81 protein-coding genes, 2 tRNA genes, 1 other RNA gene and 2 pseudogenes (1 of these 86 only partly in view) are annotated in these 88,035 nt (G+C 62.1%); 42 read left to right on the forward strand and 44 right to left on the reverse strand.

What is annotated here, in order from left to right; all coding sequences use genetic code 11:
• Positions 1-530, reverse strand: partial view of a universal stress protein gene (locus ETC27_RS09960; RefSeq protein WP_136254838.1) — the 5' portion only. The gene continues 316 nt to the left of window position 1, outside the view; only the first 530 of its 846 coding nucleotides appear in the window; its start codon is at positions 528-530; the stop codon falls past the left edge of the window.
• Positions 531-792: 262 nt separating this feature from the next.
• On the reverse strand, positions 793-1,623 hold the full coding sequence (thiD, locus tag ETC27_RS09965) for a bifunctional hydroxymethylpyrimidine kinase/phosphomethylpyrimidine kinase (RefSeq protein ID WP_136254839.1): 831 nt from the start codon (positions 1,621-1,623) through the stop codon (positions 793-795).
• Positions 1,624-1,686: 63 nt separating this feature from the next.
• Here thiD and ETC27_RS09970 point away from each other — a divergent pair, with 63 nt between their 5' ends.
• On the forward strand, positions 1,687-2,115 hold the full coding sequence (locus ETC27_RS09970) for a YqaA family protein (protein ID WP_136254840.1): 429 nt from the start codon (positions 1,687-1,689) through the stop codon (positions 2,113-2,115).
• A 193-nt stretch (positions 2,116-2,308) separates the two neighbouring features.
• Here the strand turns inward: ETC27_RS09970 and ETC27_RS09975 are convergent, their stop codons facing one another.
• From ETC27_RS09975 to ETC27_RS10000, 6 genes are all read right to left on the reverse strand, one after another.
• Positions 2,309-3,415 carry a TRAP transporter substrate-binding protein gene (locus ETC27_RS09975; RefSeq protein WP_136254841.1) on the reverse strand — a complete coding sequence of 369 codons (1,107 nt, stop codon included), beginning with the start codon at positions 3,413-3,415 and terminating at the stop codon, positions 2,309-2,311.
• Positions 3,416-3,568: 153 nt separating this feature from the next.
• Complete coding sequence (locus tag ETC27_RS09980; protein ID WP_136254842.1) at positions 3,569-4,972, reverse strand: TRAP transporter large permease; 1,404 nt, start codon at positions 4,970-4,972, stop codon at positions 3,569-3,571.
• Positions 4,972-5,526 (reverse strand): TRAP transporter small permease subunit, encoded by a 555-nt coding sequence (locus ETC27_RS09985; protein WP_136254843.1) that lies wholly within the window; start codon positions 5,524-5,526, stop codon positions 4,972-4,974. Before ETC27_RS09985 ends, ETC27_RS09980 begins: the two co-directional genes overlap by 1 nt.
• 158 nt (positions 5,527-5,684) lie before the next feature.
• Positions 5,685-6,488: an endonuclease/exonuclease/phosphatase family protein gene (locus ETC27_RS09990; protein WP_136254931.1), complete on the reverse strand. Its 804-nt coding sequence runs from the start codon at positions 6,486-6,488 to the stop codon at positions 5,685-5,687.
• 61 nt (positions 6,489-6,549) lie between these two features.
• Entirely contained in the window at positions 6,550-7,188 is a 639-nt protein-coding gene (locus ETC27_RS09995; RefSeq protein ID WP_136254844.1) for a thiol:disulfide interchange protein DsbA/DsbL, read from the reverse strand.
• 248 nt (positions 7,189-7,436) lie between these two features.
• Entirely contained in the window at positions 7,437-8,051 is a 615-nt protein-coding gene (locus ETC27_RS10000; RefSeq protein ID WP_136254845.1) for a c-type cytochrome, read from the reverse strand.
• Between the two features lie 230 nt (positions 8,052-8,281).
• Between ETC27_RS10000 and yihA the strand changes: the two genes are divergently transcribed.
• On the forward strand, positions 8,282-8,899 hold the full coding sequence (yihA, locus tag ETC27_RS10005; protein WP_136254846.1) for a ribosome biogenesis GTP-binding protein YihA/YsxC: 618 nt from the start codon (positions 8,282-8,284) through the stop codon (positions 8,897-8,899).
• Positions 8,900-9,025: 126 nt separating this feature from the next.
• Here yihA and ETC27_RS10010 read toward each other — a convergent pair whose 3' ends face one another.
• From ETC27_RS10010 to argH, 8 genes and pseudogenes are all read right to left on the reverse strand, one after another.
• Entirely contained in the window at positions 9,026-9,397 is a 372-nt protein-coding gene (locus ETC27_RS10010; protein ID WP_136254847.1) for a hypothetical protein, read from the reverse strand.
• A 158-nt stretch (positions 9,398-9,555) separates the two neighbouring features.
• Positions 9,556-10,311, reverse strand: coding sequence for an HAD family hydrolase (locus tag ETC27_RS10015; protein WP_136254848.1), 756 nt, complete (start codon positions 10,309-10,311; stop codon positions 9,556-9,558).
• Entirely contained in the window at positions 10,308-11,231 is a 924-nt protein-coding gene (locus tag ETC27_RS10020; RefSeq protein ID WP_136254849.1) for a tyrosine recombinase XerC, read from the reverse strand. Before ETC27_RS10020 ends, ETC27_RS10015 begins: the two co-directional genes overlap by 4 nt.
• A complete protein-coding gene (locus ETC27_RS10025; RefSeq protein WP_136254850.1) occupies positions 11,224-11,961 on the reverse strand; it encodes a DUF484 family protein in 738 nt (245 codons plus the stop codon). The genes ETC27_RS10020 and ETC27_RS10025 overlap by 8 nt, the downstream gene beginning before the upstream one ends.
• A gap of 55 nt (positions 11,962-12,016) precedes the next feature.
• On the reverse strand, positions 12,017-12,850 hold the full coding sequence (dapF, locus tag ETC27_RS10030) for a diaminopimelate epimerase (protein WP_136254932.1): 834 nt from the start codon (positions 12,848-12,850) through the stop codon (positions 12,017-12,019).
• Entirely contained in the window at positions 12,850-14,124 is a 1,275-nt protein-coding gene (gene lysA, locus ETC27_RS10035; protein ID WP_136254851.1) for a diaminopimelate decarboxylase, read from the reverse strand. Before lysA ends, dapF begins: the two co-directional genes overlap by 1 nt.
• A 101-nt stretch (positions 14,125-14,225) precedes the next feature.
• Positions 14,226-14,321, reverse strand: a pseudogene (gene lptM, locus ETC27_RS18435) (LPS translocon maturation chaperone LptM); the annotation flags it as partial.
• Position 14,322: 1 nt separating this feature from the next.
• A complete protein-coding gene (argH, locus tag ETC27_RS10045) occupies positions 14,323-15,726 on the reverse strand; it encodes an argininosuccinate lyase (RefSeq protein ID WP_136254853.1) in 1,404 nt (467 codons plus the stop codon).
• A gap of 225 nt (positions 15,727-15,951) precedes the next feature.
• Between argH and hemC the strand changes: the two genes are divergently transcribed.
• The 4 genes from hemC to ETC27_RS10065 are packed head-to-tail and all read left to right on the forward strand — an operon-like array spanning position 15,952 to position 20,623.
• Positions 15,952-16,893, forward strand: a complete 942-nt coding sequence (gene hemC / locus ETC27_RS10050) for a hydroxymethylbilane synthase (protein WP_136254854.1) — start codon at positions 15,952-15,954, stop codon at positions 16,891-16,893.
• On the forward strand, positions 16,893-17,753 hold the full coding sequence (locus ETC27_RS10055) for a uroporphyrinogen-III synthase (RefSeq protein WP_205742719.1): 861 nt from the start codon (positions 16,893-16,895) through the stop codon (positions 17,751-17,753). Before hemC ends, ETC27_RS10055 begins: the two co-directional genes overlap by 1 nt.
• Before the next feature lie 6 nt (positions 17,754-17,759).
• A complete protein-coding gene (locus ETC27_RS10060; protein WP_136254855.1) occupies positions 17,760-19,403 on the forward strand; it encodes a uroporphyrinogen-III C-methyltransferase in 1,644 nt (547 codons plus the stop codon).
• Positions 19,400-20,623 (forward strand): heme biosynthesis HemY N-terminal domain-containing protein, encoded by a 1,224-nt coding sequence (locus ETC27_RS10065; protein WP_136254856.1) that lies wholly within the window; start codon positions 19,400-19,402, stop codon positions 20,621-20,623. The genes ETC27_RS10060 and ETC27_RS10065 overlap by 4 nt, the downstream gene beginning before the upstream one ends.
• A gap of 409 nt (positions 20,624-21,032) precedes the next feature.
• Here the strand turns inward: ETC27_RS10065 and ybiO are convergent, their stop codons facing one another.
• A complete protein-coding gene (ybiO, locus tag ETC27_RS10070; RefSeq protein WP_240724872.1) occupies positions 21,033-23,378 on the reverse strand; it encodes a mechanosensitive channel protein in 2,346 nt (781 codons plus the stop codon).
• A gap of 285 nt (positions 23,379-23,663) precedes the next feature.
• On the opposite strand from ybiO, the gene ETC27_RS10075 reads away from it, so the two are divergent.
• On the forward strand, positions 23,664-23,864 hold the full coding sequence (locus ETC27_RS10075; protein ID WP_136254858.1) for a hypothetical protein: 201 nt from the start codon (positions 23,664-23,666) through the stop codon (positions 23,862-23,864).
• A 175-nt stretch (positions 23,865-24,039) separates the two neighbouring features.
• Here ETC27_RS10075 and rloA3 read toward each other — a convergent pair whose 3' ends face one another.
• Complete coding sequence (gene rloA3 / locus ETC27_RS10080; RefSeq protein ID WP_240724873.1) at positions 24,040-24,591, reverse strand: retropepsin-like aspartic peptidase RloA3; 552 nt, start codon at positions 24,589-24,591, stop codon at positions 24,040-24,042.
• A gap of 948 nt (positions 24,592-25,539) precedes the next feature.
• Between rloA3 and ETC27_RS10085 the strand changes: the two genes are divergently transcribed.
• Positions 25,540-26,037: a YbjQ family protein gene (locus ETC27_RS10085; protein WP_136254859.1), complete on the forward strand. Its 498-nt coding sequence runs from the start codon at positions 25,540-25,542 to the stop codon at positions 26,035-26,037.
• A gap of 763 nt (positions 26,038-26,800) precedes the next feature.
• On the opposite strand, the gene ETC27_RS10090 is transcribed toward ETC27_RS10085, so the two are convergent.
• Positions 26,801-27,364, reverse strand: a complete 564-nt coding sequence (locus ETC27_RS10090) for a hypothetical protein (protein WP_136254860.1) — start codon at positions 27,362-27,364, stop codon at positions 26,801-26,803.
• 135 nt (positions 27,365-27,499) lie between these two features.
• Between ETC27_RS10090 and ETC27_RS10095 the strand changes: the two are divergent.
• Positions 27,500-28,432, forward strand: a pseudogene (locus tag ETC27_RS10095) (IS30 family transposase); the annotation flags it as partial.
• Between the two features lie 140 nt (positions 28,433-28,572).
• On the opposite strand, the gene ssrA reads toward ETC27_RS10095, so the two are convergent.
• Together ssrA and smpB are read right to left on the reverse strand one after the other, a co-directional pair.
• Positions 28,573-28,953, reverse strand: a transfer-messenger RNA (tmRNA) gene (gene ssrA, locus ETC27_RS10100).
• A 77-nt stretch (positions 28,954-29,030) separates the two neighbouring features.
• On the reverse strand, positions 29,031-29,516 hold the full coding sequence (smpB, locus tag ETC27_RS10105) for an SsrA-binding protein SmpB (RefSeq protein WP_136254862.1): 486 nt from the start codon (positions 29,514-29,516) through the stop codon (positions 29,031-29,033).
• 140 nt (positions 29,517-29,656) lie between these two features.
• On the opposite strand from smpB, the gene ETC27_RS10110 reads away from it, so the two are divergent.
• Positions 29,657-30,103: a type II toxin-antitoxin system RatA family toxin gene (locus ETC27_RS10110; RefSeq protein WP_136254863.1), complete on the forward strand. Its 447-nt coding sequence runs from the start codon at positions 29,657-29,659 to the stop codon at positions 30,101-30,103.
• Complete coding sequence (locus ETC27_RS10115; RefSeq protein ID WP_136254864.1) at positions 30,090-30,413, forward strand: RnfH family protein; 324 nt, start codon at positions 30,090-30,092, stop codon at positions 30,411-30,413. Before ETC27_RS10110 ends, ETC27_RS10115 begins: the two co-directional genes overlap by 14 nt.
• Positions 30,414-30,559: 146 nt before the next feature.
• Here ETC27_RS10115 and ETC27_RS10120 read toward each other — a convergent pair whose 3' ends face one another.
• Entirely contained in the window at positions 30,560-30,997 is a 438-nt protein-coding gene (locus ETC27_RS10120) for an outer membrane protein assembly factor BamE (RefSeq protein WP_136254865.1), read from the reverse strand.
• A 72-nt stretch (positions 30,998-31,069) separates the two neighbouring features.
• On the opposite strand from ETC27_RS10120, the gene fur reads away from it, so the two are divergent.
• On the forward strand, positions 31,070-31,516 hold the full coding sequence (fur, locus tag ETC27_RS10125) for a ferric iron uptake transcriptional regulator (protein WP_136254866.1): 447 nt from the start codon (positions 31,070-31,072) through the stop codon (positions 31,514-31,516).
• A 144-nt stretch (positions 31,517-31,660) separates the two neighbouring features.
• Here the strand turns inward: fur and recN are convergent, their stop codons facing one another.
• Positions 31,661-33,334, reverse strand: a complete 1,674-nt coding sequence (gene recN, locus ETC27_RS10130; RefSeq protein ID WP_136254867.1) for a DNA repair protein RecN — start codon at positions 33,332-33,334, stop codon at positions 31,661-31,663.
• Between the two features lie 221 nt (positions 33,335-33,555).
• On the opposite strand from recN, the gene grpE reads away from it, so the two are divergent.
• From grpE to ETC27_RS10150, 4 genes are all read left to right on the forward strand, one after another.
• Positions 33,556-34,146: a nucleotide exchange factor GrpE gene (gene grpE, locus ETC27_RS10135; RefSeq protein WP_136254868.1), complete on the forward strand. Its 591-nt coding sequence runs from the start codon at positions 33,556-33,558 to the stop codon at positions 34,144-34,146.
• Between the two features lie 183 nt (positions 34,147-34,329).
• A complete protein-coding gene (gene dnaK, locus ETC27_RS10140) occupies positions 34,330-36,255 on the forward strand; it encodes a molecular chaperone DnaK (RefSeq protein ID WP_136254869.1) in 1,926 nt (641 codons plus the stop codon).
• 92 nt (positions 36,256-36,347) lie between these two features.
• Positions 36,348-37,487 (forward strand): molecular chaperone DnaJ, encoded by a 1,140-nt coding sequence (dnaJ, locus tag ETC27_RS10145; RefSeq protein WP_136254870.1) that lies wholly within the window; start codon positions 36,348-36,350, stop codon positions 37,485-37,487.
• 285 nt (positions 37,488-37,772) lie between these two features.
• The gene (locus ETC27_RS10150; RefSeq protein ID WP_136254871.1) at positions 37,773-38,669 is read left to right on the forward strand and encodes a DMT family transporter; all 897 of its coding nucleotides are present in this window, start codon (positions 37,773-37,775) and stop codon (positions 38,667-38,669) included.
• On the opposite strand, the gene ETC27_RS10155 is transcribed toward ETC27_RS10150, so the two are convergent.
• The 3 genes from ETC27_RS10155 to ETC27_RS10165 are packed head-to-tail and all read right to left on the reverse strand — an operon-like array spanning position 38,647 to position 41,577.
• Entirely contained in the window at positions 38,647-39,396 is a 750-nt protein-coding gene (locus ETC27_RS10155) for an ABC transporter ATP-binding protein (protein ID WP_136254872.1), read from the reverse strand. The two genes, ETC27_RS10150 and ETC27_RS10155, sit on opposite strands and share 23 nt — an antisense overlap.
• Entirely contained in the window at positions 39,390-40,460 is a 1,071-nt protein-coding gene (locus tag ETC27_RS10160) for a FecCD family ABC transporter permease (RefSeq protein WP_136254873.1), read from the reverse strand. The genes ETC27_RS10155 and ETC27_RS10160 overlap by 7 nt, the downstream gene beginning before the upstream one ends.
• Positions 40,450-41,577 carry an ABC transporter substrate-binding protein gene (locus ETC27_RS10165; RefSeq protein WP_136254874.1) on the reverse strand — a complete coding sequence of 376 codons (1,128 nt, stop codon included), beginning with the start codon at positions 41,575-41,577 and terminating at the stop codon, positions 40,450-40,452. Before ETC27_RS10165 ends, ETC27_RS10160 begins: the two co-directional genes overlap by 11 nt.
• 226 nt (positions 41,578-41,803) lie before the next feature.
• On the opposite strand from ETC27_RS10165, the gene ETC27_RS10170 reads away from it, so the two are divergent.
• From ETC27_RS10170 to greA, 6 genes are all read left to right on the forward strand, one after another.
• Positions 41,804-42,085 (forward strand): DUF2218 domain-containing protein, encoded by a 282-nt coding sequence (locus tag ETC27_RS10170; RefSeq protein WP_136254875.1) that lies wholly within the window; start codon positions 41,804-41,806, stop codon positions 42,083-42,085.
• Between the two features lie 10 nt (positions 42,086-42,095).
• A complete protein-coding gene (locus ETC27_RS10175; RefSeq protein WP_240724874.1) occupies positions 42,096-43,031 on the forward strand; it encodes an EamA family transporter in 936 nt (311 codons plus the stop codon).
• A gap of 114 nt (positions 43,032-43,145) precedes the next feature.
• The gene (gene dapB, locus ETC27_RS10180) at positions 43,146-43,964 is read left to right on the forward strand and encodes a 4-hydroxy-tetrahydrodipicolinate reductase (protein ID WP_136254876.1); all 819 of its coding nucleotides are present in this window, start codon (positions 43,146-43,148) and stop codon (positions 43,962-43,964) included.
• 307 nt (positions 43,965-44,271) lie between these two features.
• On the forward strand, positions 44,272-45,417 hold the full coding sequence (gene carA, locus ETC27_RS10185) for a glutamine-hydrolyzing carbamoyl-phosphate synthase small subunit (protein ID WP_136254877.1): 1,146 nt from the start codon (positions 44,272-44,274) through the stop codon (positions 45,415-45,417).
• 55 nt (positions 45,418-45,472) lie between these two features.
• Positions 45,473-48,703, forward strand: a complete 3,231-nt coding sequence (carB, locus tag ETC27_RS10190) for a carbamoyl-phosphate synthase large subunit (protein ID WP_136254878.1) — start codon at positions 45,473-45,475, stop codon at positions 48,701-48,703.
• Positions 48,700-49,176 (forward strand): transcription elongation factor GreA, encoded by a 477-nt coding sequence (gene greA / locus ETC27_RS10195; RefSeq protein ID WP_136254879.1) that lies wholly within the window; start codon positions 48,700-48,702, stop codon positions 49,174-49,176. Before carB ends, greA begins: the two co-directional genes overlap by 4 nt.
• Positions 49,177-49,333: 157 nt before the next feature.
• Here the strand turns inward: greA and yhbY are convergent, their stop codons facing one another.
• Positions 49,334-49,660 carry a ribosome assembly RNA-binding protein YhbY gene (gene yhbY / locus ETC27_RS10200; protein ID WP_136254880.1) on the reverse strand — a complete coding sequence of 109 codons (327 nt, stop codon included), beginning with the start codon at positions 49,658-49,660 and terminating at the stop codon, positions 49,334-49,336.
• 133 nt (positions 49,661-49,793) lie between these two features.
• Here yhbY and rlmE point away from each other — a divergent pair, with 133 nt between their 5' ends.
• The 15 genes from rlmE (at position 49,794) to pnp (ending at position 65,508) form a co-directional block, all read left to right on the forward strand.
• A complete protein-coding gene (gene rlmE, locus ETC27_RS10205) occupies positions 49,794-50,456 on the forward strand; it encodes a 23S rRNA (uridine(2552)-2'-O)-methyltransferase RlmE (RefSeq protein ID WP_136254881.1) in 663 nt (220 codons plus the stop codon).
• Positions 50,457-50,748: 292 nt separating this feature from the next.
• On the forward strand, positions 50,749-52,740 hold the full coding sequence (gene ftsH, locus ETC27_RS10210; RefSeq protein ID WP_136254882.1) for an ATP-dependent zinc metalloprotease FtsH: 1,992 nt from the start codon (positions 50,749-50,751) through the stop codon (positions 52,738-52,740).
• 123 nt (positions 52,741-52,863) lie between these two features.
• On the forward strand, positions 52,864-53,727 hold the full coding sequence (folP, locus tag ETC27_RS10215) for a dihydropteroate synthase (RefSeq protein ID WP_168709048.1): 864 nt from the start codon (positions 52,864-52,866) through the stop codon (positions 53,725-53,727).
• Complete coding sequence (gene glmM / locus ETC27_RS10220) at positions 53,724-55,070, forward strand: phosphoglucosamine mutase (protein WP_136254883.1); 1,347 nt, start codon at positions 53,724-53,726, stop codon at positions 55,068-55,070. The genes folP and glmM overlap by 4 nt, the downstream gene beginning before the upstream one ends.
• A 100-nt stretch (positions 55,071-55,170) precedes the next feature.
• Positions 55,171-55,920: a triose-phosphate isomerase gene (tpiA, locus tag ETC27_RS10225; RefSeq protein WP_136254884.1), complete on the forward strand. Its 750-nt coding sequence runs from the start codon at positions 55,171-55,173 to the stop codon at positions 55,918-55,920.
• A gap of 4 nt (positions 55,921-55,924) precedes the next feature.
• Positions 55,925-56,284 (forward strand): preprotein translocase subunit SecG, encoded by a 360-nt coding sequence (gene secG, locus ETC27_RS10230; RefSeq protein WP_136254885.1) that lies wholly within the window; start codon positions 55,925-55,927, stop codon positions 56,282-56,284.
• A 27-nt stretch (positions 56,285-56,311) separates the two neighbouring features.
• Positions 56,312-56,398: transfer RNA gene (locus ETC27_RS10235), tRNA-Leu, on the forward strand.
• Positions 56,399-56,523: 125 nt separating this feature from the next.
• A tRNA-Met gene (locus ETC27_RS10240) sits at positions 56,524-56,600 on the forward strand.
• 203 nt (positions 56,601-56,803) lie between these two features.
• Complete coding sequence (rimP, locus tag ETC27_RS10245; RefSeq protein ID WP_136254886.1) at positions 56,804-57,265, forward strand: ribosome maturation factor RimP; 462 nt, start codon at positions 56,804-56,806, stop codon at positions 57,263-57,265.
• A 40-nt stretch (positions 57,266-57,305) separates the two neighbouring features.
• Positions 57,306-58,799, forward strand: a complete 1,494-nt coding sequence (nusA, locus tag ETC27_RS10250; protein WP_136254887.1) for a transcription termination factor NusA — start codon at positions 57,306-57,308, stop codon at positions 58,797-58,799.
• Positions 58,800-58,827: 28 nt separating this feature from the next.
• Positions 58,828-61,386, forward strand: a complete 2,559-nt coding sequence (infB, locus tag ETC27_RS10255) for a translation initiation factor IF-2 (protein ID WP_136254888.1) — start codon at positions 58,828-58,830, stop codon at positions 61,384-61,386.
• Positions 61,387-61,406: 20 nt separating this feature from the next.
• Positions 61,407-61,865: a 30S ribosome-binding factor RbfA gene (gene rbfA, locus ETC27_RS10260; RefSeq protein ID WP_136254889.1), complete on the forward strand. Its 459-nt coding sequence runs from the start codon at positions 61,407-61,409 to the stop codon at positions 61,863-61,865.
• Positions 61,865-62,800: a tRNA pseudouridine(55) synthase TruB gene (gene truB, locus ETC27_RS10265; protein ID WP_136254890.1), complete on the forward strand. Its 936-nt coding sequence runs from the start codon at positions 61,865-61,867 to the stop codon at positions 62,798-62,800. Before rbfA ends, truB begins: the two co-directional genes overlap by 1 nt.
• Positions 62,801-62,907: 107 nt before the next feature.
• Positions 62,908-63,177 (forward strand): 30S ribosomal protein S15, encoded by a 270-nt coding sequence (gene rpsO, locus ETC27_RS10270; RefSeq protein ID WP_136254891.1) that lies wholly within the window; start codon positions 62,908-62,910, stop codon positions 63,175-63,177.
• Between the two features lie 201 nt (positions 63,178-63,378).
• Positions 63,379-65,508: a polyribonucleotide nucleotidyltransferase gene (gene pnp / locus ETC27_RS10275; protein ID WP_205742724.1), complete on the forward strand. Its 2,130-nt coding sequence runs from the start codon at positions 63,379-63,381 to the stop codon at positions 65,506-65,508.
• 187 nt (positions 65,509-65,695) lie between these two features.
• Here pnp and ETC27_RS10280 read toward each other — a convergent pair whose 3' ends face one another.
• From ETC27_RS10280 to dksA, 9 genes are all read right to left on the reverse strand, one after another.
• The gene (locus tag ETC27_RS10280; protein WP_136254893.1) at positions 65,696-66,874 is read right to left on the reverse strand and encodes an acetyl-CoA C-acetyltransferase; all 1,179 of its coding nucleotides are present in this window, start codon (positions 66,872-66,874) and stop codon (positions 65,696-65,698) included.
• Positions 66,875-67,151: 277 nt separating this feature from the next.
• Positions 67,152-67,532, reverse strand: a complete 381-nt coding sequence (panD, locus tag ETC27_RS10285; protein ID WP_136254894.1) for an aspartate 1-decarboxylase — start codon at positions 67,530-67,532, stop codon at positions 67,152-67,154.
• 13 nt (positions 67,533-67,545) lie between these two features.
• Entirely contained in the window at positions 67,546-68,406 is an 861-nt protein-coding gene (gene panC / locus ETC27_RS10290; RefSeq protein ID WP_136254895.1) for a pantoate--beta-alanine ligase, read from the reverse strand.
• Complete coding sequence (gene panB, locus ETC27_RS10295) at positions 68,406-69,197, reverse strand: 3-methyl-2-oxobutanoate hydroxymethyltransferase (RefSeq protein ID WP_136254896.1); 792 nt, start codon at positions 69,195-69,197, stop codon at positions 68,406-68,408. The genes panC and panB overlap by 1 nt, the downstream gene beginning before the upstream one ends.
• A 143-nt stretch (positions 69,198-69,340) precedes the next feature.
• Positions 69,341-69,826: a 2-amino-4-hydroxy-6-hydroxymethyldihydropteridine diphosphokinase gene (gene folK, locus ETC27_RS10300; protein ID WP_136254897.1), complete on the reverse strand. Its 486-nt coding sequence runs from the start codon at positions 69,824-69,826 to the stop codon at positions 69,341-69,343.
• Positions 69,827-69,830: 4 nt separating this feature from the next.
• Positions 69,831-71,246 carry a polynucleotide adenylyltransferase PcnB gene (pcnB, locus tag ETC27_RS10305; RefSeq protein WP_136254898.1) on the reverse strand — a complete coding sequence of 472 codons (1,416 nt, stop codon included), beginning with the start codon at positions 71,244-71,246 and terminating at the stop codon, positions 69,831-69,833.
• A gap of 911 nt (positions 71,247-72,157) precedes the next feature.
• Positions 72,158-73,540: a sigma-54-dependent transcriptional regulator gene (locus ETC27_RS10310; RefSeq protein WP_136254899.1), complete on the reverse strand. Its 1,383-nt coding sequence runs from the start codon at positions 73,538-73,540 to the stop codon at positions 72,158-72,160.
• Positions 73,541-74,014: 474 nt separating this feature from the next.
• The gene (gene gluQRS / locus ETC27_RS10315; protein ID WP_136254900.1) at positions 74,015-74,908 is read right to left on the reverse strand and encodes a tRNA glutamyl-Q(34) synthetase GluQRS; all 894 of its coding nucleotides are present in this window, start codon (positions 74,906-74,908) and stop codon (positions 74,015-74,017) included.
• Between the two features lie 147 nt (positions 74,909-75,055).
• On the reverse strand, positions 75,056-75,493 hold the full coding sequence (dksA, locus tag ETC27_RS10320; protein ID WP_136254901.1) for an RNA polymerase-binding protein DksA: 438 nt from the start codon (positions 75,491-75,493) through the stop codon (positions 75,056-75,058).
• 242 nt (positions 75,494-75,735) lie between these two features.
• Between dksA and ETC27_RS10325 the strand changes: the two genes are divergently transcribed.
• Both ETC27_RS10325 and sfsA read left to right on the forward strand, forming a co-directional pair.
• On the forward strand, positions 75,736-76,896 hold the full coding sequence (locus ETC27_RS10325) for an aminotransferase class I/II-fold pyridoxal phosphate-dependent enzyme (RefSeq protein ID WP_136254902.1): 1,161 nt from the start codon (positions 75,736-75,738) through the stop codon (positions 76,894-76,896).
• A gap of 12 nt (positions 76,897-76,908) precedes the next feature.
• Positions 76,909-77,679 carry a DNA/RNA nuclease SfsA gene (sfsA, locus tag ETC27_RS10330; protein WP_136254903.1) on the forward strand — a complete coding sequence of 257 codons (771 nt, stop codon included), beginning with the start codon at positions 76,909-76,911 and terminating at the stop codon, positions 77,677-77,679.
• Here sfsA and ETC27_RS10335 read toward each other — a convergent pair.
• From ETC27_RS10335 to ETC27_RS10365, 7 genes are all read right to left on the reverse strand, one after another.
• Positions 77,629-77,997: a Rieske (2Fe-2S) protein gene (locus ETC27_RS10335; RefSeq protein WP_205742720.1), complete on the reverse strand. Its 369-nt coding sequence runs from the start codon at positions 77,995-77,997 to the stop codon at positions 77,629-77,631. The two genes, sfsA and ETC27_RS10335, sit on opposite strands and share 51 nt — an antisense overlap.
• Before the next feature lie 42 nt (positions 77,998-78,039).
• Positions 78,040-78,498, reverse strand: a complete 459-nt coding sequence (locus ETC27_RS10340; protein WP_136254904.1) for a DUF4426 domain-containing protein — start codon at positions 78,496-78,498, stop codon at positions 78,040-78,042.
• A gap of 86 nt (positions 78,499-78,584) precedes the next feature.
• The gene (gene metW, locus ETC27_RS10345; protein ID WP_136254905.1) at positions 78,585-79,187 is read right to left on the reverse strand and encodes a methionine biosynthesis protein MetW; all 603 of its coding nucleotides are present in this window, start codon (positions 79,185-79,187) and stop codon (positions 78,585-78,587) included.
• Positions 79,187-80,338, reverse strand: a complete 1,152-nt coding sequence (gene metX, locus ETC27_RS10350) for a homoserine O-succinyltransferase MetX (RefSeq protein ID WP_136254906.1) — start codon at positions 80,336-80,338, stop codon at positions 79,187-79,189. Before metX ends, metW begins: the two co-directional genes overlap by 1 nt.
• Before the next feature lie 87 nt (positions 80,339-80,425).
• Positions 80,426-81,016 carry a YggT family protein gene (locus ETC27_RS10355; protein ID WP_136254907.1) on the reverse strand — a complete coding sequence of 197 codons (591 nt, stop codon included), beginning with the start codon at positions 81,014-81,016 and terminating at the stop codon, positions 80,426-80,428.
• A gap of 122 nt (positions 81,017-81,138) precedes the next feature.
• Positions 81,139-81,963: a pyrroline-5-carboxylate reductase gene (gene proC / locus ETC27_RS10360; protein ID WP_136254908.1), complete on the reverse strand. Its 825-nt coding sequence runs from the start codon at positions 81,961-81,963 to the stop codon at positions 81,139-81,141.
• 159 nt (positions 81,964-82,122) lie between these two features.
• Positions 82,123-82,845 (reverse strand): YggS family pyridoxal phosphate-dependent enzyme, encoded by a 723-nt coding sequence (locus tag ETC27_RS10365; RefSeq protein WP_136254909.1) that lies wholly within the window; start codon positions 82,843-82,845, stop codon positions 82,123-82,125.
• A gap of 35 nt (positions 82,846-82,880) precedes the next feature.
• Between ETC27_RS10365 and ETC27_RS10370 the strand changes: the two genes are divergently transcribed.
• Positions 82,881-83,915, forward strand: coding sequence for a type IV pilus twitching motility protein PilT (locus ETC27_RS10370; RefSeq protein ID WP_136254910.1), 1,035 nt, complete (start codon positions 82,881-82,883; stop codon positions 83,913-83,915).
• Between the two features lie 45 nt (positions 83,916-83,960).
• Positions 83,961-85,100, forward strand: coding sequence for a PilT/PilU family type 4a pilus ATPase (locus ETC27_RS10375; protein WP_136254911.1), 1,140 nt, complete (start codon positions 83,961-83,963; stop codon positions 85,098-85,100).
• A gap of 65 nt (positions 85,101-85,165) precedes the next feature.
• Here ETC27_RS10375 and ETC27_RS10380 read toward each other — a convergent pair whose 3' ends face one another.
• The gene (locus ETC27_RS10380; RefSeq protein ID WP_136254912.1) at positions 85,166-86,323 is read right to left on the reverse strand and encodes an anhydro-N-acetylmuramic acid kinase; all 1,158 of its coding nucleotides are present in this window, start codon (positions 86,321-86,323) and stop codon (positions 85,166-85,168) included.
• Positions 86,324-86,459: 136 nt separating this feature from the next.
• Here ETC27_RS10380 and tyrS point away from each other — a divergent pair, with 136 nt between their 5' ends.
• Positions 86,460-87,659 (forward strand): tyrosine--tRNA ligase, encoded by a 1,200-nt coding sequence (gene tyrS / locus ETC27_RS10385; protein WP_136254913.1) that lies wholly within the window; start codon positions 86,460-86,462, stop codon positions 87,657-87,659.
• Positions 87,660-88,035 lie beyond the last annotated feature (376 nt).

Consider the following 88,035-nt stretch of genomic DNA (forward strand, 5'->3'; position numbering starts at 1 on the left):
GCATGTAGCAGTGTCAGGTGGGCGGCGGGAAAGCGCTTGAGCGTCTCGCGCAGGGCGTTGCGACACGTCAGCGAGAAGTCTAAGGGGACCAGGATCTCGCGCCAGGTCTGGGTCGGAGGATGGCTTGCCGAGATCACCGGACAGGGCGCACCACGAAGCACTCGGGCAAGGGTGCTACCGGCAACCAGGTCAGGGTGGCCACGCTTGCGGTGAACGCCCATCACGATCATCTCGACGTCGCGTTCATGAGCCTCGCGAATGATCTCGGCATAGGGGGCACCCGTCACCGTCTGGATCAGGCACTCCGGGGCCGGTAGCGCGTAATCCTCGCGGATGTCAGTGAGCATGTGTTCCATCTCGGCGACGACTGCCTGCTCAAGGTCGTGCAGGACCGCATGCGGCAGATAGGGGTCGAGGACGTGAAGAACATCGAGGCGGGCTCCGGTTTCCCGGGCCAGGCGGATAGCGCGGCCGAAGGCGGCACGATTCTCGGCGGATAAATCACAGGCGAACAACAGGGTGCGAGTCATGGTCTCCCTCCCTTCGTTTCGCGCATCAGGAGCGCGGGCAGGCAGGATTTAGCATGGTGGCAGTTACTTCTGCCTGCAAGGTAGATCATGCTTTCTGATGCCAGTCAGAACGAGGTTTGCGCTCCCATGACCTTTCTCTACAGCGGGTATGTCAGCGCTTACTCAGCCGCTTGCTCAAGCGCTACCCATGTCTCTTGTCGAGCCAGGCCTTTCACCTTTTACGCTTTTCAACGCCTCCCTTTTCTCAGTATCTGCTCATTGGTTACCACCAGGCATGGAAGTGATGGACCGGGCCGCGCCCCTTGCCGATCTGCAGACGCTGGCTGGCTTCTAGTGCGGCATGCAGCCAGCGCTTGGCCTCGCCGATGGCCTCGACGATGGCGGCGTGGGAGGCGCCTTCCGGCAGACGCGACAGCTGGGCGGCGATCGCCGAGGATAGCGCACAGCCGGTGCCGTGCAGGTTGTCGGTCGCCAGTCGTGGCGCCGGTAGCCAGGTGCTATCGGTGGGCGTCGCCAACAAATCCGGGCAGGCGCTACCCACGAGGTGCCCGCCCTTGAGTAGCACATAGGGCGCCTTCAGTGCCTGCAGGCCGGGTAGCATGGCCTCCATGGCATCGGAGTCATTTGGCACTTCGTCGCCGAGCAAAACCGCAGCCTCGGGCAGGTTGGGGGTGATCACATCGGCGAGTGGCACCAGCACCTCTCGCACCGCTCGTATACCCTCGGCATCGACCAGAATATCGCCACTCTTGGCGACCATCACCGGATCGAGCACGATCCAGCGCGGGCGGCGCCGCATCAGGGCATCGCGGATCGTTTCGGCGACATCGCGACTGGCTACCATGCCGATCTTGACGGCATCGATGTGGACGTCGTCGAGCAGGTTATCGAGCTGCACGCGGATGACCTCGGCGGGTACCGGGTGAACGCTTGCTACCCCACGGGTATTCTGGGCGATCACCGCGGTGATGACATTGGTCGCATAGGTGCCGAGGGCCGAGAGTGTCTTGATATCACCCTGCAGGCCGGCGCCTCCCGAGGGGTCGGAGCCGGCGATGGTCAGGGTATGAGGAATGCGGGAGGAGATAGACATCGTGACATCGTCTTGTAGTCAGAAAACGCCGCTAAGCATACGCCAGTCGCGGCGCTTCCGGCCATGCTAAGCCTTTTTCTGGTGGCACTGGCTAGCGCCACCCTGCTGCCGGGAGGCTCCGAGCTGTGGCTGGCGCGGCTGTGGTGCCAGGGCGAGCCGGTAGTGCTGCTGTGGGTCCTGGCCACCGCCGGCAACACGCTGGGGAGTCTAATTAACGTCGCTCTGGGGCGCTACGCTCGCCGCTATCAGCATCGGCGCTGGTTTCCGGCCTCGCCGCGGAGGCTGGCGCGAGCCGAGCGGGGGTATCGACGCTTCGGTGAGGCGAGCTTGTTGTTATCCTGGGTGCCGGTGATCGGTGACCCGCTGACGGTGCTGGCCGGTATCTTCCGCCTGCCCTGGTGGCGGGCCACGCTATGGATACTGATCGCCAAGGGCGGTCGCTACGCGCTGCTCTTGTGGTTGGCTGATGCCTGGCTGGCCCCCGTGTGCTGATCGTCGCGTTGATCACCTATCCGGCGCCGATGATCGGTTGGATCCAGGCCTTGCATGATGGCGATCGGGTAGGGGTAATGGAGAGGGGTAGTGGAGAGAGGGAATGGATAGCAAATCGCGCTCCTGGCCATTAATACACACAAAAAACCGGGCTCGCGTGGCGAGCCCGGTCGTTTGATGCGTCAGTGAAACGTTACTCGGTGGTGTCGCCTTCAGGGTTGCGAGCGTTGTAGTAGGCCTGCTCGGAGATGGCGTGATAGTTCACGACTTTTTCCTGGAAGCTGGTGTAGGAGTCGTAGATCTTCTTGGCCATGTCGCTGGACTCACTCAGCTCCTCGACCACATCGGAAGACAGCTCCTTGGCCCTTGCCAGCACGTCGTCGGGTAGGCGACGCAGCTGGACATCATGCTCGTTGACCAGCGTCTCGAGCGCATCGTTGTTGCGCGCGGTGTACTCGTCGAGCATGTCGGCGTTGACGTCGCGGATCGCGGTCCTGAGGATCGCTTGCAGGTCATCCGGCAGCGAGGCCATGGCTTCCTCGTTGACGATCGCCTCGAACATCACAGTTGGCTCGTGCCAGCCCGGGTAGTAGTAGTACTCGGCGGCCTGGTGGAGCCCGAAGGCCAGGTCATTGTAAGGCCCGATCCACTCGGTGGCATCGATGGCGCCGGACTGCAGCGACGTGAAGATCTCGCCGCCCGGCATGTTGACGATGGCCACGCCCATGCGGTCCATGACCTCGCCGCCAAGGCCTGGCATGCGCATCTTCAGGCCGTCCAGATCGTCGACCGAGTTGATTTCCTTGTTGTACCAGCCGCCCATCTGCACGCCGGAGGCGCCAGCGACCATCACGTCGACGCCGAAGTCATCGTAGAGTTCGTTCCACAGCTCAAGCCCACCGCCGTAATGCAACCAGGCGTTCATTTCCTGGGCGTTCATGCCGAAAGGCACCGCGGCGAAGAATTGTGCCGCCGGCGCCTTGCCTTTCCAGTAGTAGGAGGCAGAGTGGCCAAGCTCGGCAGTGCCTTCCGAGACGGCGTCGAAGACCTCGAAGCCGGGGACCAACTGACCGGCGCCAAAGACGTTGATGGTCAGGCGGCCATTGGACATTTCATCGACCAGCTTCGATAGCCGCTCGGGTCCCTGACCGACGCCGGGGAAATTCTTCGGCCAGGAGGTCACCATCTTCCATTCGAAGGTTTCCTGAGCCTTGGCCGTGTTGTCCACGCCCGAGACCAGAAATAGACCGGAGGCGGCGGTGCTTAGCGCCACGGCGGCGACGAGTGATTTGAGTTTCATGCGACTTCCTCTCTTTATTATGCAGATTGTGGTGCGAGAGGCCCGCCGAGGCGGGCCGGCATGCGAACCGGGCTCTGGCCCGGGCTGGCACCTTGAGGGTGCCGGAAGAACGTTATGCTCTTCTTTATACTCTTCTTATATAGGCAGCATCGTTCAAAATTGCTCGGGTAGCCAGGTGGCAAGCTCAGGGAAGAAGGCCAGGGCCACCAGCATGGCGAGCTGCAGGGCAATGAACGGCATGACCCCGCGGTAGATCGCTGACGTAGGTACCGATTCCGGCGCTACGCCGCGCAGGTAGAAAAGCGCAAAGCCAAAGGGTGGCGTCAGGAACGACGTTTGCAGGTTGATGGCGATCATGATGCCCAGCCAGATCGGGTCGAGGCCCATGGCCAGCAGGATGGGGCCGACGATCGGCACCACCACGAAGGTGATTTCGATGAAGTCGAGGATGAAGCCGAGCAGGAAGATCACCACCATCACCACAAGCGTCGCTCCCACCACGCCGCCGGGCATGCTCTCAAAGACCTCCTGGATCAACTCCTCGCCACCAAAGGCGCGGAACACCAGCGAGAACAGGGCGGCGCCGATCAGGATCAGGAACACCATGGTAGTGACGTGAGCGGTAGAGTGCAGCGCTTCCTTGAGCGTCTTGAAGTCCAGTTGGCGATAGGCGATGGCAAGTACCAGGGCGCCGAAGGCGCCGACCGCCGAGGCCTCGGTGGGCGTGGCGAAGCCGCCGAGAATCGAGCCCAAGACCACGATGATCAGCATGATCGGCGGCACCAGGCCTTTGAGCAGCAGCGTGAACAGACTGCCCTGATGGCCGAGTTCTTCCATCAACTCTTCGCGATCGGCGGGCGGTGCCGCCTCGGGCTTGAGCCAGGCGATGAAGGCAACATAGGCGATGTAGAGCGCCACCAGGATCAGGCCGGGCACCAGCGCCCCCATGAACAGGTCGCCCACCGAGACGGTCTTGGGGCTGAAGATGCCCATGGATAGCTGAGCCTGCTGGTAGGCCGAAGAGAGAACATCCCCCAGCAGTACCAGGGCAATCGAGGGCGGGATGATCTGGCCCAGGGTGCCGGTGGCACAGATGGTACCGGTGGCCAGCGGCATGCTGTAGCCGCGCTTGAGCATGGTCGGCAGCGACAGCAGCCCCATGGTGACCACGGTAGCACCGACGATGCCGGTCGACGCCGCGAGCATCATGCCGACCAGCGTCACCGAAATGCCGAGCCCCCCGCGCAGCGAACCGAACAGCAGCGCCATGGCGTCGAGCAGGGTCTCGGCCACCTTCGACTTCTCGAGCAGCACGCCCATTAGCACGAACAGCGGTACTGCCAAGAGCGTCTGGTTGGTCATGATGCCGTAAAGACGGTTGGGGAAGGCCGACAGGAAACTGGCATCGAAGTGGGCATTGATACCGAGCGCTTCGAGGCCCATGCCGAGGCCGGCGAAGGCAAGTGCGGTGCCGGCCAGCGACAGGGCGACCGGGAAGCCGAACATCAGCACTACGCAGATGACGGCGAACAGGATCAGGGGCATGAATTCCAGCATTACAGCAGTTCCTCAGCGTCGTCATCGTGAGTCGGCGCCATGCGCCCCGTGAAGATCATGGCGTTGCGTACCGCCTCAACCAGCCCCTGCAGGATCATCAGAGCGGCGAACGCCGGGATCAGCGTCTTGAGCAGGAAGACGCCGGGAATCCCCCCGGATTCCGGCGAGCCCTCGAATATCGCCCAGGATTTACCGACATAGCCAAGGCTGGTCAGGATCACGAAAATCATGACCGGCATCAGCAGGAAGAGGGTGCCGAGTAGGTCAACGAGTGCCTTCTTGCGAGCGGTCATGGCGCGATAGAAGATATCGACCCGCACATGGCCGTCATGCTTGAGGGTATACCCCGCTAACAGCATGAAAACGCTGGCATGCATATACATGACCGATTCCTGCATGGGGATGCTGTTGAAGTTGAAGGCGTAGCGCAGCACCACGACCAGAAACTGGATCAGCATCATGATCAGGATGAGCCAGGACAGACTCTTGCCCAGCCATTCTGAGGCCTGGTCGAGCCTTGAGAAGATTCCCGGCAGAGTGGAAGAGGAAGGCATGGGAGTCTCGCTTTGGATGTCCGACAGAGGTCAACGCCATGGGGTGTCCGCGATGGCGCGGTGGGTGGGTGATTGGTTCCACCATCGTCGATAAGTCTACGTGATTTGATCAAGTGCCGTTATGGCAGGGACTTATCCATTGGTCGAAAAGATTGGTCTTACCTATTGGCCAGGGCCGCGTGACAGGCCTCCGGCAGCGTGATGTCGACGGCGATCGGCAGATGGTCGGAGAAAAGTTGATCGAGCACCCGCACCTCATTGGCTTCGAGAGAGGTGGAAAGCAGAATGTGATCGAGTGCACGGCGAGGTTGCCAGGAAGGATAGCTCAATGGCGGCAGTGCTGGCTTTAGGGGCAAGGACGCGCAGAAGCGCGAGTGCGCATACAGCTGTTCAGGGGTGCAGTTCAGATCGCCCATGACCACCACATGGCGCAGTGGGGCGATGATCTCGCTCAGATAGTCCAGCTGGCGAGATCGGGTGCGAAAGCCAAGTGCCAGGTGGGCGACGAACATGTGCAGGGCATCCGGGCCGGTGCCAAAACGCGCATGAATGGCGCCGCGGCCGGGCAGTGTGCCGGGCAGTCGATATTCTTCGAGACGCGTGGGCGTGAGCCGCGACAGCAGGCCATTGCTGTGCTGAGCGACCCGCCCCAGGTTGCGATTGAGCTGCTGATAGTGGTGAGGAAAACCGGCCTGTTTAGCCAGATACTCGAGCTGATTGACCTGGCTTGAGCGGAAACTGCCGCCATCGACCTCCTGCAGGCCCACCAGGTCAAAATTTCTCAATACCTCGCTCATCACCGTCAGACGATCAAGGCGCCGGGGATGAGGCAGCAGGTGCTGCCAGCTACGGGTCAGATAATGATGATACGACGACGTCTGAATGCCGACCTGTAGATTGAAGGTCAGCAGGCGCAGGTGATGGCGGCCGCTATGCGTCTGCAGACCTTCGGTACGGTCCATGGTGTGGCCAGTGGCGCGGCTCATGGTGAGAGGCCTCCGTGCTGTTGCACATTCATGGCACTCATGAGGCGTCGTCGCGTTCCTCGCGGACTTGCTCGATCAATGCCCCGGCGATCTGTGGCATGTTCTCGAGGCTACCGGCACTGGACGGGGTGATCACGTAGCGACCGTCGACGATCAGCGCGGGTACGCCCATCAGTTTCATGGCGCGCATGCGAGCATGGGCCTGGTTGACCTGGCTCTTGACGCCGAAGGAGGTCAGCGCCGCCTCGGCTTCTTGCTCGCTGACGCCGTAGTCGCTGAAGAAGGCCGCGATATCGCCATCATCGGTCAGTTGCTGACCTTCCTGATGGATGGCATCGAAGAAGTCCTCGTGAATATCCTGCTGGATGCCCAGTTGCTCGGCGGCGAAGAAGGCCACGGCGTGGCGGTTCCAGGTGCCGCCCATGGTGGCAGGCATACGCTGGAAGGAGACATCGTCGGGAAGCTCGGCGACCCAGGCGTTGAGCGGGTCCTCGAGGTTGTAGCAGTGCGGGCAGCCGTACCAGAACGCCTCGGTAACCTCGATCTTGCCATCCTCGACGTGGGTCGGAACCGGTTCGTCGAGAACCTTGTAATGTTCACCGGCAACTGGCGGGGCCGCCATGGCCAGGGTGGACATGCCGATGCCAATGAGGGCAACGCTTAGTGTCTTGAACATGCTAAAGACTCTCCTTGATAGGGCTTGTACGGATCGCGGATCCGCCAGAACAGCAATAAAGGTAACAGGAAATGCCGGCAGGGTGAGCCCCAGCCACGTGCTTGGAGTCTTGCCAGGCGCAAGGGTTCCATTAGCGATGCCTCCTGACATGGCGAATCAGCGCCCCATGCCATGGAAATGCCAAGGGCGGCTCTTGGCCGCCCTTGTTCATCTCTACTCTACAAATGCTGCGTCTGGCACTCAGGCGATTAATGCAGGCCCAGTACGTATTGAGAGACCGCCTGCATATCGCGATCGCTCATCTTGGAGGCGATGCTGCGCATGATGGCATTGGGGTCATTGGCACGCTCGCCGGCCGCGAAGGCCTGAAGGGTAGAGACCGTGTAGTCGGTCTTCTGGCCGGACAGGGCGGGATAGACCGCGGTGCCGATGCCTTGGCCGGTGGGGGTGTGGCAGGCGGCGCACGCCGGGATGCCCTTGGCCATGTCGCCGGCGCGGTAGAGTTCCTTGCCGCGAGCGATCACCTCAGGGTCGGCATCGACCTGGCCGAGGTTCGGCGTCATGTTGGCGTAGTAGGCGGCGACGTCGGCGGCATCCTGATCGGAGAAGTTATCGACCTGACCGGCCATCTGGGCCACCATGCGCTCGCCATCGCGGATGTCCATGATCTGCTTGGCCAGATAAGACGCCTGCTGGCCGGCGAGATTGGGGAACATGCCCACCGCACTGATCCCCTCGGCGCCATGACATGCCGCGCAGCTCTGCGCCATTTCTCGCCCTGCGGCAGCGTCACCCTTGAACTCTGCATGGGCGGCGCCGACGACGCTTAGTGTCATTGCCAAACTTGCCAAAAACTTTCTCATCGCGAATCCACTCCGCCTGTACGTTAAGCCTGTCCGTTGTTGACCGATACGTGCCCGGAGGGAACGCTGTAAGAGCGGCCTTTTAATGGGGCGCTGTTCGCGGTCGGTAAGAGCGCGATGGTACACTGCCAACCCTTAGGACGCAGAAATTAGACCTGCATTATAGCCAGTTCAACTAGCAACGTGAATTGCCCTATCGTCGCCGTCAAGCCTCAGGATTCCCACCGACCATGCCGCGTGTCAACTACCAGACTGCCAGCTTTCTCACCAGTGCGCCTACGCTTGCCAAGTGCCCCCCGGATACCGGTGTAGAAGTCGCCTTTGCCGGACGCTCCAATGCGGGAAAATCCAGCGCCATCAATGCCCTGACGCAGCAGAAGGCATTGGCCCGTACCTCGAAGACGCCAGGCCGCACTCAGCTGATCAATTTCTTCGGCCTCGAAAATGGGGAAGATTGTCGCCTAGTGGACCTGCCAGGCTATGGTTATGCCAAGGTGCCCGAACAAGTCAAGCTTGAGTGGCAGCGTCATCTGGCCGAGTACCTGCAGGAGCGTGGCTCACTGCGTGGGCTGGTGCTATTGATGGACGTGCGCCACCCACTGACCGAGTTCGACGAGATGATGCTTGGCTGGGCCGATGACAAGGAGATGCCGGTACGTATCCTCTTGACCAAAGCCGACAAGCTCAAGTCAGGGGCGGCCAAGAATGCCCTGCATAACGTGCGAAGCCGACTGCGGGAGTGGGAAGACCTGGTGTCCGTCCAGCTGTTCTCGGCCCTCAAGCGTCAGGGCATCAACGAGGTGCACCAGCAACTGGATGACTGGCTCGTGGGCAATGAGGTGAACTGATACCTCTGGCGCCTGCTTTTTTGAAAGGGCCTGCCTTAATTCACTGTCTGGGTGCGTTCATGTTTAAAGCGGGCCTCAGCGTGCTCGGCTGATTGCACTGCTAACGCCGTTGCTTCACGAGAGAGGTTAAAAGACCCAGACAGGCGATTCTTGGCGATGGTGGTCGAGGAGGCGCTGGCGAAGGCTTTCGAGGCATTCACGGGTGCAGCCGGCACGTTCCATGACGATGGATTCTGACCCTTTTGGGGTGGGGGGCGCTAGGTAGTAATCAGTCCCCTCCCTGCCTAATGCCGGTGCCCATGGGGCGTACCCTGGGTCTTGACCGGAAGCACTGGCCACGATCACGCCTTGCACGTTGTGGGCTGATACGCTGGGTGACGTCACGGCGCCCGCATCGCGCAAGACGTTGTCGACCGTCGCGACCGCAAGCCCCCCGCCGAGCATTAGCGTCACTAGCAGTGCGGTTTTGGTCCATGTGCCGCTGTCGCGAGCGTTCATGAGGGTGCCTCCTGTACATAACCTGTACAGGAGTATGGTTCGGCAAGGCAGTTTGTACAAGGCTGGCGCGTCTTTTCGCCACACCAGCGTGCTCATTGTCATCCCGCTGGCGTTAACCACGCTCCTTGGTTATCACGCCGATATCACACCGGGACATCTCAGCCATCGTCGTTATCAAGGCTTGCCAGTAGCGTAGGCAAGTCGCGAACGTGGGCTAGCCTGTACACACCTTCTAGTCGCATCGGAAGCCCCTCATCCCGCTTGTCGATCCATGCCACCCTCATGCCCAGACGCTGGGCCGGCAGCACGTCTTCTGCCCAGGAATCTCCCACATGCATGGCTTGAGACGGCGTCGCGTTCAAGCGTGACAGCGCCGCCAGGAAGGGCCGGGCATCGGGCTTGGGGGCGTGCATCTCGCCGGCGGCGATTCTGATGGGGAAATGATGTGCCAGCGGCAGTCGGGTCAGGTCGACATTGCCGTTGGTGACGGAGGCCAGGCGGAAGTTGGCGCGAAGGCTCGTCAGCAGCATGTCGACTTCGGGGTAGGGCGTCAGCCGATGGCGCAGCGTCATGAACTGGTCCATGGCGGCGGTTGCCCAGCGCCGCGCCTCTGCCGTTGCTAGCCCATATTCTTCAAGCAGCTCACATAGGCTCTGTTCGCGAATCCAGGTGAAATCCCCCCGGCGAAGCGGATGGCGCGTGGCAAGCTCGCCGCGACGCTGCTGATAGGTATCCAGCGGGAAGCGCTCGCCGAAGCGACCCAGGGTCTCGAGCCGGTCGGCATGCCAGGTGGTAAGGGCCTCGTCGAGCCAGGCGTAGTGGCCGGTCTCGGTATGCGCCATGACGTGGCCATTGTCCCAGAGGGTATCGTCGAGATCGAAGGTGAGGGCCGTCAGTGGCCGGGTATAGGTCATGGGTTTCCCTCGTCGGGCGGCGTTCGATGGCGACGGCGTGCCCGTGGATGAGCGGCGTCGTAGCTGGTGGCCAGGTGCTGCCAGTCGAGCCGGGTATAGACCTGGGTCGTGGACAGGTGGGCGTGGCCGAGCAGTTCTTGGACCGCACGCAGGTCCTGACTCGACTCCAGCAGGTGACTGGCGAATGAATGGCGAAGCCGGTGCGGGTGCAGGTGCTCGGCGAGGCCGCGTTCGCGGGCGAGATTTGCCAGGCGTAGCTGAATGGCGCGATGACCGAGCCGCGCCCCGCGCTGGCCAACAAACAGCGCCGGCTCGCCGGCAGTGGCCAGCTGGCCGCGTGCGGTGAGCCAGGCGGTGAGCGCCGTGGCGGCGCGGCCTCCGACCGGGACCTGGCGAGGTTTTCCGCCCTTGCCGATCACGCGCACCCGTGATGACTCGAGATCGTCAAGGTCCAGCGCCGCCAACTCGGCCAAGCGAAGACCGCTCGAGTAGAACAGCTCCAGCATGGCCTGATCGCGGCGGGCCAGGGGGCTGTCATCATGCGGCGCATCCAGGAAGTGCGCCAGCTGGTCGACGTCCACCGGGCGCGGCAGGTGCTGGGGCTGGCGTGGCGAAGGTGTCAGTGAGACCGGATTATGGGTCAGTAACCCCTCACTCACTAGCTGCTCGGCAAAGCGCGACAGGGCCGCGCGGCGCCGCGCCAGGCTGCGTGGTGCCAAGCCCCGGCTGCGCTCCTGGCCCAGGAAACGGCGCACCAGAGCCGCGTCCAGCTGCGCCCAGGACTCAAGTCCCGCGTCCTCGGCATAGGCACGGAAGCGGGACAGGTCGCGGCGATAGGCATCGACGGTGGCCGGACTTGCATGACGCGCCAAGGCCTCGAGGAAGGTCGTCAGCGGCGCCTCGAGGAGCGAATCAGGCATGGCGGGGGGTGTCATGGGGTGGCGGTGCATGACGCATCAGCAGACGAGCCACCACCTCGCCCAGGTACTCGGTGAACAGGGTATCGAGACTCGCCCGGAAGTGATCCGGGTCGGGGCTCGCCAGTACCAGATAGCCCAGCGGTTCGCCGAGGGCCAGACGGGTCAGCGCGCAGGAGCCGGTCTTGTCGGGGACCTTCGCATGAGGCAGGAGGCGTTTCCAGTCGGTGGCCGAGAGTCGAGCGCAACGGCTGGCACGGCCGTCCAGCAGCGCCGACAGACGCGTTTCTGCGGCGGCGTCGAGCACCTGACGAGGCGCCTGTGGTGGAGCGGCTTCGCCGTCGCTCAGGCTGGCCGGGCACCACAGCGCCACGCTCGGTGTCTGGAAGCGTTCGCTAAGCTCTCGGGCCAGCGCCTGCCCCAGGTCGTCGTTGCTCTCGGTTTCGAGCAGGGCCAGCACCAGTTCTCGGGTGCGCCGATACTGGGCCTCGTTGTGACGCGCCGAGTCGAGCAGTGTCTCGAGGCGCCATTCGGCGGTTTCGGCACGGCCCCGCAGGTCATGGACCAGGCGCTCGAGGAGCGAGGTGGCACCGCCGGACTCCGGGTGGGGCACCTTGAGCTGCTGCAGCAGGCCTTCGCGTCCTTCGAAGAAGTCGGGATGGCGCGCCAGCCAGTGAGCGACCATTTCCGGATCCAGGGTCTGGCGCGGCTCGGGGATTTTGGCACCGGCCATGGGGCACTCCTTCTGTCGTCTCGTTTCGCCATGCCATCGTGATGATGAGGCGGTATCAGCTTATCGCGACCCGCCCATCGAAGACATGCATTGCCGGACCGGTCATGACCAATGGCGCCTCGACGCCCGGCCAGGTGATGGTCAGGTCGCCACCGGGCAAGTGCACGGTGACCGGGCTCTCGAGCTGGCCCTGGCGAATGCCGCAGGCGACGGCCGCGCAGGCGCCCGTGCCACAGGCCAGGGTCTCGCCGCTGCCACGCTCGAAGACACGCAGGCGAATTTCATGGGGCGAAACCACCTGCATGAAGCCGGCGTTGACCCGCCGGGGGAAGCGGGGATGCGCTTCGATCAAGGGGCCAAGACGGGCGACCGGTGCCGTGTCGACGTTCTCGACGTTGATCACCGCGTGAGGATTGCCCAGTGAGGTGACGCCGATCTCGAGTGCTTCACCGGCGACGTCCAGGTGATGGCGCAGTCGATCCTCGTCGGCCTCGAAGGGCAGACTCTTCGGGGCGAAGCGCGGCACGCCCATATCGACGCTGACGCGGCCATCGTCCTCGACCTTGAGCGTGAGCGGGCCGCCGCGGGTCTCGACGCGGATTTCGTGCTTGTGGGTCAGTCGCTGATCGCGCACGAACCGCGCGAAACAGCGCGCGCCGTTTCCGCAGTTTTCCACTTCGCTGCCATCGGCATTGTAGATCCGGTAGCGGAAGTCCATGTCCGGGTCCATGGGCGGTTCGACGGTCAGTAGCTGGTCGAAGCCGATGCCGAAGTTTCGGTCGGCCAACGTGCGAATCTGCTCGTCACGCAGCAGGGCTCGTTGGGTGATCAGATCGACCACCATGAAGTCATTGCCAAGCCCATGCATCTTGGTGAAGTGCACCAGCATCAGCGTGTCTCCGGGCCATCGGGGAGGCATGTCTCACCGGTCCATAGCTCTTCGATATGCTCACGACGCCGCACCAGGTGCATCGTCTCGCCGTCGGCCATGACCTCGGCCGGGCGCGGCCGGCTATTGTAGCTCGAGGCCATCACGAAGCCGTAAGCACCCGCTGAGCGCACCGCCAATAGATCGCCTGCGGCGATGGCAAGATCACGGTCCTTGCCGAGGAAATCGCCGGTTTCGCAGACCGGGCCGACCACGTCATAGGTGGCGCTTTCGCGAGTCTCTCGGGTGTCGACCGGCAGGATCGCCTGCCAGGCTTGGTAAAGCGCCGGGCGAATCAGGTCGTTCATGGCGGCATCGACGATGGCGAAGTTCTTGGTCTCGCCGGGCTTGAGGAATTCGACGCGTGTCAGCATCACGCCGGCATTGGCGGCGATCGAGCGTCCCGGCTCGAAGAGCAGGGTCAGCGCGCGGCCGCCGTGGCTGGCCAGGCGCTCGAGCAGCGCAGAGGCATAATCGAAAGGCGCCGGGGGACGCTCGCCCTGATAGGGCACGCCGAGGCCGCCGCCGAGATCCATGTGCTCGACCTGGATGCCGCGCTCTTCCAAGCGCTCGAGCAGCACCAGCAGGCGGTCGAGGGCATCGAGGAAGGGGGCGATCTCGGTGAGCTGGGAGCCGATGTGGCAGTCGATCCCGACGATCTTCAGATGGGGCAGCGCCGCGGCGCGCTCGTAGGCAGCCAGGGCATCATCCACCGGGATGCCGAACTTGTTGTCCTTGAGCCCCGTCGAGATATAGGGATGGGTGCCGGCGTCGACATCGGGATTGACCCGTAGCGACACCGGGGCCACCTTGCCGAGCCGCTCGGCGACGCTGTTGAGGCGCTCCAGCTCGGGCAGTGACTCGACGTTGAAGCACTTGATGCCAAGCTCCAGGGCCCTCGCCATCTCGTCTTCCTGCTTGGCGACGCCTGAAAACACCACCTTGGCTGGGTCGCCGCCGGCGGTTATCACCCGTTCCAGCTCGCCCCGGGAGACGATATCGAAACCGGCACCCAGGCGGGCCAGTACGTTGAGTACCGCCAGGTTGGAGTTGGCCTTCACCGCGTAGCAGATCAGGTGCGGGTGGCTGCCCAATGCGTCGTCATAGGCGCGGAAATGCCGCTCCAGGGTGGCCCGCGAGTAGACATAGCAGGGCGTTCCGAAGCGCTCGGCGACCGAGGCCAGGGGCACGTCTTCTGCGTACATCACGCCGTCGCGGTAGTCGAAATGATCCATGCTCAGCTCTCGTCTTCGGCGTTGGCCGGTGCGGTGTCACCGGCGCGGTTGTTGGCGTCGTCGCCCATGTCATTGCTCTGCTGGTCACTCACGGCGGCGTTGTCGCCTTCGCTGTCAGCGGGCAGGTAGAGCGGACCTTTCTGACCGCAACCGGCGAGCATCAGGGCCGCCAGTGCGATGATCGTCAGGGTTCGCATCTCAGCACTCGCTCTTGAGGGTAGCCAGGGCGTCACGGGCGCGCTGGGCAGCGGCGCGAACCTGGTCCGGGGCGGTGCCACCGATATGGTTACGGGCCGCGACCGAGCCTTCGAGCGTCAGCACCTCGAAGACGTCCTTGCCGATGATGTCGGAGAACTGCTTGAGTTCGTCGAGGGTCATCTCGGAGAGATCCTTGCCTTCCTTCAGGCCGTAGGCGACCGATTGACCGACAATTTCGTGGGCATCGCGGAAGGCCACGCCCTTGCGCACCAGGTAGTCGGCGAGGTCGGTGGCGGTCGAGAAGCCCTTGCGCGCCGCTTCGTACATGCTCGCGGGCTTGGCTTCGATGGCCGGGACCATGTCGGCGAAGGCCTTGAGGCAGCCCTTGACGGTGTCGAGGGTGTCGAACAGCGGTTCCTTGTCTTCCTGATTGTCCTTGTTGTAGGCCAGCGGCTGCGACTTCATCAGCGTCAACAGGCTCATCAAATGGCCATAGACGCGCCCGCTCTTGCCACGCACCAGTTCCGGCACGTCCGGGTTCTTCTTCTGCGGCATGATCGAGGAGCCGGTGCAGAAGCGGTCGGGCAGGTCGATGAAGTCGAACTGAGCACTGGTCCATAGCACCAGTTCCTCGCTCATGCGGGACATGTGCATCAGCAACAGGCTGGCGAAGGACGTGAACTCAATGGCGAAATCGCGATCACTCACGGAGTCGAGGCTGTTCTCTGAAGGACGCTCGAAGCCCAGCAGCTCGGCGGTGACGTGCCGATCGATGGGAAAGGTGGTGCCGGCCAGCGCCGCGGCGCCCAGTGGCATCACGTTGACCCGACGGCGACAGTCGAGCAGACGCTCATGGTCGCGGGCCAGCATTTCCTGCCAGGCCAGCAGGTGATGGCCGAAGGTCACCGGTTGTGCGGTCTGAAGATGGGTAAAGCCGGGCATGATGGTGTCGGCCTCGCCGGCGGCAAGCTCGATCATGCCTTCCCGCAGGCGGCCGAGTTCGGCACTCACCGCGTCGATCTCGTCGCGCAGATAAAGGCGGATATCGGTGGCGATCTGATCGTTACGCGAGCGTCCCGTGTGCAGTTTCTTGCCGGTGATGCCGATCTTCTCAGTCAGCCGTGCCTCGATGTTCATATGCACGTCTTCAAGTTTTACCGACCAGGCGAAGCGGCCCTCAGCGATTTCCTGCTCGATCTCACCCAGGCCCTCGAGGATGGCATCACGCTCCTCAGTGGTCAGCACACCGACGCGTTCGAGCATGGTGGCGTGCGCGATGGAGCCACGGATATCGTGGTGATAGAGGCGCTGGTCGAAATCCACCGAGGCAGTGAAACGCTCGACGAAGGCATCGGTGGGCTCGCTGAAGCGACCGCCCCAGGATTGGTTGGTAGACGTCGTCATCGGAGTGGCAATCCCGCTGTGAAGTAGCTTGAGAGTATGACCCCGGAGTGTACCAGAGTCGGCGATGCTGGCCACGCCGCCCGCGGGGCGAGTCGGGCGTCGCAAGGAGAATTTTTCCTGCACCGGTCGGTGCTTTATGATGAAGCTATTGCCGGTGTGGGCCTTTAGCCCCGCCACCGTCTTGGGGTTTCCCAAGATGTGCCCCGCCCCGATTTGGAGAACGCTGTGCCCGCCACGACATCCTTACGCATCGCCACTCGCAAGAGCCTACTCGCCCTCTGGCAAGCCGAGCATGTCCGTGATCGCCTGATGGAGCTGCATCCGGGGCTTGAAGTCGAGCTGGTCGCCATGTCCACCCGCGGTGACAAGATCCTCGACACGCCGCTGGCCAAAGTTGGCGGCAAGGGGCTGTTCGTCAAGGAACTCGAGGACGCCATGCTCGACGGCCGCGCCGATATTGCCGTGCACTCGATGAAGGATGTGCCGATGCACTTTCCTGAGGGGCTGGGGCTTTCGGTAATCCTCGAGGGCGCCGAGCCCACCGATGCCTTCGTCTCGAATCACTATGCTTCTTTTACCGAGCTGCCCGAGGGGGCGCGTGTCGGGACGTCCAGTCTGCGGCGTGGCCTGCAGGTGAGCGAGTCGCGCCCGGATATCGAGGTGCTGAGCCTGCGCGGTAACGTGCAGACGCGCCTGCGCAAGCTCGATGAAGGCGAGTTTGATGCCATCATTCTTGCCACCTCTGGCCTCAAACGGCTGGGACTTGAAGAGCGCATCGCTCAGGAGATGCCGCCCGAACTCAGCCTGCCGGCCTGCGGTCAAGGGGCGCTGGGTATTGAGTGTCGCACTGATGATGCCGACCTGATCCGCCTGTTGGCGGCGCTGGACGATCCCGATACCGCCGCCCGGGTCCGCGCCGAACGGGCCATGAACACCCGACTCGACGGTGGTTGTCAGGTGCCGATCGGCGGCCATGCGGTCTTCGAGAATGATGGCCGAACCCTGTGGTTGCGGGCGCTGGTTGGTAATCCTGACGGGACTGAGGTGCTGCGCGCTGAGGGGCGTGGTTCGGCAGACGAGCCGGAAGCGCTGGGTATGCGCGTCGCCGAGGATCTGCTCGATCAGGGTGCCGGCGACATTCTCGCCCGAGTTTACGGCAACGTTTGATGACAGTGGCGCCGCATGTGCTGATCACCCGTCCCGGTGAGCGGGCAAAGCGCTTGGCCGATGCCATCGAGGCCATCGGGGCCGTACCGGAGGCACTGGACGTGATGCGTCTGGAAGCGCTGCCAGAAACGCCCGAACAACGCAGCATCTGGCTGGACATTGATCAGTTCCGTCGGGTCGTGGTGATCAGCCCCTTTGCGGCAGAATGCCTGGTTGAGGCGCTCGATCGCTACTGGCCTCAGCTGCCGGTAGGCGTGGATTTTTATGCGGTAGGCGCCGCTACGGCCGCTATCCTGCATGAACGGCTTGGTGTTCGTGTCCGTGTGCCAGCCTCTGGCATAGGTAGCTTCGGGGACAGCGCTCAAGCAGGAGTACGAGTGGCAGCAGGGCAAGGAACAAGCGCGCAAGGGGATACCAGTGAGGGGTTACTGGCATTGCCTTCGCTGCAGGTGCTTAATGAGCAGAAGGTGCTGATGGTAGCCGGCGAGGGAGGCCGTCCCCTATTGGCGGATACCCTGGCGGCGCGTGGCGCTCGCCTGACCCGCCTGTCGGTTTACCGGCGCGTGCTACTAACGCCTGAGGCACCCATGCGGCAACGGTTGGCCGTTGGCGACTACGCTGCACTCGTAGTGAGTAGCGGCGAAATACTCGAACATCTGGCAGGATGGTGCCAGCCGGCAGCGTTGAACCAACCGCTAATCGTGTCCAGTCAGCGCTTGGTTACACTGGCAGGCAGCCTAGGCTTCGCGAATTGCCGCGTCGCCGCGGGCGCCACGCCAGATGCTCTGGCGGCGGAAGTCGCCGGGGCCTGCCACTTGGACGGTGCCGATGTCGATCACGACGATCTTGAAAAGGGCTAGCGACAGATGAGCAATCAATCACACGATCAGGACGAACCGCAGCAGGCGCCGGGCACTTCCGCCTCGGCCGCCGCTGCTCAGAATGACACCTCATCGTCGGGGGCCGAGTCGTCGACCGGCGACGCCTCGGGCGCCAGCACCTCGAGTGCTTCAAGCGCTGGCGAGACGAACAAGGCCAGCACCCGCGGCCGTCCTCGGGGACGCCGTGGTGGCAAGGGGCGGACATCGAACAACAACCAAGACAATGCCTCGCGCGATGATGCCTCGTCGCAGGGAAGTGCCGAGCAGCCGGTTGCCGCTAAAAACACCGAGACCACGGCTTCGGGCGGCAATCGTCAGAATGCTGATAGCAAGGCCTCTAGTGGCAAGAGCGCCAACACCCAAAGCGCTGGTGCCCAGGGTGGAGCGGCTCAAGGCTCTTCAAACCAGGGTTCTGCAAATCAGGGCTCTTCAAATCAGAGCTCTTCAAATCAGAGCGCTGGTGGCAAGAGCGCGGCCGAGTCATCGTCGGGCGCTTCGAGCGCCAAGGCAACCTCTTCCAAGCCGTCACCCTCTCAGCCATCTTCCCCCTCTGGTGGCTCGGCTGGCAGAGGCGGTGGCGCCCACAAGGCCTCGGGCGGAAACGGTGGCGGTCGCCAGACCGTTGGCATCGTCGCGCTGATCCTGGTGATTCTGCTGGCCATCGGCATGGTGGTCGCTGGCTGGTTCGGTTGGCAGCGCGTCGAGCAACAGCAGCAGCGCCTGGCGCAGGTCGAGTCCAATCGTGAAGCCGTGAGCGCCCTGGAGACCCGCCTACAGGAGACCGAGCAGTCTCGCGCCGCGGCGCTGGATGAGGCCGTGGCAAGCGTCGAGGGTGAATTTGCCGACTACCGTAGCGAAGTCGATGACACGCTGGACCGCGTGCTGGACGAGCTCAACAGCCAACAGCAGACGGACGAGCGCGAATGGCTGCATGCTGAGGCCGCGTATCTACTGCGCTTGGCCAACCAGCGCCTACAGCTCGAGCGCGACGTGGGTGGGGCCATGGCGCTGCTCGAGACGGCCGACAAGCGCCTGAAGGAGACCGGCAATCCGGCGCTGTTGCCAGTGCGCCGAGCCATCGCCGATGAGCTTGCCAAGCTGGATGCTGTGCCGGACATCGACCGTACGGGTCTCTACCTGTCGCTGAACGCTCAGCAGGAGCAGCTGGCTAGCCTGCCGCTCAAGCAGGATGTGGCCGAGGCCCCTGTCGAAGGCACTATCGAGACCCCGCCCAGCGGTGATTGGCAGCAGCAGTTGACCCGTTTTGGCAGTGAGCTCAAGGATCTGGTGACCGTGCGCCGCCACGATCAGGCCCTGGAAGCCTTGATGACGCCAGAGCAGGAGTCCTACCTGCGCCAGAACGTCAGGCTGGTGCTTGAGCAAGCCCAGTTGGCGTTGCTCAAGGAAGAGCCCGAGCTTTACCGGGCCAGCCTCGACAAGGCCATTTCCATGATCGAAGGCTACTACGACACCGAGCGTGAGAGCGTCGAGTCTTCCATCTCGCGGCTCACGGATATGCGTGGCAAGACCATCCGCCCTGAACTTCCGGACATCAGTGGTTCCCAGCAGGCCATGGCGCATTTCATCCAGACGCGTTTCGAGGCCCGCGCCCAGGGAGGTGATGCATGAGAAAGCTGATCCTGCTGATCGTCCTGGGGCTCGCCGTTGGCGCCCTGTTCGGCCAGCTGATGCAGTCGCTGCCCGGCTACTGGCTGATACGGGTTGGCGACACCTCGGTACAGACCTCCTTCTGGTTCGGTATCGTGCTGTTGCTGGGTGCCTTCCTGGTGCTGCACTTCGCGCTGCGATTGCTGATGCGCATGCATCGCCCGGTGAGCCGCCTCAAGCTGTGGAGTACCCGCAACCGTAACCGTAATGCCATGCGCCGCACGGTGCGTGGCTTGGTGGCCCTGGCCGAGGGGCGCTGGAAGCGCGCCGAGAAGTCATTGGTCAAGGCGGCCGATGACTCCAGCACGCCGCTGGTCAACTACCTGTCAGCGGCCTTGGCGGCTCACTACCAGGGGCGCTATGAACAGGCCGACACCCTGCTCAAGCGTGCTCACATGTCCACTGAGGGAGCGGATACCGCGGTAGGCATGGTGCAGGCCCAGCTGATGCTCGATCGCCAGCACTTCGAAGAAGCACTGGCGACACTGACTCGCCTCGACAAGCAGCTGCCTGATCACCCGCAGATCCTCAAGCTGCTCAAGCAGGCCTATCTGAGTGTCAGCGACTGGGATGGCCTGCGCCGGCTGATGCCACGCCTCGCCAGACACCAGCTGATCGCCGATGACGAGCGCAAGGAATTGGAACAGCGCGCTTATCGCGAACTCATCCTGCAGGCCTCGCACAACCCCGACGATATCGAGCGGGTGCGCAATCTGTGGGCTGACATGCCTGATCATCTGCGCAGCAATATCGAGCTTGTGGTGCTGTATACCGAGGCGCTGGTGCGCGGCGGCGAAGAGGCACTGGCCGAGCGCCTGTTGCGTCACTCGCTGAAGGATAACTGGGACTCGCGCCTGGTGACCCGCTATGGGCTTTTGAATGTCGATTCCTCGCGTCAGCTGGTCTATGCCGAGAAGTGGCTCCAGGAGCGTCCCAACGATCCCGATCTGTTGCTGACCCTGGGCCGTCTGTCGCTGCGCAATGCCTACTGGGGCAAGGCGCAGGAATACTTCGAGTCCAGCCAGCGTCAGCGTCCAAGCGGCGTGGTTTGTGCAGAACTCGCCCGGCTCTTCGCCAACCTTGGCGAGCACAACAAGAGCCAGCTCTACTATCGCCAGAGTGTCGAGCTGCTTGATCGCTCATTGCCCGCTCTGCCTCAGCCAAGCGAAGTCAATCGCTGAACCCCGCTCTTTTTTTGCTCTTCCGGGCGCCCTTGTGGCGCCCTTTTTTATGGAGCGCTGTTCAAGGCGGTGATGAAGGGTGGCCTGTGCCCCATATGGGCAATGGGCGCTGCGAGCGAGGCGCTAATGGTGCGTGCCAGCGGCCAGGGCAGAGTCCATCGAGGAGGATCCATCGAAGCAGTCCAACATAGCGTAGCGCTCAGTCGAGTCCTGAATTCGTTCTGGGGTGGCGGCGAGGATGTAGGTGGGCAGCTATGCCGGAGGGGCCGGGGAATGAATGGAGCTTTCTGAAACAGGCAGATAAAGATCAGGGGCTTGGCGCCTTCGTCTGTGCTGTAAAACTTGTGCTGGACAAAAAAGGGCCGCCCGAAGGCGGCCCTGCATTGATCCTTTAGGGTGTGAACCTGGATCAGTTCTCGTCGCCTGTACCATCGTAGTCGGCGGGAGGAATCGAGCGCTCGTCGCTTTTAAGCGGTTCCTCCTGAGCGTCGGCGTCGTCGTCGGTGTTCGTGCTGGCTCTTTGCTTGGCACGCCCCTCGAGGACGCGAACGTTGCCGGCCGGCGCCGAGCCGTCCTTGTCTTCGCCGAAGTAGAGCGTGGTGTGCGGGAAGGGAATCTCGATGCCCGCGGCGTCGAAGTGCATCTTGACCAGGCGGTTGTAGGCACGGCCAGTGGCCCACTGGGTGCCCGGCGTGGTCTTCAGGCGTACGCGGATGTTCACCGAGCTGTCAGCCAGGGCGATGACACCGGCGACCTCCAGCGGTGCGAGCAGGTTCTGCTTATGCTCGTCGCTGGATGAGAGTTCCTCGAAGGCCTCCTGCAGGCACTCGATTGCTTCATCGATGCTCTCGCGGTAGGCGATGCCGTACTCACCAACGTGGTAGGCGAACTCGCGCATGTAGTTCGACACGGTATCGACACTTGAGAAGGGCACGATGTGGTAGGTACCGGACAGGTCACGGATGCCTACCGAGCGGATGCTCAGGCGCTCTGCCACGCCAGTGACGCCGCCGACGGTAACCACATCGCCGGTGTTCATGGCGTTCTCGACCTGGATGAATACCCCGGTAATGATGTCCTGCACCAGCTTCTGGGCACCGAAACCGATGGCCAGACCCAGCACCCCGGCACCCGCGATCAGCGGACCGATGTTAATGCCAATCTCGGACAGCACGATCATCAGCGTCATGGCGATGATGGTGATGGCCAATGCGTTACGGAACAGGCTCAGCAGCGTCTGGGCGCGGGCAGTGGGCTCGCCGCCGCCGGTCTCCGGGTTGAGGCGGTGCTCGATCAGACTGGCTAGACCTACCCAGAGGGCCATGGACACGGTCACAATGACCAGCACACTGATGACCTTGGCGACGAGGCCACGCCCCATGTCGGTGGCATACCAGCTGGCGAGATCAAAGATGCCCCAGGCACCGGCGGTGATCATCACTACGGTGATCAGGATCAGTGCACGGATGACCCGCAGCAGATTGGGGACATAGGCATTCAGGCGTGTCTCGAGCAACGGCAGCTTGCGCTTGAGGTCATCCGGCAGGCGAATCCGCTTGCCGATGGTCTGCGTCAGCAGGCTTGAGAGCAACATGCCGGCACCGACCACGGCGAGCGTCTGCAGCGTGGCCATCAACACGAAGGGCAGCGCATCTTCGGGGCGGGTGAAGGTCAACACCAGCACCATCAGGAAGTAGGCGATCGCCAGCAGGTGCCAGACGCGTGCGAACAGCTTCAGGGAGACGCGTGTGGCGCTCATCGTGGCCTTGGCGGCCTTGGCATTGATGCCATCACGCAGGCGCTGGCGGTTCTTGAGTACCACGGCTACCGCATAGACAAAGGCACCCAACATGATCAGCGTACCCATGCCCTGGCCGAGTGCCGGTGATAGGTAGTAATTAAGCAGTGGTACGGCGACCATCAGGCCATAGCCAATCAGACCGATCAAACGGGCCATCCAGCGGTTCCAGTAGCTGGCTTCTTCGGCCGAGATAGGCAGCAGGCGCAAGCCTTTATAGCGGGAGGCAAACAGCATGCGCACGGCGGCCTTGAGCAGCTCAATCACCAAAAAGGCGTTGAGGAACAGTGAGGCCCGTGTCGAGAGCGCGCCGCTCTCGCCGATGGCGAAGGTGGCGATAAGGTTGCCGCCCACGTACGAAAGCGAGATCACCAGCACATCAACGACGGCGGCGATTGCCACGGCCACTAACAGGCGAATCACCGGCGTCATGCCGCTGCCCTGTTGCGACCAGCGGCTGGTGGCCGTGAAGGCCGGCCGCGCCAGGTGCCGGAAGGCGACGAACAGCACGAAGGTGGCGATGATCACCAGCCCCAGATTTAATGCCGCCGAGGTGAAGGCCTCCCTGTCGAACGCCTGGCCAGTGCCCACCCCCTGGACGATGCCGCTGACAGCCGTGGCGAGCCCTTCAAGCTGACTGCCGATTTCACTGGCAATGGTGCTGGTCAGTTCGGCCAGTTGGCGCGGCAAAGAGGCAGCGTTGGCCTCTTGACCGCTGGGGGCCTGGTCTGCAGCGGCCTCTGTACTAGAGGAGGCGGCTGCCTTGGCATCATCGGTCATGCCGCGCAGCTGTTCGATCAGCTGGGTGCGAGTTGCATCGTTCTCGAGCAGGTCGGCCAGGGTGGAATAGGCCGGCGCGTCGGCGGGTGGGCTCTCCTGAGCCTGGGCCTGAACGCTGAACAGCATCAATGCTGTCAGCAGCCAGGCCATCAAGGGTAGCGATCGCAATGTCAGCACACATGCCTCCATGTAATGGTGTGGATGATGGGGAGTAGGGCGCGCATCGGCGCGTTGTCAGGCATCACAGCATGCGACGATTGACGCCACAAGTTCTTGTCTGTCATGCCAGGGTCATGTTGTTTCGCTATAACAGCCGCTGAATCGGCGCGCTTAATGGCCTATTCTCGCACGACAAACCCGAGTTATACAGAGCTTGTACACCGTGTGTTAGATAGTGCGCTATATACTACCAGAAGTTGCAGGCGCAGGATGCGCCCGACCGGTAATCAGGAGATAAGCGGTATGTTGGAGGTTCGGCTAGAGCTGGAATGTTCGATCTGCGGTGCCCAGCACTTTCGAATTCCCACCCGCGATGAAGAGAGGGATATCGTGGTCTGCGCACGATGCCATAGCATCAAGTGCCGGGCAGATGACCTGGAATGGCGTATGGCCAAGGCCAGCGCGATGCGCCGTAGGTCGCGAGAGACCCTGCTGGCCAGCTGAATATTCAAGCACCGGGCGTCTGCTTGGCGCCCGGTGCTCGGCCTCTTGGTCAATGTCGACCACAAGAGGTTTCCCCCAGCCGTTTTGAGAAGCCGTTTTTGGCAAGCAAGCAGTACCTTGAGCAGTACCTTCGACCACCGGCTCGCGGGTGGTCTTTTCATGCCTGCCAGGTTCGCTATTTCTCGTCGGCGTAGGGCACCGTCTTGGAATCCTCGTCGCAACCAGGATCGCTGAGGAAGGTCTTGTCGACATCCAGCACGCCCAGATGGCTGATAGTGCGACGACCCAGCAGTAGCGGATAGTTCATCTTGCTGCGATTACGCAGGCTAAAGTCTTCCTCATAGCGGGTATCGCCCAGGCAGATGGTCATGATGACGGTCGGACGGCGCGAGGTGCCGCCGGCGCCGCGCAGTAGCAGATTGCGGTTCACCGGCCGTTCGAGGGCTTTTTCGAAGGTCTCGCCGGTTTCTTCATCTTCGAGCTCGAGCCGGAAGCGGACCCAGTCTTCGCCGTCTTTCTCGAAGCGCTCTATGTCGCGGGCATCCAGCGACGAAGTCAGGGCGCCGCTGTCGAGCTTGGCCTTCACTTCAACGCCCCAGGGCTCGATGTGTGCCTTTTCTACCCATCCAAAGACGGGTCGATCAGTCGTTTCCTCTGCCAGTGATGGCGTCAGGGTAGTCGTTGCCAGCAGCATGGCCAGCGGCAGATAGCGCATCAACGCAAACATCGAACCTCCTCGGCGTGGTGTAGACGCAAGTGAGAGCGGGGTAAACGCTGATGGTTCCACTGCTAGCGTCCGGGGGCAAGTATCGGTTGTCGTGAGCGAGCCGTTATCGCGTCATGGTGACGCATGAACGGAGTTAAGCCCGAGGGCGTGAAGCGTGCCGACACCGTTCTGGATTGAGGGCCCGCGGAAACGAAAAAGCCACTTGGCTGGGTAGCTTCTCTCGGGTGATGGTGAGAGCGGCGGAGTTGAGCCCGGGATTGTGAAGAGTGCCGACACCGTTCTGGATTGAGGGCCCGCGGAAACGAAAAAAGCCACCCGGTTGGGTGGCTTTTTTCTGATGATGGTGGAGGCGGCGTCCAAATAAAAGTTTCGGCATGATTATGATATTTGTGGTTATTAATGATTTTAGGCTTCTATTGTGCCCCCAAATATGCCCCCTTGGAGGCGTTTCTGCCCTCGTTTCTGAGCCCCCTGCCAATCCCTATTTTTCTCCACCTGGCTGCCAGCAGCGCCAGCCGTTGCTCGACCACTAATGCCTGACGGTGGTCGTCCGGCCTGTCCGGTTTGTCCGTACCGCGTCCAGGTGGCAACGCCGTTGCATTCGTCGCCCCGTTGCCCAGCCAGTGGCCAGGCCGATGTGGTGATACCGAACTGACGTTTTCTGAGTTAGCAGGGCGCTAGGGCGCGATCGGTTTCCTACCCTGCTGGTGCCTCGGTGCAATGATCCTGGCATCGCCCAGCCCTTCGGCGCTGCGGCAACCCTGAGAGTGTGACGCCTACCGCCCGCGTTCCGCACGGTTCGCCAGAAAGTCCCGGCTATCGCGTCACCCCGCTCTCGTCGAAGGAAAGGCAGACACGACCCCCGACGGTGCAGTTACCTTCCCGCCGTACCACAACCTGCTATATCCTGCGCTGGCAACTATTGAGCGCATACGCAGGGAGAGGGATATGGCTAAATGCGACATTTGCGGGACCAAAGTCCATTTCTTGGACACTCGATGCACCGACTGCATGGAGAAAAGAAATCAAGAGATACTCGCGAAACGAAACAAGCCCGATGAAAGTGAGGCCCGCCAGGAGGCGGAACAAGCAACGTTAGACCTCACAGTGACTACTGCGCAGTCGATCGAGAACCAGCGCGTTACCAAGACGATCGACATCGTGACAGCGGAGTGTGTGTTCGGTATGAACATATTCCGTGACTTGTTCGCTGGAATGTCTGATTTCTTCGGGGGGCGAAACAAGTCTTCACAGAAAGTGCTTCGTGATGCCCGTGTCACGTGCCTTAATGAATTGCGGAAGGAAGCTGTGGCCATTGGCGGCAATGCCGTGATCGCGGTGGATCTGGATTACAGTGAGTTCTCGGGTGGAGGCAAGTCGATGCTGTTCTTGGTTGCCAGCGGGACCGCAGTGGTCATCGAGCCTTTAGAGTCAGTTGTGGAGTGAGAGGTTATCCTACTGACTATCGAGCACGGTAGTTCCTACGCAATATTTTACTAACCTCGGGCTTTGCTTCCTCGAAGCCTTCTTCCAAGAATCCAGGTCCGCCATTCGGCGTCTCAGGTTACAGGTTTTATCAGGTCGGGCAGGCCGCGCCAGCCCGATCCGGTGATAGCATTTGTTAGCATGCTGGCGCCAATCATGGCCGGGCGACCTCAACACTCCTCAACATCCAGCCGGCTGCGTACCGATGGTGCGTACCGGGTGCGCACTGCTGCAAACCAGGGTGCGAACCGGCATCGACCTTAGCATTTCTTAGCATCAGCGAGCCCTACGCGCGTAGTGACCGGGGAAAACCTTCAAGGCTGCAATGGCCGTCCACTGCGTCCACTCTGTCCACCATGCGCGTGCGCGTACTGCTCTGAAAATCATCAGACACCAGGAGCAACTGCGGGCGGCCCTTTTAGGGGCCATCAAAATCATCAGACTGGCATCGTGCCAGCTCTCGTTCGACGGACTGCCTGACGAACCCAGCCCAGTTGCGGTGGCTATGAAACCGATCAATGGCCTCACCAGATCAGCATCGACACTCACTATAAGCCGTGAGCGCTTGGCAAACTGCCTGGGACTAATGCTCATTGTTCGACTTGCTCTGCGGTGTCGTGTGAAAGGTCGATAGCGGGCGTCTCAAGGGTAAGGTTCCGAAAGCCTGTCCAATTGATGAACGGCATAATTTCCAAGTCTATACCGTGACTTTCCAGCCAGGGGGTTAATTCAAATTCACCTTAACACCGTCCAAGACAATATGGCCGTACCCTTTGTCCCACTCGCTGTCATAGATTGAGTACTCCATGGTTTTATCTACAAAATCCCACTTTCCGCTGCCTTCGCGAGGGTCATACGTGGTACCGCTTATTACCAGACGACCGAACTCGCTCACTGCGACTCTTTTAATTCCCTGGAATATAAGGCCAGGAGATTGAATTCTGTAATTGACAAAGGGTGTTTCTGCGGCTCCGATTTCTACTACTGAAAGTTCCCAGCCGGTAGTCCCTGACCCTCCAAGACACAGCATATCTGTAAGCCAAACAACAGCAAACTGTTCTCCACGCTGGCCCAGAATATCCATGTCATCACTAGAATTTTCTTTAATCTTTACTGCGTGGAACTTTCGATCTTCCTCACTTGGCATGCAGGAGGACAGTTCACCAAAAGCTTCGACCTGAGCCTCTGCATCTTCTACTGTGAACGCGGTAGCGTGCTGCTGTGCCAGTGCCATAGAGCTGAACAATATAGGAACTGTGCAGACTGCTGATTTAATAGTATTTTTCATTATTTCATCCCTGATTTTCTTGCTTTCTATTGAAAAGCGGCTCTTCTAGCTCAGTATTTAAATTAGCACACCCTGCGGTCTCAATGACCAAGTGCAACACGTGACCCATCAGGTACGGTGTTGCCATGAACCACTGCTATCGCCCATCATCTGGGCCGTGCACCGAGTACCGTGTCGCGAGAAATCGCTCGCCACTCCATCAATGGCTACTATGCCAGCCTCGCAGGCTACCGGGCTCGCCTGACACGCTATCGGCCCCGTCGGCGTCCCAAGCTGCACCCCGACGGGGAGTTGTTTGAAGTCGTGGTCCATCTGCTGCGCAATTACTGGTCACCGCAACAGATAGCCCGCACACTGAAGCGCATGTCTCCCAACGATTCACGTCGACAGGTCTCGCACGAGGCCATCTACAACGCGCTCTATGTGATGCCCCGCGGTAGCCTCAAAAAGGAACTCATCGCCTGCCTGCGACAAGGCAACGGCAAACGCCGGCTACGAAGTCGTGGTACGGATCAGCGCAACCAGATTCCCGATCTGATCAGCATCCACGCGCGACCGCCTGAGGTCGAAGATCGTTTGATGCCTGGCCACTGGGAAGGCGATCTCATCATCGGCGCCATCAATCGCTCTGCCGTCGGTACGCTGGTGGAACGCACCACGCGATTGGTGATTCTGGCGAAAGTGGATGGCACCACCGCCACCGCAGCGGCCGTTGGCTTCAGCGACAAGCTAAACGAGGTGCCGCGATCGCTGCGCTTGTCCATGACCTACGATCAAGGCAGAGAGATGGTGAAACATGCCGAGATCACCCAGAAGGCCGGCACGGCGATCTACTTCGCTGACCCGCATAGCCCCTGGCAGCGAGGTTCGAACGAGAACACCAACGGGCTGTTGCGGCAGTATCTGCCCAAGGGCACGGATCTCTCCGTCTACAGCCAGGAAGATCTCGACGAGATCGCCGACTCACTGAACACACGGCCTCGCCAGACACTGGACTGGCGAACCCCACTGGAAGTCTACGCCGAGGTGCTCAAGAAATCCGTCGGCGGTCCGAACACCCTTCAATAGCGTTGCGCTTGGAACTTGAGACCGCCGGCTGTCACCTGCTTACAGGGCAGAACAGGCGCCAGCTACCACTTCAGGGGATGGCTAATAGGATGGCGCATAAACGAAAAAAGCCACCCGGTTGGGTGGCTTTTTTCTGATGATGGTGGAGGCGGCGGGAATTGAACCCGCGTCCGCCGACACGCGCTCTTCGGCTCTACATGCTTAGGTCCGTCATTTGATTTAGCGGGATTGGCTCCGACGGGCAGGATCCAATACCGCGATTCTTCTAAAGTTTGACGATTGGCAGGAAGACGCTACCAACCGCGATCCCATTATCTTTGGCTCTTATCCCGTCCGTCACGAATGGGCACGTAACTTCTGGGCCAGGCTAACAACTAACAGCTATTTAAGCTGCCAGTGCGCCCTGAGCGTAGTTGTCGTCGTTTGCGACTATTTAGTCGTGATGTTGGATTTACGAGATACATCACGCTCTCGGCATGCACCTAGGAGGTTGTCATCGGCGTCGAAGCCATGTCGCCCCCGTGGAACGTCTTCAGTTTAACAGGTGAGGCCATTGCTACGCCAGTTCAAGGTGTCGCCATGCCAAAAACAAGCTTTCCTACTTGGCGTCACGCATGATGCGCGCTTTCTGGCGATTCCAGTCACGCTCCTTCTCGGTGGCACGTTTGTCGTGCTGCTTCTTGCCCGTGACCAGCGCGAGCTCGCACTTGATCAGGCTGTCCTTCCAGTAGAGCTTGAGGGGAACACAGGTGTGGCCCTTGTCCTGGGTGCGCGAGAAGATCTTGGCGATTTCCTTGCGATGCAGGAGCAGCTTGCGGGTCCGTGTCGGATCGGCAAGTTCATGCGTGCTGATGGTGTTGAGTGGCGTGATGTGTGTGCCCAGCAGCCAAGCCTCGCCGTTCTTGATCAGAATGTAGGTGTCGGTGAGCTGAGCCTTGCCCGCACGCAGACTTTTCACTTCCCAGCCGGACAGGGCCAGGCCTGCCTCGAAGGTCTCATCGATGTGGTACTCGAAGCGCGCCTTCTTGTTCTGGGCGATGACGTTGCTGCTCGGGCCCTTGCCCTTGCCTTTCTTATTGGCCATGGAACCTCTGTCTCGATATGCCTCGGTGTTCGCTTCACTGCGTTGGATGGTAGGTGGGGGGAAGCGTGATACCATTCAAGGCCTGACGAATTAACCGCTCATGATACGCCCAAGCCCCTGTAAAGTCAGCGGAGAGGTAGATGCCAACGGTCAATCGGTCCGCCTTGGTGCGGCATTCCCCCCAGGCGATGTTCGACCTGGTTAATGATTTCGAACGTTACCCGGAATTCCTTCCGGGGTGTAGACGGGCGCGCCTTATCGAGTCTGATGCTGAGCATCTGATCGGTGAGCTGACGCTGGCCAAGGCCGGCGTCGAGCAGAGCTTTACCACCCGTAACGACCTTTACAGCCCGGACCGTATCGAGCTGTCGCTGGTGCAGGGGCCGTTCCGGCGCCTGCGCGGGCGCTGGCTGTTCACGCCGATGGGAGAAAATTCCTGCAAGGTCAGCCTGGAGATGGAGTTCGAGTTCTCCAACCGCTTGATAGGCATGGCTTTTGGCAAGCTCTTTCAGCAGGTGGCCGGACAGCTGGTCGATTCCTTCTCGCGCCGTGCGAACGAGCTCTATGGCGGCGATGGACGCTACTGAGGGCGGTGGGGCGATTCGGGTGGAAGTGGCGTATGCACTGCCGACACGCCAGAAAATCGTCGAACTTAACGTGCCGGCTGAGACCACCGCCCGCCAGGCGGTGGTCCTGGCCGAGCTCCCGCGGTACTTCCCCGAGCTGCCTGTGGAGACGTTTCTCGAGGCGGACCTGGGCATCTTCGGCAAGGCGCTGCGAGACCCCGAGAACCATACCCTGCGTGAGGGTGATCGGGTAGAAGTGTATCGGCCGCTGAAGATTGATCCCAAGGCCGCCAGGGCGGCGCGGGCGGCCAAGGCGGCGAAGTCGCGCTAAGGCGTTTGTTGCCCAGATCGGCTGTTGCGATGCGTGTGATAAGCGCATTCGCATGGCAATAGCCGAAATCCCCTGCTCTTCGCGCTCGCTGACACACGGTCATTCGTGTGCAGCGCGTGATGTACGACGCGAAGCTGACAACGATCCTATTCGATCGGCGTGGTGGCACTGGGCGAGTTCCCGGGGCGGAGCGTCGCCGCGTCGTCCTCGGGCATGCTGCTGGGTCCCATGCCCGGCTGAGCGGTGAAATCCAGTGCCTCATCGAAATCACCGCTCATGCTCATGTCAGCCAAGCGGTTATTCTCGAAACTCAAGGTCACGCGGCGCTTGTCGATACCGCCATAGGCCTTGTCGAGGCGGAACAGATAGTCCCACTCGTCGTCACTGAATGGTGCCTCGAGCAGCGGCGTGCCCATGATCGCCTTGACCTGGCTACGACTCATGCCGGTTTGCAACTGGCTTATGGCCTCTTCGGTGACCAGATTGCCCTGAACCAGGTCGCGCTTGTAAACGCTTAAATAGCTGCACCCGGTGACCAGCGTCAGGGACAGAGAAAGGGTGAGCATTTTCATCAACTTTTGCATTTGCGCCTATTCTTCACTATCGTGGATTCGGTCGATCATACCCGACCCTACACGTTACTGCGAAGAGCAACCATGGCCGACCAGAACCATGAACTGCGCAAAGTGGGCCTCAAGGTCACGCTACCGCGCGTCAAGATACTCCAGATCCTCGAGAATGCCTCTAATCAGCATCACCTGAGTGCCGAAGACGTCTACAAGGCGTTGCTGGATGCAGGTGAGGATGTAGGGCTTGCTACCGTCTATCGCGTACTGACTCAATTTGAGTCCGCGGGGTTGGTGGTGCGCCATAACTTCGATGGTGGCCACGCCGTTTTCGAACTATCCCATGACGAGCATCACGACCACATGGTTTGCCTGGAAAGTGGCGAAATCGTCGAGTTCTATGACGAGCAGATCGAGCGCCGCCAGCAGGAAATCGTCGATGAGCATGGTTATGAGCTGGTGGATCACGCCCTGGTGCTCTATGTGCGCCCGAAGGGCTCACAAGCAACACGTCAGGAAGGTGTTACCAAGAAGTAGCCCCTCACTCTGATACGACCGTATTCAAGACAACGCCGGCCTATGTGCCGGCGTTGTCGTGTCTGGTAGCGAAGCTGGAAGTATGGGCGAGCGCCCCAGGCGAGCGCTAATAGCCACCGACCTAGGGGCGGGAGGAGTTGCCGGCTAATGGTGCGGTCGCTGGCTGGCGTCGAGCATTTCCCGTGCGTGAGCCAGGGTGCGCTCGGAAAGGTTGACGCCGCCGAGCATGCGCGCCAATTCGCTGATGCGGCCCCCTTCATCGAGAAGCGCCATGCGGGTCTGGGTGTGATCGCGTTTGGCCTGCTTTTCGATATGCAGATGCTGGTGTGCCTGTGCGGCCACCTGAGGCAGGTGCGTCACTGTCATCACCTGGCCATTGGTGCCCAGGCGTTTGAGTAGCTGACCGACGATCTCGGCGGTAGCGCCGGAGATGCCCACGTCGACCTCGTCGAAGACCAGTGTGGGAATCGTCGAATGGCTGGCAGCCACCACCTGAATGGCCAGACTGATGCGTGATAGCTCGCCGCCGGAGGCGACCTTGGCAAGCGCTCGCGACGGCTGCCCCGGGTTGGCGCTGATCAAGAACTGCACGCGGTCGAGGCCATCAGGTGCGGGATTGGTGCGCTCCTCGATGGCGACCTCGAAACGCGCCTTGCCCATGGCCAGAAAAGCCAGCTGAGCCTGCACTTCCTTGCCGAAGCGTTTGGCCGCCTTGTGGCGTGCCTCGCTGACCTCCTTGGCCTCTGCCCGCCACTGCTCACGCAGTGCTTCGACCTCGGCGGTGAGCGCTTCGATATCGTGCTCGCCGCCATCCAGTCCCTCAAGCTCTTCGCGAAGGCGCTGGTGCAAAGCGGTTATTTCTTCGGGCATCACGTGGTGCTTGCGAGCGATGCGGTGCACTTCGCCGAGGCGGTTGTCGACCTGTGTCAGGCGTTCGGGGTCTAGCTCGGTGGCATCGGCAAAGCGGGCCAGCTCACGGGCTGCCTCTTCGATCTGAATGCGGGCGCTGTCGAGCATGCCCAGCGCCTCGGCCAGGGCACCCTTTTCGCTGCCGGGTAGCGGCGAAAGATGGCTCATGGCCTGGTTGAGCAGCGTCAGGGCGCCGCCTTCGTCGTTCTCGCAGCATTCGCTGGCGAACTGGCTCTCGCGGAGGTGTTCTTCGGCATGGGCAAGGCGCTCCTGTTCGTCCTCGAGTTGGGCGAGCTCGCCCTCGGCCAATGCCAGTTGATCGAGTTCCTCGACCTGATAGCGCAGCAACTGGCGGCGGGCCTGAATCTCGTCGCCATCCTCGGCGAGCCGCTTCAGTTGCCGGCGGCTCGCTTGCCAGGCCTTGAACGTCTCGGCCAGCTGGGTCACGGCAGGGCGGTGGCCGGCGAAGTCGTCGAGTAGGCGCAGATGGGTATCCTCGTTCAACAGCGCCTGATGGGCATGCTGGCCGTGGATCTCTATCAGATGCTCGCCGAGTGACTTCAGATCGGCGATGGTGGCCGGTTGGCCGTTGATCCAGGCCTTGGAGCGGCCGCTCCTGGTGATCACCCGACGCAGCAGGCAGTCATCGGCGGGAAGTTCACGGGACTCAAGCCAGTGGCTTGCGGCGGGTAGAGCGGCAATATCGAAACGCGCGCTCAGGTCGGCGCGTTCGGCCCCGTGGCGGACACTGCCGGTATCGGCACGTTCGCCGAGGCATAGCCCCAGGGCGCCGAGTAGGATCGACTTGCCGGCGCCAGTCTCGCCGGTGATGGCGGTCATGCCGCCCCGAAGCTCCAGGTCGAGTCGATCGACGATAGCAAAATCCTGAATGGCAAGCTGCACCAGCATGGCTGTCTCCCGCCCGTGAAGGGTATGTCCCGCTGTTTCGCATCATGGTCTGTTCGTTTATACAGTAGTCTAATCCCCGCTTCAATTGCCAACGCAAACGCCGTTACGCCATGCCTTGAGTTCGCGGTGACCATCCCCATATAGGCGGGAGTTCACTCATAAGTTGACTCATTCAGCTGCCAGGGCGGCCGTTAGCCGCCTTCCGACGTCAGGAGATGCTCATGGCTAAAGAACCTCAGACGCCATCACAGGAAGACGAGTCCGATCGCAGCACGCTCGAGACAGAAGTCCACGACACTGTCGAGACCATCGAGCGCGAGAGCGAGGCTGACGAGAACGCCGAGGCCGATATGTTGGCCGCGAAGGTCGAAGAGCTCGAAGAGAGCCTGCAAGAAGCCAAGGACCAGCAGCTGCGTGCTGCCGCCGAAGCGCAGAACGTGCGCCGCCGCGCCGAGCAGGACGTGGAGAAGGCGCGCAAGTTCGCGCTGGAAAAGTTCGTCAAGGAACTGCTACCGGTGATCGACAGCCTCGAGAAGGCGCTGGAAGCCATGGAAGATGGCGCCAGCGATACGCACCGCGAGGGCGTGTCGATGACGTTGAAGATGCAGCAGGACGTGCTTGCCAAGTTCGGTGTGGAGGCCGTCGACCCGGAGGGTGAGCCGTTTGACCCGCAGTATCACGAGGCGCTGACCATGGTGCCGTCGCCCGATGTCGAGCCCAACTCCGTCATCGAGGTGATGCAGAAGGGCTATCTGCTCAATGGTCGCCTGGTGCGCCCGGCGATGGTGGTGGTCAGCCAGGCCGCGAACTGAGGTCAGGCAGGCGCATCCATTAGTGATGCGCCATTCATGCACGCCATCAACCGTGCATGACAGCAATTCGGAAAACGTCGTTAAAAAAGGGCTTGAAAAGATGCCAGGGGCCCCCACATAGACGACAACCCCGCGGCATTCGCCGCGAGCAACGATTCAAAGCAACGACTTCGAGGATTTCCTATGGGACGCATCATCGGTATTGACCTGGGGACAACCAACTCCTGTGTCGCCGTTCTCGACGGCGACAGCGCCAAAGTTATCGAGAACGCCGAAGGTGGCCGCACCACGCCGTCCATCATCGCCTACACCGATGACGGCGAGACACTGGTGGGCCAGGCGGCCAAGCGCCAGGCGGTCACAAACCCGGAAAACACCCTGTACGCCATCAAGCGCCTGATCGGCCGTCGCTTCAAGGACGATGTCGTCCAGAAGGACGTGAAGATGGTGCCTTACACCATTACCGAAGCCGACAATGGCGACGCCTGGGTGCAGGTCAAGGACAAGAAGCTGGCACCGCCGCAGGTCAGCGCTGAAGTCCTGATGAAGATGAAGAAGACCGCCGAGGAATATCTTGGCGAAGAAGTGACCGAAGCGGTCATCACCGTGCCGGCTTACTTCAACGACTCTCAGCGTCAGGCTACCAAGGACGCGGGTCGCATCGCCGGCCTCGAGGTCAAGCGCATCATCAACGAGCCGACCGCGGCGGCGCTGGCCTACGGCATGGACAAGTCGCGCGGCGACAAGACCATCGCGGTCTATGACCTGGGTGGCGGTACTTTCGATATCTCCATCATCGAAGTGGCCGACGTCGACGGCGAGACCCAGTTCGAAGTGCTTGCCACCAACGGCGACACCTTCCTGGGCGGCGAAGACTTCGACATGACGCTGATCAACTATCTCGTCGATCAGTTCAAGTCCGATAGCGGCATCGACCTGTCCGGCGACAAGCTGGCCATGCAGCGCCTCAAGGAAGCTGCCGAGAAGGCCAAGATCGAGCTGTCCAGCGCCCAGCAGACTGACGTCAATCTGCCCTACATCACCGCTGACAACACCGGTCCCAAGCACCTCAACGTCAAGGTGACCCGTGCCAAGCTCGAGTCGCTGGTCGAGGACCTGATCAAGCGCTCCATGGGCCCCTGCAAGACCGCGCTTTCCGATGCTGGCCTGTCCGCGTCCGATATCGACGACGTGATCCTGGTGGGCGGTCAGACCCGCATGCCGATGGTGCAGAAGCAGGTCGCCGAATTCTTCGGTAAGGATGCCCGCAAGGACGTCAACCCGGACGAAGCCGTGGCCGTGGGTGCTGCCATCCAGGGCGGCGTGCTGGGCGGTGACGTCAAGGACGTGCTGCTGCTCGACGTGACGCCGCTGACGCTGGGTATCGAAACCCTGGGTGGCGTGATGACGCCGTTGATCGAGAAGAACTCGACCATCCCGACCAAGAAGACGCAAACCTTCTCTACCGCGGATGACAACCAGACGGCCGTGACCATCCACGTCCAGCAGGGCGAGCGCAAGCAGTCCAGCGGTAACAAGTCGCTGGGTCGCTTCGACCTGGCCGACATTCCGCCGGCGCCGCGTGGCGTGCCGCAGATCGAGGTCGCCTTCGACCTGGACGCCAACGGCATCCTCAACGTGTCCGCCAAGGACAAGGCCACCGGCAAGGAACAGTCGATCGTCATCAAGGCGTCCAGTGGCCTGTCCGACGAAGAAGTCGAGCAGATGGTTCAGGACGCTGAGTCTCACGCCGAAGAAGACAAGAAGTTCGAGGAGCTGGTCCAGTTGCGCAACCAGGCCGACGGCATGGTTCACGCAGCCAAGAAGACCATCGAAGAAGCCGGCGACAAGGCCAGCGACGACGAGAAGCAGAAGATCGAAACGGCCATCGCCGAGCTGGAAGAAGCGTCCAAGGGCGACGATCAGGAAGACATCCAGGCCAAACTGGATGCGCTGACCGAAGCCTCCGGTGCTCTTGCTCAGAAGATGTACGCCGAGCAGGCCGAAGGCGAACAGGCTGAGGCTGGCGCCGAGGCGAGTGCCAAGCAGGAAGATGACGTGGTCGACGCCGAGTACGAAGAAGTCAACGACGACCAGAAAAAGCAGTAAACCACGACATCTGAATGACGGATGACGCCAGCGCGGGAGCCTGACTCCCGCGTTGGTGTTTCCGCACTGTCGCTACGGAGGCGGACAGACCCATGTCCAAACGTGATTACTATGAAGTTCTGGGCATCGAGCGCGGGGCTGACCAGAAAGAGGTCAAGAAAGCCTATCGACGCCTCGCCCAGAAGTTTCACCCGGACCGCAATCCGGATGATGAGACCGCACAGCAGAAGTTTCAGGAAGTGTCCGAGGCCTATGAGGTCCTGAGCGATTCCGAGAAACGTGAAGCCTATGACCAGTTTGGTCATGCCGGTGTCGATGGCCAAGCCGGCGGCGGTGGCTTCGGCGGCGGCGGCGCTGGTGGCTTCAGCGATATCTTCGGCGATGTCTTCGGTGACATCTTCGGTGGCGGCGGTGGTCGGCGCCATCCGAATGCCCCGCAGCGTGGCTCCGACCTGCGCTATAACCTCGAGCTTGATCTTGAGGACGCGGTGGCCGGCACCTCGGTCGATATTCGCGTACCGCGCCACGTCGAGTGTGGCCGCTGTGACGGCGGCGGGGCCGAGCCCGGCTCCACCAAGGAGACCTGCCCGACCTGCGCCGGCCAAGGCCAGGTGCGCATGCAGCAGGGCTTCTTCGCCGTGCAACAGACGTGCCCGACCTGTCATGGCAGCGGTCAGCAGATCAAGGTGCCGTGCCACGAGTGTCATGGCGAAGGGCGCGTACGCGAGACGCGTACCCTCTCGGTGAAGATTCCGGCCGGCGTCGATACCGGCGATCGCATTCGCCTCAATGCCGAGGGCGAATCCGGCATTAACGGTGGCCCGCCCGGGGATCTCTACGTGCAGGTGGCGATCAAGCCGCACAAGATCTTCCGTCGCGAGGGTCGCGATCTGCAGTGCGATGTGCCGATCAACTTCGTTGACGCCGCCCTGGGCGGTGAACTCGAGGTGCCGACGCTGAATGGCCGGGTCAAGCTGAAGATTCCCGCCGAGACCCAGACCGGCAGACTCTTCCGCATGCGCGGCAAGGGCGTCAAGCCGGTACGCGGCGGTCCTCCCGGCGACCTGCTGTGCAAGGTCGTACTGGAAACGCCGGTCAAGCTCAGCGATGAGCAGAAGGACTTGTTGCGTCAGTTCCAGGACAGCCTGGAAGGCAGCAAGAGTCATCACTCGCCGAAGAAGACCAGCTTCTTCGACGGCGTGAAGAAGTTCTTCGAGGACATGAAGCCGTAACGCGGCTTGCTTCCCCGAATGGTCAAGGCCCCGCGCTCCGCAAGGAGGCGGGGCCTTGTTGTGTCCGGCCTTACCTCAACAGGCGCCATGCGCCAGTGAAGTCGAGCGGGGCTGGCTGGTGTTATCTGATGTCGGTGCCGGGTCTCGATTGGCCATCAGTTGTCGCGTGGAGATGGGAATCATTCCAGTTTCCCGTGTACCATATCGCCTCGCTCGCCGGTGAGCCGCCTGCAAATGGCTCGATGCGGAACGCCTTTTTACTCGGATAGAACGACAAGGATACTCATGGACGATGTCGCGGATCGGCCATTGGCCGGCATCCTGCTCAGGCTGCTATCGGGCCTTCTTTTCACCGGAATGATGGTGTGCGTCAAGGCGGTGAGCATTGATGTTCCGCTGGGGCAGACCGTGTTCTTCCGCTCGCTGTTTGCATTGCTGCCGATCGTTGTCTTCATGACATGGCGTCGGCAGTTCCCCGCGGCCCTGGCCACGCAGCGCCCGCTCGGGCATCTGCTGCGCTCGGGGCTGGGGGCGGCGGCGATGTTTGCCTCCTTCGCGGCCGTGGCACGGCTACCGGTGGCCGAGGCGACGCTGCTGGCGCAGCTGTCGCCGGTCGCCATGGCGGTCGGCGGGGTACTGCTGCTCGGCGAGCGGTTCTCCCTGCACCGGGCGGTGGCTCTGGCGCTGGTGCTTAGCGGGGTGTCAGTGCTGGTGGTGCCGGACCTGCAAGGCCCTCAGGAGGGTGCTCGTGTGCTGGGGTATCTGCTGGGCATCCTGGCGGCCTTGCTGACGGCGGGGGCGTTGATGACCGTGCGGCGGATTTCGCGTACCGAGACGGCGGCCTCCATCGCTTTCTACTTCGTGGTGGTCACGACGCTGGCGGGGCTCGCAACGCTGCCGCTGGGGTGGGTGGCCGTCTCGGGGGAGACGCTTGGCTTGCTGGTGTTGTCGGGGCTGTTTGGCGGCGCGGCGCACATCTGCATGACCCTGGCGCTGCGCTACGCCGAGGTCTCGCGTCTGGCGCCATTCGAGTATGTGGCACTGATCTGGCCGGTGCTGGCGGATCTGTGGATATTCGGGCTGCCACTCACCAGCGGCTTCTTGCTGGCCCTGCCGCTGGTGTTGGGCGGTGCTGTGCTTGCGGGGTTCGAGGGACGGTTTAAACGGCTGCTTCGACGATGAGCTGTGGACGCCCCATAGAGCAAGGCTCGATGCGGGCGTCAACCTGAAAGACGTGGCGCAGCAGTGTCGGGGTCACCACCTGCTCGGTGGTGCCGCAGGCCACCAGCTGACCGCTTTCGAGCACCATGGCCTGGTCGGTGAAGCGCAGCGCATGGCCGATGTCATGCAGCGAGGCGATGATCAGCATCTCCCGCTCGCGGGCCAGTCGCCGCAGGATGCCGAGCAGGCTGATCTGGCGATGCAGGTCCAGCGCCGAGGTCGGCTCATCGAGGAGCAGGATCTCCGGGGCCTGAACCAGCGCTTGAGCCGCGCTCACTAGCTGTCGCTGTCCTCCACTGAGATCACTGATATCACGCTCGCCCAGTGACGCAATGCCCAGGTCGTTAAGGGAGCGGTCGACTTCATGCAGATCGTCGGGCTGCACCTTCAGGCTGCGGCCCTGCATGCGCGCCAACAGCACCGATTCGTACACCGTCAGTACTGCGCTGGACCCGGTCTCCTGGGGCATGTAGGCCACCGGGCGCTCGCGGGTGGTGCCCTCGATACGGACTTCGCCACCGCCCTTGAGCAGCCCGAGGATGCGCCGGAATAGGGTCGACTTGCCGGCCGCATTGGGTCCGAGCAGGGACACGATCTGGCCGCCGGCGAAGGTTGGCGTGGTGATCTCTGAGAGGATCTGGCGCCGGCCGTAGTGGGCCGAAAGGCGATCTAGCGTGAGCGTTACCATGAAGCCTTCTTGTGGCTGAGCACGAGGAACAGGAAGAACGGAATGCCCACCAGCGAGGTGATGATGCCGATGGGAATGATGGTGCCGGGCAGGATGATCTTCGACAGCACTGAACCCACGGAGAGGATCAGGGCGCCGCAGAGCGCTGAGCCAGGCAGGAAGAAACGCTGATCTTCCCCTAGTAGCAGGCGGGCGATATGCGGCCCGACCAGGCCGATGAAACCGATGGTGCCGACGAAGGCGACCGAGATGGCGGCCAGCAGCGAGACCAGCACCAGCACTTCCAGGCGCAGTGCGCGGGGGTTGATGCCTAGGCTCTCGGCCTTGGCGTCGCCCAGGCGCATGGCGGTCAGTGCCCAGCCACGACGCGCCAGCAGGGGCAGAATGAAGGCCAGCACGCCGAGGGCGATCCACAGCTTGGGCCAGGTGGCCTTGGTCAGGCTGCCCATGGTCCAGAACACCACCGCGGATACCGCCTGCTGGCTGGCGAAGAACTGAATCAGCGCCATCAGCGAGTTGAAGATGAACACCATGGCGATGCCGAGCAGCACGATGGTCTCGATCGTCACCCCGCGTCGCATGCTCAGCAGGTGAATGGCGCCGGCGGTCAGCATGGCCATGACGAAGGCATTGATCGGGATGATGTAGTCGACCGCAGCGGGCACCAGCGACACGCCGAAGGCGAGCGCCAGCGCGGCGCCAAAGCTTGCTCCGGCCGAAATGCCCAGCGTGAAGGGGCTGGCCAGCGGGTTGCTGAGGATGGTCTGCATCTGGGCGCCGGCGATCGACAGGCTGGCACCGACGACCAGCGCCATCAGCGCGACCGGCATACGAATTTCCCACAGGATCACTTTGACCGAGGGGCTGACGTTATCCGGCGTCAGCAGGGCGGTGATCACTTCCCCCAGCCCATAGCGTGCAGGCCCGAGCGCTAGATCGACACACAGGCTCAGGCCCAGCGCCAGGGTGAGGGCGGCGAGAATCAGCTGTCGCCTGGTCACCAGAGAGCGATAGAACTCGCCCTCTCGTGCGGTGGCGGTGCTGACGGTGGTATCACTGCTCATTCAAGGAGGTCCAGTATCCGGGTTGGTAATCGACCGGCAGGAAACGCTCGTGGAGGGTCTCAAGCGTCTCCTCGGGGTCCAGATCCTGGAACAGCTCCGGGTGCAGCCATTTGGCGAGGCGCTGCACGGCAACGAAGTAATAGGGGCTGTTGTAGAACTGGTGCCAGATGGCGTGGAAGTTGCCAGTCTCGACGGCGTTGATGCCGGTCATGGCGGTGCGCTCGGTCAGTCCCTCAAGTTTTTCCCGGGCCGTTTCCATATCGGCGCCCGGCCCCACGCCTACCCAGTCGCCGCCTGGCACGTAGGCATCCCAGTTGCCGCCGGTGACCACGACGTGGTCGGGGTTGGCGGCGATGATCTGCTCGGGATTGAGGTTGCCGAAGGTGTTGGGAATGATGTCGGCGGCGATGTTTTCGCCCCCTGCGAGTTCGACATACTCACCGAAATTGGCCGGCCCGAAGCTCATGCAGCAGTCCTCGGAATAGCCACCGGCACGGTCAATGAAAACCTTGGGGCGCTCAGGGTCGGCAGCCTCGATGGTATCGGTAACGCGGGCCATTTGCGCTTCGGCGAAGTCGATGAAGGCCTGGGCCTTTTCTTCCTCGCCCAGCAGGCGGCCCATCAGGCGCATGGAAGGGATGGTGTTCTGGAGCGGGTCCTCGCGGAAGTCCACGTAGACGATGGGAATGCCGAGCTGGTCCAGCTTTTCGTCGTAGGCGGCATCTTCGGTTGCCGCCTTGGCCTCGAGGTTCATCAGCACCACGTCAGGCGTGAGCGCTGCGGCCTGCTCAACGTCGAAGGTGCCGTCCTTGAAGCCACCGAAGGTCGGGATGTCTTCCATTTCGGGGAACTTGGCCGCGTAGCTCGCGTAGTTGTCTGGGTCAGCCTGGGAGAAGTCCTTGCGCCAGCCGACGACGTGTTCGAAGGGGGCGTCGGATTCCAGCGCTCCCAGCAGATAGATCTGACGGCCTTCACCCAAGATCATGCGCTCAACGGGCGCCTCAATGGTGACCTCGCGGTCGGCAATGTCCGTCACGGTGATGGTGTCGGCCTGTGCGGCCATGCAGCTGAGTGCAATGGCCGAGCCACCGACGGCCTTGAGCAGAGAGGTATGCATGTGTGGATGTCTTTCTCGTTGAAGGGTCATGTCACAATCCGATAGCAGGGATACTAACGGATTTAGTTGTCTTTTACGTATGATTCTTATTTGCGGATGCCGCGCAGTATGGCGCAATACCGTCTGTCGCGTCCAGATGTCAAGGCAGTCCCTCTGCCAGGGGTGGCGCTACCAGGGCGCGCCGTCATAGGCTATGAATTCATGACCGACACATACGGAGCCCGTTATGCCCATCTCACGTGCCGAGATCCCCACAGAGTCCGGCAGCAAGTTGATCAATCGCCTTTGCAAGCACTGGGCGCACAAGTTCGAGGTCGAGCATGGTGAGGGGAATGGCCGCGTTCAGTTCGAAACGGGCACCTGCCTGATGAAAGCGGAACAAGAGTGCCTAGTGGTGGCCATCGAGGCCTTGGACGTAGACGCCCTCGACAGCCTCGAGGGTGTGGTGGCGAGCCACCTGGAGCGCATGGCCGGCGATGAGGCGCTGACAATCGTCTGGGAGAATTGACTCGCACCGCGTGGTAATACTCAAGGCTCATCTTGGCCTGCTGCTGTGGGCGCTGCTGGTAGGGCTTTCCTTCCCGGCCGTAGGGCTTGTCGATAATGCCTTGCCCCCGATGCTGCTGACCGCGCTGCGCTTTTCGGTTGCGTCCCTTGCGCTCTGGACGCTGGCGCGCCGCGCCCCCGACCGCTGGCCCGAAGGAGTGGCGTGGCTTTTGTATGCCGCGATGGGGCTGTGCCTCGCCGGCTTCTTCGCGTCCATGTTCTGGGCGGCGAGCCATACAACGGCGCTCGCCATGGCCACGCTGTTCGTCAGCGTGCCGCTGCTGGCCTTCCTGCTGGGCCTCGCCGCCGGGCTCGAGCGCCGCAGCTGGCGGTTGCCACTGATCCTTTCGATGGGCGCCTTGGGTGCCATTATGCTGGCGATCGTCGAGGCCAGTGGCCGCGCTAACGCTAACGCCGCAGGAAGCACTGACCTTGGTTTCGGGGCCGGCGAGGCGGTATTTCTTCTTGGGTGCCTGGCAAGTGCGCTCTACCCGGTGCTGTCCAAATGGGGGTTGTCCCGAGGGTTGCTGTCGGCATCGGCGGCGGTACGTACCTTCTGGAGCCTGTTGCTGGGCGGGCTATTGATCGGTGTTCTGGGGCTTGTCCTAGAGCCCGCCGCGGCGCTCGCCCAGATGCGTCTTCGGGACGGCCTGGTAGTGCTTTACCTGGGGCTCTTCTCCAGTGCGCTGACCTTTTGGTTGCAGCAGCGGGCGACGGCGGTGCTGACGCCTGGAGCGGTGACGGCCTATGGCTATCTGGTGCCCTTCGTGTCGATGCTGCTGCTCTTCGTGCAGGTGCCTGGCCGTATCGGCTGGGGGTGGCTGCCTGGCAGTGTGCTGGTGCTTTTGGCCATGGTTTTGTTGTGGCGCGATGACGCTCGCCGCCGGCAGGCGAAGAGAGCCCGCTGATCCCAGGCGTAGGCCGCCGCACCCACAACAGACGCGCCGTATCGCCAGTTGCTATACTCCCGCGACTTTTCTCGCCACCTGTCACACAGACTTTGCCAACCATCTGGAGATCGCATGTCCTCTCACGCTCCCCGTATCGCCATCGTCGGTGCTGCCGGCCGCATGGGCCGCACCCTGGTCAATGCCGTCACTCAGGACCCGGAGGCCACCTTGGCCGCGGGAATCGTCGAGTCGGGTAGCTCGCTTGCCGGTGCAGACCTTGGCGAGCTTGCTGGCCTTGGCAAGCTCGGTGTCGCTGCAAGCGATGACCTGGCCGCCGTGCTCGAGGATGTCGATGTGCTGATCGACTTCACGACGCCCCGGGTGACGCTTAATAACCTGGCGTTATGCGCTCGGCACGGCGCGGCGATCGTGATCGGCACCACCGGGCTTTCCGATGACGAACTGGCCGAGCTCGACGGCTACCGCGACCGGGTGCCGATGGTCTTTGCGCCCAACATGAGTGTCGGCGTCAACCTGACCCTCAAGCTCCTGGAGACCGCCGCCAAGGCGCTCGGCGACGAGGGGTATGATATCGAGGTGATCGAGTCTCACCATCGCCACAAGGTCGATGCCCCCTCCGGCACGGCGCTGAAGATGGGGGAGGTGATGGCCGACGCGCTGGAGCGTCCCCTCAAGGAGTACGGTGTCTTCGAGCGGGTCGGTCAGTGCGGGCCGCGCACCGACAAGGAGATTGGCTTTGCCACCGTGCGCGCCGGTGACATCGTCGGCGAGCATACGGTGATGTTTGCCACCGAGGGCGAGCGCATCGAGATTACCCATAAGGCGAGTAGTCGCATGACCTTTGCCAAGGGCGCGGTGCGGGCCGCGCGCTGGGTCAACGGTCGGGCGGCAGGGCGCTATGACATGCAGGACGTGCTCGAGCTGAAGTGATGCAGCCCGGCCGGCACATCGGGTCCATTGGACTAAAGGGCTAGCTGGCGAGCGCCAATTCCGGTAACATAGATCAAATTTTTTGGCCGGGCGATGTTACCTCGCTTGTAACGAATCGCACCTCGCTTGTAGCGAATCGCGCCAGCAAGCATTACGAGTGAATGACAGCAAGCGGGATGAAACCGGTTCTCCGGGTTTCGTCCCGCTTTTTTACGAGCCGCAGGAAGCGCCCGTTGCCAAAAACACCAGTTGTCGGACGATGAGGCCGTTGCCCCTGGCGGCCTCCTGAGCTTGGGAGGAAGTTGCGTTGAACAAACCCGCGATATTGGCCTTGGAAGATGGCAGCGTGTTCCATGGCACCGCGATCGGCGCCGATGGGCAAACCAGCGGTGAAGTGGTGTTCAATACCGCCATGACCGGCTATCAAGAAATTCTCACCGACCCCTCCTACACTCGACAGATCGTCACCCTCACTTATCCCCATATCGGCAATACCGGCGTCAATGCAGAGGACGTCGAATCCGGCGCCATCGCCGCTGCCGGCCTGGTGATCCGCGATCTGCCGCTGCTGGCCAGCAGCTTTCGTAGCGAGCAGCGTCTCGATGACTACCTGAAGAGCCAGAATGTGCTTGGCATCGCCGATATCGATACCCGGCGGCTGACCCGCATCCTGCGCGACAAGGGGGCCCAGAATGGCGCGATTCTCGCCGGGACCGAGGCCGAGGGCGATGAGGCCGTCGAGCGGGCCCTGGCTGCGGCCAAGGCCTTTCCCGGGCTCAAGGGCATGGATCTGGCCAAGGTGGTGTCCTGCCAGAGCGCCTATGAGTGGAGCGAAGGCGAGTGGGCGCTGGGTGAAGGCTATGCCGATACCACGGCAAGCGAGCGTCCCTTCCATGTGGTCGCCTACGATTTCGGCGTCAAGCACAACATCCTGCGGATGCTGGCGTCTCGCGGTTGCCGCCTGACTGTGGTGCCGGCCCAGACTCCTGCCACCGAGGTGCTGGCGCTGAACCCGGACGGTGTCTTCCTGGCCAATGGCCCGGGTGACCCCGAGCCCTGCGACTACGCGATTACCGCTATCCGCGAGATCCTCGACACCGAGCTGCCGGTGTTCGGTATCTGCCTGGGGCATCAGTTGCTGGCGCTGGCCAGTGGGGCCAAGACCGCCAAGATGAAGTTTGGCCACCACGGCGCTAACCATCCGGTGCAGGATCTGGACTCCGGCCAGGTGATGATCACCAGCCAGAACCACGGCTTCGCCGCCGATGAGGCAAGCCTGCCGGATACCCTGCGGGCGACCCATCGCTCGCTGTTCGATGGCTCGTTGCAGGGCATCGAGCGCACCGACCGGCCGGCCTTCAGTTTCCAGGGTCACCCCGAGGCGAGCCCCGGCCCGCGCGATGTCGCGCCGCTATTCGACAAGTTCGTTGCCCTGATGCAGGCGCGCCGCTAGGCGTCCCTGTTCGATCGCGCCGTCGTCTGTCACCTTTTTTTCTGCGGGAAACGTCATGCCCAAGCGTACCGATATCCAGAGCATCCTGATCATTGGCGCTGGCCCGATCGTTATCGGCCAGGCCTGCGAATTCGACTACTCCGGCGCCCAGGCCTGTAAGGCCCTGCGCGAGGAGGGCTACCGAGTCATTCTGGTCAACTCCAATCCGGCGACCATCATGACCGACCCGGTCATGGCCGATGCCACCTACATCGAGCCGATCACCTGGGAAGCGGTAGAGAAGATCATCGAAGCCGAGCAGCCGGATGCCGTGCTGCCGACCATGGGCGGCCAGACGGCTCTGAACTGCGCCCTTGAACTCGAGAAGCACGGCGTGCTCGCCAAGCACGGCGTGGAGATGATCGGCGCCAACGCCGACGCCATCAACATGGCCGAGGATCGTGACCTCTTCGACCAGGCGATGAAGCGCATCGGCCTGGAGTGCCCCAAGGCCAAGGTGGCGCACTCCATGGACGAAGCCTGGGAGATTCAGGGCGAGCTGGGGTTCCCGGTGATCATCCGCCCCTCCTACACCATGGGTGGCTCCGGCGGTGGTGTGGCCTACAACAAGGAAGAGTTCAAAGAGATCTGCCACCGCGGTTTCGAGCTCTCCAACAACCATGAGCTCTTGATCGACGAGTCGCTGCTGGGTTGGAAGGAATACGAGATGGAGGTCGTGCGCGACAAGCACGACAACTGCATCATCGTCTGCGCGATCGAGAACTTCGACCCGATGGGCGTGCACACCGGCGACTCGATCACCGTGGCCCCGGCTCAGACGCTGACCGACAAGGAATACCAGATCATGCGCGACGCATCGCTTGCGGTGCTGCGCGAGATCGGCGTCGAGACCGGTGGCTCCAACGTGCAGTTCGGCATGGACCCGAATACCGGGCGCATGGTGGTCATCGAGATGAATCCGCGGGTGTCGCGCTCCTCGGCGCTGGCCTCCAAGGCCACCGGCTTCCCGATCGCCAAGATCGCAGCCAAGCTTGCCGTCGGCTACACCCTGGACGAGCTGCAGAACGACATCACCGGCGGGCGTACCCCGGCCTCCTTCGAGCCGTCCATCGACTACGTCGTCACCAAGATCCCGCGCTTCACCTTCGAGAAGTTTCCCCAGGCCAACGATCGTCTGACCACTCAGATGAAGTCGGTGGGCGAGGTGATGGCGATCGGCCGGACCTTCCAGGAGTCGTTGCAGAAGGCGCTGCGTGGCATGGAAACCGGCAAGGACGGTCTCGACCCGGTCGTCGACGACTATTCGCCGGAGACCATGGCGCACTTGAAGGGTGAGCTGCAGGCCGCCGGTGCCGAGCGGATCTTCTACATTGCCGATGGCATGCGTGCTGGCTTGAGTGTCGAGGAGATCTTCGCGCTCACCAACATCGACCGCTGGTACCTGGTGCAGCTCGAGGAGCTGATTCGCCTTGAGCAGGATCTTGAACGTCGCTCGCTGTCCGATCTGGACGGTCGCGAGATCTTCAGGCTCAAGCGCAAGGGCTTCAGCGACGCCCGCCTGGCGAGCCTGCTCGGCGTGTCCGAGGGCGAGTTCCGCAAGGTGCGTCAGGGCCACGACGTGCGCCCGGTCTACAAGCGCGTCGACACCTGCGCCGCCGAGTTTGCCTCCGACACCGCCTACATGTACTCCAGCTACGAGGAGGAGTGCGAGGCCGAGGTCAGCGACAAGAAGAAGATCATGGTACTGGGTGGCGGGCCCAACCGCATTGGCCAGGGCATCGAGTTCGACTACTGCTGTGTGCATGCGGCGCTCGCCATGCGCGAGGACGGTTACGAGACCATCATGGTCAACTGTAACCCCGAGACCGTGTCCACCGATTATGACATCTCCGATCGCCTCTACTTCGAGCCGGTGACCCTCGAGGATGTGCTGGAAATCGCCGACAAGGAGCGCCCCGAAGGGGTGATCGTGCAGTTCGGTGGCCAGACGCCGCTCAAGCTGGCGCGTGCTCTGGAAGCGGCCGGTGTGCCGATCATCGGCACCACGCCCGATGCCATCGATCGCGCCGAGGACCGTGAGCGCTTCCAGCAGATGATCGACAAGCTGGGCCTCAAGCAGCCGCCCAATGCCACCGCCAGAAGCTTCGAGGATGCCTTCGCCAAGGCCGAGGCCATCGGCTACCCGCTGGTGGTGCGCCCCTCCTATGTGCTGGGTGGCCGGGCCATGGAAATCGTCTACTCGGCCACCGAGCTCGAGCGTTACATGACCCATGCGGTCAAGGTTTCCAACGACTCGCCGGTATTGCTGGATCACTTCCTCAAGGCGGCCGTCGAGGTCGACGTCGACGCGGTCAGCGACGGCGAGCAGGTGGTGATCGGCGGCATCATGCAGCACATCGAACAGGCTGGCGTGCACTCCGGTGACTCTGCCTGTGCGCTGCCGCCGTATTCGCTGCCGGCCGACGTCCAGGATGAGATGCGCGACCAGATCAAACGCATGGCGGTCGAGCTCAACGTGGTCGGTCTGATGAACGTGCAGCTGGCCTGGCAGGACGGCGAGATCTACGTCATCGAGGTCAACCCGCGGGCCTCGCGCACCGTGCCCTTCGTCTCCAAGTGCATCGGCACCTCGCTTGCACAGGTGGCGGCGCGCTGCATGGCCGGCCAGACCCTCGCCTCCCAGGATTTCACCCGCGAGATCGTGCCGCACTTCTACAGCGTCAAGGAAGCCGTCTTCCCGTTCAACAAGTTCCCGGGCGTTGACCCGATTCTGGCGCCGGAGATGAAGTCCACCGGTGAGGTGATGGGGTCGGGCGAGACCTTTGCCGAGGCCTTCTACAAGGCGCAGCTGGGTGCCGGCGAGGCGATTCCGCGGCTGACCGGTGAGCGCAAGGCGTTCCTGTCGGTGCGTGAGCCCGACAAGGAAGGCGTTATCGAGGTGGCCCGTTCTTTGATAGAATTAGGCTTTACCCTTTGCGCTACCCGCGGCACCGCGCGCGCCCTCAAGGCCGCCGGCATCGCCGTCGAGTCCGTCAACAAGGTCAATGAAGGCAGGCCGCATATCGTCGATATGCTCAAGAACGACGAGGTGGCCTACATCGTCAACACCACCGAGGGGCGCCAAGCCATTACCGACTCCTCGGTTATCCGCCGCACCGCTCTCGCCCGCAAGGTCCCCTACGCCACCACACTGGCGGGGGCGCAGGCCGTTTGTCTGGCGCTCGAGTATGGCAACCAGATCACGGTTCGGCGGCTTCAGGAACTGCATGCAGGAGCGACACAATGAACAAGGTCCCGATGACCGTGGACGGCGAGACAAGCCTGCGTAAAGAGCTCGAACAGCTCAAGAGCGTGGAGCGCCCAGAGGTGATCGCCGCCATTGCCGAGGCCCGTGAACACGGCGATCTCAAGGAGAACGCCGAATACCATGCCGCTCGTGAGCAGCAAGGCTTTATCGAAGGACGCATTCAGGAGATCGAGGGCAAGCTCTCGGTCTCCCAGGTGATCGACGTCACTAAACTGCCCAAGACCGGCAAGGTGATCTTTGGCGTGACCGTCGACCTGATCAACCTGGATAACGACGAGGAAGTGCGCTACCGGATCGTTGGCGAGGACGAGGCCGATATCAAGTCGGGCCGAATTTCGGTGACGTCCCCCATCGCCCGCGCCCTGATCGGCAAGGAAGAAGGCGACGTGGTCGTGGTCAAGACGCCGGGTGGCGATGTCGAATACGAGATCGGCAGCGTCGAGCACCTCTGATCGCGAGATGCCACAGCGGTGGTGCAGAGATGTCTCTTTGTACCGCCAGGCACCAGGGCTCAGCGCGGTATCGAGTCCTGATGCGATAGCCACAAAAAAGCCCGCGACAGTGTCGCGGGCTTTTTCATGAGGCGTCGAGCGCTCGCGGTATGCTGATCTAGCGGCGGCCGTGGTGTTCCTCGAAGCGCTTGATATTGGAGAGCTTCGGGTTGGCCTTGGGGTTGGCGCGGTAGAGCAGCACCATCTTGCCGATGCTCTGCACATTCTCGGCGCGCGAGTTCTTGACCAGTGCCTCAATGACGGCGGCACGATCATCGCGCTCAGGGATAGCCAGTTTGACCTTGATCAGCTCATGGTCGCCCAGGGCGCGGTCGAGTTCCGCCAGCACGCCCTCGGAGATACCGTTCTCGGAGACGGTAACGACCGGGTTGAGGTGGTGGCCGATGCTGCGCATTGCTTTCTTTTGTGCCTGTGACAAGCTCATGATATCTTGAACGTTCCGGTTGTGCTGGCAGGTTATACTGAACACGCCATGGTACGTGGATTATTCTCTGCGCGAAAGCCATGCGACCGGCCCCTTCTGTTTATTCGATTCCCCAAGCATTTCAGGTGATGACGTGGCACGCTCCACCAGCTCCAAGAGTGCCGGGTCACGCGGTGGCCAGGCCAGCAAGACCAGTGGTAACTGGCTAAAGGAACACTTCGACGACCAGTACGTGCAGCGTTCCTGGCAAGACGGGTATCGCAGTCGCGCCAGCTACAAGCTGCTCGAACTGGATGCCAAGGACAAGCTGTTCAAGCCGGGCATGACGGTGATTGATCTGGGTGCGGCGCCGGGTGGCTGGAGCCAGGTGGCGGCCGAGAAGGTGGGCGAACGTGGCCTGGTGATCGCCTCCGATATTCTCGAGATGGATGCCTTGGCCGATGTGACCTTTCATCAGGGGGACTTCACCGAGGAGGCGGTGCTCGAGGCGATTCTGGAAACGCTCGGTGAACGGCGTGTGGACCTTGTGATGTCGGACATGGCCCCCAATATGAGTGGTATGGCGGCCATCGATCAGCCACAGGCAATGTATCTGGTCGAATTGGCTCTGGATCTGGCTCGCCAGACGCTTTCGCCCGGCGGCCGCTTCGTGGCCAAGGTGTTTCAGGGTGAAGGCTTTGATGCCTACCTCAAGGATCTGCGCAGTAGCTTCAACAAGGTCATGACGCGCAAGCCAGAAGCGTCTCGCGCACGTTCGCGCGAGGTCTACCTGCTGGCAGATGGTTTCCGCGGCTGACCCTTTGCAGCAGGCCTCTTGTGACAGGTCGTTGGCACCAGGTTTTTCGTAACTAAGAGCCTTCGCGATAGACCTCTTCGCGCAGGTCTCCTAGAGAGTATGTCGATGAGTGGCGGGAACGATGGTCGTCGCTCTGCCATAGTGACTGGCTATGGCTCTCATGTACGGACACGTACTGACGAGTGTGCGATGCTTAGCCACAGTGGCACCGGGTGGTTGAACACTCTGAGCTCCTGTAGTGTCGAATGCATAACCACGCTTGCAGTTTGATTTCAGCAATGAGGGTATTCCCTTGAATGATATGGCGAAGAATCTGATCCTGTGGTTGGTCATCGCGGCAGTGCTGCTGACGGTGTTCAACAACTTCAGTGTCGAGAACTCACCGCAGACGATGAACTACTCCCAGTTCGTCCAGCAGGTGCAGAACCAGCAGGTCCGCACGGTCACCATCGATGGCTATACCATCTCGGGTGAGCGCACCGACGGATCGGATTTCCAGACCATTCGGCCGTCGGCAGAAGATCCCAAGTTGATGGATGATCTGCTGGCCAACGACGTGACGGTGGTGGGCAAGAAGCCCGAAGAGCAGAGCCTGTGGACGCGGCTACTGATCGCCAGTTTCCCGATCCTGATCATCCTGGCCATTTTCATCTTCTTCATGCGTCAGATGCAGGGGGGTGCCGGCGGCAAGGGCGGGCCAATGAGCTTTGGCAAGTCCAAGGCCAAGCTGCTTTCCAATGACCAGATCAAGACCACCTTTGCCGATGTCGCCGGCTGCGATGAGGCCAAGGAAGAGGTCGAAGAGCTGGTGGATTTCCTGCGTGATCCCTCCAAGTTCCAGCGTCTCGGTGGCACTATTCCCCGCGGTGTGCTGATGGTGGGGCCGCCGGGTACCGGTAAGACTCTGCTTGCCAAATCCATCGCCGGCGAGGCCAAGGTTCCCTTCTTCTCGATTTCCGGTTCCGACTTCGTCGAGATGTTCGTGGGTGTCGGCGCGTCCCGTGTGCGTGACATGTTCGAGCAGGCCAAGAAGCAGGCGCCCTGCATCATCTTCATCGATGAAATCGATGCCGTGGGCCGCTCGCGTGGCGCCGGCATGGGCGGCGGTAACGACGAGCGCGAGCAGACGCTGAACCAGCTGCTGGTCGAAATGGACGGCTTCGAGGCCAATGAAGGCGTCATCGTCATCGCCGCCACCAACCGTCCCGACGTCCTCGACCCGGCGCTGCTGCGTCCGGGCCGCTTCGACCGTCAGGTCACGGTCGGGCTGCCGGATATCCGCGGTCGCGAACACATCCTGGGTGTGCACCTGCGCAAGGTGCCGCTGGCCGATGATGTCAAACCATCGCTGATCGCACGCGGTACCCCGGGCTTCTCCGGTGCCGATCTTGCCAACCTGGTCAACGAGGCGGCCCTGTTCGCGGCGCGTCGCAATCGGCGTCTGGTGGGCATGGAAGAGCTCGATCTCGCTAAAGACAAGATCATGATGGGCTCCGAGCGCAAGTCGATGGTCATGACCGACAAGGAAAAGCTCAATACGGCTTACCACGAGTCCGGTCACGCCATCATCGGTCTGGTGATGCCGGAACATGACCCGGTCTACAAGGTCACCATCATTCCCCGTGGACGAGCGCTCGGCGTGACCATGTTCCTCCCCGAGGAAGATCGCTATAGCCTGTCCCGTCAGCAGATCATCAGTCAGATCTGCTCGCTGTTCGGCGGCCGGCTGGCCGAGGAGATGACGCTTGGCCCGAACGGCGTCACCACCGGGGCGTCCAACGATATCAAGCGCGCCACCGAGCTTGCCCACAATATGGTAGCCAAGTGGGGCCTGTCCGAAGAGATGGGGCCGATCATGTACGACGAGGATGAGTCACATCAGTTCCTCGGCGGTGGCGGCCAGGGCGGCGGCAAGTTCAAGTCCGGCGATACCACCACCAAGCTTGATCATGAGGTGCGCCGGATCATCGATGGTTGCTACGCGGAGGCCAAGCAGATCCTCGAAGACAACCGCGACAAGCTCGATGCCATGGCCGAGGCGCTGATGCAGTTCGAGACCATCGATGCCGATCAGCTCGCCGACATCATGAACGGGCGTCCGCCGCGGCCGCCCAAGGATTGGGATGATGAAGGCGGCAGCGGGTCTCCGGTCGGCGGTGCGCCCAGCGCGGATGAGGCGTCCGACAAGAGCGAAGAGCAGGACACCTCGTCTGACTCGGATGAGGACGATGATGAGCCAAATCGTCGTCCCTCCGATCCCCTGGGTGGCCCGGCAGGCCATTGAGGCAGGGTTTCCCAGCAAGTAAACGAGGCGCCCCTAGTGGGCGCCTCTTGCGTTTATTGGGTATCATGCCCACCAGCATCCCCCGCGCGGGGCCAATCGCCAGTCAGCAGGACCAATCAAGCCATGAGTGACGGACAAGGCGCCAGCGCGCTGCAATGCGGCCGGCATCGTCTGGATATTTCCTATCCCCGCGTAATGGGGATCCTCAATGTAACCCCGGATTCTTTCTCCGACGGTGGGCAGCACGTGTCCATCGATGATGCGCTGCGTCATGCCGAGCGCATGCTGGCCGAGGGCGCGGCGATCATCGACGTGGGAGGCGAGTCGACCCGCCCGGGCGCCGTCGAGGTACCGCTTCAGCAGGAGCTGGACCGGGTCTCGCCGGTCGTCGAGCGGCTGGTGCGTGAGCTCGATGCGCTGGTGTCGGTCGATACCAGCGCTCCCGAGGTGATGCGCGAGACAACGGCGTTGGGCGCGGGGATGCTCAATGACGTGCGAGGCCTGCGCCGCGAGGGCGCCTTGAGTGCCGCGGCGCGCAGTGGCCTGCCGGTGTGCGTGATGCACATGATAGGTGAGCCTGACGATATGCAGCACTCGCCGGGTTACGAGCAGCCGGTGGAAGAGGCCGTGGCGGCCTTTCTCGAGGAGCGTATTCGTGCCTGCGAGGCGGCGGGGCTGCGTCGCGAAAGACTGATCCTCGACCCGGGATTTGGTTTTGGCAAGAGCGTCGAGCACAACCTGCGGTTGTTCAATCGCATGGCGGAGCTTAAGAAACTGGGGCTGCCGATTCTCGCCGGCATGTCGCGCAAGAGCATGATTGGTAAAGTGCTTGAGCGTCCGGTGGAAGAACGATTGCCGGGCAGCCTGGCATTGGCGGCCTTGGCCGTGGAACGAGGCGCACGGATTCTGCGCGTTCACGATGTGGGGCCTAGTGTGGATGCCGTGAACATGACCTGGGCCGTAATGGAGGAGGGCTTTACCTCATGAGCAGACGTTATTTTGGCACCGACGGCATTCGCGGGACCGTCGGTGATTACCCGATCACCCCTGATTTCATGCTCAAGCTGGGATGGGCCATGGGGCGCGTGCTGGGTCGGGAAGGTCGCACCAAGGTGTTGATCGGCAAGGACACCCGGATATCCGGCTACATGTTTGAATCGGCGCTTGAGTCAGGGCTTTCGGCAGCCGGCGTCGATGTTTCGCTGCTGGGGCCGATGCCAACGCCGGCCATCGCCTATCTGACCCGCACCTTTCGGGCGCATGCTGGCATCGTCATTTCAGCCTCGCACAATCATTTTGAGGACAACGGCATCAAGTTCTTCTCCGCCGAAGGTGCCAAGCTTCCCGATGAGATCGAGGAGCGTATCGAAGAGATGCTTGAGGCGCCGCTGACCACGGTAGCGCCGCACCGGCTCGGCAAGGCAGTACGGATCGATGACGCCCCGGGCCGCTATATCGAATTCTGCAAGTCGACGGTGCCTGACAGGGTCAGTCTTCATGGCTTGAAGATCGTCCTCGACTGCGCCCATGGCGCGACCTATCACATCGCGCCCAGCGTCTTTCGTGAGCTCGGGGCCGAGGTCAGTGTGGTGGGGGGCAATCCCGACGGCCTCAACATCAATCACGAGGTCGGCTCGACCCACCCGGCAAGCCTACGGGCAGCCGTGATTTCTCAGGGCGCCGATCTGGGCATCGCCTTCGATGGTGACGGCGACCGTGTGCTGCTGGTCGATGCCGACGGCCGCGAGCTCGACGGCGATGACATCCTTTACCTGATTGCCCGCGACCGCCATGCCCGCGGTGAGCTGGGTGGCGGGGTCGTCGGCACCCTGATGTCGAACTTTGGCCTCGCCGCGGCTCTCGAGGCGCTCGAGATTCCCTTCGAGCGTGCCAAGGTCGGCGATCGCTATGTGATCGAGCGTCTGGTGGCTAACGGCTGGCAGTTGGGCGGTGAGTCCTCAGGCCATATCGTCTGCGGGCATATTCAGACCACGGGCGACGGTATCGTCTCTGCGCTGCAGGTGCTGGCCATCATGGTGCGCGAGGGGCAGACGCTTGCCAAGCTACTGGGCGGTTTCGAGAAGGCCCCTCAGGCGCTGGTCAACGTGCGCCTTCCCGCCGACGCTGACCGCAGTGCGCTAATGGCCAGCGAATCGCTCAAGCAGGCCGTTGCCAGCGTCGAGGCCGAGCTCGGCGATGAGGGGCGTGTCCTGTTGCGCCCCTCAGGTACCGAGCCGCTGATTCGGGTGATGGTCGAGGGGCGGCCTCACCTGGACGTGGAAGGCCTGGCACGGCGGCTGGCGCACGAGGTCGAGTCGCTGGTCGGATGATGCCGCCACAGGCGGATGGCCGGCATGCCTTGTGGTCTGCCGGTTGTCATGCTATGAGCGCTCCTATACCATTTCGCACCACCTTGAAAGAGGATCGTCTATGCGTACGCCGCTGATTGCCGGCAACTGGAAGATGAATGGCTCGCTGGCCCTGGTCGATGCCTTTGCTCAGGCGGTTGCTGAGCGCGGCCTTCCGGCGAAGGTCGATGTGGCGCTGATGCTGCCTGCGCCCTATTTGCAGGCCGCTCATCAGGCCTTTGCCGGCCTGCCTGTTGCGCTGGGTGGCCAGACGCTTTATCACCAGCAGAGTGGGGCCTTCACCGGCGAGGTCAGCGGCAGCATGCTCCGCGACTGCGGTGCGCACTACGTACTGGTGGGTCACTCCGAGCGGCGCGAGCTGTTTGGAGAGGACGATGCTGAGGTGCTCTCGAGAGTTCGGGCGGCTCTCTCAGCCGGGCTGACGCCGGTGCTGTGTGTCGGTGAGACGCTGGCTGAGCGAGACGCCGGTCGCACCGAAGATGTCGTGCTTGGGCAGCTGGCGGCGGTCTTTGACGCACTCGCGCCGGACGACCGTTCACGACTGGTCGTTGCCTATGAGCCGGTCTGGGCGATCGGTACCGGGCGAACCGCGACGCCCGAGCAGGCTCAGCAGGTGCATGCGGCGCTTCGTGCGCATATTGTGACCTATGATGCGACGCTGGCCGACAGCCTGCGTCTGTTGTACGGCGGCAGCATGAAAGCTGCCAACGCCGCCGAGCTGCTCGCGCAGCCGGACATCGACGGCGGCCTGGTAGGAGGAGCCTCCCTCCAGGCCGACGATTTTCTAGCCATTTGCCAGTCAGCAGGTTGAATCCATGCAAGTTGCATTTCTCATGATCCACGTGGCGATTGCCATCGCCTTGGTCGTTCTCGTCCTGCTGCAGCAGGGCAAGGGCGCCGATGCCGGCGCCTCTTTCGGTGGCGGTGCTTCACAGACCGTGTTCGGGTCTCGCGGCAGCGGCAGCTTCCTGTCCAAGTTTACGGGGCTGCTGGCCGTGGGATTCTTCGCGACCTCGCTGACGCTTGCTTATTTCGCCTCCGAGGCGGGCCAGGCCCCTGAGGCCGGCATCCCTGACGCCAAGGTCGTAGAGCAGCAAAATAACGTGCCGACCCTTGACGATTCCTCATCTAATATGGATAATACTGCGCCAGTGCTAGAGGAGAACGGCAGCTAAGCCGTCCCCGTTTAGTGCTCCCCTGATGCCGAAGTGGTGGAATTGGTAGACACGCTATCTTGAGGGGGTAGTGGCCTTACGGTCGTGCGGGTTCAAGTCCCGCCTTCGGCACCATCTGAAACGCCTCTTATGCCGAGGCCTTCAGTAGCAAGATTGGCATGCAGGCGATGGCCACTTACACGGCAAGATAAGACTTCTTGACGTGAGCTGAAGTGGCAAGTAATATCGCCGACCTGTGATGCGGGGTGGAGCAGTCTGGTAGCTCGTCGGGCTCATAACCCGAAGGTCATCGGTTCAAATCCGGTCCCCGCTACCATTTAGGCCGTCTAGAGACGCCAAATGGTCTATAAGGATTCTTGTGAAAGGCCCCTTCCAGTGAAGGGGCTTTTTGTTAGTAGCTCATCTGTTAGCCGTTCCCCTGTTGGCAGCTTTCTGCTGGCGACACGCCAATCAGCCACCTCGCTTTCTCTTTAACTCCCGGCCAGGTGCCTGACGCAACGGCTGTAGGAGTCTTCGTCTGTGGCAATCAAGGACGCTGCGCTATACGCGTTAATCGAACCGGTGGCCTCCGCCATGGGCTTCGAGCTTTGGGGAATCAACAACCTTTCCCAAGGCAAACACTCCCGTCTGGTAATTTATATCGATGGTCCCAATGGCGTGACGGTCGACGATTGTGCCGATATCAGTCGTCAGATCAGTGCGGTCATGGACGTCGAAGACCCGATCGCTGGCGAATACCGACTCGAGGTATCGTCGCCGGGGTTGGATCGGCCGTTGTTCACCCTCGATCATTTCGAGCGCTTCAAGGGGCATGTCGTGGCGATCAAACTGCGCACGCCCTTCGATGGTCGGCGCAAGTTCCAGGGACTGCTGGCAGGGATCGAGGAAGACGAAGTGCTGTTGCAGGTTGAAGGCGAGGAGTACTGCTTTCCCATCGACAGCATCGATCAGGCGCGTGTCGTGCCCCAGTTCGAGGATTGAGGTCGATGCATAAGGACAGGTTTTCTGGCGAGGCAAAGGCATGAGCAAAGAGATTTTGATGGTCGTTGACGCGATCTCGAATGAGAAGGGCGTGCCCCGTGACGTCATTTTCGAAGCCGTCGAAGCGGCTCTGGCAAGCGCATCGCGCAAGCGGTTCGATGGCCAGGAAGTCAGCGTGCGTGTGGCGATCAACCGTACCACCGGTGATTATGAGACCTTCCGTCGCTGGGTAGTGATCAATGACGACGAGTTCGAGAACCCGGACGCGGAGATCAAGCAGTCCTACGCCGAGCGTCGCGATCCGCCGCTGACCGAAGGTGATGTGGTCGAAGAGCGCATCGAGAATGCGGTGTTCGGTCGTATCGCGGCGCAGACGGCAAAGCAGGTGATCGTACAGAAGGTCCGTGAGGCCGAGCGCGCTGAGGTAGTGCGCCAGTACACCGATCGTGAAGGCGAATTGGTGGCCGGCATCGTCAAGAAGACGACACGTGAAGGCTTGATCATCGATCTGGGGGAAAACGCCGAGGCGTTCCTGCCGCGCAACGAGATGATCCCGGGCGAACGCTACCGCATGAACGAGCGCGTGCGGGCGCTTTTGGTCAAGGTCGATGCCGAGGCGCGCGGTGCACAGCTGATTCTGTCGCGTACCTGCCCGGAACTGATCATCGAGCTGTTCAAGATCGAGGTGCCGGAAATTGCCGAGCAGCTTATCGAGATCAAGGGGGCGGCACGGGATCCGGGCTCGCGGGCCAAGATTGCGGTCAAGACCAATGATCGTCGCATTGACCCGGTCGGCGCCTGCGTCGGCATGCGTGGGTCGCGCGTGCAGGCCGTCTCCACCGAGCTGCAGAACGAGCGAGTGGATATTATTCTTTGGGACGACAACCCCGCCCAGTTGGTGATCAACGCCATGGCGCCGGCGGATGTCGCCTCGATTCTCGTCGATGAAGACAGCCATGCCATGGATGTCGCCGTCGGCGAAGATAACCTTGCCCAGGCCATCGGTCGCAGTGGCCAGAACGTTCGGCTCGCCTCAGAGCTGACCGGCTGGAAACTCAACGTGATGACCGAGGGTGAGGCTGAAGGTAAGCGCGAGCAGGAAATCGATAGCCAGGTGGAGTTCTTCATCAACCATCTGGAAATCGACGAAGAGTTGGCACGTATCATGGTCGAAGAAGGCTTCACTTCCCTTGAGGAAGTCGCCTACGTGCCTCTTGAGGAAATGCTCGAGATCGAGGAATTCGACGAGGCTCTCGTCGAAGAGCTGCGTGCACGCGCTAAAGATGAGCTATTGAACCTGGCAATCGCTTCCGAAGAGGAGCTCGACGGCGCTCAGCCCGCCGAGGACCTGCTCGAGATGGAAGGGATGGAGCGTCACCTGGCCTTTATTCTGGCCAGCCGGGGCATTGTCACCATGGAGGACCTTGCCGAGCAGTCCGTCGATGATCTGAATGACATCGAGGGCATGGACGAGGAGCGCGCTGCGGCACTGATCATGACTGCCCGTGCGCCTTGGTTCGAGAGCGAACAGTAAACAGGTCACGGGCTCAGGAGGGTCGTTAATGTCAGACATGACCGTAAAAGATTTTGCCGTAAAAGTGGGGCGCGATGTGCCCCGCCTGCTAGAACAGATGAAAGATGCCGGCCTGCCGCACAAGGCGGAGACCGATGCGGTGTCCGAAGCGGACAAGAAGTGCCTGCTCGACTATCTGACCAAGAGCCACGGCGGCGATAGCGACGCCGCGGCGAAGAATCGCGTTACCCTGACGCGCAAGACCAAGAGCCGGATCCGTTCTGGTGATCGTGGCAAGTCCATCGAGGTCTCGGTGCGCAAGAAGCGTACCTACGTCAAGCGCGAGGAAGAACCGGCCGAGAAGCCCAAGACAGAAGACGCGGGTCCGCGTCAGCTGGTGGGCGACATGGCTGATTCCCAGGCCGAACTGGCGGCTCGCGAAGCGGAAGAAGCCAAGGCTAATGCCGAAGCCGCCAAGGCAGAAGAAGCCGCTAAAGCAGCCGAAGCCGCTAAAGCAGCCGAAGCCGCCAAGGCTGAGGAAGCCGCCAAGGCACAGGAAACTGCCAAGGCTGCCCCTGGTGAGCCTGAGATTCCGGTTCCGGAACTCGAGACGAGCGAGCCTGCCACGACCGAGGTCAATGCGCCGCCCAAGGAACCGCGTGGCGATACGCGCCGGGCACCCAAGAAGGCCGGTACCAAGGCCAAGAAGGGTCGCAACGAGCGTGATGACGATGATCGCGAAGAGCGTCGTCGCGGTGGCAAGAAGGCCAACAAGCGTGCCGAGCGCCGTGGCAGCCGTCGTGGTGGCCGCGAAGGCGGTGGCAAGCACGGTTTCCAGAAGCCGACGCAGCCGATCGTCCGCGAAGTGTCGATTCCCGAATCGATCAGCGTCGCTGAACTTGCCGACAAGATGTCGATCAAGGCCAACGAAGTCATCAAGGCCATGTTCAACATGGGCGCTGCCGTGACCATCAACCAGACCATCGATCAGGAAACAGCGGTGATCGTGGTCGAGGAAATGGGCCACAAGCCCAAGCTGGTCAAGGATGATGCGCTCGAGACCGAAGTGCTCGAGAACATCTCCTATGAAGGCGAAGAGATCACTCGCTCGCCGGTCGTCACCGTCATGGGTCACGTCGACCACGGCAAGACCTCGCTGCTCGACTATGTGCGTCGTGCCAAGGTGGCAACCGGCGAAGCCGGCGGCATCACCCAGCACATCGGCGCCTACCACGTCGAAGACGATCACGGCGGCGTGACCTTCCTCGATACCCCGGGCCACGCGGCGTTTACCGCCATGCGTGCTCGCGGTGCCAAGGCCACCGACGTGGTTATCCTGGTGGTCGCGGCCGACGACGGCGTGATGCCGCAGACCATCGAGGCGATCGAGCACTCGAAGGCTGCTGGCGTGCCGATGGTCGTGGCGGTCAACAAGATCGATAAGCAGGGCGCTGACCCGGACCGGGTCAAGAACGAGCTGTCCCAGCATGGCGTCATCTCCGAGGAGTGGGGCGGCGATACCCAGTTCGTCCACGTCTCAGCCAAGTCCGGCGACGGCATCGAAGACTTGCTGGAATCCATCCAGCTGGTGTCCGAAGTGCTCGAGCTCAAGGCCGTGCCGGAAGCACCCGGCAAGGGCGTTGTGGTCGAGTCGCGTCTCGACAAGGGGCGTGGCCCGGTCGCGACCGTGCTGGTCCAGAATGGCACGCTGCGCAAGGGCGACATCGTCCTCGCCGGCCTGCACTACGGCCGTGTGCGTGCCCTGACCAATGAGCTTGGCAAGCAGGTCGACGAAGTCGGTCCGTCCATGCCGGTGGAGATCCAGGGTCTCGACGGTACGCCGGATGCCGGTGACGACTTCATGGTGCTCGAAGACGAGAAGAAGGCCCGCGAGATCGCCAACTTCCGTCAAGGCAAGTACCGCGAGGTGCGCCTGGCGCGTCAGCAGAAAGCCAAGCTCGAGAACATGTTCAGCCAGATGGGCAAGGAAGAGGTCGCCAAGGTCAATATTGTCCTCAAGGCCGACGTCCAAGGCTCGCTGGAAGCGATCAAGAGCGCCCTCGAAGAGCTGTCCACCGCCGAGGTTGAGGTCGCCGTGGTGTCCTCGGGTGTCGGCGGCATCACCGGTACCGATGCCAACCTGGCACTGGCCAGTGAGGCCATCGTGGTCGGCTTCAACGTCCGCGCCGACGCCGCTGCCCGCGAAATCATCGAGCGTGAAGGCCTGGATCTGCGCTACTACAGCGTGATCTACCAGCTGATCGATGAGGTCAAGCAGGCCATGAGTGGCATGCTGGCACCGGACTGGAAAGAAGAGATCGTCGGTGTGGCCGAGGTTCGTGATGTCTTCCGTGCGCCGAAGATTGGCGCTGTGGCCGGCTGCATGGTCGTCGAGGGCTCCGTTCACCGCAACAAGAAGATCCGTGTGCTGCGCGAAAACGTCGTCATCTACGAGGGCGAGCTCGAATCGCTGCGCCGCTACAAGGATGACGTCAACGAAGTGCGCAACGGTATCGAGTGCGGTATCGGCGTCAAGAACTACAATGACGTCCAGCCTGGTGACAAGATCGAGGTCTTCGATCAGGTCAAGGTCGAACGCACCCTGTAACCGACCGAGGAGAGCTGGTCATGCGCGAGTTCAAGCGTACCGACCGGGTAGCCGACCAGCTTCAGCAGGAGCTGGCGGTACTCATCCAGCGCGAGGTCAAAGACCCGCGCCTGGGTATGGTCACCGTCAGCGGGGTCACGGTCAGCCGTGACCTCGGCTATGCCGACATCTATGTCACCCTGCTCGGCGAGAATGATGCCGAGCGGGTCAAGGACAACCTCAAGGTGCTCAAGCGTGCCGCCGGTTTCCTGCGCAGTCAGATCGCTCGTCGTATCAAGCTTCGTCATGTGCCGGAACTGCGCTTTCATTACGATGAGAGTGTGGTGCGCGGGCAACAGATGGCGTCGTTGATCGAAGAGGCAGTTGCCAGCGATCGTGCCCAGCATCAAGAAGCGCCGGACGATGACAGCGATGTCGCCGACAGCGGTGATGTTGCTGACAAGGGTAGCGACCGTAGCAGTGACGAGGACGGCCGCTGATGGCGCGAAAGCGTCGCGGCCTGCCGATTGATGGCGTGCTGTTGTTCGACAAGCCCAAGGGTGCGTCGAGCAACAACATCCTGCAGCGCGTACGGCGGCTTTATCAGGCTCAGAAGGCCGGTCACACCGGCACACTGGACCCGATGGCCACCGGGCTGTTGCCGATCTGTTTCGGTGAGGCCACCAAGTTCAGCTCCTTTCTGCTTGAGGCCGACAAGGTCTATGAGACACGAGTGAAGCTTGGCGAGGTCACCGACACCGGCGATGCCGAGGGCGAGGTCGTTGAGCGCGCTCCGGTACCGGCCTTGGATGAGGCCGATATCGAGCGCGTGTTGTCGCGTTTTCGTGGCGAAATCGACCAGGTGCCGCCGATGTATTCCGCGCTCAAGCACGAAGGGCGCAAGCTCTATGAGCTCGCTCGGGAAGGCAAGACAATCGAGCGTGCAGTCCGGCGCGTGAGCGTTTATGATAGCCGGCTGCTTGAGGCGGATGCCGAGGGATTTGCGCTGCGAGTGCGCTGCAGCAAGGGTACCTATATCCGTACGCTTGCCGAAGATATTGGCCAGGCGCTCGGTTGCGGCGGTCATATCACGGCCTTGCGTCGACTCAAGACGGGTCCCTTCGACGGTGACGGCATGCATACGCTGGACGCGCTGGAGGCATTGCCTGATCAGGACGCCCGACAAGCGATGCTGATGCCGGTCGATGTGCTGGTGGCGCACCTCCCGGCCCTCGAGGTCGACGAGGTGGTGGCCTCTCGTATCCAGCACGGCCAGCCGGCGCGCGTCGATACCGGCGAGCTCGGCATTGACGACACTGTCAGACTCTATCGTGGTAAGGCCTTTCTGGGCCTGGTCACGATCAAGGCGGAAGGGGAAATCATCCCTCGCCGCTTGTTGAATACCGCTGCTGCCCAAACGGGCGGCGAAGCGTAACCCGACCTGCACCACGTGGCACCTGCCGCGTGGCGCTGGCGTGGAGACTGCAAATATGCGTGGTCTCCGACATTCATCACCAAGCATATTGCTTACTGGAGAAACAGATGGCACTGACCGCTGAAAAGAAGGCCGAGATCGTTCAAGAGTTCGGCCGTGTCGAAAACGACACCGGTTCCCCCGAAGTTCAGGTGGCACTGCTGAGCGCCAACATCGACGGCCTGCAGGATCACTTCAAGACCAACAAGCAGGATCACCACTCGCGTCGTGGCCTGATCCGCATGGTCAACCAGCGCCGCAAGCTGCTCGACTATCTCAAGCGCAAGGATTTCTCGCGCTACCAGTCGCTGATCCAGCGCTTGGGCCTGCGTCGCTAAGCGGCACCGGTCGCCAGAAAGGGAAGGGTTCACGAACCCTTTCCGGATCCACGGCAAGCGTCGTAGGGTCCTTCGGACAAGCAACCCTAAGGGGTTGCTTGTTCTTTTATGGGAACGTGGTAGCCCTTGCACCGACGACCTCCTAAAATGGGCGTCGTGACAAAAGACCCACATGAATTCGACAAGTTGAAGGAAGCCGCCGTGAATCCGGTCAAGAAAACATTCCAGTACGGTCGCAGTACCGTGACTCTCGAGACGGGCCGCATCGCCCGTCAGGCCACTGGTGCCGTCCAGGTCACCATGGGCGATACCGTGGTGCTGTGCACCGTGGTGGGCAAGAAGACCTTAAAGCCGGGCCAGGACTTCTTCCCGCTGTCCGTGCACTACCAGGAAAAGACCTATGCCGTGGGCAAGATCCCCGGCGGCTTCTTCAAGCGTGAAGGGCGTCCTACCGAGAAGGAAACCCTCACCTCGCGCTTGATCGATCGTCCGATCCGTCCGTTGTTCCCCAAGGGCTTCATGAACGAAGTCCAGGTCATCTGCAATGTGATGTCCGCTGATCGCAACCAGGATCCGGATATCGCTGCCATGATCGGCACTTCCGCGGCGCTGGCCATCTCTGGTCTGCCGTTCAGCGGTCCGATCGGTGCCGCGCGTGTCGGCTTCGATGATGATAAAGGGTACTTCCTCAACCCAACCGTCGAAGAGCTGACTCACTCGGAACTCAACATGGTCGTCGCCGGCACCGAGAAAGCCGTGCTGATGGTTGAGTCCGAGGCCAAGGAGCTGCTGGAAGACGAAATGCTGGGCGCGGTGTTATTCGCCCACCAGGAAATGCAGGTCGCGATCACTGCCATCAACGAACTGGTGGCCGAAGCGGGCAAGCCGAAGTGGGATTGGCAGCCGGCGGAAGAGAACGTGGCGCTCAAGGAGGCCCTGGCCAAGGACTTTGAAGCCAAGGTCGGCGAGGCGTATCGCATCACCGACAAGATGGCGCGTCAGGATGCCCTGAGCGCCGCTAAGGACTCGGCCATCGAAGCGCTGGCCGATGAAGAGTCGGGTGCCTTTGATGCCGAAGACGTGGCCAAGGCCTTCGCCGCGCTCGAGAAGCGCGTTGTGCGCTCGCGTGTCGTCAAGGGTGAGCCGCGTATCGACGGTCGCGACCTCAAGACCGTGCGTCCGCTGGACATCGAAGTCGGCATGCTGCCCAAGACCCATGGCTCGGCGGTGTTCACCCGCGGCGAGACCCAGGCCATGGTCGTGGCCACGCTTGGTACCCTGCGTGATTCCCAGCTAATCGAGTCGCTGGAAGGCGAGCGCAAGGACCGTTTCCTGCTGCACTACAACTTCCCCCCGTACTGCGTGGGCGAAGCGGGCTTCATGGGCGGTCCCAAGCGTCGCGAGATCGGCCACGGCCGCCTGGCGCGTCGTGGCGTCCAGGCCATGCTGCCGTCCGATGAGGACTTCCCCTATACCATCCGCGTGGTCTCCGAGATCACCGAGTCCAACGGCTCCAGCTCCATGGCCTCGGTATGCGGCACCTCGCTCGCCCTGATGGACGCCGGTGTGCCCATCAAGGCACCGGTAGCCGGCATCGCCATGGGCCTGGTCAAGGACGAGGACGGCTTCGCCGTGCTGACCGATATTCTCGGTGACGAGGACCACCTCGGCGACATGGACTTCAAGGTGGCCGGCTCAGCCTCCGGCGTGACCGCTCTGCAGATGGACATCAAGATCGAGGGCATCAACGAGGAGATCATGGAGCAGGCGCTGCAGCAGGCCCATGAGGCCCGCCTGACCATCCTCGAGCAGATGAACCAGGTGATCGGCCAGAGCCGCAGCGAGGTGTCCGACAACGCCCCGTCGATGGCCACCATCAAGATCAATCCGGACAAGATTCGCGACGTGATCGGCAAGGGCGGCGCGACCATTCGCAAAATCTGCGACGACACCGGCGCCTCTGTCGACCTGGACGACGACGGCACCGTGCGCATTTATGCCGAAGACAAGACGGCCGCCAAGGCCGCCATCGACACGGTGCTGGCGATCACTGCCGAAGCCGAGATCGGCAAGCTCTACATGGGCAAGGTGGTGCGTATCGCCGACTTCGGCGCCTTCGTCAACATCATGCCGGGCACCGACGGCCTGGTGCACATCTCGCAGATCGTACCCGAGCGCGTCAACGACGTGCGCGAGTACCTCAACGAGGGTGACGACGTGCTCGTCAAGGTGTTGGACATCGACAACCGCAACCGCGTGAAGCTCACCATCAAGGAGATCACGCCGGAAGAGAAGGCCGCCTTCGAGGCCGCCGAGGTGGTCGTCGACTGAGCCTCAGCGACGCCGCAACGACAACGCCCCCGCAGCCTTGGCTGCGGGGGCGTTTTTTGTCTTGTGCATTTGGCCGGGCATCGCCACCGCGAAGACGCTGTAAACCCATCCCTGGGCGCTCGGCTTTTTCGTACCTGAAAAAGACGCTTCGCTAGGTCGATGCCCCGGGCCCGGTGGGCCGGATTGCTTACCTCTCGATGGCCAGCGCCACCCCTTGCCCGCCACCAATGCACAGCGTCGCCAGGCCTTTCTTGGCATCGCGAGCGATCATCTCATGAACCAGCGTCACCAGTATCCGGCAGCCGGAGGCGCCGATCGGGTGGCCGATGGCGATCGCGCCACCGTTGACGTTGATCTTCTCGGCGTCCCAGCCAAGCTCCTTGTTGACCGACAGCGCCTGGGCGGCGAAGGCCTCGTTGGCCTCGATCAGGTCAAGCTCGCCGATCGCCCAGCCGGCCTTGTCGAGGCAGCGACGCGTCGCCGGCGCCGGACCAATGCCCATGATCGATGGCTCGACGCCGGCATTGGAATAGGCCTTGATACGGGCCAGTGGCTCGAGCCCCAGCTCCTTGGCCTTCTCGGCGGAGCACAGCATGACCACCGCGGCGCCGTCGTTGATCGAGGAGGCGTTGCCGGCGGTGACGGTGCCATCTTTCTTAAAGGCGGGGCGCATGCCACCCAGTTTCTCGGCGGTCACGCCGGCGCGCGGGCCTTCGTCGGTATCAAAGACCACGGGATCGCCCTTACGTTGTGGAATCTCGACCGGCACGATCTGGCTCTTGAACTTGCCGCTATCGATGGCGGCAGCGGCTTTTTGCTGAGAGGCCGCGGCGAAGTCATCCATTTCCTCGCGGGTGATCCCATACTTCTCGGCCAGGTTCTCGGCCGTGATGCCCATGTGATAGTCGTTGAAGGAATCCCAAAGCCCATCGTTTACCATGGTATCAACGGCCTTCCAGTCGCCCATGCGCTGACCGGTACGAGAGTGCGGCAAGACGTGGGGCGACGCGGACATGTTCTCCTGACCGCCGGCGAGGATCAGCTCGGCGTCGCCGCAGCGGATTGCCTGCGTCGCCAGATGCAGCGCCTTGAGGCCTGAGCCGCAGACTTTGTTGATGGTCATGGCGGGCACGGAGTCGGGGAGGCCGGCCTTGATCGACGCCTGGCGTGCTGGGTTCTGGCCCACGCCCGCTGTGAGTACCTGGCCAAGCAGTACTTCGTTGACCTGATCACCCGCGACACCGGTCTGAGCGAGGATATCCTTGATAACGAGAGCGCCCAGATCGCTTGCAGGAATATCGGCGAGCGAGCCGCCGAAGGTGCCAACGGCGGTGCGGCGAGCCGCGACAATAACCACGTCTTGCATACAGAGACTCCTCGAAACGAGCTAGTGATCCTTTAGCATAGGAGAGTCTTGTGCACCGCGACAATGGCTAATCGCGCACATGTGACCAAAGCGCAAGGTGGGCCGGGGGTAAATAAGGGAGCAGAAAGAGGTAATGGCCAGGTTCGTCGGTCGCAAGAGGGAGGCGAGCGGGGCGTCAACAAGGGGCGTTTTGCAACAGGAGGAGCGGCGATCTGCTCTCTAGGTCGGCAGGGTCCCGTGGCCGGCGCTTGCGAGTGCGCCGGCCATGGGCGGCCCTTCAGGCGAGCTGGATGGGGATGGCATTACTGGTGTGGCTGACGTCGTTGCCTTCTTGCAGATAGACCAGCGATGGCTGGTGCTGCTCGATTTCACGATCATCGTAGTGGGCATAGCTGCAGATGATGACGCGGTCACCGGCACTCGCCAGGTGGGCCGCGGCGCCGTTTACCGAGATCACCTTCGAGCCTTCCTCGGCGCGGATGGCATAGGTGGTGAAACGCTGTCCCCCCTCGACGTTGTAGATCTGGATCTGTTCGTTTTCGCGAATGCCTGCCATATCGAGCAACTCGCCATCGATGGCGCAGGAGCCTTCGTAGTTGAGCACGGCATGAGTGACACGGGCCATGTGCAGCTTGGCCTTGAGCATGATGGTGTACATCGGAGTGGCTTCCTTATCCGTCGCGTTGCGACAGGCTAACGTTAAGGTTGTCGATCAGGCGGGCCGGCCCCAGTTGGGCGGCGGCGAGAATGATCGCCTCTTGGGTCTGGGTGTCGACCTCGCCGAGGTCGTCGGCGCGGCGCAGCGCCAGATAGTCGGGTACGAAACCGCGTGAGACCAGGCGCTCATGGGCCGTTGCGATGGCATTGGCGGCAGGAGTGCCGGCAATGAGCGCATCGCGTAGCTCGCACAGCGTGGCGTAGAGACCGGGCGCCTGGGCCCGCTCTTCCTCGCTCAAATAGCCATTGCGTGACGATAGCGCCAGGCCATCGGCGGCGCGCACAATCGGCGCACCCACAATCTCGACGGGGAAGTGCAGATCGCGGGTCAGCTGGCGAATCACCGCCAACTGCTGATAATCCTTCTCGCCAAAGCAGGCCACGTCGGGCTGCACCAGGTTGAATAGCAAGCTGACGACGGTGGCCACACCGTCGAAGTGGCCGGGCCGCGAGCTGCCGCAAAGCCCCTCGCTAACTCCGGCCACCTGAACGCGAGTCTGAACATCAAGGCCCTTGGGGTAGAGTTCGCGAGTCGATGGGGCGAACAGCAGATCGCAGCCCGCCCGTGCCAGCCCGGCCTGATCCTCGGCGAGCGTGCGCGGGTAGGCGTCCAGATCCTCGCCCTCGCCGAACTGGAGCGGGTTGACGAAGATCGTCGCCACGACCAGGTCGGCATGGGCCCGAGCCGTGGCCACAAGCTCCAGATGGCCCTCGTGCAGGTTGCCCATGGTCGGCACCAGGGCGATGCGCTGTCCGGCCCGCCTGGGGCCTGCCAGTGCCTGACGCAGCGCCTGGATGTGATGCAGGGTCTCCATCAGAAGCAGTGCTCCTCTGCCGGGAAGCGGCGTGCCTTGACGTCGTCATGATAATGACGGAAGGCATCTTGGATATTATCGGCGTCGACCATGAAGTTCTTGACGAAGCGTGGCGTGCGGCCGTGGGTGATGCCCAACACGTCGTGCATGACCAGGATCTGGCCGTCGACATCGGGGCCTGCGCCGATGCCGATGACCGGCACCTCCAGCGCATCACGCACCTCGCGGCCAAGGCTCGCCGGCACGCACTCGAGCAGGATGATCGAGGCGCCGGCATCCTGCAGGGACTTGGCATCGTGGAGGATCTGCTCGGCGCGCGCCGTGTCACGGCCCTGAACCTTGTAGCCCCCCAACTGGTGCACCGATTGCGGCGTCAGGCCCAGGTGCGCGCATACCGGCACCCCCCGACGCGTCAGTTCGCGAATGCCCTCGGCCATCCAGGCCTCGCCCTCAACCTTGACGATTTCGGCGCCCGCGCGCATCAGTTCACCGGCATCGTCGAGCAGCCTGGGTAGGCTCGAGTTGCTCATGAAGGGCAGGTCGGCCATTAACAGGCTGGCGCCCTTGCCACGAGCCGCGCAGCGGGTGTGGTAGCAGATGTCATCCAGCGTGACTGGCAGCGTGCTGCCGTGTCCCTGCAGCACCATGCCCAGAGAGTCGCCGACCAACAGTACCTCGATGCCGGCGTCGCTGGCGGCGCGGGCAAAGGAGGCATCATAAGCGGTCAGGCAGCTGAAGGTCTCCCCCGCCCGCTTATGGGCCGAAAGCGTGCTCAAGGTGACGGTTTTCATAGTATTACGATCTCATCGATAGCGTCGTAGGACCGCGTTAACATCGAGCGGTCGCCTGGCTGGCGTCGGGGCTTTCGCCATCAAGGTGTTACCTGGCGGCCCCTGAAGTGTGAAATGGTAACAAGAGACGGGCAACTCTACCTCTAGGGTAACAGCGCCCGCAAGTCGCCAGCATCCTGCCAGCCAGGTAGTGTCGCGAGAGCCCCCAGACCCGGCAGCTCGAGAGAAGGTGCCAACTCGTGCAACGGCACCACCACGAAGGCGCGGTTGGCAAGTTCCGGGTGGGGCAGGCGCAGGCGCGGGTGATGTAGACACTGATTGTCGTACAGCAGCAGATCCAGATCGAGGGTGCGCGGTCCCCAGTGCCGCTGTCGTACCCGGGCGTGGCGTTGTTCGAGGGCCTGGAGCTGGTCGAGCAGCGAGAGCGGTGACAGCCGGGTCTCGAGGTGCGCCACGGCGTTGATGAAGTCGGGTTGGTCCTGAGGGCCCACCGGACGACTCGCATAGCATGAAGAGGCGCCTGCGACCCGGGTCAGGGGCAGCCTATCGAGCTCACCCAGTGCCCGCTCGACATGTGTAAGCGGGTCATCGAGGTTGCTGCCAAGGCCGATATAGGCGTGTGAGAGCATCCGCTCAGTCCTGCTGGCTCGGCGATGAAGGTGCCGCACTGCGCCGCCGTTTCCGGGGGCGACGCTTGCGCTTCTTGCCGTTACCGCTGCCGGCAGGGTCGCTGCCTAGCTTCTGCAGCAGGCGGCGCTGTTCGTGCTCGTCAGCATCCTGGAAGGCGGTCCACCAGCTGCCCAGGCCCGGCTCGATCTCGCCGGCTTCTTCGCGAACCAGCAAGAAGTCGTAGGCGGCTCGAAAGCGTGGATGATCCAGCGTCTGGAAGGCCTTCTTGCCGTGACGCTTGGGCAGGTGCATCTGTAGATCCCAGATCTCGCGCATTGGCATGCTGAAGCGTTTGGGGATCGAGACGTGCTTGAGCTGGCGACTCACTACCTGCTGGGCGGCACTATGCATTGCCGGCACCGCGGGCATGCCATCGTCGATCAGCTCCTGTTGACGCCTCGTCACGCCAGGCCACAGCAGGGCGCCGATCAAAAAGGCAGGCGTGACGGGGCGGTCGCGACGGATGCGGTCATCGGTATTCTCCAGTGCCCGCTCCATGAGCGGCTCCGCCCAGGGCAGGGCTTCCAGGGCCTCATCGGCCTCCGGGAAGAGCATCGGAAAGAGACCGTGGTGGCGAAGTGCCCGGAACGTGGCCAGGGCGTGGCCGGCCAGGAACAGCTTGAGGATCTCGTCGAACAACCGTGCCGGGGGAATCTGCAGCAACAGCGGCGCCAGCTCGTGTATCGGCGTCTCGGTGGCAGCGTCCATGGTGAAGTCGAGCTTGGCGGCGAAGCGTACCGCGCGCAGCATCCGCACCGGATCTTCCCGGTAGCGGGTTGCCGGGTCGCCGATCAGGCGCAGCGTGCGCGTCTCGATGTCGCGTACACCATTCGCCCAGTCATGGATCGAGAAATCGGCAATATTGTAATAGAGCGCATTGACCGTGAAGTCACGGCGCAGGGCGTCTTCTTCGACATTGCCCCAGACGTTATCGCGCAGCAGCAGGCCGTCTTGAGATTGCTGGGACTGCTGGCCACCATGATCGTCGTTGGGACGTCCTCGGAAGGTGGTGACCTCGATCACTTCGCGGCCGAAACGCACATGGACGATGCGAAAGCGTCGCCCGATGATCCGCGAGTTGCGAAACAGGTCGCGCAGCTCTTCGGGTGTTGCATCGGTGGCAACATCGAAGTCCTTGGGTGTCTTGCCGAGCAGGGAGTCCCTGATGCTGCCGCCGACCAGGTATGCCTCGAAGCCGGCATTGTGCAGGCGATAGAGAACCTTGAGCGCAGCATCTGAGAAGAGCTTGCGGGAAACGTCATGGTTATCGCGGGGAATAACACGCAGCGCGGGGGTCTGATCGGCAGAGTCCTGATGGCCGAACAGTGACCTTAGGCGCTCACTGGGCGCTTGTAGAAAGCGGGTAAATCCTTTGAACATGCAGCGAAATCGACTCGCTAAGGCAAAACCCAAGTGTAGCCGACCGCCGACACCTTGGGAACCATTGCCTGGTTAGGGGAATGGGTTGTAAGCACTCTTTGTTGGGGCTGATGACTGAGAAAGAAGTGCCACGGCCGTCATGACCATCAGACGCAGAAAGGGGAGGCCAGCTGGCCTCCCCTGTAAGCATAACGTCAGCATCCCTGCTGTTAGTTTTTCTTCGTGATGGCGCATCGCCTTGAATACGCACCACAGTCACCAAAGTTGGTTCAGGTAAGCAACATTTTTATTTTTGTCGACCCTTCCTGATGGCGACCGTCTCGTATTCAAAACAATAGTCCAACCACGACGGCAAGAGTTTGCCTACCTCCGGTGTATTGTTGTTGTTACCGGAGGTGCATCGCATGAGGGCTTGTTATTGTTTTGCCCTGGCAGGATGCGTTTCGTCTTGGTCAGCTTTCCGAACCCTCGACCGCAATTATTGTTGTGGTGGTCGAGCCGCATCGAGATGGCTTGTGATTGTTGTTGCCATCATGGGTGCTGTGTCGCGCCATCAGCATTGTTGTTATTGGGCTGGTGGCGGTGTCTGAGGTCTCGTCATTATTGTTGTTGGCACAAGACTCAGTGACGTTCGGCTGTTGTTTTTCTTGCCCTAATTAGTGCACTGCTCGTGCCATGATCAGGAAAGTTTAGTAAGAACAGAGTGTTATATTTTTTCCGATCTGTTCCATCGGTTCTGCACCTCGGTTGTGTTACCCCTTGTGCCGCATCTTGGGGCGCTTCTTGAGTGGGACGGTAACAACTGGTGCAAAGCTGGAGGACATGATGATCAAAAGTACCGGCGAATGGAACTCGTGGGCCGTTAGACCATGGTCGTGTCAACGGGGCGAAGGAGAAATGATCGGGGCTGATCAGGTCGGTCGGCTGCGATTGCTGCGCTTTCTGGGGATGCCAAGCCGCTGCCTGCGCTCCCAGAGGCACTTGCGGCTGATGCCGAGTTTGTGGGCCAGTTCGGTCTCGCTCATCTGCTCCTGGTGCTCGAGCACGAAATGCTGGAAGTAGTCCTCAAGGGACAGGTCTTCTTCGCTGGTGTCGCCTGCTTGAGCAACATCGTCATGGGTTGCGACCACATTGGCTGATGGGCGAGCGGTAATCTGTGAGGGTGCCTTGCGCAAGCCCAGGTCATCAGGATGAATCAGATGTCCCTCGGCGAGGATTACGCCGCGCTCGAGGGCATTCTCGAGCTCGCGTACGTTGCCGGGCCAGAGGTAGTCACGGATCTCGCGTCTTGCACTGCGCGACAACGTTAACCCTTGACGGCTGTGGCGTTGGCAAGCGCTATCGAGCAGCACATCGGCGATGGTCATAATATCGTTCTCGCGCTCGCGCAGCGGCGGCAGGTCGATCTGCATGACGTTGAGGCGATAATAGAGATCGAGTCGGAACTCGCCTGTCTTCGACATGGCCTGGAGGTCGCGATGGGTCGCGGCGATCAGGCGCACATTGACGTGACGCGTTTCCACCGAGCCGATCTTGCGGATTTCCCCTTCCTGCAGCACACGCAGCAATCGAGCCTGAGCATCCGGAGGTAGCTCGCCGATCTCATCGAGAAACAGGGTGCCACCGTCCGCGGCCTCGACCAGGCCAGTCCGAGCGGCACTGGCGCCGGTGAAAGCCCCCTTCTCGTGGCCGAATAGCTCCGACTCAATCAGGGTCTCGGGGATGGCCGCGCAGTTGACGCAGATCAGCGGCGCCTTTTCGCGCCTGCTCTGACGGTGGAGCGCGCGAGCCACCAGTTCCTTGCCGGTCCCCGACTCTCCCTGGATCAGCACCGTGACATCGGCTGGCGCGGTCTTGCGAATACGCGAATAGACCTCCTGCATGGCCGGACAGTCGCCGATCATCGCTGGCGGTGCAGGCTCCTTCACAGGGGCGGGCTTTTCGTTACCGTGCTCGGCGAGCAGGTGTTCCACCGTCTCGACCAGCTCAGCATGGTCAAAGGGCTTGGCGATATATTCCACCGCCCCCTGCTTCATGGCGTCGACGGCAGAGCGAATGCTGGCATGGCGGGTCATGATCAAGACCGGCACTGGGGCGGCACGTTGGATCATCGTGGTGCCGGGTTCGCCCGGCAAGTGAAGCTCGCTGATCACCAGGGTGAAGCGCTGAGGGTCCAGGGTCTCTGCCTCGACGACCGAGGCAGCCTCGCTGACGTCGTGGCCATGGCGCTCCAGCAGTTGCTTCAGGGCACTGCGGATGATGCTTTCGTCTTCAACGATCAGAATCCGGCTCATGGTGGAGCTCGTCGTCCTCTTTGCTCGGGGGGCTGCCTGCTCAAGGGGAGCCACATGACGATGCGGGTGCCGCTGTCGCGCCCGTCGGGAGGTGACACGATAGCGATGCGGCCATGGTAGCGAGTAGGCCAGCCTCTAGCGCCAGCCCCAGGCCTGTGCCCTTGTCGGGCGCCCTAGGCGGGGTGAAAGGCTTGACCAGGTGCGGGCTCGACACCCTGACCGGTATCGGTCAGGCACCATTCTACGCCATCTCTCCCTGGATCATCGTCGACGTTGGGCATTGATTTCGATAGTGCCTCATGGGCAGGAGCAAACGTGGGACATCCCATGCCACCGTCAGGGCCGCTAGCCGCTAGGCTGTGATTGAGCAAGTCCACATCGTGGCCCGTGCGCGCCAACCGGATCAAGTGACGGGCATCGTCGCTGCCCGAAGAGCGTTCGCACCGGGCATACGTGATGATCGGTGCTGGGCCCTCAGTCCTCGGGCCAGTCAGGTGCAACCCCTGAGCCACCGGTCTGCAGTCGTGTCGGGTCCCAGGCCTCGATGGCAGCCTTGAGTTGATCCTCGACCGGCGCGCTGGCAAGGGCCGCGTCGGGCGCCTGGTCGAGCGCCATGAGGGCTTGATGCAGTAGCGGGCGCACTCGCGCGTCCTCGGGAAGCGGGCGCGCCAGGTTCTGTTTGGAGAGCTTCTGGCCGTCGTCGCCGATGATCAGTGGCAGGTGCAGGTAACGCGGCTCGGACAGCGCCAGGGCGACCTGAAGCTGGCGCTGCCAGGGCGTGTTGTCGAGCAGGTCTGCACCACGTACCACATCGCTGATGCCTTGATCGGCGTCGTCGACTACCACCGCCAGCTGATAGGCCCAAAGGCCATCCTTGCGCTTGAGGACCACATCGCCGAGTTCGGCGGGATCCAGACATTGTCGGCCATAGTGTCGGTCCTGCCAGACCACCGGTCGCCACCCGAGATCGCAGCGCAGTCGCCAGGCCACTGGCGCATCGGGGTTGCTAAGCCCGTCGCGGCACCAGCCCGGATAGATCGGATAGTCGCGCCACTGCTTGCGCGAACAGCTGCAAGGGTAGGCAAGCCCTGCCTCGGCGAGCCGTGCAAGGGCTGCCTGAAAGACTTCGCCGCGGCGCTGCTGATAGTGCACCGGGCCGTCCCAGTAAAGGCCGAAGGCCTCGAGCTGGCGCAGGATGGTGTCGCTTGCACCGGGCGGGCAGCGCGGCGGGTCGATGTCCTCGATGCGTACGCTCCAGTGGCCGCCTGCCTGGCGAGCATCCAGGTAGCTGCCCAGCGCCGCGACCAGGGACCCGAAATGCAGCGGGCCGGAGGGGGTAGGGGCGAAGCGTCCGCGGTAGTCGGTCATGGCTGAAGGTTCATCAAGGGGTAGCGGTTTCTATCGGTGCACGTCGAGGATGGGCGGTTTTGGCCTGCTGCATACGCCGACGGGCACCCGAGGGTGCCCGTCGAAGATGGCCAAGGTTACCGCCGAGGACTGGCCGGCAAGCGTGGGTTAGCCACCGAGCTGCTTTTCCTTGAGTTCGGCAAGGGTCTTGCAGTCGACGCACTGCGTCGCCGTTGGGCGCGCCTCGAGGCGGCGTATACCGATTTCGACACCGCAGGCTTCGCAGAAGCCATAGTCGTCTTCGTCGATTTTATCGATGGTCTCGTTGATTTTCTTGAGCAGCTTGCGCTCGCGATCCCGTGTGCGCAGCTCCAGGTTGAAGCCTTCTTCCTGCGTGGCGCGGTCCGCCGGGTCAGCGTAGTTGTTGGCGTCTTCCTGCAGATGGCGCACGGTACGGTCCACCTCTTCCATCAAATCCCTTTTCCAGTCGAGCAGGATTTCACGGAAGTGCGCTAACTGTTGGTCGTTCATATACTCTTCACCCGGTGCCGGTTCATACGGGGTGAATCGCTTGAGGGCTTCCGGGGTTTGTGCTGCTGCTGCCATGTGGCTGCCTCATTACTCGAGTGACTGGGGCCAATACCCGATCGAAGGGTGCTGTCCATCGCGGGCCCAAAACCCAGTGTATTTAGCGAAAAAAAGCCGAGAACGCAACCGTTGTGACATCTTCTTTACTATAGAGGCGCCTCGCTGAACGGTTATCATAACGGTTTGACCGTCGCATTTGCCGGTGGTGCCCTCCGCCGCTAGCCATCGTTACTGCTCACTTTTACTACAGGAAGCCGCCCATGTCGTTCAGTGCCAGGCTGGATCGTGTTCAGCCGTTTCGGGTCATGAGCCTGCTTGAGGTCGCCCAGGCCCGTGAGGCGGCGGGTCACGACGTCATCCACCTGGAAATCGGCGAGCCCGATTTCCCGACGCCCGAGCCGGTGATTGCCGCCGGCCAGCAGGCACTGGCGGCGGGTCGCACCCGCTACACGCCTGCGGCAGGGCTACCGGCGCTGCGCGAGGCCATTGCCGGTCACTATGCCGAGCATTTCGGCGCGCAGGTCGATCCCGCGCGTATCATCGTCACCCCCGGTGCCTCTGGGGCACTGTTGCTGGCCAGCCAGCTGCTGGTCCAGCGCGGTGACAGGGTGCTGATGGCCGACCCGACCTATCCCTGCAACCGTCACTTCATGGCGCTGGCCGAGGCCGAGCTCGATACCGTAGCGGTAGGACCGGATAGCGATTGGCAGCTGAATGCCGAACTGATCGAGCGCCACTGGCGCGACGAGACGCGGCTCGCGATGCTTGCCACGCCATCCAACCCGACGGGCCATACCCTGGACGCCGATCAGCTCGCCGCAGTGGCCGACACCGTGGCCGCGCGTCGGGGGGCGCTGTTAGTCGACGAGATCTATCAGGGCCTTAATTATGACGTGGCGCCGGTATCGGCAGCGGCGGTGGCGCCCGAGGCCTATGTGGTCAACAGCTTCTCGAAGTACTTCGGCATGACCGGCTGGCGTCTCGGTTGGCTGGTGGCGCCCTCGGATGCCGTGGAGCCGCTGACGCGACTGGCCCAGAATATCTTCCTGGCGGCGCCGACGCCTTCGCAGCATGCGGCCCTGGCGGCCTTCACGCCGGCGTGTCGCGACGAGCTGGAGCGCCGTCGTGGTGAGCTACACCGGCGCCGTGATGCATTGCTCGACGGCTTGGCGGGCCTGGGGCTGGCGCCTTCGCTGCCGCCTCAGGGCGCCTTCTATCTGTGGCTCGATATCAGTCGCTACAGCCGTGACAGCCTGTCATTCTGCCGCCGCCTGCTGGAAGAAGAGAACGTCGCCATCACCCCGGGTATCGACTTCGCGGTGACAGGCGGCGAGCACCATGTACGCATCGCGTTTACTGCCGAGCGTGCGCGCCTCGAGGAGGCGGTAGCGCGCCTCGGGCGCTTCCTGGCCCGTCAGTAAGGGGAAGGCTTTATGGACTATTCACGACTGGTACCCGGCACGCTGGTTCGCCGCTATAAGCGCTTTCTGGCCGATATCCTTCTCGATGACGGTCGCGAGGTGGTGGCCCACTGTCCGAATACCGGCTCGATGCGTGCGGTCAACGTGCCCGGCTCGCGGGTCTGGCTGTCGCCGAGCGACAACCCCAAGCGCAAGCTTGACTGGACCTGGGAGCTGATCGCGCTGCCTCAGTCAGAAGGCGACACAGCGCTTGCCTCGGTACATACCGGGCGCACCAACGCGATCGTCGAGGAGGCGTTGCGCGCCGGCACCCTCACGGCGCTTGCCGGTTATGCCGAGCTGAGGCGAGAGGTCAAGGTCGATGGGGCGCGGCTCGATTTCCGCTTGCGCGGAGGAGAGGGCGATGTCGATGTTTATGTCGAGGTCAAGCAGGTGACCCTCAAGGAGGAAGACGGTCACGGCTACTTCCCGGATGCCGTCAGCGAACGCGGGCGGCGTCATCTCGAGGTGCTGAGCCGCCTGGCCGGTGAAGGGCAGCGTGCGGTGCTGCTGTTCTGTGTGGCGCATACCGGCATCGATGACGTGGCTCCCGCGCGACATCTCGACCCTGCCTATGCTCAGGCACTCGGCGAGGCGGTCGCGGCGGGCGTCGAGGTGCTGGCCTACGGCTGTGAGGTCGATTGGCGGCAAGGCGCGCCGATTGGCATTCGCCTGGCGCGGCCCTTGCCGGTATCACTCACTCGCCAGGTGGATCCCGCCGTTGTCGTCGACGGCGAGTGCTAGCGGTACAAGCGAATCATATTGGCAGGGGCCGGCCACGCACTCGCCGTTCTCCGGCAGGAAGAGGGCGCCGTGGTGGGCGCACTGGATCAGCTCACCGCCGTCGGCAAGAAAATGATTGGCGTCGATATCGAGCCGGCTGTCGCGGTGCGGGCAGCGGTTTTCATAGCCATGCAGCTGGCCATGCACCCGCACCACAAAGCCCGCGCGGCCATTGGGAAGCATGACCGCGGCGGCGCCGGTGGCGTCGAGATCGGTCACGTGGGCGAGACGGGCATCGCGCCTGTGCGTTTCTGTCGATGTGGCGTCGATTCTATTCAAGCAAAGCTCGGTACACGTCAGTTAGATTCACGTCAGATCGGGTCAGCGATCAATATAGAACCGTTGGATGAAGCTCACCTCGCCAGGCGGGGCATTGCGGTCATAGCGCACCCGCAGATCGAAGCGCATCGGCTCGTCTTCCTGAATGCGGAAGGTGGCCAGGTGATAGATGGCGCCCTCTTCGCGCACGGTGCGAAAGCTCAGTGGCTGAGACTGGCCGGCGAGGTTGCCTACCCGGCCTTCCACCGACGCCTCCACCGGGCGGGTGGTGCCATCATCCTGCTCTTTGCGCACGCTGACGTTCAGCAGGGCCTGCACTCGGCTGCGCTGGATGTCGTTGGCCGCCGCCACCTCCTGAGTCAGAAAGCTGGTGTTCACCGCGTTGTAGTGAACCTGGTAGCGGCCGAAGCGCTCGAACTGCTCGGCCTGGGCTGTCTTCGAGGCCCAGCCCGACCCTGCGATCAGGGCAAGGCCGAGCAGCAAGGCGCTAGCCCGGCTCATGCTGCTCCAACTCCTCGTCCGACCGGTTGGCCGATGGATCGCTTCCACCATGATGCCGCCCTCCTGAAAGCAAGACGTTGTGACGATCAGGCGTTGCCTGAGCGGCTGACGCGGAAGATCGCCGTTTCACCAAACAGATTAGGCCACATTCGCGAGCTCCAGTGAGCCTTGTGCGCCCCGTTGCCGACCGCCTGGTCGGTGATGATCAGGCCCTTGTCGCGACACAGGCGTTCAAAGTCGTTGAAGGTCGAGAGGTGGATGTTGGGGGTGTCATACCAGGCATGAGGCAATGACTTGGACACCGGCATGTAGCCCTTGAAGCCCAGGTACATGCGGTGGCGCCAGTAGGCGAAGTTGGGGAAGGTAATAATGCACTCCCCGGCCACCCGCAGCATCTCGTCGAGCATCAGGTCGGGACGACGCAAGGCTTGCAGCGCCTGGGTCATGATCACCAGGTCGTAGGCATTGTCGTCGAAGTTGGCCAGCCCCTCATCGAGGTTCTGTTCAATCACGTTGACGCCGCGGGTGACGCAGGCGGTCAGGCCGTCAGGGTCGATCTCCAAGCCATAGCCCGTGACCTGCTTGTCCCGTGCGAGGGCATCAAGCAGAGTGCCGTCGCCGCATCCCAGGTCGAGCACGCGGGCGCCCTCCGGTACCCAGCCATGGATCAGTTTAAGGTCAGCGCGCATCAGGAGCCCTCCAGCTGCTGGTCCCTTGCCACGCGCGCCATGAAGCCTGCGAACACTGCTTGATAGCGGGGCTCGGGCAGCAGGAAGGCATCGTGGCCGTGGGGGGAATCGATGTTGGCATAGCTGACTGGTTTATCGGCGCGTACCAAGGCGTCGACCAGTTCACGGGAACGCCAGGGTGGGAAGCGCCAATCGGTGGAAAAGCTGACCACCAGGAAAGGACACTTGGCTGGCGCGAGCGCAGCCGCCAGGTCGCCGCCTTGCGATGCCGCCGGGTCGAAGTAATCAAGCGCCTTGGTCATCAGCAGATAGGTGTTGGCGTCGAAAGACTCGGAAAAGGTGTCACCCTGGTAGCGAAGATAGGACTCCACCTGAAACTCGACGTCATAGCCAAAGCCGAGATCCTGACGCAGGTCGCGGCCGAACTTGGAGCCCATCGCCGCCTCGGAAAGGTAGGTGATGTGGCCAATCATGCGCGCCAGTTTGAGGCCGCGCCGCGGCAGGGTGTCGTGCTCGCCATACCAACCGTCGTGGAAGTCCGGGTCGGAGCGAATGGCCTGGCGTGCAACCTCGTTGAAGGCGATGTTCTGGGCCGATAGCCGTGGGGTGGCGGCGATGACGCCGGCATGGGCGATGCGCTCAGGATAGGACAGCGCCCACTGCATCACCTGCATGCCGCCGAGGCTGCCACCGATCACGGCGGCAAAGCAGTCGATGCCCAGCCGGTCGGCGAGCCTGGCCTGGCTGTGCACCCAATCACTGACGGTCATCATCGGAAAGTCCGGCCCCCAGGGGCGGCCGGTTTCCGGATTGATGGACAACGGGCCGGTACTGCCGTGGCACCCCCCCAAGTTGTTGAGCGAGACGACGAAGAAGCGGTTGGTGTCGATGCTCTTGCCAGGGCCTATATGGGCATCCCACCAGCCGGGCTTGCGCTCATCCTCATGATGGCGCCCCGCGGCGTGATGGTGACCTGACAGCGCGTGGCAGATCAGAACCGCATTGGTGCCCTCGGCGTTGAGGGTGCCATAGGTCTCGTAGACCAGCGAGTAGCTCGGCAGCGTCTTGCCGCAGGCCAGAGCCAGAGGATCGTCGAAATGGGCCGTCTGCGGCGTGACCACGCCGACCGAGTCGGCATCAAGCTCGGGCATGGCGGTCTCGGTATCCTGTTAGCAGTAGAGAAACGTCTGCGAGGCACTTGGCCCCACTCGTTGCGCGCCCCATGATGGGAGGTGCCATCACAAGCCCACCAGTGCGCCGGAAATGCCGGCTGCACGGGTTAGTGAGCCGACGACCAGGCTGTCGAGCAGGCTGATGGAGATGAACACCACAATGGGGGACAGATCGATCATACCCAGCGGCGGGATGACCTTGCGCACCGGGGCCATGATGGGTTCAACCAGTTGCATCACCAGTAACGCGCCCGGATGGCTCGCCTGGGGAGCCACCCAGCTCAGGATAATCATCACGATCAGCGCAAAGAAGTAGATCTTGAGAATGCCGCTCGCGATTGCGGCGACGCCGGCGATGGCGAGGCCGGCGATCGGTGGCATGCCATAGCCGGCCACCTGCATGATCAGAATGATGCTGACCACCTTGATCAAGAAGGCTGCCGCCAGTGTGGCCAGATCGAAGCGTCCCACTGGGCGTAGAAAGCCTTGGAAGGGCTTCACTACCGGTTGGGTGACCTTGACCACCGACTGGCTGATCGGGTTGTAGTAGTCGGCGCGGGAGGCCTGCAGCAGAAAGCGCATCATCAGCATCAGCAGATAGATGTTGATCAGCGTGTTGACCAGCAGCAGGCCGGCACTACCCAATTGACTGCCCATGGGGGCTCCTTATTTACAAAAGACGGCAACAACGAATGGTGATGACGACAGGAATCACCATAGTGCTGAATAGACAGCACGTCGGTGGGTAGCCGGTCAGCCGGCCACCCTATCCCAGTGGATTACTTCTGGCCGAGTTCGTCACCCATTTCTCGGGCACGGGCGGCGCAGACCTCGGCAGCTTCGAGGAAAATCTGACGCAGGCCGGCCTGCTCAAGGTGGTTGACTGCCCGCTCGGTGGTGCCGTTCGGCGACATCACGTTGCGACGCAGTTGAGCGGGGTCGGTGTCTCCCTGCTGAACCATCTGGGCGGCGCCGAGCCCGGTCTGTACCGCCAAGCGGCGGGCACTTTCGGCGGGGAGTCCCATCTTGACGCCCGCTTCCTCCAGCGCCTCGAAGACCAGATAGAAGTAGGCAGGGGCGCTGCCGGCTACGGCGGTCACCGCTTCGAGTAGCGCTTCCTTTTCGACCCATTCCACCAGGCCGACGGCTTCCATCAGGCTGGTCGCCAGCGTCTTCTGGTCGTCGTTGACGAGACGGTTGGCGTAGAGGCCGCTGGCGCCAGAGCCTACCAGCGACGGCGTATTGGGCATGCAGCGGATCACCGGCAGCTCACCGCCCAGCCACCGCTCCAGGGTCTCGGCGGTCAGGCCGGCAGCGACCGAAACGATCAGCGGCTTGCGCTCCTGAACGGCATCGCGCATGGCGGCACAGACGTCATGCATGATCTGCGGCTTTACTGCCAGCACCACGACATCTGCGTTGGCCACGGCGGTATTGTTGTCGGTCTCGGTGTGGATGCCGTAGCGCTCGCGCAGCGGCGCCAGCATTGCGTCGTCGGGGGAGGTGGCGGTGATCGCCTCGCGGGGATAGCCGCTCTCGATCATGCCGCCGAAGATGGCGCTGGCCATGTTGCCGGCGCCAATGAAAGTCACGTTGCTCGCCATGTGGAAATCCTCATTTGATGTCTGGGAGGCAGTGTGCCTATCCGGTGACGTCGTTATCGTGGCGTGCTGGGGTGGTCACGCTCAGTTGTCGTTCCATATCGTCATTCTGAGACGTGGCGACAGCTCTTGCAGCCAAGTCCTCGGCCTATACCGCCATGCTTATTGGTCGGATCGCTCCGTTGGGCGCGGGCGCGCGCCGAACAGGGCAGTGCCTAGGCGCAGCAGGGTCGCGCCCTCGGCAACGGCAGCCTCGAGATCATCGCTCATGCCCATCGACAGGGTATCGAGCTCAGCCTCGGGAAAGCGTGCCTTGAGCCCGTCGAGGGCCTCGCGCAGCCTGGCGAAGGGGGCACGCTGCTCGGCGGCAGTGGCGCTCGGGGCGGGAATGGCCATGAGCCCGCGTAAGCGCACGCCCGGCAGCGTCAGCACCGACGCCACCAGGGGATCGAGGGCCTCAAGGGTGACGCCAGCCTTGCTGGTCTCCTCGCTGATGTTCACCTGCAGGCAGATGTTCAGGGGTGGCCTGTTGTCGGGGCGCTGTTCGGCCAATCGCCGTGCGATCTTCTCACGATCGACGCTATGAACCCAGTCGAAGTGCTCAGCGACTTGGCGCGTCTTGTTCGACTGCAACGGGCCGATGAAATGCCAGATGATGTCGTCGAGATCGGCAAGTTCGGCCTGTTTGTCGAGGGCCTCCTGCAAATAGTTTTCCCCGAACTGACGCTGACCGAGGCCGTGGGCCTCGCGGATCATCGCCGCGGGCTTGGTCTTGCTGACCGCCAGCAGCTCAGCGGCCTGCGGCTCACGGCCCGCGTCATGCAGTGCGGCATTGAGCCGCGACCGGGCAGCGGCGAAGGTTTCGGATAACACAACCTCTGGCATACTGGAGCGACCTTACCTGGGAGCAGGGGAATCTAATGGATATTACCGAACTGCTGGCATTCTCGGCAAAGCAGAACGCGTCGGATCTGCACCTTTCTGCCGGTTTGCCGCCGATGATTCGGGTCGACGGCGATATTCGCCGGCTCAATGTCCCCGCCATGGACGATAGCGAAGTACGTGCTCTGATCTACGACATCATGGGTGACCGGCAGCGCCGCGACTTCGAGGAGTTCCTGGAAACGGACTTCTCCTTCGAGGTGCCGGGGGTGGCACGTTTTCGTGTCAATGCGTTTCAGCAAGGACGCGGCGCTGCAGCAGTGCTGCGTACCGTGCCTTCTGACGTGCTGACCATGGAAACGCTGGGCATGGGGGATGTCTTTCGTCGCATGGCGCAGCTCCCGCGTGGCCTGGTGCTGGTCACCGGCCCTACCGGCTCAGGCAAGAGCACCACCCTTGCCGCGATGATCGACTTCATCAACGACACGCGTTATGACCATATCCTTACCATAGAGGATCCGGTGGAATTCGTGCATCGCAGCAAACGTTGCCTGATCAACCAGCGCGAAGTGCATCGCGATACCCAGGGCTTCGCCCCGGCCCTGCGCAGCGCCCTGCGCGAGGACCCGGACGTGATCCTGGTTGGCGAGCTCCGGGATCTGGAAACCATTCGGCTGGCGCTGACCGCTGCCGAGACCGGCCACCTGGTGTTGGGTACCCTGCACACCACCTCGGCGGCCAAGACCATTGACCGTATCATCGACGTCTTCCCTGGTTCGGAGAAGGACATGGTGCGCTCGATGCTCTCGGAGTCGCTGCAGGGAGTGATATCTCAGGTACTGCTCAAGCGTGCCGGCGGCGGTCGGGTGGCGGCGCATGAAATTCTGGTGGCAACCTCGGCGATTCGTAACCTGATTCGCGAGGACAAGGTGGCACAGATCTATTCGGCCATGCAGACCGGCGGCAACCTGGGCATGCAGACCCTGGATGCAACCCTGGCCAAGATGGTCAACGATGGCGTCGTGGTGCGCGAGGAAGCACAGGCTCAAGCCAAGGGTGCGATTGCCAGCTGAGTCTGCCAAGACGGCGCCCACTAGCAAGGGAACAGGCGGAACATCATGAAAGCGAATGAATGGTTACAGCAGCTGCTCGAGATCATGGTCGATAAGGAAGCGTCCGACCTTTTGATCTCGGTTAACGCTCCCCCTACCCTCAAGATGGCCGGCCAGCTCACGCCGCTGGGTGAACAGGTGCTATCGCCGGCTCAAGTCGCCGAGCTGGTCAAGGCGGCCCTGCCACAGTCCCAACGCGAGCGTTTCGCCGCCGAGCAGGAGGCCAACTTTGCGCTGAGCCTGCCCGGACACGGGCGCTTTCGGGTCAGTGCTTTCCAGCAGCGCAATCAGCCGGCCATGGTGCTGCGGCGTATCTCCTTCGACATTCCAAGGCTCGAGACGCTGAACCTACCGTCGACGCTTGGCGAGTTGGCCGGTGCCAAGCGTGGTCTGGTGCTGGTGGTAGGTGGTACCGGTACCGGTAAGTCAACGACGCTGGCGTCGATGGTCCAGCAGCGCAACGAGACTCAGGGCGGGCACATCATCAGCATCGAAGACCCCATCGAGTATGTGCACCCGCACAAGAAGTCGATCATCAATCAGCGCGAAGTCGGCATCGATACCGAGTCTTTTGAGGTGGCGCTGAAGAACACCCTGCGCCAGGCACCGGACGTGATCCTGATCGGCGAGATTCGAACGCGCAAGACCATGGAACATGCCCTGACCTTCGCCGAGACCGGCCATCTATGCCTGGCGACCCTGCATGCCAACAATGCCAACCAGGCCCTTGACCGGATCATTAACTTCTTTCCGGCCGAACGCCACGATCAGGTGTGGCTCGACCTGTCACTGAACCTGAAGGCGATCGTCGCCCAGCAGCTGCTGCCAACGGTGGACCATGGGCGCCGGGCGGCCATCGAGATCATGCTGCGCTCGCCGCTGATCAGCGATCTGATCCGCAAGGGAGAGGTTGCCGAGATCAAGGACATCATGTCGCGCTCACGGGATCTCGGCATGCAGACCTTCGATCAGGCACTTTATGATCTCTATAAGGGTGGGGTGATCAGCGAGGACATCGCCATGGTTCATGCCGATTCGGCCAATGATCTGCGCATGATGATCAAGTTTGGCGATGAGGGCGGTGTAGCCGATGCCAAGGGCGCTGCCACTCACTTCGAACTGCGACGCGGCGATGACTATGAATGAGGACGCGCAGTGATCGCGCAGGTCCTGGCTCACCGCTCGCGTCAGGGGCTATATCGGAGTGACTATCAGGGGGAATAGACGCCACCTAGCACGCGGGGGCCGGCCGCGCCGGTGACCGCGGGCAGGTTGCCCGGTTGTTGGGTCAGGCGTCGCCAGGCGAGCCAGGCGAAGGCGCCCGCTTCCAGCCAGTCGGCGCTCCAGCCGTCCTGGTCAATCATGCCAACCTGTGTCGACGGCAACCGCCGGGCTAGCCGAGCAAGCAGGTCTGCGTTGCGTGCCCCGCCACCGCAGGGCAGCAGGCGTGCCGGTGGTGGCGCCTGGAATTGCGCCATGGCCTGCTCGATGCCGAGTGCGACGCTTGCCGCCGTCAGCTCGGCAAGCGTCGCCTGTACGTCCTGAGGCGCCTCGTCTCCGTTCAGTTGGGCATCCAGCCATGGCAGGTGGAAGGCCTCGCGGCCAGTGCTCTTGGGCGGTGGGGCGGCGAAGAAGGGCTCCGCGAGCAGGCGGCTGAGCAGGGGCTCGATGACGCGACCGCCTGACGCCCAGACGCCGTTAGCATCGAAAGGGGCGCCTTGGTGGCGTTGGTGCCAGCCGTCCAGCAGCACGTTGGCCGGGCCGGTATCGAAACCAATCACCTCGGCCGTGCTGTGCTCGGGGGGAAGCAGGGTCAGATTGGCGAAGCCGCCCAGGTTGAGCACCAATTGCCAGTCGTGGGAATGACGGAATAGCGCCGCATGAAAGGCCGGTGCCAGCGGAGCCGCTTGGCCGCCAGCGGCGAGATCGCGACGCCGGAAATCGGCCACTACCGGGCAGCCGGTCAGCTCGGCAAGAAGGCTTGGGTTATCCAGCTGCAGGGTATAGGGGGCGCCGGGTTCTCGGCCGGCGTGCCCAAGGGGGGCATGCTCGATGGTCTGGCCATGACTGCCGATGGCGGCCACTGCGCTTGCCGGCGTGTTGCTCGCCGCCAGCAGCTCATTCACCGCGCGCGCCTGCAGACGGCAGAAGGCGTCCTCGGCACGGGCCAGATCCGCGAAGCGCACGCTGTCGGCATGGCACAGGTCAAGCAGCGTGGCACGCAGGTCCGCAGGCATGGCCAACTCGTGCGTGGCCATCAGGCGGGGTGAATTCTCAGTGCCGTCTTGCCCTGGCGCCCCGCATTCGATGAGGGCCGCGTCGATGCCATCGAGGCTCGTTCCCGACATCAATCCGATCAGCAATGGCATGTGTGTCTCCCTGGTATGTCTAGCGCTCAACCGATTGAGCAAGTCATGCTACCATCTGCCCCATTATCAGGCCTGCCCTTGATGACAAAGGGCCTTAACCTGGCGATCAACTGCTTTTGAGGGGAGAACGGTAACGATGTCCGACGTCGCTGATGCGCTGGCGCTGCTTGAGCGCGGCACTCATGAGATTCTGCTGGCCGATGAGCTCAAGGAGAAACTCGTCTCTGGCCGTCCCCTGCGCATCAAGGCCGGTTTTGATCCGACCGCGCCGGATCTGCACCTGGGTCACAGCGTACTGTTGACCAAGATGCGTCAGTTCCAGGATCTCGGTCATACCGTTATCTTCCTGATCGGCGATTTCACCGGGCGTATCGGTGACCCCACGGGTAAGAACGTTACCCGTAAGCCGCTTACCGAAGAAGAAGTGAAGGTCAACGCCGAGACCTATAAGGCACAGGTCTTCAAGATCCTTGATCCTGAGAAGACCGAGGTACGCTTCAACGCTGAGTGGTTCTCCGCGATGAGTGCCGCCGACATGATCGAACTTGCTGGCCAGAGCACCGTGGCGCGCATGCTGGAGCGCGACGATTTCGAGAAGCGCTATCAGGGCGGTCAGTCGATCTCCATTCACGAATTCCTCTATCCGCTGGTACAGGGCTATGACTCCGTGGCACTGGAAGCCGATGTCGAGCTCGGCGGCACCGATCAGAAGTTCAACCTGCTGATGGGTCGTGAATTGCAGAAGCATTTCGGTCAGTCGCCGCAGGTGGTAATCACCATGCCGCTGCTTGAAGGGTTGGACGGTGTGCAGAAGATGTCCAAGTCGCTGGGCAATTACGTCGGCGTCGATGACACGCCAGGCACCATGTTCAACAAGTTGGTGTCGATGCCCGATACTCTGATGTGGCGTTACTTCGAGCTTTTGTCGCTGAAGTCCAACGAGGAAATCGAAGCACTCAAGCATGATGCCGAGCAGGGCGCCAACCCGCGCGATATCAAGATGGTGCTGGCGCGGGAGTTGGTTGGGCGTTATCACGGCGAGGAAGCGGCAGCCAACGCCCACAAGTCGGCGGGCAACCAGTTGGCCGATGGCGAGCTGCCTGACGATATGCCGGAAGTGGAGGTCGACTTCGAGGGCAGCGAGCAAGCGCCGATCGCCGCGGTGCTCAATCGCTCCGGTCTTGCCAATAACAGCGCCCAGGCCAAGGACATGCTTGGCAACGGTCGCGTCAAGGTCGATGGCGAAGTGGTCGCCCGCGATCATATGCTCTCGACAGGCGCGAGCTATGTGATCCAGGCCGGCAAGAAACGCTATGCCCGAGTGATCCTCGACTAAGCGATCGGCGCTGTTGGCTGCTAGTGGCTCTACTTTTAGTAGTACTTGAATAGCAGCACGTGAAACGCCCGCCCTCGTGCGGGCGTTGTCGTGTGTGGTACCTGGTTATCCACACCCTCTCGCCGCTGTTATCTATCCACAGCCTCTATTCACCTTTTTGAAAGAAAGGGGTTGTGTCGCTCCGCGATAGTCCGTAAAGTACGCATCCGCTGCCGCCGACGAGCACACGTCGGAAGCGGTGTAGAGTGTTGGAAGCACTTGTTTTTGTTAAGGTTTTTCGAATCGCTTGAATCGATCAGCATTGACAAAACAGCCGGAAACGGTAAAATGCGCCTCCACTCGATCGGCGTTCAACTCGCCGCTGGTTTGCCCGGTC

The sequence above is a fragment of the Onishia niordana genome (assembly GCF_004798965.1).
GTDB lineage: Bacteria > Pseudomonadota > Gammaproteobacteria > Pseudomonadales > Halomonadaceae > Onishia > Onishia niordana.

What these genes read in the sequence shown, in the direction of transcription:
- thiD (WP_136254839.1), bottom strand. Translation starts at nt 1,623, where the DNA reads ATGTCTATCTCCTCCCGCATTCCTCATACCCTGACCATCGCCGGCTCC.
- ETC27_RS09970 (WP_136254840.1), top strand. Translation starts at nt 1,687, where the DNA reads ATGCTAAGCCTTTTTCTGGTGGCACTGGCTAGCGCCACCCTGCTGCCG.
- ETC27_RS09975 (WP_136254841.1), bottom strand. Translation starts at nt 3,415, where the DNA reads ATGAAACTCAAATCACTCGTCGCCGCCGTGGCGCTAAGCACCGCCGCC.
- ETC27_RS09980 (WP_136254842.1), bottom strand. Translation starts at nt 4,972, where the DNA reads ATGCTGGAATTCATGCCCCTGATCCTGTTCGCCGTCATCTGCGTAGTG.
- ETC27_RS09985 (WP_136254843.1), bottom strand. Translation starts at nt 5,526, where the DNA reads ATGCCTTCCTCTTCCACTCTGCCGGGAATCTTCTCAAGGCTCGACCAG.
- ETC27_RS09990 (WP_136254931.1), bottom strand. Translation starts at nt 6,488, where the DNA reads ATGGACCGTACCGAAGGTCTGCAGACGCATAGCGGCCGCCATCACCTG.
- ETC27_RS09995 (WP_136254844.1), bottom strand. Translation starts at nt 7,188, where the DNA reads ATGTTCAAGACACTAAGCGTTGCCCTCATTGGCATCGGCATGTCCACC.
- ETC27_RS10000 (WP_136254845.1), bottom strand. Translation starts at nt 8,051, where the DNA reads ATGAGAAAGTTTTTGGCAAGTTTGGCAATGACACTAAGCGTCGTCGGC.
- yihA (WP_136254846.1), top strand. Translation starts at nt 8,282, where the DNA reads ATGCCGCGTGTCAACTACCAGACTGCCAGCTTTCTCACCAGTGCGCCT.
- ETC27_RS10010 (WP_136254847.1), bottom strand. Translation starts at nt 9,397, where the DNA reads ATGAACGCTCGCGACAGCGGCACATGGACCAAAACCGCACTGCTAGTG.
- ETC27_RS10015 (WP_136254848.1), bottom strand. Translation starts at nt 10,311, where the DNA reads ATGACCTATACCCGGCCACTGACGGCCCTCACCTTCGATCTCGACGAT.
- ETC27_RS10020 (WP_136254849.1), bottom strand. Translation starts at nt 11,231, where the DNA reads ATGCCTGATTCGCTCCTCGAGGCGCCGCTGACGACCTTCCTCGAGGCC.
- ETC27_RS10025 (WP_136254850.1), bottom strand. Translation starts at nt 11,961, where the DNA reads ATGGCCGGTGCCAAAATCCCCGAGCCGCGCCAGACCCTGGATCCGGAA.
- dapF (WP_136254932.1), bottom strand. Translation starts at nt 12,850, where the DNA reads ATGCTGGTGCACTTCACCAAGATGCATGGGCTTGGCAATGACTTCATG.
- lysA (WP_136254851.1), bottom strand. Translation starts at nt 14,124, where the DNA reads ATGGATCATTTCGACTACCGCGACGGCGTGATGTACGCAGAAGACGTG.
- argH (WP_136254853.1), bottom strand. Translation starts at nt 15,726, where the DNA reads ATGACGACGTCTACCAACCAATCCTGGGGCGGTCGCTTCAGCGAGCCC.
- ETC27_RS10055 (WP_205742719.1), top strand. Translation starts at nt 16,893, where the DNA reads ATGACAGTGGCGCCGCATGTGCTGATCACCCGTCCCGGTGAGCGGGCA.
- ETC27_RS10060 (WP_136254855.1), top strand. Translation starts at nt 17,760, where the DNA reads ATGAGCAATCAATCACACGATCAGGACGAACCGCAGCAGGCGCCGGGC.
- ETC27_RS10065 (WP_136254856.1), top strand. Translation starts at nt 19,400, where the DNA reads ATGAGAAAGCTGATCCTGCTGATCGTCCTGGGGCTCGCCGTTGGCGCC.
- ETC27_RS10075 (WP_136254858.1), top strand. Translation starts at nt 23,664, where the DNA reads ATGTTGGAGGTTCGGCTAGAGCTGGAATGTTCGATCTGCGGTGCCCAG.
- rloA3 (WP_240724873.1), bottom strand. Translation starts at nt 24,591, where the DNA reads ATGTTTGCGTTGATGCGCTATCTGCCGCTGGCCATGCTGCTGGCAACG.
- ETC27_RS10085 (WP_136254859.1), top strand. Translation starts at nt 25,540, where the DNA reads ATGGCTAAATGCGACATTTGCGGGACCAAAGTCCATTTCTTGGACACT.
- ETC27_RS10090 (WP_136254860.1), bottom strand. Translation starts at nt 27,364, where the DNA reads ATGAAAAATACTATTAAATCAGCAGTCTGCACAGTTCCTATATTGTTC.
- smpB (WP_136254862.1), bottom strand. Translation starts at nt 29,516, where the DNA reads ATGGCCAATAAGAAAGGCAAGGGCAAGGGCCCGAGCAGCAACGTCATC.
- ETC27_RS10110 (WP_136254863.1), top strand. Translation starts at nt 29,657, where the DNA reads ATGCCAACGGTCAATCGGTCCGCCTTGGTGCGGCATTCCCCCCAGGCG.
- ETC27_RS10115 (WP_136254864.1), top strand. Translation starts at nt 30,090, where the DNA reads ATGGACGCTACTGAGGGCGGTGGGGCGATTCGGGTGGAAGTGGCGTAT.
- ETC27_RS10120 (WP_136254865.1), bottom strand. Translation starts at nt 30,997, where the DNA reads ATGCAAAAGTTGATGAAAATGCTCACCCTTTCTCTGTCCCTGACGCTG.
- fur (WP_136254866.1), top strand. Translation starts at nt 31,070, where the DNA reads ATGGCCGACCAGAACCATGAACTGCGCAAAGTGGGCCTCAAGGTCACG.
- recN (WP_136254867.1), bottom strand. Translation starts at nt 33,334, where the DNA reads ATGCTGGTGCAGCTTGCCATTCAGGATTTTGCTATCGTCGATCGACTC.
- grpE (WP_136254868.1), top strand. Translation starts at nt 33,556, where the DNA reads ATGGCTAAAGAACCTCAGACGCCATCACAGGAAGACGAGTCCGATCGC.
- dnaK (WP_136254869.1), top strand. Translation starts at nt 34,330, where the DNA reads ATGGGACGCATCATCGGTATTGACCTGGGGACAACCAACTCCTGTGTC.
- dnaJ (WP_136254870.1), top strand. Translation starts at nt 36,348, where the DNA reads ATGTCCAAACGTGATTACTATGAAGTTCTGGGCATCGAGCGCGGGGCT.
- ETC27_RS10150 (WP_136254871.1), top strand. Translation starts at nt 37,773, where the DNA reads ATGGACGATGTCGCGGATCGGCCATTGGCCGGCATCCTGCTCAGGCTG.
- ETC27_RS10155 (WP_136254872.1), bottom strand. Translation starts at nt 39,396, where the DNA reads ATGGTAACGCTCACGCTAGATCGCCTTTCGGCCCACTACGGCCGGCGC.
- ETC27_RS10160 (WP_136254873.1), bottom strand. Translation starts at nt 40,460, where the DNA reads ATGAGCAGTGATACCACCGTCAGCACCGCCACCGCACGAGAGGGCGAG.
- ETC27_RS10165 (WP_136254874.1), bottom strand. Translation starts at nt 41,577, where the DNA reads ATGCATACCTCTCTGCTCAAGGCCGTCGGTGGCTCGGCCATTGCACTC.
- ETC27_RS10170 (WP_136254875.1), top strand. Translation starts at nt 41,804, where the DNA reads ATGCCCATCTCACGTGCCGAGATCCCCACAGAGTCCGGCAGCAAGTTG.
- dapB (WP_136254876.1), top strand. Translation starts at nt 43,146, where the DNA reads ATGTCCTCTCACGCTCCCCGTATCGCCATCGTCGGTGCTGCCGGCCGC.
- carB (WP_136254878.1), top strand. Translation starts at nt 45,473, where the DNA reads ATGCCCAAGCGTACCGATATCCAGAGCATCCTGATCATTGGCGCTGGC.
- greA (WP_136254879.1), top strand. Translation starts at nt 48,700, where the DNA reads ATGAACAAGGTCCCGATGACCGTGGACGGCGAGACAAGCCTGCGTAAA.
- yhbY (WP_136254880.1), bottom strand. Translation starts at nt 49,660, where the DNA reads ATGAGCTTGTCACAGGCACAAAAGAAAGCAATGCGCAGCATCGGCCAC.
- folP (WP_168709048.1), top strand. Translation starts at nt 52,864, where the DNA reads ATGAGTGACGGACAAGGCGCCAGCGCGCTGCAATGCGGCCGGCATCGT.
- glmM (WP_136254883.1), top strand. Translation starts at nt 53,724, where the DNA reads ATGAGCAGACGTTATTTTGGCACCGACGGCATTCGCGGGACCGTCGGT.
- tpiA (WP_136254884.1), top strand. Translation starts at nt 55,171, where the DNA reads ATGCGTACGCCGCTGATTGCCGGCAACTGGAAGATGAATGGCTCGCTG.
- secG (WP_136254885.1), top strand. Translation starts at nt 55,925, where the DNA reads ATGCAAGTTGCATTTCTCATGATCCACGTGGCGATTGCCATCGCCTTG.
- nusA (WP_136254887.1), top strand. Translation starts at nt 57,306, where the DNA reads ATGAGCAAAGAGATTTTGATGGTCGTTGACGCGATCTCGAATGAGAAG.
- infB (WP_136254888.1), top strand. Translation starts at nt 58,828, where the DNA reads ATGTCAGACATGACCGTAAAAGATTTTGCCGTAAAAGTGGGGCGCGAT.
- rbfA (WP_136254889.1), top strand. Translation starts at nt 61,407, where the DNA reads ATGCGCGAGTTCAAGCGTACCGACCGGGTAGCCGACCAGCTTCAGCAG.
- truB (WP_136254890.1), top strand. Translation starts at nt 61,865, where the DNA reads ATGGCGCGAAAGCGTCGCGGCCTGCCGATTGATGGCGTGCTGTTGTTC.
- rpsO (WP_136254891.1), top strand. Translation starts at nt 62,908, where the DNA reads ATGGCACTGACCGCTGAAAAGAAGGCCGAGATCGTTCAAGAGTTCGGC.
- ETC27_RS10280 (WP_136254893.1), bottom strand. Translation starts at nt 66,874, where the DNA reads ATGCAAGACGTGGTTATTGTCGCGGCTCGCCGCACCGCCGTTGGCACC.
- panD (WP_136254894.1), bottom strand. Translation starts at nt 67,532, where the DNA reads ATGTACACCATCATGCTCAAGGCCAAGCTGCACATGGCCCGTGTCACT.
- panC (WP_136254895.1), bottom strand. Translation starts at nt 68,406, where the DNA reads ATGGAGACCCTGCATCACATCCAGGCGCTGCGTCAGGCACTGGCAGGC.
- panB (WP_136254896.1), bottom strand. Translation starts at nt 69,197, where the DNA reads ATGAAAACCGTCACCTTGAGCACGCTTTCGGCCCATAAGCGGGCGGGG.
- folK (WP_136254897.1), bottom strand. Translation starts at nt 69,826, where the DNA reads ATGCTCTCACACGCCTATATCGGCCTTGGCAGCAACCTCGATGACCCG.
- pcnB (WP_136254898.1), bottom strand. Translation starts at nt 71,246, where the DNA reads ATGTTCAAAGGATTTACCCGCTTTCTACAAGCGCCCAGTGAGCGCCTA.
- ETC27_RS10310 (WP_136254899.1), bottom strand. Translation starts at nt 73,540, where the DNA reads ATGAGCCGGATTCTGATCGTTGAAGACGAAAGCATCATCCGCAGTGCC.
- gluQRS (WP_136254900.1), bottom strand. Translation starts at nt 74,908, where the DNA reads ATGACCGACTACCGCGGACGCTTCGCCCCTACCCCCTCCGGCCCGCTG.
- dksA (WP_136254901.1), bottom strand. Translation starts at nt 75,493, where the DNA reads ATGGCAGCAGCAGCACAAACCCCGGAAGCCCTCAAGCGATTCACCCCG.
- ETC27_RS10325 (WP_136254902.1), top strand. Translation starts at nt 75,736, where the DNA reads ATGTCGTTCAGTGCCAGGCTGGATCGTGTTCAGCCGTTTCGGGTCATG.
- sfsA (WP_136254903.1), top strand. Translation starts at nt 76,909, where the DNA reads ATGGACTATTCACGACTGGTACCCGGCACGCTGGTTCGCCGCTATAAG.
- ETC27_RS10340 (WP_136254904.1), bottom strand. Translation starts at nt 78,498, where the DNA reads ATGAGCCGGGCTAGCGCCTTGCTGCTCGGCCTTGCCCTGATCGCAGGG.
- metW (WP_136254905.1), bottom strand. Translation starts at nt 79,187, where the DNA reads ATGCGCGCTGACCTTAAACTGATCCATGGCTGGGTACCGGAGGGCGCC.
- metX (WP_136254906.1), bottom strand. Translation starts at nt 80,338, where the DNA reads ATGCCCGAGCTTGATGCCGACTCGGTCGGCGTGGTCACGCCGCAGACG.
- ETC27_RS10355 (WP_136254907.1), bottom strand. Translation starts at nt 81,016, where the DNA reads ATGGGCAGTCAATTGGGTAGTGCCGGCCTGCTGCTGGTCAACACGCTG.
- proC (WP_136254908.1), bottom strand. Translation starts at nt 81,963, where the DNA reads ATGGCGAGCAACGTGACTTTCATTGGCGCCGGCAACATGGCCAGCGCC.
- ETC27_RS10365 (WP_136254909.1), bottom strand. Translation starts at nt 82,845, where the DNA reads ATGCCAGAGGTTGTGTTATCCGAAACCTTCGCCGCTGCCCGGTCGCGG.
- ETC27_RS10370 (WP_136254910.1), top strand. Translation starts at nt 82,881, where the DNA reads ATGGATATTACCGAACTGCTGGCATTCTCGGCAAAGCAGAACGCGTCG.
- ETC27_RS10375 (WP_136254911.1), top strand. Translation starts at nt 83,961, where the DNA reads ATGAAAGCGAATGAATGGTTACAGCAGCTGCTCGAGATCATGGTCGAT.
- ETC27_RS10380 (WP_136254912.1), bottom strand. Translation starts at nt 86,323, where the DNA reads ATGCCATTGCTGATCGGATTGATGTCGGGAACGAGCCTCGATGGCATC.
- tyrS (WP_136254913.1), top strand. Translation starts at nt 86,460, where the DNA reads ATGTCCGACGTCGCTGATGCGCTGGCGCTGCTTGAGCGCGGCACTCAT.